The following is a 115,343-nucleotide window of genomic DNA, read 5'->3' on the forward strand; positions in this document are numbered from 1 at the left end:
TCGAACTCGATCAGGCGTAACGCTGTTTCGTGACGCGCGCGGGTGCGCGGCGTCCGGTTGACGGAAGCGGTGCGGTGCGCGTTGCAGGCAACATCCCGGTGTAAAAAATGCTTCCCGAAAATTGACCGGAACGCGCGAACCCGCTATTATCTTGGCTTCGTCGCGCTGCCTCCCTGGCGCGAGCGAAGTTTTCGGGAGACGTGGCCGAGAGGTCGAAGGCACTCCCCTGCTAAGGGAGCATCTGGGCCAAAACCTGGATCGAGGGTTCGAATCCCTCCGTCTCCGCCAGTACTTCGGTATGTGGCGGTCAAGCCTCGTAGAACTGCGGTTCTACGAGGCTTTGTTTTTTTGTGGCGCCGGTTTCGGTTCGCGAATGAGCGAACGGGTGACGGGTGGTTCGCATTGCAGTGCATCTTGTTGACGCACGAGCGTAAGCGCGACGATGAACGCAGGTCGAATGCGTTGTTGTGCCGATGCCGATGGACGCACGACACACCGCGCGCGATGCAACGTATTCGCCGCGCGCGTGTCGGACTCACTGCAATGCGTGCCTGTCTGCATTCACAGGGCGATACGGTATTTCAGCCCGACAGCGCCGCTGCCGTAAACGCTTCCGATGCCGGGGCGCATGCCCCGTGGCCACGATACGCCGATGCGGTGTAACGAGACGTTACGGTAGTCCCGATCACGCGATGTTGTGCATCAGTTATTACAAACTTGAAATACGCGGTACGCGGGGCTTGCGCTATATTCGCCTCAACACACATTCAGGAAGGTGAGTTCATGAAGTTCGCACGTGTTCTTGCAGTAATGCTCGGGGGCCTGGCTATCGGTGCGTCGAGCGCCGCGATGGCGGGGTTGAACGTCGGCGTCAACATCGGCGTCCCGGCGCCGGTCTACGTCGCGCCGCAGCCGGTTTATGCGCCGCCTCCGCCCGTCGTCTATCAGCCGGCGCCGGTGTATGCCGCGCCCGCGATCGTGATCGGCTGGCATGGCGACCGCTACTGGGACGGCCGTCGCTACTGGAATCGCGCGGACTGGAATCGCCACAACGGCGGCGGTCACTGGGATCATCGCGATCGCGGCCACGGCCACTGGCGTTAAGCGTCGAACGCTGCGCTGCGCGCGCCAACGAAAAAGCCGCCCAACAGGCGGCTTTTTTCATGCGTCAGCCGCAACGACTGCGGCATGTACACCCATCATTCGCCGATGCCGGCCATCCCGCCGACGACCGCGTTGAAGCCGCTGTCGACGTGAACGATCTCGGCGGTCACGCCGCCCGCGAGATCGGACAGCAGGAACGCGGCGGTGTTGCCGACCTGCTCGATCGTCACGTTACGATGCAGCGGCGCGTTGTGCTCGACGAAGTCGAGGATCTTGCCGAAGCTCTTGATGCCGCTCGCCGCGAGCGTCTTGATCGGGCCGGCCGAGATGCCGTTCACGCGCACGCCCTTCGCGCCGAGCGACACCGCCAGATAACGCACGCTCGCTTCGAGCGACGCCTTCGCGAGACCCATCGTGTTGTAGTTCGGAATCGCGCGCTCCGCGCCGAGGTACGACAGCGTCAGCAGCGCGGCGTCGCTCGACAGCATCGGCAGCGCGGCCTTCGCGAGCGCGGGGAAGCTGTACGCGGAGATGTCGTGCGCGATGCGGAAGTTCTCGCGCGTCATCCCGTCGAGGAAGTCGCCGGCGATCGCTTCGCGCGGCGCAAAGCCGATCGAATGCACGAGGCCGTCGAGCGAGTCCCAGTGCTGCTTCAGGTCGGCGAACAGCGCGTCGATCTGCGCGTCGTCCGCGACGTCGCACGGGAATACGAGCTTGCTGCCGAACTCGTCGGCGAACTCGGTGATGCGATCCTTGAAGCGGTCGCCGACGTAAGTGAATGCCAGTTCCGCGCCTTCGCGCCTGCAGGCCTGCGCGATGCCGTATGCAATCGAGCGGTTCGACAGCAGGCCGGTCAGCAGGATACGTTTACCAGCGAGGAAGCCCATGAATTCTCCTAATCAGGTCAGTGCGCATGGCGCCCCGGAATGCGGCGCCTTGTGGGTTTTGGGTAGAATTCTCTCACAATTGCCAACGCAAACCGGATAAACCCAACGCCATGACGACAGGCTCGCGAAGCAGCAGGGCGCCGCGCACGACGCGCGGAACGATCATTCCTGCATTGCTTCGCGTGCGATGGACGAGGGCCTTCGCCGCAACGGCGGGGATGCTGTTCGCGCTGCTGCTGCCGGTCGCGTTCGCGCCGTCCGCGTATGCCGCGCATGCGATCGCGCAGTACGGCGAGCCGAAATATCCGCCGGGCTTCAGCCACTTCGACTATGTGAATCCGGACGCGCCGAAGGGCGGCACGCTGGTGCTTGCGAACCCCGACCGGCTCACGAGCTTCGACAAGTTCAATCCGTTCACGATGCGCGGCAACGCGGCTCCCGGCCTCGGGATGCTGTTCGAGAGCCTGACGACCGGCAGCCTCGACGAAGTCGCGTCCGCGTACGGGCTGCTCGCGGACGACATTCGCGTCGCGCCGGACGGGATGTCGGTCACGTTCCATCTGAATCCGCGCGCGCGGTTCTCGAACGGCGACCCCGTGACCGCCGACGACGTGAAGTTCTCGCTCGACACGCTGAAGAGCCCGCAGGCCGCGCCGTCGATGTCCGCGTACTTCAGCGACGTCGCGCGCGCGGTGGTCGTCGATCCGGCGACCGTGCGCTTCGAGTTCCGCAACCACAATCGCGAACTGCCTTTCATCGCGGGCGGGATGCCGGTGTTCTCGCACAAGTGGGGATTGCGCGCGGACGGTACGCGCATTGCGTTCGACCAGTTGGCGTTCGAGCAGCCGATCGGCAGCGGCCCGTACGTGATCGGGCAGTATTCGAACGGCCGCACGATCACGTACCGGAAGGACCCGCGCTACTGGGGCGCGGACCTGCCGGTGCGGGTCGGTACGAACAATTTCGAGCGCATCATGTACAAGCTGTACTCGGACGACGTGGCGCGGCTCGAAGCGTTCAAGGCCGGCGAATACGACGTGCACGTCGAATACGTCGCGCGCAACTGGGTGCGGCGCGTGGTCGGCAAGAAGTTCGACAGCGGCGAGTTGATCAAGCGCGAGTTCCCGCATCACAACGGCACGGGGATGCAGGGTTTCATCATGAACCTGCGCAAGCCGGTCTTTCAGGACGTGCGGGTGCGGCAGGCGCTCGGCCTCGCGCTCGACTTCCAGTGGCTGAACCGGCAACTGTTCTACAGCCAGTATCGCCGGCTGGACAGCTTCTTCGCGAACACCGACCTGCAGGCGAGGGGGCTGCCGTCGCCGGGCGAACTCGCGCTGCTGAATCCGTGGCGCGGCCAGCTGGACCCGGCCGTATTCGGCCCGCCGCCGCTGCAGCCGGACACCGATCCGCCGGGTTCGTTGCGCGCGAATCTGCTGAAGGCGCGCGCGCTGCTCGCCGCAGCCGGCTGGACCTATCGCGACGGCGCGCTGCGCAACGCGCAGGGCGAGCCGTTCGTGTTCGAGGTGCTCGACGACACGAGCGCCGCCGCGCAGTGGGCGCCGATCATGGCGCAGTATCTGCACGCGCTGGAACGGCTCGGCATCCAGGCAAACTACCGGTCCGTCGATTTCGCGCTGTACCAGAAGCGGCTCGACGCATTCGACTTCGACATGACGACGATCCGCTTTCCCGACGTGCAGGTGCCGGGCGCGGAACAGCTCGACCGCTTCGGCAGCCAGGCCGCCGGCACGCCGGGCTCGGGCAACCTGGTCGGCCTGAAGTCGCCGGCCGTCGATGCGGTGCTGAAGGCGCTGGTCGGCGCGCAGACGCGCGAGCAACTGCTCGATGCGACGCACGCGCTCGACCGGCTGCTGATGCACGGCTACTATGTCGTACCGCAGTGGTACAGCGCGACGCACCGGATCGCCTTCAGGAATACGCTCGCGTGGCCCGCGCAGCTGCCGCGCTACTATTCGGCGAACGACTGGGTGATTTCGACCTGGTGGTTCAAGCCGCAGCATTGACACAGCCGATACCGCATGCGGCGGATCGCGCACCGACGATAGACGACAGACGGACCTTCCGACCATGTGGAGCTACATCGCGAAACGCGTGCTGCTGATGATTCCGACGCTGCTCGGCGTATTGACGCTGACGTTCGCGGTGATCCAGTTCGTGCCCGGCGGCCCGGTCGAGCAGGCGGTGCGCGAACTGCGGCGCGGCGCGGAGCAGGGGATGCCGTTCGGCATGCGCGCGCATTCGGGCGTGGATGCGCAGCAGGTCGCGCAACTGAAGGCGCTCTATGGCTTCGACAAACCGCCGCTGCAACGCTATGTCCTGATGCTCGGCCGTTTCGCGCGCTTCGATCTCGGGCAGAGTTATTTCCATCACCAGAGCGTGTGGTCGCTGATCGTGTCGAAGCTGCCGGTGTCGATCAGCATCGGCCTGTGGACGTTCTTCCTCACGTATCTGATATCGGTGCCGCTCGGCATCGCGAAGGCGGTGCGCAACGGCTCGCGCTTCGATCTCGTGACGAGCCTCGTCGTGCTGATCGGTTACGCGATACCGGGCTTCGTGCTCGGCGTGCTGCTGCTCGTGCTGTTCGGCGGCGGCACCTTCCTGCAACTCTTCCCGCTGCGCAACCTGACGTCCGACGACTGGGACACGCTGTCGTGGGGCGGCAAGATCCTCGACTACCTGTGGCACATCACGCTGCCGGTCGTCGCGTCGGTGGTCGGCAGCTTCGCGGTGACGACGATGCTGACGAAAAACGCGTTCCTCGAAGAGATCCGCCGCCAGTACGTGCTGACGGCGCGCGCGAAAGGGCTGTCCGAGCGCGCGGTGCTGTGGAAACACGTGTTCCGCAACGCGCTGCTGCCCCTCGTCGTCGGTTTTCCGGCCGCGTTCATCGGCGCGTTCTTCACCGGCAGCCTGCTGATCGAAACGCTGTTCTCGCTCGACGGCCTCGGGCTGCTGTCGTACGAGTCGGTCGTGCGGCGCGACTATCCGGTCGTGCTCGGCACGCTGTATCTGTTCACGCTGATCGGCCTCGTGACGAACCTGATCTCCGACCTCTGTTACGTGTGGGTCGATCCCCGCATTCAATTCGAACAACTGGAGCGCTGAGTTGAACCGAGCCCGCGCCGGCGTCGATGCCGAACTGCGCACGCAGACCGTGCGCGCCTTCCAGTCGCCTTCGCCCGCGCGGCGCGTGTGGCTGCGATTCCGGCAGCAGCGGCTCGGCTACTGGAGCCTCATCGTGTTCGTCGTCGCGTTCGCGGCGAGCCTCGCGGCGCCGCTGTGGTCGAACGACAAGCCGCTCGTCGTGCGCTACGACGGCCACACGTATTTCCCGCTGTTGAAGGCGTACCCGGAGACGACGTTCGGCGGCGACTTCCCGACGCCGGCCGATTATCTCGACCCGTATATCCGCCATCGCTTCGACACGCCGGGCAACTTCGCGATCTATCCGCCGAATCCGTACTACTACGACACGCTGAACTACTTCTCGAAAGCGCCGAACCCCGCGCCGCCGTCGCGGCAGAACTGGCTCGGCACCGACGCGAGCGGCCGCGACCTGTTCGCGCGGCTCGTGTACGGCTTTCGCGTGTCGGTCGAGTTCGCGCTGGTGCTGACGCTGATCGGCACGGTGCTCGGCGTGCTCGCGGGCGCGGTGCAGGGGTTCTTCGGCGGCAAGATCGACATCGTCGGCCAGCGGCTGATCGAGATCTGGGGGGCGATGCCGGAGCTGTATCTGCTCATCATCTTCGCGTCGATCTTCGAGCCGGGTTTCATCCTGCTGATCGTGCTGCTGTCGCTGTTCGGCTGGATGGGGCTGACCGCGTACGTGCGCGCCGAATTCCTGCGCAACCGCAACCAGGACTACGTGCTCGCCGCGCGCGCGATGGGGCTGTCGAACTGGCAGATCATCTGGCGGCACGTGCTGCCGAACAGCCTGACGCCGGTCATTACGTTCCTGCCGTTCCGGATGAGCGGCGCGATTCTCGCGCTGACGAGCCTCGACTTCCTCGGCCTCGGCGTGCCGCCGCCGACGCCGAGCCTCGGCGAACTGCTCGCGCAGGGCAAGGCGAATCTGGACGCATGGTGGATTTCGATGTCGACGTTCGGTGTGCTGGTCGTCACGCTGCTGCTGCTGACGTTCATGGGCGACGCGCTGCGCAACGCGCTCGACACGCGGATTGCCGATGCGATGCGCGCCGGAGGCAACCAGTGAGCGCATTGCCGCAGGACACGCCGTCGACGCTGCTGTCGATCGAGCATCTGAGCGTGCGGTTCGGCGACACGCTCGCGGTCGACGACGTCACGCTCGCGATCGCGCGCGGCGAGCGCGTCGCGCTGGTCGGCGAATCGGGCTCCGGCAAGACGGTGACCGCGCTCGCGGTGCTGCGCCTGTTGAGCGACGCGGCGGTGACCGGCTCGATCCGCTTCGACGGCGACGAACTGGCGACGAAGAGCGAACGCGCGATGCGCGGGCTGCGCGGCAGCGACATCGCGATGATCTTCCAGGAGCCGATGAGCGCGCTGAATCCGCTATACACGGTCGGCGAGCAGATCGCGGAGACGATCGTGCTGCACGACGGCGTGACGAAGGCGCAGGCGTACGAGCGCGCGGTCGAACTGCTCGACCGCACCGGCATCGCGGAGCCGCGCCGGCGCATCGGCAGTTATCCGCATCAGCTGTCGGGCGGGCAGCGGCAGCGCGTGATGATCGCGATGGCGCTCGCGTGCCGGCCGCGCCTGCTGCTCGCCGACGAGCCGACGACGGCGCTCGATGTGACGATCCGCGCGCAGATCGTCGATCTGCTGCTCGAACTGCAACGCGAGGAGGCGGCGCGGCGCGGGATGTCGGTGCTGCTGATCACGCACGACCTGAACCTCGTGCGGCGCTTCGCGCAGCGCGTCGCGGTGATGGAGCGGGGCCGGCTCGTCGAAACCGGCGCCATCGAGCAGATTTTCAATGCGCCCCAGCATCCGTACACGCAGCGGCTGATCGCGAGCCGTCCGGAGCGCCACGTGGTGCCGGTGCTGCCGATCGCGCCGGTGCTGCTCGAAGCGAAGAACGTGTCGGTCGATTTCCGCACGCGGCTGCCGGGTTTCGCGGGCTGGTGGAAGAGCGGCCGGTTCCGCGCGGTCAGTGACGCGAATCTGTCGGTGCGGCAGGGCGAGACGCTCGGGATCGTCGGCGAGTCCGGGTCGGGCAAATCGACGCTCGCGCTCGCGATGCTCGGGCTGCAACGGACCGCGCACGGCGACGTGCAGTTCCAGGGGCGCTCGCTCGGCACCTATCTCGGACACGAAAAGCTGTCGTTGCGCTCGCATCTGCAGGTGGTGTTCCAGGACCCGTTCGGTTCGCTGTCGCCGCGGCAGACGGTCGAGCGGATCGTCGGGGAGGGGCTCGCGCTGCACCGTCCCGAACTCGACGCGGACGAGCGCCGCAAGCGGATCGTCGCGGTGCTGCGCGAGGTCGGCCTCGACCGGACCGTGCTGCAACGTTACCCGCACGAGTTCTCCGGCGGCCAGCGGCAGCGGATCGCGATCGCGCGCACGCTGGTGGTCGAGCCGCGCGTGATCGTGCTCGACGAGCCGACGAGCGCGCTCGACGTGTCGATCCAGCAGCAGGTGCTGCGCCTGTTGACCGACCTGCAGCGCAAATACAACCTCGGTTACGTGTTCATCAGCCACGACCTGGAGGTGATCGGCGCGATGGCGCATCGGGTCGCGGTGATGCAAAACGGTGCAATCGTCGAGACGGGCGACGTCGAAACGATCTTTTCGACGCCGACTCACGCGTATACGCGAAAGCTGCTCCAGGCGGCCCTCGACGGCCGGATTCACCAATGAGGTGCGTGGGGCGATTGTTTTTTTCTATTTGTTTTGACAGGCAAATACTTACTGGCTAGTATCGTCCAGACTTTTCCACTAACCCGCTGATTTGCGGGCAATTTCTACCGACCAATGCAGCACCGATATCTAACCCAGGCTTGCACGCGCGTCGTCGCCGGGATGTTCATCGGCGTCCTGATGGCCGCAGCTCCCGGCGCGTTCGCCGATGAAGTAAGCAGCTTGACCCAGAATGTCTCCTTTTCGCCGAACAACGCGGCGAATTCGCAAACCACCCCCGCCTCGCAAACCTCGCAGACGTCTTCGCAAAGCGAAGGCGGCGCGCGCTCGTTCCTGTCCGGCATGGCCGGCAAGGCCGGCGACGTCGTCGTCGGCGCGCTGAACATGATCGGCGTCCGCTACCGCTGGGGCGGCAATTCGCCGGACTCGGGCCTCGATTGCAGCGGCTTCGTCCGCTACGTGTTCCAGGACACGCTCGGCCTCGCGCTGCCGCGCCGCGCCGAGGAAATGAGCCGCGTCGGCGAGAAGGTGCGGATGAGCGAACTGAAACCGGGCGACCTCGTGTTCTTCAACACGATGCGTCGCACGTTCTCGCACGTCGGCATCTACATCGGCGACAACAAGTTCGTGCACTCGCCGTCCACCGGCAGCACGATCCGCGTCGACGATCTGGACGACGGCTACTGGGAAAAGCGTTTCACCGGCGCACGCCGCGTCGAGGCGTCGTTCCAGCAGCAAGAGGAACTGAAGCAGCGCGTCAGCGTGACGCTCGACGGCAAGAACTGATCCCCGTTCGGATTTTTCCTTCCACGGATTCGGTCGTGTAAAAAAGCCTGCCCGGCAACGGGCAGGCTTTTCGTGCTTCCGGGCAGCGGCGTTTCGCCTACGCAGTCGCGACCCGGCTCGCGGCGAGCTTGCGCTCCAGTTCCGGCATGATCCGCGCGACCGCTTCCTCGCCGGCGAGGATCGCCGCGTTGCGCTGGCCGAAGTCGCTGCCGCTCATCGCGCTCAGGTTCGGGCGGATCACGACGTCCGCGTATTTGTCCAGTTCGTACGTCTTGATCGTCTGGCCCATGATCGTGAAGGTCTGCATCAGCACGTCGAACGAGCTTTGCGTCGCCGCGGTCTCGGGGCGCGTCGAGATGTCCACCGCGATCACGAAGTCCGCGCCCATCTTGCGCGCGAACGACGCGGCACCGGGCTCACGAGGCCGCCGTCCACGTATTCGTGACCGCCGATTTTCACCGGCTCGAAAATCGACGGCACGCTGCACGACGCGCGCACCGCGATGCCGGTGTTGCCGCGCTGGAACAGGATCGGCTGGCCGGTGCGAAGATCGGTCGCGACGATGCCGAGCGGCTTGTTCATCTTCTCGATCGGCCGGTCGCGCAGCGTCGTGTTCAGATAGTTTTGCAGCGCGACGCCTTGCAGCAGGCCGCGCGTGCGGAACGGCATCGCCCAGTCGCTGATCGACGCTTCGTCCATCGTCAGCGCGAGTTTGTTGATCGCGATGCCGGTCATGCCGGCCGCGTACAGCGCGGCGACCACCGACCCCGCGCTGGTGCCGGACACGAGGTCGATCTGCACGTTGCGCGCTTCGAGCGCCTTGATCACGCCGATGTGCGCGAAACCGCGCGCGGCGCCGCCGCCCAGTGCGAGGCCCACGCGGATCGGGCGGGGCGGCTTCGCGACCGGCGGAGCCGGGTTCGTCGCGATGGGCGGTGCCACGTTCGCGGTTTTCGTGCCGGCGGTCGTGCACGCGGCGAGGGCGGTGGACGCCGCGGCCAGCGAAAAGCTGCGGCGGCTCAAGGACGGCGATGACGGCTTCAACTGAGATTCTCCAGCGACGGCGCGTCGGACCTTGCTGCGAACGGCCGCGCGCCGCGAACCCTGCCTGCGTGCGCGGAAGGCCGGACGCGAGGCGCCGCGCGAGGAGCGCGGCGCGCACATCATAAAGCAAAGCGATGCGCGCACACGCGATGCGGTTGTAACGCGATGTGTCGCGATGCGAGCGGTGTCAAAGGCGGCGTTCTGCGCGAGGTCGCGTGTATCGCGAGGGAGATTCGCGGCGATGCGTCGGGCGCGCGGCCGCGAGCAGCGCCGTGCGCCACGTCCCGCCCGCAGCCGGCCGAAGCCGCGCCCGGCGGGTATAATCCGGTCTCGATTTTCCCGTATGTCCGCTTGCGCCCGCGCGCGGCGACCGGCCGCGCAAAGCATGCACGAGCGTGTGTGCGTGCGCGTCGCGCGCAACGCGGGTCGCCGTCCGTTGCCGTCAGCCGTCAGCCCTTCGACGGCGCGGCATTGTCTTCGAGTAACCGTCCATGACCACCTCCGTCCGTACCCGCTTCGCGCCGAGTCCCACCGGCTTCATCCACCTCGGCAACATCCGCTCCGCGCTGTATCCGTGGGCGTTCGCGCGCCACAATCACGGCGCGTTGGTGCTGCGGATCGAGGACACCGACGTCGAGCGTTCGACGTCCGAGGCGGTCGACGCGATCCTCGAAGGGATGGCGTGGCTCGAACTCGATTACGACGAAGGCCCGTTCTACCAGATGCAGCGGATGGACCGCTATCGCGAAGTGCTGACGCAGATGGCGGAGCAGGGGCTCGTGTACCCGTGCTACATGTCGACGGAAGAACTCGATGCGTTGCGCGAACGTCAGCGCGAGGCGGGCGAGAAGCCGCGCTACGACGGCACGTGGCGTCCGGAGCCGGGCAAGGTGCTGCCGACGCCGCCGGCCGGCGTGCAGCCGGTGTTGCGCTTTCGCAATCCGCTGACCGGCGTTGTCGCGTGGGACGACGCGGTGAAGGGGCGCGTCGAGATCGCGAACGACGAACTCGACGACCTCGTGATCGCGCGTCCGGACGGCACGCCGACGTACAACTTCTGCGTGGTCGTCGATGACCTCGACATGAAGATCACACACGTGATCCGCGGCGACGACCACGTGAACAACACGCCGCGCCAGATCAACATCTTCCGCGCGCTCGGCGCGGAGCCGCCCGTTTATGCGCATCTGCCGACCGTGCTGAACGAGCAGGGAGAGAAGATGAGCAAGCGCCACGGCGCGATGAGCGTGATGGGTTATCGCGATGCCGGTTATCTGCCGGAGGCGGTGCTGAACTATCTCGCGCGGCTTGGCTGGTCGCATGGCGATGCGGAGATTTTCACGCGCGAGCAGTTCGTCGAATGGTTCGACCTCGACCATCTCGGCAAGTCGCCCGCGCAATACGATCACAGCAAGCTGAACTGGCTGAACAACCATTACCTGAAGCAGGCGGACAACGCGCGTCTCGCCGAACTGTCGAAGCCGTTCTTCGCGGCGCTCGACATCGACGAGGCCGCGCTCGCGAACGGGCCGTCGCTGGAAGGCGTGATCGCGTTGCTGAAGGATCGTGCGAACACGCTGAAGGAGATCGCGGAAAGCGCGGTGCTGTTCTATCGCGAGCCGGCGCCGGAAGCCGATGCGCTCGCACAGCATGTGACGGAGGCGGTGCGTCCCGCGCTCGCGGAACTGGCGACCGCGCTGAAGTCGGCCGAGTGGACGAAGGAGGGCATCTCGGCCGCGCTGAAGACGACGCTCGCCGCGCACAAGCTGAAGATGCCTCAGCTCGCGATGCCGGTGCGCCTGTTCGTGGCGGGCACCACGCATACGCCGTCGATCGATGCGGTGCTCGCGCTGTTCGGCCGTGAGGTCGTTGTGAGCCGCATCGAACGAGGTCTTGCCAACGCGGGTAACTAACGCGTTCGCTGTCCTTCGCAACACGCGTCGCGTGCATACGCATAATCGGGTTTCAAAAAAATGTGCGCGACGCTTCAAAGGGTATTTACAAACCCGGATTCGCTCTCTACAATCTCGCTTCTGTTCTGCAAGGGGGTATAGCTCAGCTGGGAGAGCGCTTGCATGGCATGCAAGAGGTCAGCGGTTCGATCCCGCTTACCTCCACCATCAGAGCAGTTGAAGTTTTCCGCGAAAGCGGATGTGAAGAAAAAAGCTTCACAAAGCAGTGTAAAGAAGTTAGAATATCGTTCTTCGCTGTTGACGGAAGTTAGCGGCAAGATGCGGTAGAAGCGAAGCAAGAGCAGCATCGGCGGTAAAAGGCATTATCTGAAAAGATTATGTCCCCTTCGTCTAGAGGCCTAGGACATCACCCTTTCACGGTGAGTACAGGGGTTCGAATCCCCTAGGGGACGCCAGACATTGGCAGCGCCAGGCAGTAGCGGCGATGCGGCAGGTGGAAGTGACCGACGCCATCTGCAATGTGTCGAAACTGGAGCGGTAGTTCAGTCGGTTAGAATACCGGCCTGTCACGCCGGGGGTCGCGGGTTCGAGTCCCGTCCGCTCCGCCAGACAAAGCCCGTTCAGGCTAAACTTGAGCGGGCTTTTTAATTAAAGGTGTAAGCCTGTTGTCCCCTTCGTCTAGAGGCCTAGGACATCACCCTTTCACGGTGAGTACAGGGGTTCGAATCCCCTAGGGGACGCCAAGACAACAGCAGCGCCGGCTATGCCGGGCGCGCCGCCAGCGGGAATCGACCGACGCCCGCCGGTGTATCAGCAGGACTGGAGCGGTAGTTCAGTCGGTTAGAATACCGGCCTGTCACGCCGGGGGTCGCGGGTTCGAGTCCCGTCCGCTCCGCCAGTAAAATCAAAGGGTTACGTCGAATGCGACGTAACCCTTTTGTTTTTTCCGCGCACCGTGTCCTGGACTTGTCCTAAAAATCTTGGCTTCGCGCCTGTTGTGCGTGGGCGACGCGAGGTGGCCGCAGCTATCGTGTCCGTGACGGCGAAGTTCGATCTGATGAAGAGCATGCGCCGAGGCCGATTATTAAAAGAACTGTGTAACCAGGTTGAAGCGACGCAAACTCGCCGCTGCGGCGCTCCAGGCCCAGCGTGCACCCATCCCCGCGCCAATCCGTCCCTGCACTGACCGCGTCATGCCCGCGTTGGCCTGCTGCAAACCCTCGTCGCCTGGAGCGGTGGACGGGCCTGGATCGCAGCTTGCGGCGTGAGGTCGGCAACGATGGCATGGTGCGTACCGGACCCTTCGCCGAACCCTGGCGGCAACGCCAGCGGCAAGTGCTGATCGGCCGCCTGCAACACTTGCGGCGCCTCGGACCGGCGACCGGGCAGCCACTGGCGAGTGGACTGCCCATGCCGAGGCCGAGCCGGGCATGCGAGCAATGGGCGAGCGCGGCGACATCATCCGCACGATGCAGCGCGCCATGAGCGGCCAACAGCGCGAGCTGGCCGTGTTCGTGCCGGGCAGCGACGGTCACATCCTCATCGGTCGCGTGGTCAGCAAGGGGCTGGCCGACGAGCTGTACGACAAGGGCTACCTTATCGTCGATGGTACGGACGGCAAGGCGCGCTACGTCGCGCTGCCGCCGCGGTCGGAGCTGAAGCGGTATTCAACCGGCGCGGTGATTGAAGTGAAAGGTGCGGGCCGACGTGCGCGTCGCCGACCGCAACATCGCCGCGCTGGCCGTCGATGGCATCTACCGCACCGGTCATCATCTGGCCGTCGCCCAAGGTAAGGCCACGCCCGACCGCGACCCCCGTAAGGTGGTGGCCGCCCATGTGCGTCGGCTCGAAGCCCTACGTCGGGCCGGCATCATGGAGCGCGAGGCCGAAGGTGTTTGGCATATCCCTGGCGATCTGGCCGAGCGGAGTCGCCAGTACGACGCGCCGCCTCTTGGCGGTGGCGTCGCGGGGGAGCTGAAATCGTATCTGCCGATCGAGCGGCAGGCCCGCGTGATCGGTGCCGCCCGGCTCGACCCGCAGTTGATCGGCGACGGCAAGGGGCTGGGCGACCTGGGCTTTGGGGCCGAGGTCAAGGACGCGCTACGCCAGCGCACCGACTTCCTGGCCGAACAGGGATTGGCCGAGCAGCGGGGACAACGCGTCGTTCTCGCGCGCCAGCGGACGCTACGCGATGCTCGACGACCGTGTGGGCTTCTCGCTGGTGCCGTGGAAGCCGGCAATCGAACAACGGTTGGGGAGGCAGATTGCCGCGATGGTGCGAGTTGGCGGCGTGTCCTCGGAGGTTGGACGACAACACGGCATGTCGATACGAAGCTCAGACCGTACTGAGTTCACTGGGGCTGATTCCCATCACACGCTTGAACATCCGGCTGAAAGACCCCGTATTTTCGTAACCTAACGAGAGCGCAATGGTGGTGACGGGCTCGCCTGCGACCAACCCGACGACCGCCTCGGTCAGCCGGATCTGTTGGCGCCAGTCGGTGAAAGACAAGGTGGTTTCGTCCTTGATTCGGCGCGTGAACGTGCGCACGGACATGTTTGCGAGCGAAGCCCAGTGCTCGATGCTTTCACGACTCCCCGGCTCGTGGCGCAATGCCTCCTCGACCCGGATCAGCCGAGGATCGGAAACGCGCGGCATGTAGAACTCCGTCGGGAGCACGAACCGCATCTCGCTGAAAATCAGCGAAAGAACCTGAGCGGCCGCGCCCGAGGCCCCTTCTTCGATAGGTAGATCAACCGCTCGCAGGATCAGTTCACGCAACAGCGGCGTGACATAAACGAGTGCCGGGGCCTCGGGCAATGGCCGATCGACGTCCGATATCCGGACGAACAAAGTCCGCAGTTCAACGTCCGTGCGCGCACGCATTTCGTGGCCGACTTGGGCAGGCATCCACAGCGCTCTCTGCGGTGGAAGCAGCCAGTGGTGATCGCTCGTGCTGACTTCCATGACGCCCGAAATCGCATAGATCAACTGCGCACGCTTGTGCGCGTGCAGCGGATTGACATACCCGCGCGGGAAATGCTTCGCCATCGCACCGACATAACCCGGTACGTCCTGGAAATCATCTCGGTTACGGCTCTTGTGCATGCTATTCGTGGATTGGCAGATTCTGCACATCACTTGACCGCCAGTGCAGCGTCGCCGATGGGCAGGGTCTCTAAAGTACGCATCAATGAATCGGACTTGCCGATTTTAAACATTCCCAGCCGTCGTCCGGAGTCAGCCAGTGTCCCGTATATCGCTAGTCCATCCCGAATCCATGACCGAGGCTCAACAGGCGCAGTACCGCCGTTTCCCGGCCAATCTGACTCGCGCGTTGCTGCGCACGCGCGCCTCTACCGCAGCCTACCTCTCGCTTGGCGCCTCCTTCGCGCACGGCGCGCTTTCCGCCAGAAATCGGGAGCTTGTCATCCTGCGCGTTGGCGCGTTGAGCCAGAGTGCCTACGAGCGGATGCAGCATCTGCCCATCGCCCGCCGCGCCGGCTGGACCGATGCAGACATCGCGGCCATCGAGGCGGGCAGGCAGCAAGCGTTCGATGCACGCACGGCCACACTACTGCGCTTCGTAGACGAATGCGTGTACCGGGTCCGCGTAAGCGATGCCACGCTCGCCGACCTGAAGGACTTCCTCACAGAAGAGGAAATCGCCGAAGTCACGTTGCTGGTCGGGCATTACATGATGACCGCACGCTTTCTGGAAACCCTCGGTGTCGAACTGGATGACGAACCCACCTCCTGGTCCGGGCTCGTGTCCTGATTCGGCCTTATCCACCAACAGTTATCAAAGGAGAATCAACATGAACACCACCAGCAATATCGCGACTTTCGAAACGCTGAACCCGGCAACGGGCGAGCAGGTAAAGACGTTTCCCGGCATGACGGACACGGAGGTGCTTGCCGCGCTGGATACCGCGGATCGGCGCTACCAGAACGACTGGAAGACTCGTCCGGTCCCGGAGCGCGCGAAGATCATGGCGCGCGCAGCGGCCATCCTGCGTGAAAAGGCCGAGGAATATGCCGGCTATATCACGCTGGAAATGGGCAAGCTCATCGCACAGAGCCGCTACGAAGTGGAACTCTCCGCTTCCATCCTCGAATACTATGCCACGCACGCTGAAACGTTCCTCAAGGACCAGGCGTTGCCCGAGGCTCCCGGTTCGGTGGTGGTGACGGAGCCGGTCGGCGTGATTCTTGCCGTCGAGCCGTGGAATTTTCCGTACTATCAGTTGGCACGCGTTGCCGGTCCGCAGATCGTTGCAGGGAACGTGGTGATGATGAAGCACGCACCCAACTGCCCGCAATGCGCGCTGGCCTTCGCGCGCCTGTTCGAGGAGGCCGGTGCGCCGGAGGGCGTGTACACCAATCTGCTGTGCAGCGTCGAGCAGATCGCGACGTTGATCGACGACTTCCGTGTGCGCGGCGTCACGCTGACCGGCAGCGAACGTGCCGGTGCAGCGGTCGCCGAGCGCGCCGGCCGTAACCTCAAGAAAGTCGTGCTGGAACTGGGCGGCAGCGATCCGGCCATCGTGCTGGAAGACGCATCGCTCGAAGACGCGCTCAACCAGTCCGCCTTCGGTCGGATGATCTGCATGGGCCAGGCCTGTGTCGCCACCAAGCGTTTCATCGTCGTCGGCAAGGAGCGCGGCAAGCAGTTCCTCGATGGCCTGATTGCACGGATGAGCGATCTGGTCGTCGGCAATCCGGCCGACGGCGAGACGGAAGTCGGGCCGCTGGTTTCCGGGCGCGCCCTGGAAGGCTTGCTGCAGCAGATCGAGGACGCCAGGGCGCATGGCGCGAGCGTGGTGCTGGGCGGCAAGCGCATCGACCGTCCGGGCTTTTACCTGGAACCGACGATCATCACCGATATCGCCGTGGACAACCCTCTGTATCAGCAGGAAACCTTCGGTCCGATCGCGTCTTTCTACGTGGTCGAGAACGAGGAGGAGGCCATCGGGCTGGCCAATGCCACGAAGTTCGGCCTGGGCGCTTCGGTCTACAGCGCCGATCTGGAACGTGCGAAGCGGGTGGCGCGCCGCATCGAAAGCGGCATGGTGTTCATTAACTCCTGCGCCTATACCGGCCCGGAAGTCCCGTTCGGTGGCGTGAAGAATTCCGGCTTCGGCCGCGAATTGAGCGAGTACGGTTTCGGCGAGTTCGTGAACCGCAAACTGGTGCGCATCGGTTGACCCGGCAGCGTACCTGGTCGATAACCAGCCGCAGGATCTAGCCTCGTCAGGGCTGAGTTGTGTATTCACAGGACCCAGCCCTGTTACCTGGAGGCTTATCCGCAGGTTTCGCGAGAATATCACTTCGGCCTTGTCTACCCGCATCAGGCCAGCAAGGCATCAGCGGCTTCCAGTCAATCGAGAAAGCGCACGCCGGTTAGCGGCTCGCTAATTTCCCCCAGGCGCGCGGCCGATTTGCGATCGACGGCATAGGGCGACCATTATTGAAAGCGGATGTTGGGCATGGGTATGGCACGCCCGGCGCAATCACGGCGATGTTCGCCGGTTGTTCGCCCGTAGTTCGCCCGTAGTTCGCCCGTAGTTCGCCCGTAGTTCGCCGGTAGTTCGCCCGTAGTTCGGCACGCCGTCGGTCGCCCTTATAATCGGGCATGACTTCATTCCTCTCCCGCGCATCAGGCTTACGGTCGGCGGCCGTATGAAAATACCCAAACGACTTGCACCGCTTCTCGACGAAGGGCTCATTGACGAGGTCATCGGCCAGTTGATGAGCGGCAAGGAGGCAACCGTCTACGTCGTGCGTAGCGGCGAGTCGACGCGTTGCGCGAAGGTCTACAAGGACGCGAAGCAGCGCAGTTTCCGGCAAGCCGCGTCGTATCGGGACGGCCGGAAAATCAAGAACAGCCGGCAGGCCCGTGCGATGGAAAAAGGTACGCGCTACGGCCGGCAGATGCAGGAAGCGTCATGGCAAAACGCCGAGGTCGATGCGCTGTTCCGGCTCGCTGCCGCAGGCGTGCGCGTGCCGCAACCCTATATCTGCACCGATGGCGTGTTGCTGATGGAACTGGTGGTCGACGGGAACGGCGACGTCGCACCGCGGCTCAACGACGTCGATATGACCGAAGCCCATGCGCTCGAACTGCACGCGCTGCTGCTCAAGCAGGTGATCCGCATGCTCTGCGCGGGCGTGGTTCACGGCGACCTGTCGGAATACAACATCCTGCTGGCGGCGGACGGACCGGTGATCATCGATCTGCCTCAGGCCGTCGACGCGGCCGGCAACAACGAAGCCGCGTCGATGCTCAAGCGCGACGTTGAGAACCTGGCCGCGTATTTCGGACGGTTTGCGCCGCAACTACTTGCCACGAGTTATGGCGCGGAGATCTGGGCGCTCTTCGAAGCAGGCCGGCTGCATGTCGATGCCGAATTGACCGGCCGGATCGAAGTCGATACGCGTCCCGTGGATCTCGACGGCGTACTGCAGGAACTGGAAGATACGCGTTTTGACGAAGACGCGCGAGTGCGGCGGCAGCGGGAACTGGGCGCAGGCCTGTAGCGGTGTTCGATTTGCCGCGTATTCTGCGAGCCGATGTGGATCGGCATCCCCTGTCCAGCCAACGTGAGGTGTGAAATGAAAGCATGGCTTCTTAAGGATTTCGGTCTGCACAATCTGCAGCCAGGCGACGTGACGACGCCCGCTCCGCAGCCGGGTGAATTGCTGGTGAAGGTGGGCGCGGTGTCGTTGAATTTCCGCGACAAGGCGATCGTTGACGGCATCTATGAGCCGCATCTTGTGCCCAAGCCGCTGATTCCCGTGTCGGACGCGGCCGGCACCGTGGTGGCCGTCGGCGCAGGCGTCACGCGTTTTCAGGTCGGCGACCGCGTGAATTCGACGCTCTACTCACGATGGATCGACGGCGCGCCCGGTCCCGACGAGCCCGCGTATTGCATCGGCATGCCGCTTCCGGGCGGCCTCGCCGAATACATGATCCTGCATGAGGACAGCGCGGTGCCGGCACCGGCGTCGATGAGCGACGAGGAAGCCTCGACCCTGCCGATTGCCGCGTTGACCGCGTGGTATTCGCTGATGGACGTCGGCCATCTCGAACCGGGACAGACGGTGCTCGTGCAGGGAACCGGCGGCGTGTCGGTTTTTGCGGCGCAGATCGCTGCCGCCCATGGCGCACGCGTGATCGTCACGTCGAGCAAGGACGAAAACCTTGCGAAAATAAAAACGCTGGTCGGAAACGCCAAGGTCGAAGGCGTCAACTACCGCACGCATCCGGACTGGGAGCGCAACGTGCTCGAACTGACGAACGGCCTGGGCGCGGACGTCACGATCGACGTCGCGGGCGGCGACGGTATCAACCGGTCCGTTGCGGCGACGAAGGTGCAGGGCGTGGTCGCGCAGGTTGGCTTTCTCTCGGGGCAGACGACCGCGCTCAACCTCATGCCTGTGATTTTCCGGCAGACGACGATCCGCGGCATCGCGGTGGCGCCTCGCAGTTCGTTCGAGCGGCTCAACGTGTTCCTCGATACGCACCGGATCAAGCCCGTCATCGAGCGCGTTTATCGCTTCGACGACGCAGTGCAGGCGTTCGAACATCTGGCGCGCGGTCCCTTCGGCAAAGTCGTGATCAAGATCGCCGACGCATAGGTGTACCGCGGAACTATACTGGGGCATCTGGAGGTTTCGATGGCCGATCAAGACAGACTGCATCCGTTACGTCCGTTTCTGAAAAACTGGATTTGGGAGCATGGCCGGATCGGAACCCGCTACCTGGACTGCGTAGACGGCGAAATCAAATTCGACGAAGGCAAGAAATCGCGGTTCGCAGCGGAGAAATACATCTACGTGCCGCTCGATAAGGACGGTAAAGCCGACGATGCCTCTGTCGAGAGTCCGGCGATTCAGGAGGCGGGGCTTGCCCGGTTCCTGCGCGCGGCCCAGTTGGGCACGCCGGACGAGGCGGGTTCTGTAGCGGAGGTTCAGCGCGCCGTGCAGGACTGCGTGGAACTCGGCCTGCTCAGCGCATACCAACTGGACGCACAAAACGCATTGGCCCGTTATGCGCAGGAGCCCATGTTCGAGGACGAAATTCGGGCGGCGGTTGTGGACGACATCCGGCGTAGTTATGCCGGCACGCGAGAGCAACTGGCGCTATACGATTTCAGCGTGCTTTACGGCCTGCCGGTAGCGCTGCTTATCAACGAGACGCCGTTCATCGATTGGCGCACGCATACCAGTCCGGCGCTTCCGTTTGTATCGCTTCCGCTCGGACCTTATTGCCTGCTGGTAGGCGCGCCTTCGGGCAGAAAAAGCCGGATCGGCCCCGTGGTCTGGAAGGCCGCCAGCACGATGGGCCCATTAAAAGACCACAACCGCTGGATCGCGGAGCACGCACGTCTGTGGCTGGTGGCGACGACGGACGACCCGCTCGTCGCGGCACAAAGCCGTCTTGCTGCAGCAAGGGGCTCGACAGGACAAGAGAACGCCAAGTCGTAGCCGAAGTGATCGGAAAGACAAAGACGTCACGCCTGTCAGAGGTGATGACCGTATTTACCTTTGCGTCGTCCGCAATTCGTTGCACGCGAAATACGAAAGAATCTCCCGCTTTCTTTGCCGGATTGAATTCAACGTTGAGAGGATTCCTCGGGTTCGCGTGCATGATGGTCAGACGCAAATCGCCGCGGTACTGAAGTACCTGCGTTTCGAGCGAGAGAAAGATTGATGAAGAAAGGAAAGACAAAACTTACCCGCGAGGATGCCGAGCGTCTTTTCGCTGGGCTGTCCGGTGGGAGCGCGAGAGTATCGAGCCGGCCCGAAAACCCGTTCGAAGCGGGTGCGTTCGAGGCGGTCAAACGCGTCGACGACGAAGCCGGACTCTGGAAAGACAACCTGATTACGCTTCCCGCGGCGATCGAGTTGCCCGCCGGCTATGAGTCGGTGTCCCGCATGCGCGACGCGATGGTGCGGGCTTGGCGCGTGAGGTGGGTGAGGGAAGGTAAAAACGAGGTCGTCACCGAGTTCCCCGAAGGATGGACTGCTGTTCGCCCGGAAAACGGCCCGATAGCGCTGCGGGATCCGTCGGGCGTGGTCCGCGCGTTATACGGATGGGCCGCGGATGCCGAGCTTAAAATCCTGCCGCGGTATCTGGTCGAGTCGCAGGCGAACAGTTCAAGCGGATTAGGTAGTCTGCTGGTCCGCGATCGCGGGAACGGTCAGATTCTTGAGCGGTCGTCGACCTGGTCTGCACAGACTGGCACGCATCATCCGGACTGGATCAGGCTGTCGGCGTGGCTCGATTCGCGCTATCCGGCGCATCGCGACCCGTTGCGGTACTGGGACGATTGCGAGGAAAACCTCCGGAATTGAGCTATTTGGTAGGTCGGGCAATTACCCGCTCCGATTGTCGACGACGTAGCGGACGAGCCATGTTTGGGTTCCATCCGTCGAGGCGCGAAGGTACAGGTCGCGATCGACTGTTATCTTGTAGCCCTTTTTTCAGGCCTTCAGGGCTTCGATGCCACGGACTGTGAGGTACGGCACGGCGTGTCCTGGATTTGCCCTGGAAATCGAAGGATTTCCACGATCCTCGTGGAATCACATCGGTGAGAATAATCAATAAGCCATTGTTTTATAAATGAATTTTTAGTCAGGCGAGTTCCGGTGACATCCGGGTCTAACGGCCTGTCACGCCGGGGCCGGGCGCGGGTTCGAGTCCCCGTCCGCTTCGCCAGATCGAAGCCCGCTGGGTCATTCCAGCGGGCTTTTTCTTTTTCTCCGTCTGCCTCGATCGGACGCGCCGGGACCGTCGCTTGCGCCAGCGGACAAAACGCGTGCTTGCCAGCCGGCGCGCGCTGTCTTACCGTTGTGCGACATTCTCCGAGTCCGGTCCGCCATGTTCGCCCCCAACGACGTTCCGTCCCGCTTCCAGTTGCGTTGTGCCACGATGCACGACTTCGAGTTCGCGGAGTCGCTCACGCGCGCGAACATGGGCGGCTACTACCGGCGTCATCACCTGATCTGGCGCGGCGACCTGTTTCTTGCGAGCTATCGCGAATCGGAGAACTTCATCCTCGAACTCGACGGCCATGCCATCGGCGTGCTGCGCGTGACCGAAGAGGGCGACTCGCTGCATATCCGCGACGTGCAGATCGTCGAGGGTTATCGCGGCCAGGGCGCGGGTACGTTCCTGCTCGACATCTCGCATCGCTGGGCGCGCGAGCGCGGGTTGCGCGAACTGCAGTTGCGCGTGTTCGTCGATAATCCGGCCGCGCGGCTCTATCACCGGATGGGGTATCGGCTTGCGGGGTCGCGGCTCGCGCGGCTCGGTTCGATCCGGCACATGACGCGGCCGGTCTGAGCGCTCGGCCGGCGCGTTCGGCCGGTGCGTTACCGGCCGTCTCGCGGAGTGGCGGCTTCGTCAGCGGACACGAGGCTCCGCGCGAAGCCATCATCGGAATCGTCCTGTGCGGACGGATCGTCGATATCGCCGGCGCCGCGCGCGATGAACGCACGCGGACTCTGCCCGAACGCGCGCCGGAACATCGCGGAGAACGCGCTCTGGCTCTGGTAGCCGAGTTCCTGCGCGACGATCGCCATCGGCCGTCCCTGGTTCAGCAGCGGAATCGCGCGCGCGAGGATCGCCTGCTGACGCCACTGCGAAAAACTCACGCCCAGTTCCTGCCGGAACAGCCGCGCGATCGTGCGCGTGCTCGCGCCGACATGCGCGGCCCAGTATTCGAGCGATCCATGATTGCCCGGATCGGCGATCAGCGCCTCGCACAACGCGCGCAGGCGCTTCTCTTCGGGCATCGGCACCGCGAGCGGCAGCGGCGCGGAGCGCGTCATCTCGTCGAGCGCGAGCACACAGAGCAACCGCTCGCGCGTCGCCGGCAGCGCTGGTTCGTCGAGCGACGCGATCACTTCGCGCAGCAGTCCCGACACCTCGACGACCCGGCATTCGCCGAGCCCCGGCGGCACGACCGACTCGTCCACGTACAGCGTGCGCAGGAACGCGTCCTCGACGATCGACACTTCGTGCGTGACGCGCGGCGGCACCCAGATCGCGCGCGACGGCGGCACCATCCACGTGGTGCCGGGCGTCGTCATCCGCAGCACGCCGCGCGACGCATACGCGAGCTGCGCCCAGCCGTGCGTATGCTGCGCGATCCGCACGCCGGCCGGCATCGGCCGCGAACGCACGCGGATCGGGTGCGCGGGCGTCGGCTCGAACTCCGGCGGGATGTCCGTGAAGAAATCCAGATCGGTCGGCTGGGACGGCGGCGGGCTCGACGGCATGACGAAAGGCGCGAGGCGGTGAGAGAGTCGGTGGGCGGCGTGCAGGCGACACATTGTAGGCGATTCGCACGCGCGCTTCCGTTGCGGCCGACCCCGCGATGCGACGACCTCCACGAACACGCGCCGCATCGGTCTATGCTCGCTTCCGGCGGGGCATAATGCTCCCGGTTCGTCACATCGACACGGAGGAACTCATGACATTCGCAACCGCCGACCTGTGCGACGCGCACGAGGACCGGCTCGCGGACGGCACGCTGCGCGTGCTCGATCCGGTATTCCGCCTGTTCGGCCGCGCGCAGTGCTTCAGCGGCCCGGCGTTCACGCTGAAGGTATTCGAGGACAACACGCTGGTGCGCGCGACGCTCGAACAGCCGGGCGCAGGGCGCGTGCTGGTCGTCGATGGCGGCGGCAGCCGGCGTTGCGCGCTGGTCGGCGGCAAGCTCGGTGAACTCGCGCAGGACAACGGCTGGGCCGGCGTGGTGGTCAACGGCAGCGTGCGCGATACGCTCGAACTGAACGCCTGCAACGTCGGCATCGCGGCGCTCGCGACGCATCCGCAGCGCAGCCAGAAGCGCGGCGGCGGCGAGCGCGACGTGCCGGTGCAGATGCCGGGCACGACGGTGCGCCCCGGCGAGTGGATCTACGCGGACGTCGATGGCGTGCTGGTATCGGCAACGCCGCTCTGACGGGGTTTTCGGGAACAAGAGGTAAGCGGTAATGCAGCATGTGTTCGTCTATGGGACGTTGCGCGCCGGCGAGATCAACGACATCAGCGTCGCGGCCGCGCGCTACGGCATCGCGCCGCCGACGCTGATCGGCAGGACTTCGGTGCGCGGCCGCCTGTTCGACTTCGGCGACTATCCGGGGATGGTCGTCGATGCGTCGGCCGCGCCGGTCGTCGGCGACGTGTACGAGATCGACGATGCGCTGGTCGCGGTGCTCGACGAGATCGAGGAGGTGTATCCGGGCGTCGACGGGCTTTTTCTCGTGCGCGAAACGCGCGTGGAGGTCGACGGCGCGCCGATGCAGTGCCGGTTTTATCCGGTCGCGCGCGAGTCGGTGAAGGGGCTGCCGGAGATACGGGGCGGCGACTGGATCGCGCATCGGCAGTGCCGCTGAACGCGCGCGTCGCGACGACGAATGAACGAAGGCCCGGCGGATGGACATCCGCCGGGCCTTCGTGTTTGGGCCGCCGAGGCGGCCACGTATGCCGCCGCTCACGCGGCGGCGCATGGCGATCAGATTTCTTCGTACAGCGGCAGCGTCAGGAATTCGACGAAATTGCCGGACGTGGACATCTGCTCGAAGATCTGCGCGGCGCGCTCGTACGGCTTCGTGTCGCCGCCGACCACCGCCTTCACCTTGTCGAGTTCCTGCGGGATCAGTTCGCGCACCAGTTCGGCCGTGACCTTGCGGCCGTCTTCGAGCTTGCCCTTCGGCGAGCGGATCCATTGCCACACCTGCGAGCGCGAGATTTCGGCGGTCGCCGCGTCTTCCATCAGGTTGTGGATCGGCACGCAGCCGTTGCCCGCGAGCCACGAGCCGAGGTAGTGAATCCCGACGTTGATGTTGTTGCGCAGCCCGTTTTCGGTGATCGGCGCTTCCGGACGGAAGTCGAGCAGATCCTTTGCGGTGACGTTCACGTCGTCGCGCTGCTTGCCGATCTGGTTCGGCTTGTCGCCGAGCACCTTCACGAACTCTTCCATCGCGATCGGCACGAGGCCCGGGTGCGCGACCCAGCCGCCGTCGTAACCGTCGGTGGCGTCGCGCGCCTTGTCCGAGCGGACGCCGCCCATCGCCTTGTCGTTCGCGGCCGCGTCGTTCTTGATCGGGATCAGCGCGCTCATCCCGCCGATCGCCGGCGCATTGCGGCGATGGCAGGTCTTCAGCAGTTCGAGTGCGTACGCGCGCATGAACGGCACGGTCATCGTGATCTGCGCACGGTCCGCGAGGCAGAAGTCCTTGTCGTTCTTGAACTTCTTGATCGCCGAGAAGATGTAATCCCAGCGGCCCGCATTGAGGCCCGAGCTATGCTCGCGCAGTTCGTACAGGATCTCGTCCATCTCGAACGCCGCGAGGATCGTCTCGACCAGCACCGTCGCGCGGATCGTGCCGCGCGGCACGCCGACCGCTTCCTGCGCGGCGATGAAGACGTCGTTCCACAGGCGCGCTTCGAGATGGCTTTCCATCTTCGGCAGATAGAAGTACGGGCCGCTGCCGCGCGCGATCAGTTCCTGCGCGTTGTGAACGAGGTACAGCGCGAAGTCGAAAATGCCGCCGGACACGCGCTGGCCGTCGACCGTCACGTGCTTCTCGTCGAGGTGCCAGCCGCGCGGACGCACGATCAGCGTCGCGGTCTTGTCGTTCAGCTGATAGCGCTTGCCGTTCTGTTCGAGCGAGATCGTGCGGCGGATCGCGTCCTTCAGGTTGATCTGGCCGGTGATCTGGTTGTCCCAGTTCGGCGCGTTCGAATCCTCGAAGTCGGTCATGTACGAGTCCGCGCCCGAGTTCAGCGCGTTGATGATCATCTTGCGCTCGACCGGCCCGGTGATCTCGACGCGGCGGCATTCGAGATCCTTCGGCAGCGGCGCGATCGTCCAGTCGGCTTCGCGCACGCTCTTCGTTTCCGCGAGGAAGTCGGGACGCTCGCCGGCGTCGAGGCGTTTCGTGCGTTCGACGCGCGCGTTCAGCAGTTCCTGCCGGCGCGGCTGGAATGCGCGGTGCAGTTTCGCGACGAGCGCGAGGGCGTCGGGCGTGAGGATCGTGTCGAAGCCCGGCTGGATTGCGCCGGTGATCTGCATGCCTTGCGGCAACTGCAACGTGCTGGTCATGATGAATAACTCCTTGGTCGGTCAGTTTGATGCTAAGGGTGAATGTGTCGCCGCTCGTCGCACGTTCGTTAGGCCGCCGTCATGCGCCCGGGGCGGGGCGCGGGCGGCCGGACGCCCGGTCGGGCGGCGCAGCGGTGTCGAGAAAGGCGGCCAGGTCCGCCATGCCGCCGCCGGTGCCGTGCGGCGCGATGTCGAGCTGTTCGGCGGGCAGGCGCTGGCGGTTGATCCAGAACGTCGTGTAGCCGAACCAGCCGGCGCCTGCGGCGTCCCAGCCGTTCGACGACACGAACACGAGGTCGCGCGCGGCCGCGTCGAACGCGGTCGTGCCGAGCGCATACGCGGCGGCGGCCGGCTTGTACGCGCGCACCGCATCGACGGACAGCACGTGATCGAACAGGCCGGTCATGCCGGCGCTCTTCACCGCGATGTCGAGCATCTGCGGATTGCCGTTCGACAGGATCGCGAGGCCGAGGTCCGCGCGCTGGCGCAGTGCGCGCAGCACCGGCAGCACGTCCGCGAAAGCGGACAGGCACGCGTATTCGTCCATCAGACGCTTTTCGCCGCTCGCGGTCAGCGCGAGGTTCAGGCGGCGCGCCGCATAACGCAGCGCGTCGACGGTGACGTCCCAGAACGGGCGATAACGGCCGCCGGACGGATCGGACAGCGTGCGCAACTGCGTGTATTCGATCTGCTTGAGCCGCCACAACTGCGACAGCGCATCGCCGTGGCCGGGGAACATCTGTTCCGCCGCCGCGACGACCGAATGCACGTCGAACAACGTGCCGTATGCGTCGAATATCACAGCCTTCGGAAAGCGTGTCGTGGTGGCCGGCATAACCGTGCACTCCGTCTTCACAGGTCGGGATCCATTCTATTCATGATTAATATCACTGAAAAAGGACCGATTGATCACTTGATCTTTTACTTTTACAAACCTAATCTGTCGAACTCAGTTATTTTTCGTCACCGATTTCGCGCTCCGTGGACCGTTTCAAGCAGATCGAGACCTTCGTCGCCGTCGCCGCGAAGGGCAGCCTGTCCGCCGCCGCGCAGGCGGAAGGCGTCGCGCCCGCGGTGATCGGCCGGCGCATCGACGCGCTCGAAGAGCGCCTCGGCGTGAAGCTGCTGGTGCGCACCACGCGCCGCATCACGCTGACTTTCGAGGGTTCCGCGTTCCTCGAAGACTGCCAGCGGATCATCCACGACATGCAGAACGCGGAGGCGAGCGTGTCCGCGGGCGGCGTGAAGGCGAGCGGGCATCTGCGCGTGTCCGCGCCGGCCGGCTTCGGCCGCCGCCACGTCGCGCCGCTCGTGGCGCGTTTCACGATCGCGCATCCGGACGTGTCGGTCACGCTCGACCTGTCGGACCGGCTCGTCGATCTCGTGAACGAGGGGTTCGACTGCGCGGTGCGGCTCGGCGAGTTGCCGGATTCGTCGCTGGTGTCGCTGCGGCTCGGCGACAACCGCCGCGTCTGCGTCGCGTCGCCCGCGTACCTGGAGCGCCGCGGCGCGCCGCAGACGCTCGGCGATCTCGCGCAGCACAACTGCCTTGCGCTCGGCGCGAGCGCGAACCAGCAGCGCGGCTGGACGTTCCAGCAGGGCGACAAGATCGTGTCGATCCGCGTGTCCGGCACGATGGAGTGCTCGGACGGGGCGGTGCTGCACGACTGGTGTCTCGACGGACATGGGCTTGCATGGCGTTCGTGGTGGGAGGTCGGCGACGACATCGCGGCCGGCCGCCTCGTCAGCGTGCTCGACGGGTTCGCCGCGCCGCCGATCGGCATCAACGCGGTGTTTCCGCAGCGCCGCCATCTGCCGCTGCGCGTGCGGCTCTTTCTCGACTTCCTGAAACATACGTACGGCCTTCCCGGTTACTGGGGACACGACTGACGGCAGTGGCGCAGGCCGCCGGAAACACCTGAAACGCGCTTGCGTTGCGCGCCGGTTTCGCGCACTGGAATCGATGAACCCGGGCAGCCGGCCCGCGTTGCCGCACGGTTGCCGCCGATCACGGAGGGCGCGATGTTCACGCACATTCTGGTTCCGACCGATGGCTCGGACCTGTCGAAGAAGGCGATTTCGCGCGAGCGGTCGGCGCGCGCGTGACCGCCTATGCATGCGTGTCGCCGTCTCCGTATTCGCCGTACTCCGACGCCGCGATCGAACCGCCCGGCGATTTCGACGCGCGCAGCGAACGCGACGCGCGTGCGCATCTGCGGCGGATCGAGGACGCCGCGCGCGACGCGGGTGTCGTGTGCAGCAGCCGCACCAGCGTGCATCCGTCGCCGTATCTCGGCGTTGTCGAGGCGGCCGAGGACGGTGGCTGCGACGTGATCTTCATGGCGTCGCGCGGCCCGCGCCGGCCCGGCAGCCTGTTGATCGGCAGCGAGACGCAGCGCGTGCTCACGCATACGAAGCTTCCGGTGATCGTCTATCGCCAGGAAAGGCCGCGGCCGACGCGCGGACGATCCTGCTGTCGTTGCGCCGGCCGCGGCGGGTCTCCCCGGTTGGGTCTTGTCGGTGTTGCATGTGCCGGTCTGTTGCCGGTGCGGGGTCTCGCTCCCTGATTGCCTGCCGTGTTGCTTCGTTGTTCCGTCGGTTCGTACGTCCGGATCGTACGTCCGATCGGGCGCGGCGACCGGCCCAAACCGGCCGCCGCCCCGGACCGCGTTACGCGACCTTCTTGTCGAAGAACTGTTCGTCTTCAGTCGAGCCGTGCAGCGCGGTCGTCGACGCGTCGCGCTCGACCGTTTGCGTGACCGCGTCGAAGTAGCCGGTGCCGACTTCGCGCTGGTGCTTGACCGCGGTGAAGCCGCGGTCCGCGGCCTCGAACTCGGCCTGCTGCAGTTCGACGAACGCGCTCATCTGCTGGCGCGCGTAGCCGTGCGCGAGGTTGAACATCGAGTAGTTCAGCGCGTGGAAGCCCGCGAGCGTGATGAACTGGAACTTGTAGCCCATCGCGCCGAGTTCCTTCTGGAACTTCGCGATCGTCGCGTCGTCGAGGTTCTTCTTCCAGTTGAACGACGGCGAGCAGTTGTACGACAGCAGCTTGCCCGGGAACTGCTTGTGGATCGCTTCCGCGAACTTCTTCGCGTATTCCAGATCCGGCTTGCCGGTCTCGCACCAGATCAGGTCCGCGTACGGCGCGTACGCGAGGCCGCGCGACACCGCCTGTTCGAGGCCCGGCTTCGTGCGGAAGAAACCTTCGACGGTCCGCTCGCCGGTCAGGAACGGCTTGTCGTTGTCGTCCACGTCGGACGTGACCAGGTCGGCGGCTTCCGCGTCGGTGCGCGCGATCAGCACGGTCGGCGTGCCGCTGACGTCGGCCGCGAGACGCGCGGCGACCAGCTTGCCGATGTTCTCGCGGGTCGGCACGAGCACCTTGCCGCCCATGTGGCCGCACTTCTTCACGGAGGCCAACTGGTCCTCGAAGTGGACGCCGGCCGCGCCGGCCTCGATCATCGCCTTCATCAGCTCGAACGCGTTCAGCACGCCGCCGAAGCCGGCTTCGGCGTCCGCGACGATCGGCTGGAAGAAGTCCACGTAGCCTTCATCGCCCGGATTCTTGCCTTCGGACCACTGGATCTGGTCCGCGCGCGCGAGCGTGTTGTTGATGCGCTTCACGACGAGCGGCACCGAGTTCGCCGGATACAGCGACTGGTCCGGATACATTTCGCCGGCCACGTTCGCGTCGCCCGCCACCTGCCAGCCGGACAGATAGATCGCCTTCAGGCCGGCCTTCACCTGCTGCATCGCCTGGTTGCCGGTCAGCGCGCCGAGCGCGTTCACGAACGGCTCGCTGTTCACCGACGCCCACAGCTTTTCGGCGCCGCGCTTCGCGAGCGTGTGTTCGATCTGCACCGAGCCGCGCAGACGCACGACGTCGTCGGCGGTATAGCCGCGCTTGATGTCTTTCCAGCGCGGATCGGTTTCCCATTGCTGTTGAAGTTGCTGGGCCTGCTGTTGACGCGTCGTCATGGTGGACTCCTTGAAGTGCCTGATAGATGAACGGTAAGACGGTGACTTTCGCGGGCGGCGCGTTTCGGTGGGGCCGAAGGGCGTCTGGAGCGTGAAGTCTTATATAAGAGTCTAGGCAAACCGGTCGGGCGGGAACAGGCGTGAAAGAGTCTTTTCCATGGATTTTTATTCTTTTATTTTCATGGAGTTATATCGCTCGTTCCGCATTGGGAAACGGGATTTTCCATCGTGCGACGCGCGTCGTTGTGCCACGCAGCACGCGTTTTTACGACGCAAAAAAATTTGCCGCATTGTGAAATGCGGGCGGGGATAAAAAAAGACCGGTGCGTGAGCACCGGTCCCGGTCGTTTCGTATGCGCGGCGGCAGCCGGCTGGCCGCTGCCGCGCAGGTCAACGGAGCTTAGCTGTCGCGGCGGGCGCCACGCGGCGCGTCGCTGCGGCGCGCGCCGAAGCCGCCGTCGCGCGAGCGGCCGTAGCCTTCGCGTTGCTGCTGGCCGTAGCCGCCGCGCGAGTTGCCCCCTTCACGCGCGCCGTAGCCGCCGTTGTTGTCGCGAGCGCCATAGCTGCTGCCTTCGCGCGGTGCGCCGTAGCCATTGCTGTTGCCGCCGCTGCGCGCGCCGTCGCCGGCCGGCTTGCCGCTAAAGCCGTTGCTGCTGCGGCCGTTGCCGTAGCCACCCGGCTTGCTGTTGCCGTTGCCGAAGCGACGGCCGCTGTTGCCGCCACCCGGACGGCCGCCGCGGCCGAAGCCGCCGCGGCTGTTCGCCGGCGGCGCCTTGCGCGGCTCGAAGCCTGCGACGACGTTGACCGGCAGCGTCGTGTGCACGAAGCGCTCGATGCGCTTGAGCGCGCCCTGTTCGGCGTGATGCACGAGGCTCACCGCGATGCCCGAGCGGCCCGCGCGGCCGGTGCGGCCGATCCGGTGCACGTAGTCTTCCGCGAACTTCGGCAGGTCGTAGTTGAACACGTGCGTGATGCCCGGGATGTCGATCCCGCGCGCGGCGACGTCGGTCGCGACCAGCACGCGCACACGGCGCTCGCGCAGCGCGCGGATCGTGCGGTTGCGCGCGCCTTGCGGCAGGTCGCCGTGCAGCGCGGCGGTTTCGAAGCCCGCGTCCGCGAGGCGGCCGGCGAGGTTGTCCGCGTCCATCTTCGTCGCGGTGAACACGATCGCCTGGTCGAGGCCTTCGGCACGCAGCAGATGGTCGAGCAGACGGTCCTTGTGGTCGCGGTCGTCGACGTAATGCACGGTCTGCGCGATGTTCGAGCTCGACTCGATCTTGCGGGTGATCTCGATGCGCTCCGGATCCTTCAGCAGACGGCCGGTCAGCGAGCCGATCTTGCCGTCGAGCGTCGCCGAGAACAGCATCGTCTGACGCGTTGCCGGCGTCGCTGCGACGATCGTTTCGATGTCGTCGATGAAGCCCATGTCGAGCATGCGGTCGGCTTCGTCGAGCACGAGCATCTGCAGTTCCGACAGGTCGATGCGGCCGCGCTCCAGATGGTCGAGCAGACGGCCCGGCGTCGCGACGAGGATTTCCGGGTTCTTCGCGAGCAGCATCAGTTGCTGGCCGTATGCGACGCCGCCGAGGATGCTGACCGTGCGCAGACGGCGCAGGTGCTTGCCGTACGTCGACGCGGCCGTGGTCACCTGCATCGCGAGTTCGCGGGTCGGCGTCAGCACGAGGAGGCCCGGACGCGCGACCGGCTGCGGCCGGCGCTGGCGGCGGTCGGCCGGCGCGGCGCCTTGCGGACGCGGCTCGCGCGGCTGCGCGGCGAGGGTCTTCTGAAGCTGCGCGAAACGCTCGATTGCCGGCAGCATGAACGCGGCGGTCTTGCCCGAGCCGGTCGGGCTCGACACCAGCAGGTCGCGGCCGGCGATGCCCGCCGGGATCGCGCGTTCCTGAACCGGCGTCGGCGCCTTGTAGCCGGCGGCGACCAGCGCGGAGACGATCTCCGGCGACAGGCCGAGCGAGGCGAACGTCGGACCCTCGGGCACGTCGGCTTGCGGCGCGACGGCGACGTCAACGGCGACGGCGACGGTCTCGTCGAGACCGAGTGCCTGGTTGGCGATTGCGTCGAGGGGGCTTTGGGTATTGCTCGAAGTCATGAATATCCTTGGTGCACAGGAAACAACAATACGTCGGCGCCAATCGCGCATACCCTGGTCGTTGGATTCAGCGAGCAATACTTCAGCGAGCAAATCGAAAAACGGGGGCAACTCGCACTCAGGAGGCGAGTTTCAAGTTAGAAGCTGTATCGGATGCGGTTTGCCGGGATTGGCTTGCCGCCAGCCTGGTACGCTTGGTACAGACGGCCCGGTGGGCCAAGGCAGGAGGGGACAGGTTCTAAACAGGATTGGAGCTAAACGCTACGGGGCGCTGCGAAAGGATTCCAGTCGCGCTGGCGGGGCCGTTCGAAGCACAGCCAACGATTATATCCAGTTTTGTTGCGTTGCGCCAGAACAATGTGCGGTTCGAATGGGTGTCGGTCACACACGTTGCGTAAATGCGCGGGCGGGCGCGGCGGCGGTACGGCCGCCGCGCATGCCCGCGGGGAGTCAGGCGGCGGTGCCGTTTTTCAGCGATTCGACCAGCTCGACGTACTGCTCGCGCGCGGTTTGCTGCGCCGTGCCTTGCAGTGCCGCCCATGCGTCGTATTTGTACTTGCCGACGATGTCGGTCATGCCGGGGCGGTCGCCGTGCGCGTCGCCTTCGGTCGCCTGCTTGAACAGCGCGTACAGGCGCAGCAGCGTCAGGTTGCCGGGACGCTCCGGCAACTGCTTCACGTCTTCCTGGGCTTGCGCGAAACGCGCATCGACATCGCTCATCGTTTTCTCCATGCAGGGATCGGGTCGGGCCGACGATGGTAGCAGCGCATGCGCACCGGCGGCTGGAGCGATTCTTCCAGAACGGCTTGCGAAGGGCGGCGACGTGCGTTCGCGAGGGCGAGGCCGGCAACGGCGGGCATAGGTATACCGTTGCTGCCTGTACCCGAACCACGCGCGACCCAGGCGCGCGGCTTGCAGGGGCGCCGCATTACAATAGCGGCCATGACCGAAACCGTGCTGCTCGCCCTCGATACCTCGACCGAATTCTGTTCGGTCGCGCTGCTCTGCGCCGCCGGCCCCGACGCCGGCGCTGCCGTTCCCGAACCCCGCGCATGGACGCGCCACGAAGCGACCGGCGCGGTGTCGAGCACGCGCCTGCTGCCGGCGATCGGCGAGCTGTTCGACGAAGCGGGCCTCGCGCTCGCCGACTGCGACGCGATCGCGTTCGGCTCCGGCCCTGGGTCGTTCACCGGCCTGCGCACGGCGACGGGCGTCGCGCAGGGCCTCGCGTTCGGCCTCGACATTCCGGTGGTGCCGGTCGGCACGCTGCTCGTCTGCGCGGAGAACGCGCGGCGGCGCGATCCGGCGGCGACCCGCGTGCTCGCCACGCTCGACGCGCGGATGGACGAGGTCTACTGGGCCGACTACGCGTGGGACGCGGCCGCCGGCGACTGGCGCGTCGTGCGCGCCGCGTCGCTCGACGCGCCGGCCGCCGTCGTCGCGCCGGACGAGCCGTTCACGCTCGCCGGCAACGCGGCGGACGTGTTCGGTGAGCGGCTCGCCGTCGCGTCGCAGGCGCGCGTGATCGACCGCGAGGCGCTGCCGCATGCGCTGCCGCTCGCGTTCGCGGCGCTGCGCGCGTTCCGCGCGGGCCGCGTCGTGCCGGCCGACCAGGCCGCGCCCGAATACGTGCGCAACAAGGTCGCGCAGACGACGGCCGAGCGGCTCGCCGCGAAAGCCGCGCAGACCGCAGCACCGGCGGCGGCGGGCGCGGTGGGTTCGACGACCGGCGAGGGCCGGCGATGAGTGGCGTGCTGATGACGGATCGCTATCTGTCGCAGATGACCGAGAGCGATCTCGACGAAGTCGTAATCATCGAGCGGTCCGCTTACGAGTTTCCGTGGTCGCGCGGCAATTTCGAGGATTCGCTGCGCAATGGGTATTTCGGCATCTGTCTGCGGCACGTGACCGGCACGTTGATCGGCTATTGCGTGCTGATGCCGGTCGTCGACGAGATGCATCTGCTGAACCTGTGCGTCGCGCCGCAGGCGCAGGGCGCGGGCGCCGGCCTCTCGCTGCTGCGCGAGGCGGTGCGGATCGCGCGCGCGGAGCGGCTCGACGGGATGCTGCTCGAAGTGCGGCCGTCCAATCATCGCGCGATCCGTCTGTACGAGCAGTTCGGCTTTGCGTCGATCGGACGGCGCAGAAATTATTATCCGGCCCGCCATCACACCCGCGAGGACGCGATCGTGATGCGCTTTTCGTTTGCAGGGGAGGGCATGGATGCCGCTCAATGAGATCGCTCTGGAAGAACTGGGACTCGCGCCGCGCTGGGTGCGCAGGGGCGTTCGTGCGGACGACGCACAGCCGGTAGCCGCTGAAAGCGCCGTCGATATCGGCAATGAGCGGACGGCGTCCGTTGCGGCGGCGAGCGGCGATGCGTCCACGCCGGCCGCAGGCGCCGACGCGCGCGCTACGACGCCGCGCCGCGTGCAGCAAGACGCCGACCGCCGCGATGCGGATATTGCTGCGTCGGAGCGGGCAGCCGAGGCGGCGAACCGCGAGCCGGTCGCAGCCGAAGGCGTTATCCCGACGCCGCCGCGCGCGCGGCCTGCTGCGCCAACGGCGCCGTCCCGCCCGCCCGCCGCCGACGAACCGCCGCCCGACGACGACTTCGCATGGTTCGATTCCGCGCCCGCAGCCGACGTCCCGCCTTTTCCCGACGACGTTCCCGCGTCGGCTCCCACGATCGCGCGCAACGGCATCGCGACGCTCGACTGGGACGCGCTCGCCGAACGCGTCGCGTCGTGCACCGCCTGCCGGCTGTGCGAGCGCCGCACGAACACCGTGTTCGGCGTCGGCGACCGCGAGGCCGAATGGATGCTGATCGGCGAAGCGCCGGGCGAGAACGAGGACCGCCAGGGCGAGCCGTTCGTCGGCCAGGCGGGCAAGCTGCTCGACAACATGCTGCGCGCACTGTCGCTCGCGCGCGGCGACAACGTGTATATCGCGAACGTGATCAAGTGCCGTCCGCCTGGCAACCGCAATCCGGAGCCGGACGAGGTCGCGCGCTGCGAGCCGTATCTGCAACGCCAGGTCGCGCTCGTGAAGCCGAAGATCATCGTCGCGCTCGGCCGCTTCGCCGCGCAGAGCCTGCTGAAGACCGACGGCAGCATCGCGTCGCTGCGCGGGCGCGTGCATCAGTACGAAGGCGTGCCGGTCATCGTCACCTACCATCCGGCGTATCTGCTGCGCAGCCTGCACGACAAGTCGAAGGCGTGGACCGACCTGTGCCTCGCGCGCGATACGTGGCGCGCGGCGGCATCGGGCCACGGCGGATGACGGCCGCGCCGGCGCGGGATGCCGCGACGCGGCTCGCCGCGCTGCGCGATCCGGCCGTGCGCGATCTCGCCTGGCTGCTGTTCAGCCCGGATCTGCTGAAGCCTCGACATCCGGGCGCGCCGCTCGCCGACCCCTGGGAGTCGCGTGACGAAGCCGATGCGGCCGCCCGATGGCTGCTCGAACTCGATCGCGACCCGCACGCGCTGCATCGCAAGCTTGCCGCGGCGCGGCTCACGCGTCTCGGGTTCTATGCGGAAGCACTGCTCGGCTGGTTTCTCGCGCATGGGCCGTTTGTGCGGCTCGTCGCCGCGAACGTCGTGTTGCGGCGCGCGGGCCGCACGCTCGGCGAATGCGACTTCCTCGTCGAAACGAGCCGTGGCCGGCGGCTGCACTGGGAACTGGCGGTCAAGTGTTATCTGCACGCGGGCGATGGCTGCGGGCTGCTGTCGGACTTCGTCGGCCCGAATCTGCGCGACCGGTTCGACCGGAAACTCGCGCATCTGATCGATCATCAACTGCGCCTCAGCGCGCGCGACGAATTTGCGATGCTCGGTTATACCGGGCCGTGGCTCGCGCAGATGTTCGTCAAAGGATGGCTGTTTTATCGGGCCGGGCAACAGGGGGCCTCGACCGCGCATGAACCGGATGAGCTTGCGCCCGATCATCCACGCGGCTGGTGGGTCACGCATGCGGACTGGCCGGCGTTCGCGGAGGCGCAGGCCGTTGACGGCTGGAGCGTGCTGCCGAGACTCGACTGGCTTGCGCCGCGATGGCTGGACGGCGCGATAGCAGCAGGGGATTCGAGTCGCGTTCCGGCGGCGACCGTCGAAACGTCATGGCGTTCGTCGGGTGTCGCCGCGCCAACCGACCCGCGCGCGTTATTCGAAACGCTTGCGGGCGCTACCGAGCCTGTGATGGTCGCAGCATTCTCGGCCGATGGTAGCGGCGGCTGCACGGAGATTTCGCGCGGCTTCATCGTGCCGGACGACTGGCCGGCACGTGCACAGGCATTCGCGCGCGAATGATGCCGTGAACCCATAACGGCCCGCTTCAATGCCGTTGCGCGGACTGCCCGACAGGAGAAACCGCCGGGCGGCGAACACCACCGCCCGCGCTCACCACCACCGATGAAAATGATGCACCGGCCCGACGCCATGGCCGACGTCGAGCCGACCGCTCGCTTCTAGCGCGGCGGTCAGATACTGCTTCGCGTCCGCGACCGCGCTGCCGAGATCGCCGCGTTGCGGCCACAGCGCCGCGATCGCCGACGACAGCGTGCATCCCGTGCCATGCGTGTTGCCGACCGGCACGCGCGTGCCGCCGAGCCGCAGCGAGCCGCCCGCGTCTATCAGCCAGTCGGGGCTGTCCGCTGCGTTCAGGTGGCCGCCCTTCACCAGCACCGCTTGCGCGCCGAGCGCGCGCAGCGCGTCGCCTTGTTCGACCATCTGCGCTTCGTCCGCCGCCGGCGCGACGCCGAGCAGCGCGGCCGCTTCGGGCAGGTTCGGCGTGACGATGTCCGCGAGCGGCAGCAGTTCGTCGCGCAAGGCGGCGACCGCATCCGGCGCGAGCAGCGCGTGATTGCTCTTCGAGATCATCACGGTGTCGAGCACGACGCGCGGCGGGCGGTGACGCCGCAGCGCATCCACGACCGCGCGCACGATCGGCGCGTTCGCGAGCATCCCGATCTTCACCGCGTCGATGCGGATGTCGTCGAACACCGCGTCGAGCTGCGCGCTGACGAACGCCGCGTCCGGCGCATGGATCGCGGTGACGCCGCGCGTGTTCTGCGCGGTGAGCGCGGTGATCACGCTCGCGCCGTACGCGCCGAGCGCGGAGAAGGCCTTGAGGTCGGCCTGGATGCCGGCGCCGCCGCCCGAATCGGAGCCGGCGACGGTCAGCACGTTGAAAATCGATGAACTCATGACTGCGCGAATGACGGAAGGGGTTGCGCGGCGACGCGCATCAATGCTGGTGATTCTCGCCGATCAGCGCGACCGAGTCGAACGTGCGCTGGTTCGCCTGGTGGCGGCGCATCACGAGCCACATCATCAGGCAGACGAACGTGCCGAACAGCACGATCACGATCGTCACCGGCACGTCGAGCCACACGAGCACCGCATACAGGCACAGCATCACGAGCACCGACAGGTTCTCGTTGAAATTCTGCACCGCGATCGAATGGCCGGCCGACAGCAGCACGTGGCCGCGATGCTGGAGCAGCGCGTTCATCGGCACGACAAAAAAGCCGGACAGGCCGCCGACGATCATCAGAAACAGATACGCGAATAGCAGGTAACCCGGCATGTGCATGCGGCCGAGCTGCAGGCCCCAATGCGCGGGGAACAGGTCGCGCGTGTAGAACGCCATCAGCATCACCGCGATGCCCATCACGATGCCGACCGGCAGCACCGACAGCGACTTCTTCAGCGGCACGCGCGCGGCCGCGATGATCGCGCCCGCCGCGACGCCCGCCGCGACCACCGCCTGCAGGATCGCGCCTTCGGACAGCGACATGCCGAGCGACACTTCCGCCCACTTCAGCACGATAAATTGCAGCGTCGCGCCCGCGCCCCAGAACAGCGTCGTGACCGCGAGCGAGATCTGGCCGAGCTTGTCGTGCCACAGCGTGACGAAGCAGTCCGCGAAGTCGGTGATGAGGCGGATCGGGCCGTGCTCCTGTCGCGGATAACGGGCGCCGGTGTCCGGGATGCGCAGGTTGAAGAGGGCGGCGATCACGTAGATCGCCATGATGACGAGCATCGCCGCTTCGGCGGGCGTGTTGATCGACGGCGGCGTATGCGCCATCACGTGAGCGGCGAGATGCGGGCTGATGAGCGCACCGCCGAGCACGGTGCCGAGGATGATCGAGCCGACCGTCGTGCCTTCGATCCAGCCGTTGGCGGCAACGAGGCGGTCAGGCGGCAGAAGTTCTGTCAGAATGCCGTACTTCGCCGGCGAGTACGCCGCCGCGCCGAAGCCGACGACGCCGTATGCAAGAAGGGGATGGGTGCCTGCGAGCATCATCGCGCAGCCGACCACCTTGATCGTGTTCGTGATGAACATCACGCGGCCCTTCGGCCTCGAATCGGCGAATGCGCCGACGAAAGCGGCAAGCACGACGTACGACAGCACAAAAAACAGCTTGAGCAGCGGCGTCATCCAGTTCGGGGCGTGAAGGTCTTTCAGCAGTGCAATAGCGGCGATCAGCAGCGCATTGTCGGCCAGCGACGAAAAAAACTGCGCGGCCATGATGGTGTAAAAGCCTTTTTTCATCTGATGCGATGCTGTCCTCGCTGCAGTCCGTCCGCCCCGGACGGGTGGGGTGCATCCGGGCTTATTACGATCGAAATGGGTTGTGCGCACGGCTTTATATCATGAAAATAGCTGCATTCGGACTAGCAGATTCCTTGAGCGCCCGTCCCGTCGGCCTCGCGGGCGCAGACCGCGCCCTGTAAGATCCTGATTCGACAGCGTCTTTACGAAAAATTCCCATGCCTCGCCCCCTTTCCGCCACGATTCACACCGCCGCTCTCGCCAATAACCTCGCCGTCGCCCGCCGCCGCGCGCCGAACTCGAAAATCTGGGCTGTCGTGAAAGCCAATGCGTATGGCCACGGACTCGCGCGAGCGTTCCCCGGCCTGCGTGCGACAGACGGCTTTGGATTGCTCGACCTCGAAGAAGCCGCGAAGTTGCGGGAACTCGGCTGGGCCGGGCCGATCCTGCTGCTGGAAGGCTTCTTCCGGCCGACCGACATCGACGTGATCGACCGCTACAGCCTGACGACGGTCGTCCATTCGGACGAGCAGATGCGGATGCTCGAAATGGCGCGTCTGTCGAAGCCGGTCAATATTCAGTTGAAAATGAACAGCGGAATGAACCGGCTCGGCTACACGCCGGAGAAGTTCCGGCCCGCGTGGGAGCGCGCGCGCGCGTGCGCCGGCATCGGTCAGATCACGCTGATGACGCACTTCTCGGACGCCGACAGCGAACGCGGCGTCGCGGAGCAGGTGGCGACGTTCGAGCGCGGCGCGCAAGGGATCGCCGGCGCGCGCAGCCTCGCGAACTCGGCCGCGACGCTGTGGCATCCGTCCACGCACTTCGACTGGGTGCGGCCCGGGATCATCCTGTACGGCGCGTCGCCGTCCGGCCTCACCGCGGCGATCGAGGGCACCGGCCTGCAGCCGGCGATGACGCTCGCGTCCGAACTGATCGCGGTGCAGACGCTTGCCGAGGGCCAGACCATCGGCTACGGCTCGACGTTCGTCGCGCGCAAAACGACGCGGATCGGCGTCGTCGCGTGCGGCTACGCGGACGGTTATCCGCGCGTCGCGCCGGAAGGCACGCCGGTGATGGTCGACGGCGTGCTGACGCGGATCGTCGGCCGCGTGTCGATGGACATGCTGACCGTCGATCTGACGCCTTGTCAGAATGCGGGTGTCGGCAGCCGCGTCGAGCTGTGGGGCGCGAACGTGCCGATCGACGACGTCGCGCGCGCGTGCGGCACGATCGGCTACGAGCTGATGTGCGCGGTCGCGCAGCGCGTGCCGGTGCGGGCGGAATAAGCGGTGGCGAAAAGCGCGGCGAAGGTCCGCACGCTGTACACCTGCACCGAATGCGGCGGGCAGACACCGAAGTGGCTGGGCCAATGCCCGGCCTGCAACGCATGGAACACGCTGATCGAGAGCGTCCCGGAGTCGCCGTCCGCGCACCGCTTCCAGGCGCTCGCGAAAAGCGCGCCGGTGCGCCGTCTCGCCGACATCGAGGCGGCCGACGTGCCGCGCTTCACGACCGGCGTCGGGGAGTTCGACCGCGTGCTGGGCGGCGGTCTCGTGCCGGGCGGCGTCGTGCTGATCGGCGGCGATCCGGGCATCGGCAAATCGACGCTGCTGTTGCAGTCGCTCGCGCAGATCGCGGCCGAGCGTCGCGCGCTTTATGTGAGCGGCGAGGAGTCGGCCGCGCAGATCGCGTTGCGCGCGCAGCGTCTCGCGCTGCTCGATCCCGGCTCGAAGGCGAGCGAGCTGCAACTGCTCGCAGAAATCCAGCTCGAAAGGATTCAGGCGACGATCGACGCGGAGCGCCCCGACGTGGCCGTGATCGACTCGATCCAGACCGTCTATTCGGAAGCGTTGACGTCCGCGCCCGGCTCGGTCGCGCAGGTGCGCGAATGCGCGGCGCAGCTCACACGGATCGCGAAGCAGTCCGGCACCGCGATCATCATGGTCGGCCACGTGACGAAGGAGGGCAACCTCGCGGGGCCGCGCGTGCTCGAACACATCGTCGACACGGTGCTGTATTTCGAAGGCGACACGCATTCGTCGTTCCGGCTCGTGCGCGCATTCAAGAACCGCTTCGGCGCGGTGAACGAACTCGGCGTGTTCGCGATGACCGAGCGCGGGCTGCGCGGCGTCGCGAATCCATCGGCGCTGTTTCTTTCGCAGCACGAACAGAGCGTGCCGGGTTCGTGCGTGCTCGTCACGCAGGAAGGCTCGCGGCCGCTGCTCGTCGAAGTGCAGGCGCTCGTCGATACCGCGCACGTGCCGAATCCGCGCCGCCTCGCGGTCGGGCTAGAACAGAACCGGCTCGCGCTGCTGCTGGCGGTGCTGCACCGCCACGCGGGCATCGCGTGCTTCGATCAGGACGTATTCCTGAACGCGGTCGGCGGCGTGAAGATCACCGAACCGGCCGCCGACCTCGCGGTGCTGCTTGCAATACATTCGTCGATGCGTAACAAGGCGTTGCCGAAGGGACTGATCGTATTCGGCGAAGTCGGGCTCGCCGGCGAGATCCGGCCGTCGCCGCGCGGGCAGGAGCGCCTGAAGGAAGCCGCGAAGCTCGGTTTCTCGTGCGCGCTGATTCCGCGCGCGAATGCGCCGAAACAGCCGATCGACGGGCTGGAGGTGATCGCGGTCGAGCGCATCGAAGAGGCTATCGACCGCGTGCGCACGCTCGATTAAAACCGCCGGCGGGACGTCAACTGTCCCGTAATGATTAGTAACAACCCTGGTACCGACTGTAACCTGGCTCGCCGCCGTTTTCCCCTATGCTCTGACGCACTATGCAATCCGCGTCGAGCGGGAAGGATGGCGTCTTGAAACAGACTGATATGTCCGCCGGCGATCGCCCGATCGTCGTGCGCGGCTGCCGGGTCTCCGAGCCGATCCGTCAGCCTTGGGGCGGCGCATGCCGCATCGTCGAATGGATCGACAGCGATGGCCGGATCTCGCGTCGCGTGGTCGCGGAGAACGTGACCCCCGCACAGGTGCGCAACACGATCGCGCATCACGTCGAAGGCCGCAAACACGTGCTGCACGACGACGAACGCGGACCGCGTCAAACCCTGCCGCGCCGGTAGGAGACGCGTTTCAGCGAGCGCGCCCGCACCGGCTGCGGTTCCGTTGCCCGGTCAACCGACTACCCCCACGGACCATAACTGAACGGCTTGCCCGGCTTCTGCGCGGGCGCGTTCGCGGTATTCGCGTGGCGGTTGGCGTCGTTGTCCGGTCTTTCCTCGTTCGCGACCGACATCCCGGCGCCGCCATAACCGTACTGCTGCGGCTCTTCTGCCGGTCCGCTCTCCTGGCGTTCCGCTTCGAGCAGCGCCTGCGGATTGAACATCGGATGACGCGCCGCCTCGGCCGGCGTCAACACCGGCGATACGCAGCAGTCGAGCAGTTCGAGCCGGTCGATCCACGTCTGTAGCGGCTCTTTCCCGATCAGGTTCGCGAGTTCGTTCGTCAGCGCGACCGCGTCCGCGCCGCCGATCGCCTGGCCGAGACTCCAGTGCCGGTCGGCCCAGTCATTGCGGCCGATCGCCATGCACAGCGCCTGCCAGAACTTCAATTCGAGCGCCGCGACCGCGAGCCAGCGGTTGTCCTGCGTGCGATACAGGTTGTAGCACGGCACGCCGCCGTTCAGCAGCCCGTGGCCGGGACGCGTCGCAGCCACGTCGTCGTTCGCGAGCGCGACCTGCGCGACGACGTTGTTCACGTAGGTCGAATGCGCCATCGACACGTCGACGAACCGTCCTTCGCCGCCGCGCGCGACCTGCCACAACGCGGCGAGAATCTGCGTGACCGCGGTCAGCGCGCCGCCGAGCAGGTCGGCGATCTGGAAGTTCGGCAGCACCGGCGCGCCGTCGCGCGCGGACAGTTGATCGAGCACCCCCGTGTACGCGACGTAGTTCAGGTCGTGACCCGGCCGGCTCGAAAACGGGCCGGTCGCGCCGTAGCCGCTGATCGAGCAGTACACGAGTTTCGGATTGATCTCGCGCAGCGTGTCGTAGCTCGCGCCGAGGCGCTCCATCACGCCGGGACGGAAGCTCTCGACCAGCACGTCCGCGTCGCGCGCGAGCGCAAGCAGCACCGTGCGGCCGGTGTCGGATTTCAGGTCGAGCCGGGTTTCGCGCTTGCCGCGATTCACGATCCGGTAGAACGCGCCGGGCCGCCCGGCGACTTCGTCGGCGGCGCTTTGCATCATCACGCGGGTCGCGTCGCCGTCGCCCGGCGGCTCGATTTTCAGCACGTCGGCGCCCAGTTCGGCGAGCCGCAGCGTCGCGACCGGTCCCGGCAGCAGCCCGGTCAGGTCGAGCACGCGAAGGCCATGCAATGGAGCGGGAGACGACACGGTTGACTCCTTGACCGGCGGCACGCACGCGGCGCGCCGCTAGCCGATCTGTTCAAGCTCCTCGTGCGCTTCGAGCCACTGGGCTTCCAGCTCATCGAGACGTGACTGCACCTGCGCCTGCCTGCGAATTGCGTCGGTCAGCTTCGCCTTCTGCGCGGGCTCGTAGCTGGCCGGGTCGGCGATGAACGCGTCGAGCGTGCCTTTCTCGGCATTCAGCGCGTCCATTTCCTTTTCGATCTTGCCGATGCGATTTTGCAGCGGCTTCTTCAATTGCGACAGCTTTTGCCGCGTTTCCGCTTCCTGGCGGCGCAGCTCCTTGCGGTTCGCGCCGCCGTCGCCGTTCGCGCCCGACTCCGCGTCCTGCTTCGACGCCGCCCGCTGTTCGGCCGCATGTTGCAGCAGCCAGTCGCGATAGTCGTCGAGATCGCCGTCGAACGGTTGCAGCCGGTGCTTCGCGACCAGCATGAACTGATCGGTCGTCGCGCGCAGCAGATGCCGGTCGTGCGACACGAGGATCAGCGTGCCGTCGAACTGCGCGAGCGCCATTGTCAGCGCGTGGCGCGTTTCGAGGTCGAGGTGGTTCGTCGGCTCGTCGAGCAGCAGCAGGTTCGGCTTCTGCCAGATGATCAGCGCGAGCGCGAGGCGCGCCTTCTCGCCGCCGGAAAACGGCGCGATCGGCGCGGTCGCCATCTCGCCCGCGAAGTTGAAGCCGCCGAGGAAGTCGCGCAGTTCCTGTTCGCGCGTGTCCGGCGCGAGCCGCGCGAGGTGTTGCAGCGGCGAGTCGTCGGGGCGCAGCGTTTCCAGCTGATGCTGCGCGAAGTAGCCGATCTGCAACCCCTTGCCGGTGCGCAGGTCGCCCGCGAGCGGCGCGAGCGTGCCGGCGAGCGTCTTGATCAGCGTGGACTTGCCCTGGCCGTTTGCGCCGAGCAGGCCGATCCGCTGGCCGTTCTGGATCGACAGCGCGACGTGCTCGACGATCGGAATCTCATGGCCATCGTCGTTGCGATAACCGCAGCGCACGTCGTCCATCACGAGCATCGGGTTCGGCGCGGAGTCCGGCGTGCGGAACTCGAACGTGAACGGCGACGCCGCGTGCGCGGGCGCGATCAGCTCCATCTTTTCGAGCGCCTTCACGCGGCTCTGCGCCTGGCGCGCCTTCGTCGCCTTGGCCTTGAAGCGGTCGATGAAGCTTTGCAGATGCGCGACGGTCCGCTGCTGCTTTTCATATGCGCTCTGCTGGAGCGCGAGCTGCTGCGCGCGCAGGATCTCGAACTGCGAGTAGTTGCCGCCATAGCGTTTGATCTGCTGCTGTTCGAGATGCAGCGTCACGTTGCAGATCGCGTCGAGGAACTCGCGGTCGTGCGAGATCACGACCAGCGTGCCGGGGTAGCGGTGCAGCCAGTCTTCGAGCCACACGATCGCGTCGAGGTCGAGGTGGTTCGTCGGTTCGTCGAGCAGCAGCAGGTCCGAGCGGCACATCAGCGCCTGCGCGAGATTCAGGCGCATCCGCCAGCCGCCGGAGAAGCTGCCGACCGGCTGGCGCGTCTGTTCGAGCGTGAAGCCGAGGCCGAGCAGCAGCGCCTCGGCGCGCGCGGGGGCGGTGTAGCCGTCAGCGTCCGCGAACGCCGCGTGCGCTTCGGCTTCGGCCGCGCCGTCGTGCGCGGCGGACGCGGCCGCGATGCGGGCTTCGATGTCGCGCAGCGCGGCGTCGCCGTCGAGCGTGTAGTCGAGCGCGCTGCGCTCGACCGCCGGTGTTTCCTGCGCGACGTGCGCGATCTGCCACGACGGCGGCAGCGAGAAGTCGCCGCCGTCCGCGTGCAGTTCGCCGCGCAGCACGGCGAACAACGTCGATTTGCCCGCGCCGTTCGCGCCGACGAGCCCGGCCTTCTCGCCGGGGTTCAGCGTGAACGACGTCTGGTCGAAGAGCGGCTTGGTACCGCGGGCAAGACTGAATTGGTTGAAGCGGATCACAGCAGGGCCAGCGTCGAGAAAACGCTATTCTAGACCGTGCCGCGCCGGCATCGGCATCGTCCGTTCGGCCAGGCAGCGCAGCGACACGTTTCTCGCTTAGACTGGCGCTTTCGATGGAGGGCGCAGATGGCTTCGATCTATTCGTTTTCGGCTCGTTCGCTGGCCGGCGAGCCGGTGTCGCTGGACCGGTACCAGGGCAAGGTGCTGCTGGTCGTGAACACGGCGAGCGAGTGCGGGTTCACGCCGCAATACGCGGGCCTGCAGAAACTGTACGAGGACTACGAGGGGCGCGGCCTCGTCGTGCTCGGCTTTCCGTGCAACCAGTTCGGCAAGCAGGAGCCGGGCGACGCGGAGCAGATCGGCAGCTTCTGCGAGAAGAACTACGGCGTCACGTTCCCGATGTTCGAGAAGATCGACGTGAACGGCGCGAACGCGCATCCGCTGTACCGCTGGCTGACCGAAGAGGCGCCGGGGGTGCTCGGGCTGGAGGCGATCAAGTGGAACTTCACGAAGTTTCTCGTCGATCGCGAAGGCAACGTCGTCAAGCGGTATGCGCCGGTCACGAAGCCGGACGCGATCGCGGGCGACATCGAAAAGCTGCTGTAGCCGCCGCGCGGGCCGTGGCGGCCGGCTAAAGGATCGGCGAGAAGAGCCGCGCGAGGTGCATCGTGATCTTGCGCAGCGCGGGCGCGCGGCGGTATTCGCCACGGTCGATCTCGACGGTGTCGTCGAAGTCGCGCAGCAGCATCGCCTCGACCTCGGCCGCGAAACCGCGATGCACGGTCAGCACCATGATCTCGAAGTTCAGCCGGAACGAGCGGTTGTCGAGATTCGCGCTGCCGATCGCGGCGGCCACGTCGTCGATCAGCACGACCTTCTGGTGCAGGAAACCCGGCTTGTAGCGGAAGATGCGGATGCCCGCGCGGATCGCGTCGAACGCATAGAGCGTCGACGCCTCGAACACCACGTAGTGGTCGCGCCGCGCGGGAATCATGATCCGCACGTCGACGCCGCGCAGCACCGCGAGCCGCAGCGCGGCGAACACCGCTTCGTCCGGCACGAGGTACGGCGTCGTGATCCACAGCCGCTTGCGCGCCGCGTTGATCGCCTCGACGAAAAACAGCGAGCAGGTTTCCTGGCGGTCGGCCGGGCCGGTCGGCATCACGAGGCAGAACATCCCGTCGTCGTGCGGCTTCTGCGGCGGCGGCTCGCAGTCGGGCAGCCGCTGCGTCGCCCAGTACCAGTCCTCGGTGAACACGAACTGGATGTTCGCGACCGCCGGCCCGCGCACCTCGATATGCGTGTCGCGCCACGGCGACAGCGGCGGTTTCGCGCCGAGATATTCGACGCCGACGTTGTGGCCGCCGACGAACGCGCGCTCGCCGTCCACGACGACGATCTTCCGGTGATTGCGGAAGTTCAACTGGAACCGGTTGACGAAGAGCCGCCGCGTCGCGAACGGATGCACGGTCACGCCGCCGGCGGACAGCGCGGCCGTGTAGCTCGACGGCAGGTCGAAGCAGCCGATGCTGTCGTACAGGAAGAATGCGCGCACGCCGCGCGCCGCGCAGGCGACGAGCGCGTCTTTCAGCAGGTTGCCGAGCGCGTCCGCGCGCACGATGAAGAACTGCACGATCACGTAGCTGCGCGCGTGTTCGATCGCGTCGAGGATCGCCGCGAACGTCGCTTCGCCGTTCACCAGCGTGCGCACCGAGTTGCCGGGCACGAGCGGCATCGCGCCCAGTTGCACGAACGTGCGGATCGCGCGCGGATCGAATTCGTACGCGGGCCACGAACTGGACGGCGGCGGCGCGGCCCGCTCCGGCGCATGCGCGCGTTCGCGCAGTGTTTCGTTGCGCAGCCGGCGCGCATCGACGTAGCCGGCGAACTTGCTGCGGCCGAGGAACAGATACGGGACCAGCGTCAGGTACGGCATCGTCGCGAGCGATACCGCCCAGGCAATCGCGCCTTGCGACGTGCGGGTGTTGAGAATCGCGTGGCACGCGGCGATAAGGCCCAGCACGTGGATGAGCGCGAGCAGCGGCGCGAGGTCTGACCAGTCGAAATGCTGCATGGATGCGAAGGACGCTCCTGGGGCGCGGCCCTTAACGGGGCCGTTGCGGAACGGCCATCTTACCCGGACCGCCCGCCGCGCGGCGATCGGTCCCGCCGGCAGCCTGCCGCGCGTCAGCGCCGCCGCGCGCGGCGCGGGTCGTGAACGGCGCCGAAACCCGGTCCGGCATCGGCCCGGCCACGGCCCCGCATCACACCGGCAGGTCGGCCGCCTGGATCAGGAACACGTTGTCGTCGCCGGCGCTGGTCGACAGCCACACGAGGTCGAGGCCGCCGAACGCCGCCTCGACGTTCGCGCGTTCGTTGCCGATCTCGACCACCAGCACGCCGTCGTCGGTCAGCCACTGGCGCGCGTCGGCGATGATCCGGCGCACGATGTCCATGCCGTCCGCGCCGCCCGCGAGCGCGATCTCGGGCTCGTGCCGGTACTCGGCCGGCAGCGTCTGCATCGACGTTGCGTTCACGTACGGCGGGTTCGTCAGGATCACGTCGTAACGGCGCTCGGGCAGCGGCGAGAACAGGTCGCCTTCGAACAGCGCGATGCGGTCGTCGAGTTCATGCTCGTGCACGTTGCGCGTCGCGACTTCGAGCGCGGGCGCGGAGAGGTCGACCGCATCGATGTCCGCGTTCGGGAACGCGTGCGCGGCGAGGATCGCGAGGCTCGCGGAGCCGGTGCACAGTTCGAGCACCGCGCTCACCTGCTCGGGGTCCTCGACATACGGTTGCAGACCGTCCTGCAACAGTTCGCCGATGAACGAGCGCGGCACGATCACGCGTTCGTCCACATAAAAGCGCAGCCCGTGCATCCACGCTTCGCGCGTGATGTACGCGGCCGGCACGCGGCCCGTCGCGCGCCGCTCGATCACGTCGAGCACGCCGTCGATTTCGTCGGGCGCGAGGCGCGCGTCGAGGAACGGGTCGAGCAGGTCGAGCGGCAGATGCAGCGTGTGCAGGATCAGATACGCGGCCTCGTCGTACGCGTTGGTCGAGCCGTGACCGAACGCGAGTTCCGCGCCGTTGAAGCGCGACACCGCATAACGCAGCAGGTCGCGCACGGTGGAGAAGGTCGTCGAAAGCGGATGGGTCATAAGGGGGCTCCGGTTCGCGCTTACGCGATCAGTTGTTCGAGCACGCGACGATACACGTTCTTCAGCGGCTCGACGAACGCGACTTCGACGTGCTCGTCGATCTTGTGGATGCTGCCGTTCGGCGGCCCGAACTCGACCACCTGCGGGCAGATCCGCGCGATGAAGCGGCCGTCCGACGTGCCGCCGGTCGTCGAAAGCTCGGTGGCGACGCCGGTCTCGTCGCGGATCGCGCGTTCGAGCGCGGACGAAAGGTCGCCGCGCGGCGTCAGGAACGGCAGGCCGCTGATCGTCCAGTGCAGTTCGTAGTCGAGCCCGTGGCGGTCGAGGATCGCGTGCACGCGCTGCTGCAATCCTTCGACGGTGCTCGCGGTCGAGAAGCGGAAGTTGAACAGCACTTCCGCGTGGCCCGGAATCACGTTGCTCGCGCCGGTGCCGCTGTGCAGGTTCGATACCTGCCAGGTGGTCGGCGGGAAGTATTCGTTGCCGTCGTCCCAGCGTTCGGCGACCAGTTCCGCGAGCGCGGGCGCGAACAGATGCACCGGATTCTTCGCGAGATGCGGATACGCGATGTGGCCTTGCACGCCCTTGACCACCAGCTTGCCCGACATCGAGCCGCGCCGGCCGTTCTTCACGCAGTCGCCGAGCGTGTGCGTGGACGTCGGCTCGCCGACGATGCAGTAGTCGAGCTTCTCGCCGCGCTGCTCCAGCAGATCGACGACCTTCACGGTGCCGTCGGTCGCCGGGCCTTCCTCGTCGCTCGTGATCAGAAAGCCGATCGAGCCGCGATGCTGCGGATGCGCGGCGGCGAACTCCTCGCTCGCGACGACGAATGCGGCGAGCGACGTTTTCATGTCGGCCGCGCCGCGCCCGTAGAGCTTGCCGTCGCGATGCGTCGGCTCGAACGGCGGCGAACTCCATTGTTCGAGCGGGCCGGTCGGCACGACGTCGGTGTGGCCCGCGAACACGAGCAGCGGACCTTGCGGGCCGGCGCTGCCGCGCTTCACCGCCCACAGGTTCGTCACGCCGTGCGACTCGATCGTCTCGCACGCGAAACCGAGCGCCGCGAGGCGTTCGGTCATGAGGCGCTGGCAGTGCTGGTCGTCGGGCGTCACGGACGCGCGCGCGATCAGCTGTTCGGTAAGGGCGAGGGTGGCGGACATGGGCTAACCACTTTCAATAAAAATGCCGGCGCCGTGGTTCACACGCGCCGGCTACGGGATGCGAAGCGCGGGACGCGTCCCGCGCGGATGCTGCGTTCAGGCGAACAGCGTCGCGTACTGGTCGGCCGAGAAGCCGAGCATCTTCACGCGGCCGTTCACGACGACGACCGGCCGCTTGATGACCGACGGCTTGTCGATCATCAGCGCGATCGCGCCGGCCGGCGTGTCGGCGGCCGCCTTCACGTCGTCCGCGAGGCCGCGCCAGGTGGTGCCGCGCCGGTTCACCAGCGCGTCGAGCGGCACGTCCTTCAGCCAGCCTTCGATCAGCGGAGCGTCCACGCCGGCTTTCTTGAAGTCGTGGAACTCGAACGCGACGCCGTGCTCTTCGAGCCACGTGCGCGCCTTCTTCACGGTGTCGCAGTTCGGGATGCCGTAGACGACCGTTTTCTTCGCCATCAGTCGCCCCGCAGCAGCTCGTTCAGGCCGACCTTCGCGCGCGTCTTCGCATCGACCTTCTTCACGATCACCGCGCAATAGAGGCTGTGCGTGCCGTCCTTCGACGGCAGGTTGCCCGCGACCACGACCGAGCCGGCCGGAATGCGGCCGTACGACACTTCGCCAGTTTCGCGGTCGTAGATCTTCGTGCTCTGGCCGAGGTAGACGCCCATCGAGATCACCGAGTTCTCCTCGACGATCACGCCTTCGACCACTTCCGAGCGCGCGCCGATGAAGCAGTTGTCCTCGATGATGACCGGGTTCGCCTGCAGCGGCTCCAGCACGCCGCCGATGCCGACGCCGCCCGACAGGTGCACGTTCTTGCCGATCTGCGCGCACGAGCCGACGGTCGCCCACGTGTCGACCATCGTGCCTTCGTCGACGTAGGCGCCGATGTTCGTGTACGACGGCATCAGCACGACGTTCTTCGCGATGAACGAGCCGCGGCGCGCGATTGCCGGCGGCACCACGCGGAAGCCGCCCGCGGCGAAGTCTTCCGCCGTGTAGCTGGCGAACTTCGACGGCACCTTGTCGTAGAACTGGGTGTAACCGCCGGCCGGCATCGGCGCGTTGTCCTCAAGGCGGAACGACAGCAGCACGGCCTTCTTCAGCCACTGGTTGACGACCCAGTCGCCGTCCTTCTTCCCGGCGACGCGGAGCAGGCCGCGGTCGAGCTGCTCGATCGCGTGCGCGACGGCTTCGCGTACTTCGGTGGGGGCGGCCTTCGGCGACAGCTCGGCGCGGTTTTCCCAGGCGTTGTCGATGATCTGCTGAAGTTGTTGCGACATGACGATGAATCCGGTGTTGAGCGATAGGGGGAATTCGGTTGGTGCAGCCGGCGCGATGCACGCGCCGCATCCGGTGCGCGGCCTGGCGGCTACGCGAGCGAGCGGCAGAAGTCCACGATGCGCTGCGCGCCTTCGATGCATTCGCCGACGTCGGCGACGAGCGCCATGCGGACGAAATCGCGGCCGGGGTTCGCGCCGTGCGCTTCGCGCGCGAGGTACGAGCCGGGCAGAACCGTCACATTATAGTCGGCGTACAGGCGCTGGGCGAACGCGGTATCGGTGAGGCCGGTGCGGGCGACGTTCGCCCACAGATAGAACGCGGCGTCCGGCAGCTTTACGTCGAGCACGTCCGCGAGCATCGGCGTGACGGTCGAGAATTTCTGCGCGTATTTCGCGCGGTTCTCGCGCACGTGGGTCTCGTCGCCCCACGCGGCGATGCTCGCGGCCTGCCAGACCGGCGACATCGCGGAGCCGTGATACGTGCGGTACAGCGTGAATTTCTTCAGGATCGCCGCGTCGCCGGCGACGAACCCCGAGCGCATGCCCGGCGCGTTCGAACGCTTCGACAGGCTCGACAGCATCACGAGCCGTTCGAAGCCGCGGCCGAGCCTGTGCGCGGCTTCGAGGCCGCCGAGCGGCGGTTTCGTTTCGTCGAAGTAGATTTCCGAATAACACTCGTCGGATGCGATCACGAAGCCGTAGCGGTCGGACAGCGCGAACAGTTCGCGCCAGTCGTCGAGCGTCAGCACCGCGCCGGTCGGGTTGCCCGGCGAGCACACGTACAGCAGCTGGGTGCGTGCCCACACCGCGTCCGGCACCGACGAGTAGTCGCACGCGAAGTTGCGCGCGGCGTCGCTGTTCACGAAGTACGGCTCGCCGCCGCCGAGCAGCGCCGCGCCTTCATAGATCTGGTAGAACGGGTTCGGGCAGAGTACGATCGCGCGCTGCGCCGGGTCCGCCGGGTTCTTCCAGCCGGCGGTCGGGTCCAGCACCGTCTGGGCGAGCGCGAACAGCGCCTCGCGCGAGCCGGACACCGGCAGTACCTCGGTGTTCGCGTCGATCTGCGGCAGCCCGTAGCGTTGCTTGACCCACGCGGCGATCGCCTCGCGCAGCGCCGGCGACCCGGCGGTCGCCGGATAGACCGACAGTCCGTCGAGCGACGCGACGACCGCGTCGCGGACCAGCGCCGGCGTCGGGTGTTTCGGCTCGCCGATCCCGAAGCTGATGTGGCGCAGCGCGGCGTTCGGCGCGACATCCTTGAACAGTGCGCGCAGCTTTTCGAACGGATAGGACTGAAGGGTATCGAGGAGCGGATTCACTTGGGCGTTGGACGGGCTGAACGGGACGGCGACGGATGCGGAGCGCGGCAAGGCGCGCTCCGAAGCGAGGCTGCCGCGTGGCGCGACGGACGGCGGGCCGGCGTGCCGCGGCGGCTTGCAAGGGTCCGATTATAGCTTGGCGGCGCAGGGTTGCGCCGGGTGGCCGGGGTGACTGGCGCGTCGGGTGCGGCGGCGCGGGCTGCGGCTGGCGGCGTAGGCGCGTCGTGGGATGCAGCCCGTTGCGCGTGGACGCGGCGCATGCGACTGGCAGCGTGCCGTGACCCTCGACCATGCCGGGCAGATCCGGGCGGAAGAAGCGGCGTATGGGCAATCGGCCGCTCGTCCGCCATGAATGAGCATCGGCAACGCAACGGGCAACGGAACAGAAGAGCAAGGGTTTAACCAATGCATTTGAAGAAGCAGGCAACGCGCGCGAACAGCGCGTCGCGGGCAACAGGAAATCCCCACCGATGACCGCAGTCACCCGCACCGGCTGGCCGGCGCTCGCGATTCTCGTCGGCGCGTCGGTCTGGGGGATCGTCTGGTATCCGCTGCGGATCGTGGCGGCGCTCGGCGTGTCCGGCACCGCCGCGAGCGCGCTGACCAGCGCGGCCGGCTGCCTGTTCGTGCTCGCGCTGCGCTGGCGCTCGATCCGCACGATGCGCTGGCACCGCGTGCTGCCGCTGCTCGGCCTCGCGGCCGGCGTGAACAACCTCGGTTTCGTGTGGGGCTCGATCCATGGCGAGGTGATGCGCGTGCTGCTGCTGTTCTACCTCGCGCCCGCATGGACCGCGCTGTTCGCGCATTTCATCCTGCGCGAGCGGCTCACGTGGTCCGGCGCGGCGCTCGCCGCGCTGTCGCTCGCGGGCGCGGTGCTGATGCTGTGGTCGCCGCACGCGGGTCTGCCGTTGCCCGCCGACGCGGCCGAATGGGCCGGCCTCGCCGGCGGCATGGGTTTCGCGATGAGCAACGTGCTCGTGCTGAAGACGGCCCGCGTGCTGCCGGACATGAAACCCGAGATGCGCACCGCGATCGTGTTCGGCGGCGCGGCGTTGTCCGGCGCATTCGCCGCGTGTTTCGAGCCGATGCCCGCGCCGCCCGTCGGTCCGGCGCTCGTGCATGTCGTCTGGCTCGTCGTCGTGCTCGGCATCGCGCTCGGCGCGAACAACATGCTCGTGCAGTTCGGCCTCGCCCGGGTGCCGGCGAACCGCGCGTCGATCATCATGCTGTTCGAACTCGTCGTCACCGCGCTGACCGCGTGGCTGTTCGCGGGTGAGGTGCCCGGCCTGCACGAGTGGGCGGGCGGCGGCTGCATCGTGCTCGCGTCGCTGCTGTCGAACTGGGTCCATCGGGTCCGGCCGCCGCGCGGCGGGGACGGCGGCGACTGTGGCGGTCCAGCGTCGCGCGGGACCGCCGATGCGCGGGACGGCGCACGCGCGATGGTATGATTGCCGCTGTCTGCGCCGCGCCGCACGCCCTTCGCGTACGTCGCGGCGCGTGCGTATTCGTGGCGTCCGCCCGGAACGCGTGGCGCCGTCGCACGGTCGCGGCGGCGCGGCGCGCGGCGGTCCCGTTCACCTTCCCATTCCAACAGCGATATCGCCGTGCGTCTGACCTCGATTAAACTCGCTGGCTTCAAGTCATTCGTCGATCCCACGCATTTCCAGGTTCCGGGCCAGCTCGTCGGCGTGGTCGGGCCGAACGGGTGCGGCAAGTCCAACATCATCGATGCGGTGCGCTGGGTGCTCGGCGAATCGCGCGCGTCCGAGTTGCGCGGCGAGTCGATGCAGGACGTGATCTTCAACGGCTCGACCGCGCGCAAGCCGGGCAGCCGCGCGAGCGTCGAACTCGTGTTCGACAACGCGGACGGCCGCGCGGCCGGCCAGTGGGGGCAATACGCGGAAATCGCGGTGAAGCGCGTGCTCACGCGCGACGGCACGTCGAGCTACTACATCAACAACCTGCCGGCGCGCCGGCGCGACATCCAGGACATCTTCCTCGGCACCGGCCTCGGCCCGCGCGCGTACGCGATCATCGGGCAGGGCATGATCGCGCGGATCATCGAGGCGAAGCCCGAGGAACTGCGCGTGTTCCTCGAAGAAGCGGCCGGCGTGTCGAAGTACAAGGAACGCCGTCGCGAGACCGAGAACCGTCTGCACGACACGCGCGAGAACCTGACTCGCGTGGAGGACATCGTCCGCGAACTGGCGACGAACCTCGAAAAGCTCGAAGGCCAGGCGATCGTCGCGACGAAGTTCCGCGAGTTGCAGGCCGACGGCGAGGAGAAGCAGCGCCTGCTGTGGCTGCTGCGCAAGAACGAGGCCGCGAACGAGCAGCAGCGCCAGCAGCGCGCGATCGAGCAGGCGCAGATCGACCTCGAAGCGCAGACCGCACGGCTGCGCGAAGTGGAGGCGGAACTGGAAACGCTGCGGGTCGCGAACTATTCGGCGAGCGACGCGATGCAGGCCGCGCAGGGCGGGCTGTACGAAGCGAACGCCGAGGTGAGCCGGCTCGAAGCGGAGATCCGCTTCATCGTCGAATCGCGCAACCGCGTGCAGGCGCAGATCGCCGCGTTGAACGCGCAGCGCGAGCAGTGGCAGTCGCAGGCGCAGAAGGCGCAGGACGACCTCGCGGACGCGGAAGAACAACTCGCGATCGCGGAAGAGAAGGCCGCGCTCGCGGAAGACGACGCGGTCGCGAAGCAGGAAGCGTTGCCCGCGCTCGAAGCGCGCTGGCGCGATGCGCAGACGCAATTGAACGACGAGCGCGGCGGCATCGCGCGCACCGAGCAGGCGCTGAAGCTCGAAGCCGCGCAGCAGCGCAACGCGGACCAGATGCTGCAACAGCTTCAGCAGCGGCACGAGCGGCTGAAGGCCGAGGAAGGCGGGCTCGACGCGCCGGATGAAACGCAGCTCGAAGAACTGCGGATGCAGCTGGCCGAGCAGGAAGAGATCCTCAACGACGCGCAGCAGCGTCTTGCCGATGCGCAGGAGGCGTTGCCGCGTCTCGACGCCGAGCGCCGCGCCGCGCACGAACGCGTGCAGTCCGAAAGCGCGCAGATCCATCAGCTCGAAGCGCGCCTTGCCGCATTGAAGCAGTTGCAGGAGAACGTGCAGACCGAAGGCAAGATCCAGCCTTGGCTCGAACGCCACGAACTGGGTTCGCTGCCGCGTCTGTGGAAGAAGCTGCACGTCGAGGCCGGCTGGGAAACCGCGCTCGAAGCGGTGCTGCGCGAACGGCTCGCGGCGCTCGAAGTGTCGAACCTCGACTGGGTGAAGGCGTTCGCGAACGACGCGCCGCCCGCGAAACTCGCGTTCTACGCGCCGCCGTCGGCCGCGCAGCCGCCTGTCGCGCCGGCCGGCATGACGCCGCTGCTGTCGCTCGTGCGGATCGACGATGCCGGGATGCGCGCGGTGCTGACCGAATGGCTCGGCTCGACGTTCGTCGCGGACGATCTCGCCCAGGCTTTGGCGCAGCGCGCGCAACTGCCGGCGGGCGCCGCGTTCGTCGTGAAGGCCGGGCACATGGTCACGCGCGTCGGCGTGCAACTGTATGCAGCCGATTCCGAGCAGGCCGGGATGCTCGCGCGTCAGCAGGAAATCGAGAACCTCGCGCGCCAGGTGCGCGCGCAGGCGCTGCTGGCCGACGAGGCGCGGGCCGCGTCGGTGCGCGCGGAAGCCGCGCATTCGCAGGCCGCGCAGGCGCTGACCGAACTGCGTCAGCAGGCCGAGCGCGCGACGCAGCGCGTGCATGCGTTGCAGATGGACGTGCTGAAGCTCACGCAGGCGCACGAGCGCTACACCGCGCGCAGCACGCAGATCCGCGAGGAACTCGAAGAGATCGCCGCGCAGATCGACGAGCAGCGCGCGTTGCGTGCGGAGTCCGAAGCGAACTTCGAGCGCCACGACGGTGAACTGGCCGAGTTGCAGGCGCGTTTCGAGGACAACCAGCTTGCGTTCGAGGCGCTCGACGAGGAACTGGCGAGCGCGCGCACGAACGCGCGCGACCTCGAACGCGCGGCGGCGGATGCGCGCTTCGCGGCGCGCAACATGGCGAACCGGATCGACGAGTTGCGCCGGAACATCCAGGTCGCGCACGACCAGAGCGAGCGCGTCGCCGCGTCGCTGGAGGACGCACGCGCGGAACTGGAGACGATCAACGAGCAGACCGCGCACACCGGCCTCCAGGAGGCGCTCGAAGTGCGCGCGGAGAAGGAAGAGGTGCTGCGCGCGGCGCGCGCCGAACTCGACGACCTGAGCGCGAAGCTGCGCCAGTCGGACGAGGCGCGCCTCACCGCGGAGCGCGCGTTGCAGCCGCTGCGCGACCGCATCACCGAGTTGCAGTTGAAGGAGCAGGCCGCGCGGATGACCGGCGAGCAGTTCGTCGAGCAACTGGAGGCGGCCGGCGTCGACGAGGCGGCGTTGCAGCAGAAGCTGACGCCGGACCTGAAGCCGTCGTACCTGCAAGGCGAGGTCACGCGGATCAACAACGCGATCGCCGCGCTCGGGCCGGTCAACATGGCCGCGCTCGACGAACTCGCGGCGGCGACCGAGCGCAAGACCTTCCTCGACGCGCAGTCGGCCGACCTGACGAGCGCGATCGACACGCTCGAAGACGCGATCCGCAAGATCGACCAGGAAACGCGCACGCTGCTGCAAGGCACGTTCGACGAGGTGAACCGCCATTTCGGCGAACTGTTCCCGCGCCTGTTCGGCGGCGGCCAGGCGAAACTCATCATGACCGGCGACGAGATCCTCGACGCCGGCGTGCAGGTGATGGCGCAGCCGCCCGGCAAGAAGAACTCGACGATCCACCTGCTGTCCGGCGGCGAGAAGGCGCTGACCGCGACCGCGCTCGTGTTCGCGATGTTCCAGTTGAACCCCGCGCCGTTCTGTCTGCTCGACGAGGTCGACGCGCCGCTCGACGATGCGAACACCGAACGCTTTGCGAACCTCGTGCGCGCGATGTCGGACAAAACCCAGTTCCTGTTCATCTCGCACAACAAGATCGCGATGGAGATGGCGCAGCAACTGATCGGCGTGACGATGCAGGAGCAGGGCGTCTCACGGATCGTCGCGGTCGACATGGAAACCGCAGCGGGTTTCGCCCAGAATACGGCTTGATGACGGCCTGAAAGAATGAATGGCCGGTACGCGGCCGGGACGGCGACCCGTTTGCGCGCCGCGGTTGCGGTGCGCGCGTGTCCGCCGGCTGCGCGCCGCCGGAAGAAGAATTGCTGATGGAGCATGCATGGACGAGTTGACACTCGGATTGATCGGCGCGGGCGCCGTGGTGGTGGGTGGCGTGGTCGTGTACAACGCGTGGCAGGGCGCGAAGGTGCGTCGCCGGATGCCGAGACCCATGCCCGACGACGCGGCGGAAACGCTCGCCCGCGAGGAACACGAGGAGCAGAGCCCGTTCATCGAGCCGGCGCGCGCGCCGTCGCGCCGCGAGCCGACGCTCGCGGGCGCGGCCGCGACCGGCGAAGAGCGGGTCGAGCCGGGTTTTGGCGCGGCCGCGCCGCCGGATACGCCGGTGGATATCCAGGCGGAGAACACGTCGCCGAACGGCTTCGCGGATGAAGCGGCCGCCGAAGGCGCGCCGGCCGGCACCGATGCGGGACCGGCCCATGCGGCCAACGCGGCCAACGCAACCCATGCGACCGAGCCTGGCGACGCGGAGCCGATCGAACCGGTGTTGCCGGCCGCGACGACGATCTCCGCCGCGCCGCCCGCGGTCGTCGATCGCCGGATCGACTGCATCGTGCCGGTGCGGCTCGCCGCGCCGGTCGCCGGCGAGCGCGTGATTCCGCTCGCGCAGCGGCTGCGCCGCGCGGGCAGCAAGCCGGTCCATATCGAAGGCAAACCCGACGGCGGCAACTGGGAGTTGCTGCAAAACGGCGTGCGTTACGAGGAACTGCGCGCGGCCGCGCAGCTCGCGAACCGCAGCGGCCCGCTGAACGAACTGGAGTTTTCCGAGTTCGTGACCGGCGTGCAGCAGTTCGCGGATGCGCTCGACGCGTCGCCGGAATTTCCGGACATGATGGAGACCGTGTCGATGGCGCGCGAACTCGACGGCTTCGCCGCGCAGTGCGACGCGCAACTGTCGATCAACGTGATGTCGGACGGCGCGCCGTGGTCTGCGAACTACGTGCAGGCGGTCGCGTCGCAGGACGGGCTGCTGCTGTCGCGCGACGGCACGCGGTTCGTGAAGCTCGACGCGAAGCAGAGCCCGGTGTTCATGCTGCAGTTCGGCGACACGAATTTCCTGCGCGACGACCTCACGTACAAGGGCGGCCAGATGATCACGCTGGTGCTCGACGTGCCGGTCGCGGACGAGGACATCCTGCCGTTCCGGCTGATGTGCGACTACGCGAAGTCGCTGGCCGAGCGGATCGGCGGACGCGTCGTGGACGACCAGCGCCGGCCGCTGCCGGAAACGGTGCTCCAGTCGATCGACAAGCAGCTGATGACGCTTTACGCAAAACTCGAACAGGCCGGCATTCCGGCGGGTTCGCCGGCGACCCGGCGGTTGTTCAGCCAGTAAGCGAGCCGGCACGGATCGCGCGGGTTGCGTTGCAGGCCCGCGCATCCGGCGCTTGCTTCGCGCTTTGACAGGCGTTGCCGGAAGCGTCCGTGCGGCCCGCTGTGCAGGATGGCCCGCTCTTCCGGGCCGCTGCCCGGCGTCCGGGTAACGCGCGTGCGATGCCGCACGCGTGCTGCGGTTGAACCCCATCCGGCCGATGCGACGCGGTACGCTTCCTGCGATAATCTGACGTCCGGAATCCCACTCGCAAACCACTCCCCAACGCCGCCTCAGCATGGCCCGAACGTCCGCAAAACATCCCGATGAAACGTCTGCGTCGCAACGCGCAGCGTGGCTGCGCGCCGAACTCGAACGCGCGAACCATGCGTACTACGTGCTCGACCAGCCGGATCTGCCCGATGCGGAATACGACCGGCTGTTCCAGGAGCTTCAGCATCTCGAAACGGAGCATCCGGAACTGCTGACGCCGGACTCGCCGACGCAGCGCGTCGGCGGCGAGGCCGCGGCCGGCTTCGAGCAGGTCGTGCACGACGTGCCGATGCTGTCGCTGAACAACGGTTTCGCGGACGAGGACATTGTCGCGTTCGACAAGCGCGTCGCGGACGCGCTCGGCAAGGTCGAGGCCGACGTCGAATACGCGTGCGAACTGAAGTTCGACGGCCTCGCGATCTCGCTGCGCTATGTCGACGGCGCGTTCGTGCAGGCGTCGACGCGCGGCGACGGCACGACCGGCGAGGACGTCACCGCGAACGTGCGGACCATCCGCTCGCTGCCGCTGCGGCTGAAGGGCACGCGGATTCCGAAGGTGCTCGACGTACGCGGCGAGGTGCTGATGTTCCGCCGCGACTTCGAGCGCATGAACCAGCGGCAGCGCGACGCCGGGCAGAAGGAGTTCGCGAATCCGCGCAACGCGGCGGCGGGCAGCCTGCGTCAGCTCGACCCGAAGATCACCGCGCAGCGTCCGCTGTCGTTTTTCGCGTACGGGATCGGCGTGCTCGAAGGCGCGCCGATGCCGGACACGCATAGCGGGCTGCTCGACTGGTACGTCGAACTCGGCCTGCCGGTGAACGGCGAGCGCGCGGTCGTCCACGGCGCGCAGGGTCTGCTGGATTTTTTCCGCGGCGTCGGCGCGAAGCGCGACAGCCTGCCGTACGACATCGACGGCGTCGTGTACAAGGTGAACCGCCGCGACGAACAGGACGCGCTCGGCTTCGTGTCGCGTGCGCCGCGCTTCGCGCTCGCGCACAAGTTCCCCGCGCAGGAGGCGCTGACCACGCTGCTCGCGATCGACGTGCAGGTCGGCCGCACCGGCGCGATCACGCCGGTCGCGCGGCTCACGCCGGTGTTCGTCGGCGGCGCCACCGTCACGAACGCGACGCTGCACAACGAGGACGAGGTGCGGCGCAAGGACATCCGGATCGGCGACACGGTGATCGTGCGGCGCGCGGGCGACGTGATTCCGGAAATCGTCGGCGCGATACTCGAACGCCGGCCGCCGGATGCGAGCGAGTTCGTGATGCCGACGCATTGCCCGGTCTGCGGCTCGCGGATCGAGCGGCTGCCGGACGAGGCGATCGCGCGCTGCACCGGCGGACTGTTTTGCCCCGCGCAGCGCAAGCAGGCGCTGTGGCATTTCGCGCAACGCCGCGCGCTCGACATCGACGGCCTCGGCGAAAAGATCATCGATCAACTGGTCGAGCAGAACCTCGTGCGCACGCCGGCCGACCTGTTCAACCTCGGCTTTTCGACGCTCGCGGCGCTCGACCGTTTCGCGGACAAGTCCGCGCAGAACCTGCTCGACTCGCTCGAACACGCGAAGTCGACGACGCTCGCGCGTTTCATCTACGCGCTCGGCATCCGCCACGTCGGCGAATCGACCGCGAAGGATCTCGCGAAGCATTTCGGCTCGCTCGATCCGATCATGGACGCGCCCGTCGAGGAATTGCTGGAAGTGAACGACGTCGGGCCGGTGGTCGCGGAGTCGATTCGCCAGTTCTTCGCGGAAGAGCACAATCGGACCGTGATCGAGCAGTTGCGCGCGCCGGGCCGCGTCACGTGGCCCGAGGGGCCGCCCGCGCCGAAGGCGCCGGTGGGCGTGCTGGCCGGCAAGACGGTCGTGCTGACCGGCACGCTGCCGACGCTCGCGCGCGACGACGCGAAGGCGATGCTGGAGGCGGCCGGCGCGAAAGTGGCCGGCTCGGTGTCGAAGAAGACCGATTACGTGGTGGCGGGCGCCGACGCGGGCAGCAAGCTTGCGAAAGCCGAGGAACTCGGCGTGCCCGTGCTCGACGAAGAAGGCATGCGCAAGCTCATTGAAGAGGGGCCCACGACATGATCCGTGAAATTCTGAAGATGGGCGATCCGCGGTTGCTCCGGATCGCAAAGCCGGTCGATCACTTCGACACGCCCGAACTGCACGCGCTCGTGACCGACATGTTCGACACGATGCATGCGGCGAACGGCGCGGGCCTCGCCGCGCCGCAGATCGGCGTCGATCTGCAGGTGGTGATCTTCGGTTTCGAGCAGAACGAGCGTTATCCGGACGCGCCGGCGGTGCCGCAGACGGTGCTGCTGAACCCGACGATCCATCCGGTTTCGCAGGACATGGAGGAGGGTTGGGAGGGCTGCCTGTCGGTGCCGGGGATGCGCGGCGTCGTGAGCCGCTTCTCGATGATCCGCTACGAGGGTTTCGACCAGTACGGCAATCCGATCCAGCGCGTCGCGGAGGGTTTCCACGCGCGGGTGGTCCAGCACGAGTGCGACCATCTGATCGGCAAGCTGTATCCGATGCGGATCACCGACTTCTCGAAGTTCGGTTTCACCGAAGTGCTGTTTCCGGACCTCGATCCGAATAGCGACGATTGAACGGCGGTCGCCCCGCTGCGGGCGCTGCCGCCGGGCCGCCGCCGGTGTATTCCCGGCGGCGGCCCGCGTGGTTTCGACTCAGAACGCTTCGTCGGCGCCCAGATAACGCCACTGGCCCTGCGGCAGTGCGCCGAGCAGCACGCGGCCCATCCGGACGCGCTTCAGGCCGACCACCTTCAGCCCGACCAGCTCGCACATCCGGCGGATCTGCCGTTTCTTCCCTTCGCGCAGCACGAAACGCAACTGCTCGCCGTTCTGCCAGCTGACCATCGCGGGCTTCAGCGGCACGTCGTCGAGCGACAGGCCGTGACGCAGTTTCGCGAGGCTTTCGGGCGGGAAATGCTGGTCGATTTCGGTCTCGATGTCGCCGTACGCGACCCGCACGAGGTATTCCTTGTCGATGTCCGACTGCTCGCCGATCAACTGTTTCGCGACGCGTCCGTCCTGCGTGAGCACGAGGAGGCCGGTGGAGTCGATGTCGAGGCGGCCCGCCGGCGCGAGCGTGCGCAGGTGCTGCGCGGAGAAGCGCAGGCCCGAGCGGTCGCCGTCCCAGTGGTTGTCGCCGGTGACGAGCGTCACGGCGGGCGGATAACCGTCCTCGGCCTGGCCCGACACATAACCGACCGGCTTGTGCAGCAGGATCGTCACCTGACGCGCCTGCGCGGCGAGCGCGGCCGGATCGATCTCGATCTTCTGGTCCGGCGTGACCTTCGCGCCGAGCGTGTCGATGCACTCGCCGTCCACATAGACCCAGCCCTTTTCGATCCATTCGTCCGCCTCGCGGCGCGAGCACAGGCCGAGTTCGGACATCCGCTTCGACAGGCGCAGCGAGCCGCTTTCGTCGGAGTGGACGGCGCGGACGGCGTGGTCCGCGGCCGGCGACGGGCTGTCTGCGCGCGGCGGCTTGCGGTCGGTCCGGCCTTGCGGCTCGCGATCGGCCGGCGTGCGGCGCGGGCGCTGCGCGGGCGCTGCGTTGTCGTCGCGGGGCGCGTGGCCGCGCGGCGCGGCGTCGGCGCGGTCGCCGGCCTTCACCGGGCGTGCCACGCGGCGTTCGCCGCGATCCGCGAACGGGCGGCGCTCCGCGTCGCCGCGCGGGCTGCGGCTTTCCGGTGCGCCGTCGCGTTCACGGCGCGGCGCGGGACGGCCGCCGTCTTCCGCGCGCGCCGGCCGGCGATCGCCGTAGCCGCGCTTCTCGGGGGGCGCGTCGCCGTCACGGCGCGGGCGGGTTGGGCGCTCGCCGTCGCGCAACGACGCGCGCATCGGCCGGTCGCCGCCATCACGGGCCGGGCCGCGCGCGGGCCGTTCTCCGTCACGGAAAGCGCCGCGAGCCGGCCGGTCGTCGTCGCGGCGCGGGCCGCGTGCCGGCGGTTCGCCGTCGCGGAACGAGCGGCGTGCGGGCGGCCGTTCACCGTCGCTGCGGCGCGCGGGTCGTTCGTCGCGGTCGCGCGATCCGCTAAAACGCGGCGCGCGTTCGTCGCCGCGCGCCGGCCGGTCGCCCGTGAACGGACGGCTACGCTCGCCTTCGCTGCGGCGCGCCGGCCGTTCGTCGCGGTCACGCGGCCCGCCAAAACGTGGTGCGCGTTCGTCGCCGCGCGCCGGCCGGTCGCCCGTGAACGGGCGGCTACGCTCGCCTTCGCTGCGTCGCGCCGGCCGTTCGTCGCGGTCGCGTGATCCGCCGAAACGCGGTGCGCGTTCGTCGCCGCGCGCCGGCCGGTCGCCCGTGAACGGACGGCTACGCTCGCCTTCGCTGCGTCGCGCCGGCCGTTCGTCGCGGTCACGCGGCCCGCCAAAACGTGGTGCGCGTTCGTCGCCGCGCGCCGGCCGGTCGCCCGTGAACGGGCGGCTACGCTCGCCTTCGCTGCGTCGCGCTGGCCGCTCGTCGCGGTCGCGTGATCCGCCGAAACGTGGCGCGCGTTCATCGCGCGCTCCCGGGCCGGCGCGTCGGCGGTCGCCCGCGTCGGCGTCGCGGCGGGGCGGCCGGCCGGTGCCGGCAAACCCGCCCGGTTTCCGGTCGCCGCCTGCGGCTCCACGGCCGAATGCCGGCTTGCCGCCTTCGCGGCGCGGGCCGGATTCGGCATCGCCGGCGCGGCGCGGCCGGGCGGCCCCGGCTTCACCGGCGAGCTTCGGCCGTTTCGGGCCGGCGGCCGGCTGGGCGGCCGCGGCCGGACGCGCGGGTTTGCGCGCGTTCGTGCTGCCGCGGCGGACGGGCGCGCGCTCCGGCGTGGCCGGGCGCGGATGTTTGGCTGTGAGTTTGGCTCGCATGGATGATTCAGACGGCGATCGCGCGCAGCAGCTCGGTTTCGAGCTGGATTTGCAGCCGGTTGTCGGACAGGCCCGAACCGTCGAGCAGGAACACGTCCTCGACGCGTTCGCCGAGCGTGTTGATCCGCGCCGCGTGGACGCCGATCCGATGTTCGGCCAGCACGCGCGCGATCGAATAAAGAAGGCCCGGCCGGTCGTTCGCGGACACGGACAGGATGTAGTATTGGCCGCGCTCGTCGGCCCGCAGATCGACGCGCGGCGTCACCGGGAAGGTGCGCGACAGCCGCGACAGGCGGCCCTTCGCGGGCTCCGGCAGCGGCGCGCCGGTCGCGTCGAGGCGCTCCGCGAGTTCCTGCTCGACGAGGTTCGCGATGTCGCGGTATTGCACGTCGCCCTCGGTCTGCGCGACGAGGAAGTTGTCGAGCGCGTAGCCGTGGCGCGTCGTGCTCACGCGCGCGTCGAGCACCGACAGCGCGTTGCGGTCGAAATAACCGCACATCGTCGCGAACAGGTCGGGGCGGTCCTTTGCGTACACGAGCACCTGCAATGCTTCGCCGATCGGCGACGGCCGCGCGCGCACGACCGGCTTGTCCGCGTGCACGTGCCGGTACAGCACGCGCGTCTGCCACGCGATGTCGGCGGCGTCGTGGCGCAGGAAGTAGCCGACGTCCAGCTGATCCCACAGCGCGCGGTGCGCGTCGTCCGGAACCGTTTCGAGCCGCAGCAGCGCGAGCGCCTCTTCCTGGCGGGATTTCAGTTCCGAGTGCGTGTCCGGCTGTGCGCCGCCGAGCACCGCGAGCGTCGAGCGGTACAGGTCCTCCAGCAGCTTGCCCTTCCAGTTGTTCCACACCTTCGGGCTCGTGCCGCGGATGTCGGCGACGGTCAGCAGATACAGCGCGGTCAGCCAGCGTTCGGAGCCGACCAGTTCCGCGAAGCGCTTGATCACCTCGGGGTCGCTCGTGTCCTGCTTCTGCGCGACCTGGCTCATCGTCAGGTGATGCTGGACGAGCCACACGATCAGTTCGGCGTCGTCGCCGGTGATGTCGTGCTGGCGGCAGAACTGCCGTGCGTCGGCCATGCCGAGCGTCGAATGGTCGCCGCCGCGGCCCTTCGCGATGTCGTGGAACAGCGCGGCGACGTACAGCACCCACGGCCGCTCGAAGTTCGCGAGCAACTGGCTGCAGAACGGATATTCGTGCGCGTGCTCCGCGACCGCGAAGCGGCGGATGTTGCGCAGCACCATCAGGATGTGCTGGTCGACCGTGTAGACGTGATACAGGTCGTGCTGCATCTGCCCGACGATGCGCCGGAAGTTCAGCAGGTAGCGGCCGAGCACGCTGGTCTGGTTCATCAGCCGCATCACGTGCGTGATGCCGGCCGGCTGCTTCAGGATCTCCATGAAGAGCCGGCGGTTTTCCGGGTCGCGCCGCCAGTGCTGGTCCATCGTGTCGCGCGCGTTGTAGAGCGCGCGCATCGTCCGCGCGGACAGGCCCTTCACGCCGGGCACCTTCTCGTACAGCAGGAATGCTTCGAGGATCGCGTGCGGCTCCCGCTCGAACACGTCGTCGCGCGTGATTTCGATCATCCCCTGTTTTTCGACGAAGCGGTCCGACAGCACGCGGGTGATGCCGCTCGTGCTCGGGAACAACTGCGCCTCGATGTTCTGGATCAGGATCGTCGCGAGCTGCGTGACCGCCTTCGCGGCCCAGTAGTAGCGGCGCATCAGTTGCTCGCTCGCGCGCCGCGCGGCGCTCGCCTTGTAGCCGAAGCTCTCGGCGACCGCCGTTTGCAGGTCGAACACGAGGATGTCCTGGCGGCGGCCGGCGATCACATGCAGCCGCGCGCGCAGCGTCTTCAGGAACGCTTCGTTGCGGCGCAGTTCGCGCGCCTCGCGGCCGGTGATCAGCCCGCGCTGGTCCAGCTCGCGCCAGCTGCTGCCGAGCAGGGCGGCTTCGGTGATCCACAGGATCAGTTGCAGGTCGCGCAGGCCGCCGGGGCTTTCCTTCACGTTCGGTTCGAGCGCGTACGGCGTGTCCTGGAAGCGCGCGTGGCGCTGGCGCATTTCGAGCACCTTCGCCTGGAAGAACGCGCGCGGGTCCATCGCGTCGCGGTAACGCTGCGCGAAGTCGTCGAACAGGGCCGCGCTGCCGGTGATCCGGCGCGCTTCGAGCAGCGACGTGCGCACGGTCACGTCGTTCGCCGCCTCTTCGAGACACTGCGACACGCTGCGCACGCTGCTGCCGATTTCGAGCCCGAGGTCCCACGCGAGGCCGATGAAACGCTCGATCCGCGATTCGAGCGGCGCGAGCGGCTCGTCGTCGGGCAGCAGCACGAGGATGTCGACGTCCGAGTACGGCGCCAGCTCGCCGCGCCCGAACCCGCCGACCGCCGCGAGCGTAAGCGACGCGGGCAGGTCGCAGGTGTCCCACGCGCGGCGCAGCGTGTCGTCGGTGACCTGCGCGAGCGCGTGCATCAGCGTGTCGACGTTCGGGGCCGTCTTGAACCGCTCGATCAGCCGGGCCTTCGCGGCCTTGTAATCGGACTTCAGCGACGACGTATCGGAGAGGGCGACTGCGGGGACGCTCATGGGTTCGGCTCGCGCGGGGCGCGGGGGTTAGGGGTTGGCCGGCCGGGCAGGCCCGGCTGGGTGGATCGTTCGTCGTCGCGGGGCGGGCGGGTTGCGCCCAGGTTCTTTTGCGAAGCGTCGGGTGGCCGGCGGAAAGGGGCGCCGCCCGTCGTGTCAGTCAGATTGTTGCTGGCGACAACCGGCGGGGCGCTGCAAGTTCACTGCCGGCGTGGCCGTTTTCCTGCATGGAGGCCGCCGGCTCCCTTGTCCAGACCACGTTTTGCGCTGGTTTTCCCCGCTTGGCTCGCGCAACGACTCTCGCGGCCGACGGGGCGAAACCGCGCCCGCTGACGCTTTCGCGGTCGATTCCGCGTTCAGACAGCCGCGCCCGCGGCCTGCGTGACGATCGCCGGTTTCGCCGGCGTGCCGGCCGACACCGTCAGCACGTCGTAGCCGGTTTCCGTGACGAGCACCGTATGCTCCCACTGCGCGGACAGGCTGCGGTCGCGGGTCTTCACGGTCCACTGGTCCGGCATCGTGCGGATGTCGCGGCGGCCCGCGTTGATCATCGGCTCGACGGTGAAGATCATGCCCGGCTGCAGCTCGATGCCGGTGCCGGGGCGCCCGTAGTGCAGCACCTGGGGATCCTCGTGGAATACCGTGCCGATCCCGTGGCCGCAGTATTCGCGCACGACGCTGTAGCCCTGCGATTCCGCGTAACGCTGGATCGCGTGGCCGATGTCGCCGAGGTGCGCGCCCGGCCGCACCTGGTCGATGCCGAGCCACATGCATTCGTAGGTGGTCTGCACGAGCCGCTTCGCGAGGATCGAGCCTTCGCCGACGATGAACATCCGGCTCGTGTCGCCGAAGTAGCCTTCCTTGATCACCGTGATGTCGATGTTCAGCGCGTCGCCGTTCTTCAGCGCCTTCGGGCCGGGGATGCCGTGGCAGATCACGTCGTTGACGGAAATGCAGGTCGCCTTCGGGTACGGCGGATAACCGGGCGGCTGATAGTTCAGCGGCGCGGGCACCGTGCCCTGCACGTTCAGCATGTATTCATGGCACAGGCGGTCGAGTTCGCCCGTCGTGACGCCGGCGACGACGAACGGCGTGATGTAGTCGAGCACCTCGCTCGCGAGGCGGCAGGCGACGCGCATCTGCGCGATGTCGTGGTCGTTCTTGATGGTGATGGCCATGATGTAAACCCGGAAATGCAGTTCAATGGCGGATTATCGCACCGAATCCAGGCCGTCGCTGATGTTTGATCGGGTGGTCGCTTCGGCGACAGGTCCGGGGCGTCGCCATTTACGAGGGTAACGCCCGGCTTGAGGGGCGTCAGGCTCGCGTGCTATAATCGTCGGCTAAGTCGCTCCTCGATTTCCCTGAATATCTTCCGGATTCTGGCTTCTCGCGCGGTCATCCGCGGTGGATTCCGGCCGAAGAGGTCGGGAAAAGGCCGAAAAAGGAAGGTTATCGGATCGGAGGGCGGCGAGCCCATAGCTGTCGCGGGCGTAGCCGGAAAGCATCGGCGGACTTCGAGCAAGTCCCGGTCCGATCCGGCAGCGACAGTTCACTCGCGAGCCGGCGCACCCAGGGTGTCGGTCGCGCCAGCATCACCGGAGGCGGTGGCGGCGCGGTCGATACAGCAGCCGGCTTAAGACTCAACCCTAGCGGAGATTTACATGGCAGTCACCATGCGTCAAATGCTGGAAGCCGGCGTCCACTTCGGACACCAGACGCGCTTCTGGAACCCGAAGATGGCCCCGTTCATTTTCGGTCATCGCAACAAGATTCACATCATCAACCTCGAAAAGACGCTGCCGATGTACAACGACGCACTGAAGTACGTGCGTCAACTGGCGGCGAATCGCGGCACGATCCTGTTCGTCGGCACGAAGCGTCAATCGCGCGACACGATCGAGGCGGAAGCGCAGCGCGCGGGCATGCCGTTCGTCAACGCACGCTGGCTCGGCGGCATGCTGACCAACTTCAAGACGCTGAAGGTGTCGATCAAGCGCCTGAAGGACATGGAGACGGCGGTCGAGGCGGGCGAGCTCGAAAAGATGAGCAAGAAGGAAGCGCTGCTGTTCGAACGCGAGATCGCGAAGCTGCAGAAGTCGATCGGCGGCGTGAAGGACATGGGCGGCATTCCGGACGCGATCTTCGTCGTCGACGTCGGCTATCACAAGATCGCCGTTACCGAAGCGAACAAGCTGGGCATTCCGGTCATCGCGGTGGTCGACACGAACCACTCGCCGGAAGGCATCGACTACGTGATCCCGGGTAACGACGACGCGAGCAAGGCCGTCGCGCTGTACGCGCAAGGCGTTGCCGACGCGATCCTCGAAGGCCGTGCGAACGCGGTCAACGACGTCGTTCAGGCGGTTCGCCAGAACGAAGGCGACGACGAGTTCGTCGAGGTCAACCCGGAGGCGTAAGCTGCCCCGTGTCCGGCAAGAAAAGGGGGCTTTCCATAGGCCCCTTTTTTTTAAGCCGTGGTCATGGAAGCGTCACACGCGTGGCACCGGCGACACTGTAAAAAAGCGTGTCGTGCGGAAACGAATTCCTGCCGGCCGCATCGAAGAGCGGTCGGCGTACCAGACAGACTCAAGGAGCGAATGATGGCGGCAATTACCGCAAGCATGGTGGCAGAACTGCGCGCGAAGACCGACGCGCCGATGATGGAATGCAAGAAGGCCCTGACGGAAGCCGACGGCGACATGGCGCGCGCGGAAGAGCTGCTGCGCGTGAAGCTCGGCAACAAGGCGAGCAAGGCGGCGTCGCGCGTGACGGCTGAAGGCGTGATCGCGTCGTACATCGGCGGCAACACCGGCGCGGTGGTCGAGCTGAACTGCGAAACCGACTTCGTCGCGAAGAACGACGACTTCCTCGCGTTCGCGAAGACGGTTGCCGAACTGGTCGCGACGCAGAACCCGGCCGACGTCGCCGCGCTGTCCGCGTTGCCGCTCGACGGCTCGACGGTCGACGCCGTGCGCCTCGCGCTCGTCGGCAAGATCGGCGAGAACCTGTCGATCCGCCGCTTCGCGCGCTTCGAGACGTCGAACAAGCTGGCCGCGTACCTGCACGGCACCCGCATCGGCGTGCTGGTCGAGTATGCCGGCGCGGACGAGCAGGTCGGCAAGGACGTCGCGATGCACATCGCGGCGATGAAGCCGGTCTCGCTGTCGGCGGACGACGTGCCGGCCGAACTGATCGCGAAGGAACGCAGCATCGCCGAGCAGAAGGCGGCCGAGTCGGGCAAGCCGGCGGAGATCGTCGCGAAGATGGTCGACGGCTCGGTGCAGAAGTTCCTGAAGGAAGTGTCGCTGCTGAACCAGCCGTTCGTGAAGAACGACAAGCAGACGATCGAGCAGATGCTGAAGGCGGCCGGCACGTCCGTGCAGCAGTTCACGCTGTTCGTGGTCGGCGAAGGCATCGAGAAGCGTCAGGACGACTTCGCAGCCGAAGTGGCGGCGCAGGTCGCTGCTGCGAAGCAGCAATAACGCAGTACGCATCAGGCAGCATCGCAGTTCCTGCAGTACCCGCGGCGCAGCAATGCGCCGCGGTGGGCAGCGTTGCAGCACCGGCCGCGGCAAGCCCCCGCCGCGGTCGATGCCGCAGGTCACCGCGATTTCTGGCGGCGCTTGCCCGAAGCCGTATTTCACCCCTACAGTTTCAAGTTATTGTCCTTTCCCGCGCGATCTGGATATCCCATGCCCACACCCGCCTACAAACGCGTTCTGCTCAAACTCTCCGGCGAAGCCCTGATGGGCGATGATGCGTTCGGCATCAACCGCGCCACGATCGAAAGGATGGTGGCGGACGTGGCCGAGGTGGTGCAGCTCGGCACGCAGCTCGCGGTCGTGATCGGCGGCGGCAACATCTTCCGCGGCGTCGCGGGCGGCGCGGCCGGCATGGACCGCGCGACCGCCGACTACATGGGCATGCTCGCGACGATGATGAACGCGCTCGCGCTGCAGGACGCGATGCGCCACGCGGGCATCGAGGCGCGCGTCCAGTCGGCGCTGCGGATGGATCAGGTCGTCGAGCCGTACATCCGGCCGCGCGCGATCCGTCAACTGGAAGAAGGCCGGGTCGTGATCTTCGCGGCCGGCACCGGCAACCCGTTCTTCACGACCGACACCGCGGCCGCGCTGCGCGGCTCGGAGATCGGCGCGGAAGTCGTGCTGAAGGCGACCAAGGTCGACGGCGTGTATTCGGCGGACCCGAAGAAAGACCCGAGCGCGACGCGCTATACGACGATCAGCTTCGACGAGGCGATCAGCCGCAACCTGCAGGTGATGGACGCGACCGCGTTCGCGCTGTGCCGCGACCAGAAGCTGCCGATCCGGGTGTTTTCGATCGTCAAGCCGGGCGCGCTGAAGCGCATCATCCTCGGCGAAGACGAAGGCACGCTCGTCCACGTGTAAACTCTCGGTCACGCGAGAGAGTCGAACGCTGGCCGGCGCCGCCGTCGGGCGCACCGGTCGGCTCGTACCGTTATGAAGGTTCGGAGGTTTGAAAATGGCTTTGGCTGACATCAAGAAGGGCGCGGAGCAGAAAATGCAGCGCTCGATCGAGGCATTCAAGAACGACCTGTCGAAGATCCGCACGGGCCGTGCGCATACCGGCCTGCTCGATCACATCCAGGTCGACTATTACGGCTCGCCGGTGCCGATTTCGCAGGTCGCGAACCTGACGCTCGTGGACGCGCGCACGATCGGCGTGCAGCCGTGGGAAAAGAAGATGGTCGGGGTTGTCGAGAAGGCGATCCGCGAATCGGATCTCGGCCTGAACCCGGCGTCGCACGGCGACGTGATCCGCGTGCCGATGCCCGCGCTGACCGAAGAGCGCCGCCGCGAGCTGACCAAGGTGGTCCGCGGCGAAGGCGAGACCGCGAAGGTCGCGGTGCGCAACCTGCGCCGCGACGCGAACGAGCAACTGAAGAAGCTCGTGAAGGACAAGGAAATTTCCGAGGACGACGAGCGCCGCGCGAACGACGAAGTGCAGAAGCTGACGGACCGCTTCGTCGCGGAGATCGACAAGCTCGTGCAGACGAAGGAAGCCGAGATCATGACGGTTTGAGGCGGCGACGCCTTCTGTACCGTCACGCACAGTCTCCTTTCTTTATCGCAGCTATAGTCCGACGGCCATGACCTATACCAGCTCAACCGTTCGAGTGCCCGACGTGGCGGCCGTGCCGCGCCACATCGCGATCATCATGGACGGCAATGGCCGTTGGGCGACGCAACGCCGCCTGCCGCGCGTCGCCGGTCACACGCGCGGCGTCGACGCCGTGCGCGCGGCCGTCGAGGCATGCGCGAAGCGCGGCGTCGAATATCTGACGCTGTTCGCATTCAGTTCGGAGAACTGGCGGCGTCCGACCGACGAGGTGTCGTTCCTGATGCGCCTCTTCGTGACCGCGCTGGAGCGCGAGGTCGGCAAGCTGCACGCGAACGGCATCCGGCTGCGCGTGGTCGGCGACCTGTCGATGTTCGACTCGCGCATCCAGGACCTGATCCGCCGCGCGGAAACGCGGACCGCGCGCAACACGCGACTCACGCTGACGATCGCGGCGAATTACGGCGGCCGCTGGGACATCATGCAGGCGACCCGCAAGCTGGTCGAGGAAGCCGCGCGCACCGGCGAGCCGGCGCCGATTACCGAGGACTCGTTCGCGCAGCATCTCGCGATGGCGTATGCGCCGGAGCCGGACCTGTTCATCCGCACCGGCGGCGAGCAGCGCATCAGCAACTTCCTGCTGTGGCAGCTCGCGTACACCGAGTTCTATTTCACCGACACCTACTGGCCGGACTTCGACGCGGACGCGCTGGCGCACGCGATCTCCTCGTATGCCGAACGCGAGCGCCGCTTCGGACGCACGAGCGCGCAGCTCGAACCGCAATCCCAGGACGCCGACTCCCTTTCATGCTAAAGACCCGTGTCATCACGGCGATCGTACTGCTCGCGGTATTCGTGCCGGTCACCGTGTTCGCGCCGGTCGCCGCGTTCGGCGCGCTGATCGGCGTCGTCGTCGTGTTCGCCGCGTGGGAATGGGCGCGGCTTCTGAAGGCCGGCGCGGCCGGCTCGATCGTCTATGCGGTGATCGCGGGCCTCGCGGTCGCGGCGAGCACGCGGCTCGACGCGCCGCGGCCGCTGTTCCAGGCGGCCGGCGTGTTCTGGGTGGTCGCCGGCCCTTACGTGCTCGCGCGCAAGCCGGTGCTTGCCGCCGGCGCGTGGCGCGCGTTCCTGCTCGTCGCGGGCCTCGTGATCTTCGCGGCGTGCTGGCATGCGCTCGTCGTCGCGCGCGGCGTCGGCATCGCGTTCGTGCTGTCGCTGCTGCTTGTCGTCTGGCTCGCCGATATCGGCGCATACTTCGCCGGTAAGGCGTTCGGCCGCCACAAGCTCGCGCCCGCGATCAGCCCCGGCAAGACCTGGGAGGGGGCCGTCGGCGGCTGGGTCGCGGTGATGGTCGTCGCGCTCGCCGCGGCGCTCACGCAGGCGTTCGCGCCGACGCTCTTTTCCGCGCTGTTCGCCGGCCTCGGCGCGCCGCGCGCGTTGTTCATGCTTACTGTGCTGGTCGCGTTCAGCGTGATCGGCGACCTGTTCGAGTCGATGCTGAAACGCCAGGCCGGCGTGAAGGATTCGAGCGGCCTGCTGCCGGGTCACGGCGGCGTCCTCGACCGCATCGACGCGCTGCTGCCGACGCTGCCGCTCGCGCTGCTGCTCGTCAGCTAGAGAAAGAGATATGCAAAAACGACTTACCTTGCTCGGTTCCACGGGCTCGATCGGAGACAGCACGCTCGACGTCGTCGCGCGCCATCCGGACCGTTTCTCCGTCTATGCGCTGAGCGCGCACCGCAATGGCGACAAGCTCGTCGAGCAATGCCTGCGCTTCAAGCCGGAAGTCGCCGTGGTCGGCGACGCGGATACCGCCGCGCGCGTCGCGCAGAAGCTGCGCGACGCCGGCTGCCGCACCGAGGTCACGTACGGCAAGGACGCGCTCGTCGAGGTATCGGCGAGCGACGGCTGCGACACGGTCGTCGCGGCGATCGTCGGCGCGGCGGGCCTTGCGCCGTCGCTCGCGGCGGCGCGCGCCGGCAAGCGGATCCTGCTCGCGAACAAGGAGGCGCTGGTGATGTCCGGCGCGATCTTCATGGACGCGGTGCGCGACCACGGCGCGGTGCTGCTGCCGGTGGACAGCGAGCACAACGCGATCTTCCAGTGCCTGCCGCGCGAGGCGGCGCTGCACGGCGGCGTGTCGAAGATCATCCTGACCGCGTCGGGCGGCCCGTTCCGCACGCGCGAGCCGGCGACGCTCGTCGACGTGACGCCGGACGAAGCGTGCAAGCACCCGAACTGGGTGATGGGCCGCAAGATCTCGGTCGATTCCGCGACGATGATGAACAAGGGCCTCGAAGTGATCGAGGCGCACTGGCTGTTCGGCCTCGCGGGCGACCGGATCGACGTGCTGATCCATCCGCAGAGCGTGATCCATTCGCTCGTGTCGTATGCGGACGGCTCGGTGCTCGCGCAGCTCGGCAACCCGGACATGCGCACGCCGATCGCGCATGCGCTCGCGTTCCCGGATCGCGTCGATTCGGGCGTCGCGCAGCTCGATCTCGCGCAGATCGCGACGCTGTCGTTCGAGAAGCCGGATTACCAGCGTTTCCCGTGCCTTGCGCTCGCGATGAAGGCGCTTGCGGCCGGCGGGATCGCCAGCGCGTCGCTGAACGCGGCGAACGAGGTGGCGGTGGACGCGTTCCTGAACCGCCGGATCGGTTTCATGGCGATCGCGCAGACGGTCGAGACGGTGCTCGACCGGCTCGCGAACCGCAGCGCCGCGAGCCTCGACGACGTGCTCGACGCGGACGCGTTGGCGCGCCGCGCGGCGCAGACCATCATCGACAGCCTGCCTGTGCCGGCTTGACGCCGAACAACGCCGGGCGCGCTGCCCAAGCAGTGAGGCGCATATGAACCTGCTCATCGAACTGGTTGCCTTCGCGGTGGCGATCGGCGTGCTCGTCGTCGTCCACGAATACGGGCACTACAGCGTCGCGCGGCTGTGCGGCGTGAAGGTTCTGCGCTTCTCGATCGGCTTCGGCAAGCCGCTCGCGCAGTGGGTCAGCAAAAAGACCGGCACCGAATGGACGGTTTCCGCGCTGCCGCTCGGCGGCTACGTGAAGATGCTCGACGAGCGCGAGACCGGCGAGCCGATCGATGAGGCGGACCTGCCGCACGCGTTCAACCGCCAGCCGGTCGGCAAGCGGATTGCGATCGTCGCGGCGGGGCCGCTCGCGAACTTCCTGCTCGCGATCGTGCTGTTCGCCGTTGTGTATGCAACGGGCGTCAGCGAGCCTGCGCCGATCGTCGCCGCGCCGCCGTCGCACTCGGCGGCCGCGCAGGCCGGTTTCCAGGGCGGCGAGACGATCGTCGCGGTCGGCAGTGCGACCGGCAGCGACACCGAGCAGGTGCGCTCGTGGTCGGACCTGCGCTGGAAGCTGCTCGCGGCCGCATTCGACGACGACAGCCGGGTCGTGCTGTCCGCGCGCGACGGCGATGGCACCTATGACTTCCCGCTTGATCTGTCGCAACTGTCCAGCAAGGATCTCGACGACGACTTCATGTCGCGCCTCGGCCTCGAAGCGGGCGGCGGCACGCTGCGCGTCGCGGGCGTCGAGCCGGGCAGCGCCGCGCAGCAGGCGGGTCTCGCCGCGGGCGACCGGCTGCGCTCGATCGACGGCCGGCCGGTCGACAGCGCGAGCGCGTTCATCGCGTACGTGAAGGGCCATGCGGGCAAGCCGGTACGGATCGAGGTGGAGCGCGGCAGCAACGGCGACGTCGTGCCGCTGACGATCGTGCCGGCCGCGCAGCGCGACCCGGACACCGGCGAGCAGGTCGGCCGCATCGGCGCGGCGCTCGCGACCCAGGTGCCGTCGGTGGACGTGCGCTACGGGCCGCTGGAGAGCGTGCGGCTCGGCGCGCAGCGCTCGTGGGACATCGCGGCGTACTCGGTGCGGATGTTCGGGAGGATGCTCACCGGCGACGCGTCGCTGCGCAATCTGTCAGGCCCGGTAACGATTGCGGACTACGCGGGCAAGAGCGCGCGCCTTGGGCCGTCTGCATTCCTGTCGTTCCTCGCCCTTGTCAGCATTAGCCTCGGCGTGCTGAACCTGCTCCCAATTCCGGTATTGGACGGGGGGCATCTGTTATATTATCTGGTTGAAGCCGTTACGGGCAAAGCCGTATCGGATCGCTGGCAGCTGATTCTCCAGCGAGCCGGGCTGGCCTGCATCGTCGCGCTGTCGGCGATCGCACTGTTCAACGATCTGGCTCGGTTAATCCATTTTTAAAGTATCCGGCGGCGTCCTTCCATCAGGCGCCCGCCTGGTCTGATGCAGCTATACACACTGGGGAAGCACGTTGTTTAGACCTCATCGTTTGGTTCCAAAGACGGTTGCGGCCGCGGCGTTCGCCGCGCATGGACTGGTCGCCCACGCAGCGACGACTCCTTTCGTGGTGCAGGACATCCGGATCGAAGGGCTGCAACGCGTCGAGCCCGGCACCGTGTTCGCCTACCTGCCGATCAAGCAGGGCGACACGTTCTCCGACGACAAGGCATCCGAAGCTATCCGCGCGCTCTATGCGACGGGCTTCTTCAACGACGTGAAGATCGCCACCGAAGGCAGCGTGGTGATCGTCCAGGTGCAGGAGCGCCCGGCGATCGGCACGATCGACTTCGCCGGCGTGCATGAATTCGACAAGGACAATCTGACGAAGGCGCTGCGCGCGGTCGGGCTGTCGCAGGGCCGCTACTACGACCGCGCGCTCGTGGAAAAGTCCGAGCAGGAACTGAAGCGCCAGTACCTGACGCGCGGCTTCTACGCGGCCGAGGTGACGACGACGATCACGCCGATCGACCGCAACCGCGTCGGCATCCTGTTCACGGTCGTCGAAGGGCCGAGCGCGAAGATCCGCCAGATCAACTTCATCGGCAACCACACGTACAGCACCGGCACGCTGCTCGGCGAAATGCAGCTGTCCACGCCGAACTGGTTCTCGTGGTACACGAAGAACGACCTGTACGCGAAGGAAAAGCTGACCGGCGACCTGGAGAACGTGCGCTCGTTCTACCTGAATCGCGGCTTCCTCGAATTCAGCATCGAATCGACGCAGGTGTCGATCTCGCCGGACAAGAAGGAGATGTACCTGACGATCACGGTGCACGAAGGCCAGCCGTACACCGTGTCGAGCGTCCATCTCGCAGGCAACCTGCTCGATCGCGAAGCCGAACTGAGCAAGCTCGTCAAGATCCGCGCGGGCGACCGCTTCTCGGCCGAGAAGCTGACCGCGACGACGAAGGCGATCGTCGACAAGCTGGGCGAATACGGCTACGCGTTCGCGACCGTGAACGCGGTGCCGCAGATCGACCAGGTCAACCACAAGGTCGACCTGACGCTGCAGGTCGATCCGGGCCGCCGCGTGTACGTGCGCCGCATCAACGTGATCGGCAACACGCGCACGCGCGACGAGGTCGTGCGCCGCGAAATGCGCCAGCTCGAAAGCTCATGGTTCGACTCGAACCGCCTCGCGTTGTCGAAAGACCGGATCAACCGCCTCGGCTACTTCACCGACGTCGACGTGACGACCGTGCCAGTCGAAGGCACCGCGGACCAGGTGGACATCAACGTGAAGGTCGCGGAAAAGCCGACCGGCGCGATCACGCTGGGCGCGGGCTTCTCGTCGACGGACAAGGTCGTGCTGTCGGCCGGCATTTCGCAGGACAACGTGTTCGGTTCCGGCACGAGCCTGTCGGTGAACGTGAACACCGCAAGAACGTACCGCACGCTGACCGTCACGCAGGTCGACCCGTATTTCACGGTCGACGGCATCAAGCGGATCACCGACCTCTATTACCGCACGTACCAGCCGCTGTATTACTCGACCGATTCGAGCTTCCGCATCATCACCGCGGGCGGCGACCTGAAGTTCGGCATCCCGTTCTCGGAAGTCGATACGGTGTACTTCGGCGCGGGCGTCGAGCAGGACCGCATCGACACCGATGCCGCGACGCCGCAGAGCTACAAGGACTACGTGACCGATTTCGGCCGGATCTCGACCAACGTGCCGCTGACGGTCGGCTGGTCGCGCGATTCGCGTGACAGCGCACTGGTGCCGAGCAAGGGCTACTTCACGCAGGCGAACGCCGAATACGGCACGCCGATCGGCGGGGCGGAGTACTACAAGGCCGATCTCCAGGCCCAGTACTATTACTCGTTCGCACGCGGCTTCGTGCTCGGCCTGAACTTCCAGGGCGGCTACGGCAACGGCATCGGCAGCAAGCCGTTCCCGATCTTCAAGAACTACTACGCGGGCGGTATCGGTTCGGTCCGCGGTTACGAGCCGAGTTCGCTGGGTCCGCGCGACAAGACGACGAACGATCCGATCGGCGGCTCGAAGATGATCGTCGGCAACATCGAGCTGACGTTCCCGCTGCCGGGCACCGGTTACGACCGTACGCTGCGCGTCTTCACGTTCCTCGATGGTGGTAACGTCTGGGGCACGGAAGGCAGCAGCATCGGCGCGAACGGCCTGCGTTACGGCTACGGTCTGGGTCTCGCGTGGATTTCGCCGATCGGTCCGCTCAAGCTGAGCCTTGGCTTCCCGCTGCAGAAACACGAAGGCGACCAGTACCAGAAGTTCCAGTTCCAGATCGGGACGGCATTCTGACCGGGCGGGCAGGCGGGTTTGCCAGTACCAACAGAAACGAGAGGGTGACTTTGCTAACGGGTATGTTTTCCAGACGTTTGATCGGGGCAGTGGCGCTGTCGCTCGCGACGTTCGTGTTTGCCGGAACGGGCGTCGCGCATGCGCAGGAAGCGAAGATCGCGGCGGTGAACTCCGACCGCATCCTGCGCGAGTCGGCGCCCGCGAAGGCCGCGCAGACCAAGCTCGAAGCCGAGTTCGCGAAGCGCGACAAGGATCTGCAGGACATGGCGCAGCGCCTGAAGTCGATGTCCGATGCGCTGGACAAGAGCGGCCCGTCGCTGTCCGCGATCGACCGCGCGGCGAAGCAGCGCGACCTGTCGCAGCTCGACAGCGACTTTCAGCGCAAGCAGCGCGAGTTCCGCGAGGACCTGAACCAGCGCCGCAACGAGGAGCTGGCCGCGGTGCTGGACAAGGCGAACAAGGTGATCAAGCAGATTGCCGAGCAGCAGCATTACGACCTGATCGTGCAGGAGGCGGTGTACGTGAGCCCGCGCATCGACATCACCGACCAGGTGCTGAAGGCGCTCGCGGCGCCGGCCGGCAACTGATAGCAGGAGCAAGAGAGGCGCATGGCATTCACGCTTGAGGAAATCGTCCGGCGGTTCGGCGGCGAGGTGGTCGGCAACGCGGCGCAGCGCGTCGTGTCGCTCGCGCCGCTCGACCAGGCCGGTCCCCAGCAACTCGCGTTCCTGGCCAACCCGAAATATCTGTCGCAGGTGGAGACGACCGCCGCCGGCGCGGTGCTGATCGGCGCGGACGATCTCGCAAAACTCGCGTCGCGCGACGCCCGCAACTTCATCGTCACGCCGAACCCGTATGCTTATTTCGCCCGCGTCGCGCAGGCGTTCATCGACCTCGCGGCGCCGAAGGCCGAACCGGGCGTGCATGCGAGCGCGCACGTCGATCCGTCCGCGCAGGTCGCCGCCACTGCGGTGATCGGCCCGAACGTGACCGTCGAGGCGGGGGCGGTGATCGGGGAGCACGTGCGGCTCGACGCGAACGTGTTCGTCGGCCGCGGCACGAAGATCGCGGCGGGCTCGCATCTGTATCCGGGCGTCACCGTGTATCACGGCTGCCGGATCGGCGAGCGCGCGATCGTCCATTCGGGCGCGGTGATCGGTTCGGACGGCTTCGGCTTCGCGCCGGACTTCGTGGGCGAAGGCGATGCGCGCACCGGTAGCTGGGTGAAGATTCCGCAGGTCGGCGGCGTGTCGATCGGGCCGGACGTCGAGATCGGCGCGAACACGACGATCGACCGCGGCGCGATGGCCGACACGGTGATCGACGAGTGCGTGAAGATCGACAACCTCGTGCAGATCGGCCACAACTGCCGGATCGGCGCGTACACGGTGATCGCCGGGTGCGCGGGCATCGCGGGCAGCACGACGATCGGCCGCCACTGCATGATCGGCGGCGCGGTCGGCATCGCGGGCCACGTGACGCTTGCGGACTACGTGATCGTCACCGCGCAGTCGGGCGTGTCGAAGTCGCTGCGCAAGCCGGGCATGTACACGAGCGCGTTCCCGGCGATCGAGCATCGCGACTGGAACCGCAGCGCCGCGCTGATGCGCAATCTCGACAAGCTGCGCGACCGCATCAAGGCGCTCGAAGCGGCGGTCGCCGCTCAGCCGTCGCCAGGCGACGACTGAGCGGTACCCCTGACGCCGCAGCGCCACGGCGCGGGCGTCGCGCCGCGGCGGTCGGCATGCGAAAGCCGGCGTTCGGCAATACGACGCCGGCTTTCGCGTGCCGCACCGTGCGCGGGCAGATCCGAATGCACGTCGCCCGGCGCGTGGCGCATACTTCGCGTCAGCGCGGGCCTCACCATCCGCAGTCATCTTCGCGCAATTCGTGCGTGAGCAGAAACACCATGAACATCGAGAAAATCAACTTCGACATCCACAAGATCCTCACGTTGCTGCCGCACCGCTATCCGTTCCTGATGGTGGACCGCGTGATCGACCTCGTGCCGCACAAGAGCATCAAGGCGCTGAAGAACGTGACCGTCAACGAGCCGTTCTTCACCGGTCACTTCCCGACGCGCCCCGTGATGCCGGGCGTGATGATCCTGGAGGCGCTCGCGCAGACCGCCGCGCTGCTGACGTTCGCGGAAGAGCCGCACGATCCGGAAACGACGCTGTACTACTTCGTCGGCATCGACGGCGCGCGTTTCAAGCGCGTGGTGGAGCCGGGCGACCAGCTGATCCTGAACGTGACGTTCGAGCGCTACATGCGCGGCATCTGGAAGTTCAAGGCGCATGCGGAAGTGGACGGCGCGGTCGCCTGCGAGGCGGAGCTGATGTGCACCGTCAAGAACGTGGACCCGGCGGCGTAAGCACGCGCCGTCCTGTGCCGGGTGGCGCGCGACGCGCCGCGGCACGCAACAGACTCGGAAGCGAGGGCGAATGACCAGGATTCATCCCACTGCGATCGTCGAGCCGGGCGCGCAGCTCGACGAGACCGTCGAGATCGGACCGTATGCGGTCGTCGGCGCGCACGTGCGCATCGGCGCGCGCACGACGATCGGCTCGCACAGCGTGATCGAGGGCCATACGACGGTCGGCGAGGACAACCGCATCGGCCACTTCGCGTCGATCGGCGGCCGTCCGCAGGACATGAAGTACAAGGACGAGCCGACCCGGCTCGAAATCGGCAACCGCAACACGATCCGCGAGTTCACGACGCTGCACACCGGCACGATGCAGGACACCGGCGTCACGATCATCGGCGACGACAACTGGATCATGGCGTACGTGCACGTCGGCCACGACTGCCGGCTCGGCAACAACGTAATCATGTCGAGCAACGCGCAGCTCGCGGGCCACGTGATCGTCGAGGACTACGCGATCGTCGGCGGCATGTCGGGCGTGCACCAGTTCGTGCGGATCGGCGCGCACTCGATGCTCGGCGGCGCGTCGGCGCTCGTGCAGGACGTGCCGCCGTTCGTGATCGCGGCTGGCAACAAGGCGGAGCCGCACGGGATCAACGTCGAGGGGCTGCGTCGCCGCGGTTTCTCGCCGGATGCGATCTCGGCGCTGCGCTCCGCGTATCGGCTGCTGTACAAGAACGGCCTGTCGCTCGAAGAAGCGAAGGTCCAACTGGCCGAACTCGCGTCGGCCGGCGGCGACGGCGACGCGCCGGTGCAGGCGCTGATCGCGTTCGTCGAGCAGTCGCAACGCGGCATCATCCGCTAGGCGATGGCGGCGCTGCAAACCCGTCCCCTGCGCATCGCGATGGTCGCCGGCGAGCCGTCCGGCGATCTGCTCGCCGCGTCGCTGCTCACCGGCCTCGCGGGCCGTCTGCCGGACACCACGCAGTACTACGGGATCGGCGGTCCGCGCATGGCGGCCGTCGGCTTCGACGCGCACTGGCCGATGGAGAAGCTGACGGTGCGCGGCTACGTCGAGGCGCTGCGGCACATCCCGGAGATCCTCGGCATCCGCAACGAACTGAAGCGGCAGCTGCTCGCGGACCCGCCCGATGCGTTCGTCGGCGTCGATGCGCCGGACTTCAACTTCGGCCTCGAACATCCGCTGCGCGACTCCGGCATCCCGACGATCCACTTCGTGTGCCCGTCGATCTGGGCGTGGCGCGGCGGCCGCATCAAGAAGATCGCGAAGGCGGTCGATCACATGCTGTGCGTGTTCCCGTTCGAGACCGCGATTCTCGAAAAGGCGGGCGTCGCGGCGTCGTACGTCGGCCATCCGCTCGCGGACGAGATTCCGCTCGTGCCGGACATGCCCGGCGCGCGCCGCGCGCTCGGGCTGCCGGACAGCGGCCCGGTGATCGCGGTGCTGCCGGGCAGCCGCCGCTCGGAGATCGAACTGATCGGCCCGACGTTCTTCGACGCGATGCAGGTGATGCAGCAGCGCGAGCCGGGGCTGCGTTTCGTGATGCCGGCCGCGACGCCGGCGTTGCGCGCGCAGTTGCAGACGCTCGTGGACCGGCATCCGGGCCTCGCGCTGACGATTACCGACGGCGGCGCGCAGCTCGCGATGACGGCCGCCGACGCGATCCTCGTGAAGAGCGGCACCGTCACGCTCGAAGCGGCGCTGCTGAAGAAGCCGATGGTGATCTCGTACAAGGTGCCGTGGCTGACCGGGCAGATCATGCGGCGGCAGGGGTATCTGCCGTACGTTGGGCTGCCGAACATTCTTGCGGGCCGTTTCGTCGTGCCGGAGATCCTGCAGCACTTCGCGACGCCGGAGGCGCTCGCGGACGCCACGCTCACGCAGTTGCACGACGAAGCGAACCGACGCACGCTGACCGAAATCTTCACGGACATGCACCACGCGCTGCGGCAGAACACGTCGCAGCGGTCGGCGGAAGTGGTCGCGGAGGTCGTCGAACGCCGCAGGAGGCGGACATGACCGACAGCGCGCCGAAGCGCGAGCGGGCGGCAAAGCAACCCGCGAAGCAACGCGTAAAGCGGCCGAGCGCTCCGCAGCCGGGCCTCGCGTTCGATGCGCCGGACGAGATCGTCTGCGGCGTCGACGAGGCCGGGCGCGGGCCGCTTGCGGGGCCGGTCGTCGCGGCGGCGGTGATCCTCGATCCGGCGCGGCCGATCGTCGGTCTCGACGACTCGAAGGCGTTGAGCGCGAAGAAGCGCGACGCGCTGTACGAACTGATCGTCGAGCGTTCGATCGCGTACTGCGTCGCGTCCGCGTCGGTCGACGAGATCGACACGCTGAACATCCTGCACGCGACGATGCTCGCGATGCGCCGCGCGGTCGAAGGGCTGCGCGTGACGCCGACGCTCGCGAAGATCGACGGCAACCGCTGCCCGGTGCTCGCGGTGCGCAGCGAGGCGGTGATCGGCGGCGACGCGCTGGTGCCGTGCATCTCGGCCGCGTCGATTCTCGCGAAGGTCACGCGCGACCGGATGCTGCTCGAACTGCATCAGACGTTCCCCGCGTACGGTTTCGACGCGCACGCGGGTTACGGCACGCCGCAGCACCTGGCCGCGCTGCGCGCGCATGGGCCTTGCGAGCATCATCGGCGCTCGTTCGCGCCGGTGCGCGACGCCTATGCGCTGCACGGGCTGACGTTGCCGGGTCGCGTGCTGGCGTCCGGTGTTACGTCACACGACGGCGCCGGCGACGACGCGTTCGCGCCGGCCTGATACGTCGTTTTCGTTTCATCCGGCGCTCGCGCGATGCGGCGCCGATTCCCGTTTCCCCGATCCAGGTTCAGCCGCCCGTGAAAGCCATTACCTCGCGCGACAATCCGCTGTACAAGCGCCTGAAGGCGCTGGCCGGCTCGACGCATCAGCAGCGCAGGAGCGGTCAGGCGCTGCTCGAAGGGTTCCATCTCGCGAGCGCGTGGCTCGACGGCGGCGCGCAGCCCGAACTGTGCGTCGTCACCGACGGCGCGCTCGCGCACGACGAGGCGCAGACGATCGTCGCGCGGATCGACGGCCAGCGCGTGGTCATGCTGCCGGATGCGCTGTTCGGCCAGCTTTCGAACGTCGTGCACGGCGTCGGGCTGCTGCTGCTGGTCGATACGCCGGAACCCGCGTTGCCGCCGCGCGTCGCGGACACCTGCGTGGTGCTCGACGGCGTGCAGGACGCGGGCAACGTCGGTTCGATCCTGCGCAGCGCGGCGGCGGCCGGCATCGACAAGGTGTTCTGCACGCCCGGCACCGCGCACGCGTGGTCGTCGAAGGTGCTGCGCTCCGCGATGGGCGCACATTTTCTGCTGAACGTGTTCGAGAACGTCGAGCCGGCGGCGCTGCTCGACAGCCTCGCGGCGCCGGTCGTGATCACCGATTCGCACGGCGCGCAGCCGGTCGACGACTGCGACCTGACCGGCGCGGTCGCGTGGGTGTTCGGCAACGAAGGGGCGGGCGTGTCGCAGGTATGGCGCGACGCGGCCGCGCATCGGGTGACGATTCCGCAGCCGGGCGGGATGGAGTCGCTGAACGTCGCCGCGGCCGCCGCGGTGTGTCTGTTCGAGCAGGTCCGGCAGCAGCGCCGCGCGCGCTGACCGGCCGCAGCCGCTTTGCGCTCACGGCGCGATGGGCGGGGAAGCCGCGTCAGTACGGCGGCTTGTCCATGCGGATTTCCTGCAGGATCGTCGTCGCGATCTCCTCGATCGACTTGTGTGTCGACGACAGCCACTTGATCCCTTCGCGCCGCATCATCGTTTCCGCTTCGTTGATCTCGTAGCGGCAGTTCTCGATTGCCGCGTATTTGCTGCCGGGCCGCCGCTCGTTGCGGATCTCGGAGAGCCGTTGCGCGTCGATCGACAGGCCGAACAGCTTCGACCGATGCTCGATCAGCGGCGTCGGCAGCTTGCCGCGCTCGAAGTCGTCCGGAATCAGCGGGTAGTTCGCGGCCTTCACGCCGTACTGCATCGCGAGGTACAGGCTCGTCGGCGTCTTGCCGCTGCGCGACACGCCGACGAGGATCACGTCCGCGTCCACGAGATTGCGGTTCGATTGACCGTCGTCGTGCGCGAGCGAGAAGTTGATCGCCTCGATCCGGTTCTTGTACTCCTCGGTGTCCGCGTTCTGGTGCACGCGGCCCATCGCATGGCTCGACTTGACGTCCAGCTCCTGTTCGAGCGGCTCGACGAAGGTCTGGAACATGTCGAGCACGAGCGCGTTCGAGCGCTTCACGACTTCGTTCGACTGGCTGTCGACGAGCGTCGTGAACACGATCGGGCGGCGTCCTTCCTGCACGGCCGCGTCGTTGATCTTGTCGACGGTCACATAGGCCTTGTCCATCGAATCGACGAACGGCACGCGCACGAGGCGGAATTTCTGGTCGAACTGCGACAGGATCGAATGCGCGAACGTTTCGGCAGTGATCCCGGTACCGTCGGAGACGATGAATACGGTGGGCGGCATCGGTGGCAGGCTGGAAAGGGCGCGCGTCGGCGCACAAAAGGGGCGCGAAGGGCCGGGATGCGCCGCTTTGGGGCGCGATTCGGGCCGGCTGCGACATTTTCTGGAGTCGGCACGGTAGAATAGCGGCAACCTGTTCGATAAGCAATTGCAGTGAAACCTCGCCGAACCGGCGTCGATTGTGGCGCGTTCGGGCGAATTCCGCGGCGATTTCGTTCAACATCGTGCAAACGCGCGCTTCTTCGGGCTTTTGTCCTGCGTGTGCGGCCGGTCTTTCCGGTCTCGCGATTGCTTCTCAAACAGGTTGCGCAAGACGCGGATTCGCTCCCCATGGGCGGCCCGCGTCCGAGCCCACTTGCGCAATCGTGGATTTTTTTCACACTTAGGGGCTTGTATGACTAACACCATTCCGAAGGATCAGGCTTATGTAGTGCCGTTCGAGCAGTTGCGGATGACCGACGTCGAGATCGTGGGCGGCAAGAACGCGTCGCTCGGCGAAATGATCAGCCAGCTGGCCGAGGCCGGCGTGCGCGTACCCACGGGTTTCGCGACGACCGCGCTCGCGTTCCGCGACTTCCTGAAACATAACAACCTGACCGAGCGGATCGCCGCGCGCCTCGAAAAGCTGGACGTCGACGACGTGAAGGCGCTCGCGGAGGCGGGCAAGGAAATCCGTCAATGGATCGCCGAAGCGCCGCTGCAGCCGCGCCTCGAACAGGATATCCGCGCGGGTTTCGAGACGCTGCAGAACGGCTCGCCGGCCGAGCTGTCGTTCGCGGTGCGTTCGTCGGCGACCGCCGAGGATCTGCCCGACGCATCGTTTGCGGGCCAGCAGGAAAGCTACCTGAACGTCGTCGGCATCGACGACGTGCTCGATCGCCTGAAGCACGTGTTCGCGTCGCTGTACAACGACCGCGCAATCTCGTATCGCGTCCACAAGGGCTTCACGCACGCGGAAGTCGCGCTGTCGGCCGGCGTGCAGCGGATGGTGCGCTCCGACGTCGGCGCGGCCGGCGTGATGTTCACGCTCGACACCGAGTCGGGCTTCAAGGACGCGGTGTTCATCACGTCGAGCTACGGCCTTGGCGAGACGGTCGTGCAGGGCGCGGTGAACCCGGACGAGTTCTACGTGTTCAAGACCACGCTCGCGCAGGGCAAGGCGCCGATCATCCGGCGCTCGATCGGCTCGAAGCTCATCAAGATGGAATTCACGCAGCCGGGCGAGCCGGGCCGCGTGAAGACGGTCGACGTGTCGCACGAGCAGCGCAACCGCTTCTCGATCACCGACGAGGACGTGATCGAACTCGCGAAATACGCGGTGATCATCGAGAAGCACTACCAGCGCCCGATGGACATCGAGTGGGGCAAGGACGGCCGCGACGGCAAGATCTTCATCCTGCAGGCGCGTCCTGAAACGGTGAAGAGCCAGGCGCACGGCAAGATCGAGCAGCGCTTCAAGCTGAAGGGCCAGTCGCAGGTGCTCGCGACCGGCCGTGCGATCGGCCAGAAGATCGGCGCGGGCCGCGTGAAGGTGATTCACGATCCGTCCGAGATGGAGCGCGTGCAGCCGGGCGACGTGCTGGTCGCCGACATGACCGACCCGAACTGGGAGCCGGTGATGAAGCGCGCATCGGCGATCGTCACGAACCGCGGCGGCCGCACCTGCCACGCGGCGATCATCGCGCGTGAACTGGGCGTGCCGGCGGTGGTCGGCTGCGGCGACGCGACCGACGTGCTGAAGGACGGCGCGCTCGTCACCGTGTCGTGCGCGGAAGGCGACGAAGGCCGGATCTACGACGGTCTGCTCGAAACCGAAGTCAGCGAAGTGCAGCGCGGCGCGCTGCCGCCGATTCCGGTCAAGATCATGATGAACGTCGGCAATCCGCAGCTCGCGTTCGACTTCTCGCAGCTGCCGAACGCGGGCGTCGGCCTTGCGCGTCTCGAATTCATCATCAACAACAACATCGGCGTCCACCCGAAGGCGATTCTCGAATACCCGAATGTCGACGCCGATCTGAAGAAGGCGGTCGAGAGCGTCGCGCGCGGTCATGCGTCGCCGCGTGCGTTCTACGTCGACAAGCTGACCGAAGGGATCGCGACCATCGCCGCGGCGTTCTATCCGAAGCCCGTGATTGTGCGTCTGTCCGACTTCAAGTCGAACGAGTACAAGAAGCTGATCGGCGGTTCGCGTTACGAGCCGGACGAGGAAAACCCGATGCTCGGCTTCCGCGGCGCGTCGCGTTATATCTCGGAAGACTTCGCGCAGGCGTTCGAGATGGAGTGCGTCGCGCTCAAGCGCGTGCGCGAGGAAATGGGCCTGACGAACGTCGAGATCATGGTGCCGTTCGTGCGCACGCTGAAGCAGGCGGAGCGCGTGGTCGGCCTGCTCGACAAGTTCGGCCTGAAGCGCGGCGTGAACGACCTGAAGCTGATCATGATGTGCGAGGTGCCGTCGAACGCGATTCTCGCCGAAGAGTTCCTGCAGTTCTTCGACGGTTTCTCGATCGGCTCGAACGACCTCACGCAGCTGACGCTCGGCCTCGATCGCGACTCCGGCATGGAACTGCTCGCGGTCGACTTCGACGAGCGCGACGAAGCGGTGAAGTTCATGCTCAAGCGCGCGATCGAAACCTGCCTGCGGCTGAACAAGTACGTCGGCATCTGCGGGCAGGGGCCGTCCGATCATCCGGACTTCGCGCAGTGGCTTGCGGAGCAGGGCATCGCGTCGATGTCGCTGAACCCGGACACGATCATCGACACGTGGCAGGCGCTCGCGAAGTTGCAGGCGAAATAAGCCACGACGAACCGCGCGCTGGGCAACCGGCGCGCGGTTCGTGAGGCGCTTGGCCGCATGATGGCGTTGCGGCACGCCGGTCGCGAAAAAAGTGTCAGCTTCGTGCTATAACACCCCGGTCAAGCCGGGGTGTTTTGCTTTGGGAGAGCGACGTGGGACCACACGGGTTGTTCTGGTGGGTCGGCGCGGGCGTGCTGGTGATCGCCGAACTGATGACGGGCACGTTCTATCTGCTGATGATCGCGCTCGGTTTCGTCGCGGGGCTGATCGCGTATGCGTTCGACGCACCGCTCGATCTGCAACTGGCGATCGCCGCGGCGGTCGCGTTCGTCGCGCTGCTGGTGTTGCGGCGCGTGCGGTTCAGCCGGCGGCGTCGCGGGCTCGACGTGTCGCGCGACCCCGACGTGAATCTCGACATCGGCTCGACGCTGACCGTTTCCGGCTGGCATGACGGCCGTTCGCGCGCGATGTATCGCGGCGCCGAATGGGACGTCGAACTGGCGCCCGGCGAGCCCGACGACGCGCCGCTCTATGAAATCACCGCATTGCGCGGCAACAGCCTGATCGTCGCGGCGAAAAAGCCGCCGCGCACGGCCGGCGCGCGCGACGCGTGACACCCGGCGCGCATGCCGTGCGCGCCGAACGACTCGAAGGAGGCCTCGTCATGCAAGTTCCCATCGTCGGCGCGATTCTGCTCGTGATCGTGATCGTGCTGGTCGCGCAGACCGTGAAGATCGTGCCGCAGCAGCACGCGTGGGTCGTCGAGCGGCTCGGCCGCTATCATGCGACGCTCACGCCCGGTCTGACGATCGTGCTGCCGTTCGTCGATCGCGTCGCGTACAAGCACGTGCTGAAGGAGATTCCGCTCGACGTGCCGAGTCAGATCTGCATCACGCGCGACAACACGCAGTTGCAGGTGGACGGCGTGCTGTACTTTCAGGTCACCGATCCGATGAAGGCATCGTATGGATCGAGCAACTTCGTGTTCGCGATCACGCAGTTGTCGCAGACGACGCTGCGCTCGGTGATCGGCCGGCTCGAACTCGACAAGACGTTCGAGGAGCGCGACTTCATCAATCACAGCATCGTGTCGTCGCTCGACCAGGCCGCGTCGAACTGGGGCGTGAAGGTGCTGCGCTACGAGATCAAGGACCTGACGCCGCCGAAGGAGATCCTGCACGCGATGCAGGCGCAGATCACCGCGGAGCGCGAGAAGCGCGCACTGATCGCCGCGTCCGAAGGGCGCAAGCAGGAGCAGATCAATCTGGCGGCCGGCGCGCGCGAGGCCGCGATCCAGAAGTCCGAAGGCGAGCGGCAGGCGGCGATCAACCAGGCGCAGGGGCAGGCGTCCGCGATTCTGACGGTGGCCGACGCGAATGCGGAGGCGATTCGCAAGATCGCGGCGTCGATCCAGTCGCAGGGCGGCATGGACGCGGTGAACCTGAAGGTCGCCGAACAGTATGTGAATGCGTTCGGCAATCTCGCGAAGCAGGGGAATACGCTGATCGTGCCCGGCGACATGGCCGACCTGAGCACGATGATCGCGTCTGCGTTGACGATCGTGAATCGCACGGGTGCGCGCGAAGCGATCGTGCGGCCCGCGCCGGGCGCGGAGACGAGGGGCGGGTGACGAACGGTCGTGCGGCAAGTCCGGCTTGCGCCGGACTGTCGCGGACGTCAGGGGGCAGGACGCGTCAGGTCGGCGAGCGCATCAGGCGCGCTTTTTCGCGCTCCCAGTCGCGTTTCTTCTCGGTTTCGCGCTTGTCGTGCTGCTTCTTGCCCTTCGCGAGCCCGACTTCGCACTTCACGCGCCCGCCCTTGTAGTGGAAGTTCAGCGGCACGAGTGTGTAACCGCGCTGCTCGACCTTGCCGATCAGCTTGTGGATTTCGGTCTTGTGCAGCAGCAGCTTGCGCGTGCGCACCGGGTCCGGCTTCACGTGCGTCGACGCTTCCGGCAGCGGGCTGATGTGCGCGCCGATCAGGAACAGCTCGCCGTCGCGGATCACGACGTAACCTTCCTTGATCTGCCCGCGGCCCGCGCGCAACGCCTTGACCTCCCACCCTTCGAGCACGAGCCCCGCTTCATGGCGTTCTTCGATGAAGTAATCGAAGAATGCTTTTCTGTTGTCGATGATGCTCATAGGAAATGGAAAAGGTCCAACTCGTTTAAAATCACGATTTTAGCAAAGCGGGCGTCCAAAAGCCCGCTGTGCTTCCACTCCTGCAACGCGTTGCGCAGCTTATGGCGGATGTCCAGAAAACCGTGTTGATTCGCCATTCGGCGGAACAGATGTTCGACCTCGTCACCGACGTTGCCGACTACCCCAACTTCCTGCCGTGGTGCGGCGGCGTCGAGATTCGCCGCCAGGACGAAAACGGGATGGAGGCGAGGATCGACATCAATTTCAAGGGGATCAAGCAGCACTTCGCGACCCGCAACTCGCAGCAGCGGCCGACCCGCATCGACATGGAGTTCGCGGACGGCCCGTTCCGCAAGTTCACCGGCTACTGGCGCTTCACGCCGCTGCGCGCGGACGCGTGCAAGATCGAGTTCGCATTGCACTACGAATTCACGAACGTGATCCTCGAAAAGATCATCGGGCCGGTGTTCAGCCACATCGCGAACACGTTCGTCGAATCGTTCGTGAAGCGCGCGGACCAGCGCTACGGAAAATGACGACGATGGACGCGAAACTTTCCATCGACGTGTGTTACGCGCTGCCGGACGCGCAGACGCTGATCGCGGTCGAATTGCCGGCCGGCGCGACGGTGCAGCAGGCGATCGACGCGAGCGGCATGCTGGCCCGGCATCCGGAGATCGACCTCGCGAAGCAGAAGGTCGGCGTGTTCGGGAAGATTCGGCCGCTCGATGCGACGCTCGCGGACCACGACCGCGTCGAGATCTACCGTCCGTTGATCGTCGATCCGAAGGCCGCGCGGCAGCGGCGCGTCGACAAGACCCGGCGCGAAGGGTCGATCGAAGGGCGGAAGTGGCTGCCGAAGGATTCGCGGTAGGCGGGACGGACGTCGTTGGCCGGCCGGCGGCATCTTCGGCGCCGGACGCACCGCCGCATGCGATGCCGGGGGGTCCGGTGGTCGCGCTGTGTCGCGCGATGCTCCGTTCGGCCCCGCTGCCTAAACCGCCGTGCGCCGCCGTTCGGTCGGCGCGTTGCCGTTGCCCGTCCCGGTTCCGGCCGGATCGGCCGACGGCACGATGCCGTCCCCGTGCGCGGTGCGTTGCGGTTCGCCCGCGTGACGGCGCACCGACCAGCTGACGCCCGCGACCAGCAGCACGATCGCCGCGATTTCCAGCGGACGCGGCAACCGGTGGTCGTACACGAACCCGTACAGCAACGCAAACAGCGTCTCGAACACGATCATCTGGCCGGACAGCGTCAGCGGCAGCCGTTTCGCGGCCGCGTTCCACAGCCCGTTGCCGAGCCATGACGCGCCGATCGCGAGGATCAGGTTCAGTTGCCAGAACGTCGTCCAGCGCGACGCGGCGACGTCGGCCTGCACCGAGCCGGCCGGCAGCAGCGTGATCGCGAGCCACAGCGCGCCGCCGAGCGCGCCGGTCACGACGCCCCACAGCACTGACCACTCGTTGCCGCTGAAATGCGTGATGCGCTGCAGATAACGCGCGTTCTCGACCGCGAACCACGACCAGCACACCAGCGCGCCGACCGCGCAGCCGATGCCGGTCAGCTTCGTCAGCACGTCGCCGCCGCCATTACCCGCCGCGGTGAACACGTCGACGTTGATGCACGCGATGCCGGCCGCGATCATCGCGAGCGGCAGCGCGAGCCGGCGAAGCGGCACCGCGCCGTGGTCGCGGCGGCCGAGCAGCGTGACCGTGACCGGCAGCACGCCGACGATCAGCGACGCGGGCGCGATGCCGACCAGATGGATTGCGGTCGCGAGAAACAGGTAATAGAGCAGGTTGCCGGCGAGCGCGAGCTTCACGAGCGCGACGACGTCCGCGCGCGTGAGGCGCGGCCACACGCGGCGCGCCATCGGCAGCAGCGCCGCGAGCGACACGAGGCCGTACATCACGTAGCGGCCCGCGCTCAGCAGCAGCGGCGAGAAGTCCGGCAACTGGCGGGGCACGACGAAAACCGTTCCCCATAACGCTCCGGCGAGAATGCCGTACAACACCCCGCGCTGCATGTGTTTCGTGCCTCTGGATCGCGATGAATGGCGCACAGCTTAAGCGGTGACGGGGCGGTGCGTCTTGTTTAATCCTGCAGCGGCGGCGGACTGCCCGAAAATCGGGCCGGACAGCCTGCCGAAAGCGCCTGGGAATTTTTCACGAATCGCCGCTAAGCCGCTGTTCGGACACGTGAAATCCAGGGAGGTATCGCGTATAATCTGCTTTTGCGCCCATAGGATTTGCCATGCGTCTGATCCAGAAAGCACTCACGTTCGATGACGTGCTCCTCGTCCCGGCCTTCTCCGACGTTCTGCCGCGCGACACCAGCCTGAAGACCCGGCTGACCCGCAATATCTCCCTGAACATTCCGCTCGTGTCCGCCGCGATGGATACGGTCACCGAAGGCCGTCTCGCGATCGCGATGGCGCAGCAGGGCGGTGTCGGCATCGTCCACAAGAACCTCACGCCGGCCGAGCAGGCGCGCGAGGTCGCGAAGGTCAAGCGCTTCGAATCCGGCGTCGTGCGCGACCCGATCACCGTGCCGCCGCAGATGAAGGTGCGCGACGTGATGGCGCTGTCGCAGCAGCATGGCATTTCCGGCTTTCCGGTCGTCGAGGGCGCGCAACTGATCGGCATCGTCACGAACCGCGACCTGCGTTTCGAAACGCGTCTCGACGAGCCGGTCCGCTCGATCATGACGCCGCGCGAGCGGCTCGTCACCGTGAAGGAAGGCACGCCGCTCACCGAGGCGAAGGCGCTGATGCACAGCCACCGCCTGGAGCGCGTGCTGGTCGTCAACGACGCGTTCGAACTGCGCGGCCTGATGACGGTGAAGGACATCACGAAGCAGACCGAACACCCGGCCGCGTGCAAGGACGAGCACGGCAAGCTGCGCGCGGGCGCGGCGGTCGGCGTCGGTCCCGACAACGAGGAGCGCGTCGAACTGCTGGTGCAGGCGGGCGTCGACGTGATCGTCGTCGATACCGCGCACGGCCACAGCAAGGGCGTGCTCGAACGCGTGCAGTGGGTGAAGCGCAACTTCCCGCACGTCGAGGTGATCGGCGGCAATATCGCGACCGCCGACGCCGCGAAGGCGCTCGTCGAATACGGCGCGGACGGCGTGAAGGTCGGCATCGGCCCGGGTTCGATCTGCACGACGCGGATCGTCGCCGGCGTCGGCGTCCCGCAGATCAGCGCGATCGCTAACGTGTCCGACGCGCTGCGCGGCACCGGCGTGCCGGTGATCGCGGACGGCGGCATCCGCTATTCGGGCGACGTCAGCAAGGCGCTCGCAGCCGGCGCGAACGCGGTGATGATGGGCAGCATGCTCGCGGGCACCGAAGAGTCGCCGGGCGACGTGTTCCTGTATCAAGGCCGCCAGTACAAGGCGTATCGCGGCATGGGTTCGGTCGGCGCGATGAAGGACGGCGCCGCGGACCGCTACTTCCAGGACAACTCCGCGAACATCGACAAGCTCGTGCCGGAAGGCATCGAAGGGCGCGTCGCGTACAAGGGCTCGGTCAACGCGATCCTGTTCCAGTTGATCGGCGGCGTGCGCGCGAGCATGGGTTACTGCGGCTGCGGCACGATCGACGAAATGCACGAGAAGGCCTCGTTCGTTGAAATCACGTCGGCGGGGATGCGCGAATCGCACGTCCACGACGTGCAGATCACGAAGGAAGCGCCGAACTATCACGTGGACTGAGGTCTGATGAAGCCGCTGCTGCGCGTTGTACTGATTGTCGATGCGTTGTTCCTGCTGGTTTTCGGGGTGCTGTTCCTGCTGACCCCGTGGGCTTCGCTGTACGACGCGCTGCAACTGGTGCGGCCGCAGCCAACGCTCATCGGCCAGGCGTTCGGCTTCGTGCTGATCGGCCTCGGTTGGCTCGCCGCGCATGCGGCGTTCGACGGCGCGCTCACGTCGCCGATCGGCAAGGTCGTCGGCCACGTCAACTGGATCGCCGGCGTGCTGATCCTCGTGTGGCTGATCGGCCTGCATACGCCGCCGATGACCGGCTTCGGCGAACTCGTCGCCGGCGCGCTCGGCGCGTGGCTGATCGTGCTGGGACTCGGCGGCGTGCGCCTCGCGCGCGCGGTGCGCCGGCGCGACAAGGTGGCTGCGATGGAAACCGCGGCGGCGCAACGCGACGCGCGGAGCGCAACCGTGGTGACGCCGGACCGGCGCGAACCGGTCAATTACGCGACGCCGGGTTACGCAGCCGGACCGTGTGTCGAAGCCGGGGCGCCGGCGAAACCGGTCGCGGAAGCGGCAACACGTCCGGCTGTGGTCGCGGCGCCGCCGTCCGCCGGCACGACCGCGGCGACTTCGGCCGACACGATCGAAGCGCGCAATGCGGCTCGCGACGAAGCGGCCGGATCGACGAAGCCGCCGTTTCATGGCTGAGCGCCGCAACGTCCGCCCGCGCCGACCGGCACCCCAGGACCGCGCACGCAACATACGCTGGACTCCGAATTCACGCCGCGCACGATGCGCGGCTTTCTGTATCCATTCCTTTAATTAGATTCCGCCCGCTGCCATGCACGACAAGATCCTCATCCTCGATTTCGGCTCGCAAGTCACCCAGTTGATCGCGCGCCGCGTGCGCGAGGCGCACGTGTACTCGGAAATCCATCCGTACGACGTCGACGACGCGTTCGTCCGCGACTTCGCGCCGAAGGGCATCATCCTGTCTGGCGGCCCGAGTTCCGTCACCGAGACCGATACGCCGCGCGCGCCGCAGGCCGTGTTCGAACTCGGCGTGCCGGTGCTCGGCATTTGCTACGGGATGCAGACGATGGCCGAGCAGCTCGGCGGCAAGGTCGACGGCGGTCATCTGCGCGAGTTCGGTTACGCGGAAGTGCGCGCGCGCAACCATACGAGTTTCCTCGAAGGCATCGAGGACTTCCGCACGCCGGAAGGCCACGGGATGCTGAAGGTGTGGATGAGCCACGGCGACAAGGTCATTGAGATGCCGGAAGGCTTCAAGCTGATGGCGTCGACCGAGTCGTGCCCGATCGCCGCGATGGCGGACGACGCGCGTCATTTCTACGGCCTGCAATGGCACCCGGAAGTCACGCATACCGTGCAGGGCCGCGCGATGCTCGAACGCTTCGTGCTCGGCATCTGCGGCGCGAAGGCCGACTGGGAGATGGGCCACTACATCGACGAGGCCGTCGAGAACATCCGTCGCCAGGTCGGCAGCGAGCACGTGATTCTCGGACTGTCAGGCGGCGTCGATTCGTCGGTCGCGGCCGCGCTGCTGCATCGCGCGATCGGCGATCAACTGACCTGCGTATTCGTCGATCACGGGCTGCTGCGCCTGAACGAAGCCGAGCAGGTGATGGCGACGTTCGCCGACCATCTCGGCGTGAAAGTGATTCACGTCGACGCGAGCGAGGCGTTCCTGTCGAAGCTCGCGGGCGTCACCGATCCGGAGGCGAAGCGCAAGATCATCGGCGCGGAATTCGTCGAGGTGTTCCAGGCCGAGGCCGCGAAGCTGACCGATGCGAAGTGGCTTGCGCAGGGGACGATCTATCCGGACGTGATCGAATCGGCGGGCAAGGGCAAGAAGGCCGCGCAGACGATCAAGAGCCATCACAACGTCGGCGGTTTGCCGGAGACGCTGAACCTGAAGCTGCTGGAGCCGCTGCGCGAGCTGTTCAAGGACGAGGTGCGCGAACTGGGCGTGAAACTCGGGCTGCCGCACGAGATGGTGTATCGCCATCCGTTCCCGGGGCCGGGCCTCGGCGTGCGGATTCTCGGCGAGGTGAAGCGCGAGTTCGCGGACCTGCTGCGTCGCGCGGATGCGATTTTCATCGAGACGCTGCGCAACACGATCGACAAGGAGACCGGCAAGTCGTGGTACGACCTGACGAGCCAGGCGTTCGCGGTGTTCCTGCCGGTAAAGAGCGTGGGGGTGATGGGGGATGGGCGGACTTATGAATATGTGGTTGCGCTGCGCGCGGTGCAGACGCTCGATTTCATGACCGCGCATTGGGCGCATCTGCCGCATGAACTGCTTGGGCAAGTGTCGAACCGGATTATTAACGAAGTGCGTGGGATTAATCGCGTCGTTTATGACATCTCGGGGAAGCCGCCGGCGACGATTGAGTGGGAGTGAGGGGTGAAAAATATCCTTATAAATCAACAACTTACTGCGTGTTTTGCACGTGCAAGTTGATGAAATATAGCCCGGTGATCCACCTCTAAACTATTGATTAAAAAGGGTAATCGTCTTTTTGATCCTCTCGAAGTCGATGGTTGCGAAGCACTGAACTCGACGGTATTGGCGACGGTAGAAATAGCGCGCTCAGCCTAGGCCCAATCTAGGCTAACCGCCATACCGTCTGCCGATACCGTGCGACACGGTATGCTGCGGTCAAAAAAGTCAGGTTTCATGCGGGTCTGCGGGCAGGTGTACGTCTTGTGGTTGTGACGGCATTTGTCTCTTGCCGGTCGTCGTGGTTTCCTTGGTTTTGGATAGATTAGGGTGCCATGTCGCTGCGTACAAGCTGGCAAGAGGCGTTGCGCAGTTTTTCGGCCGGTTTACCGGCCGTTTTCATGTGGCACATGTAGGCGGCCGGGGCCTGGGACCGCATGAGACAGAATGCGACCATGGGCCAAGCGGCCTGGTGCTCAGGGTGAAGCGGAAATCTGTAGGTTTCGCGATTGATGACGGCAACCGGCCGTCTCGATTCAGGAAATCAATATGCTTACAGACTTCACCCTGCGGAACCTCAAGCCTCGCGCGACCCTTTACAAAGTCGCTGACCGAGATGGGATGTACGTGGCCATCTCCCCGACAGGGTCCATCTCCTTCCGCTACGACTACAGCATCAACGGCCGGCGTGAAACGCTGACCCTCGGCCGCTATGGCTTCGGCGGCATTTCGCTTGCCGCTGCACGGGATAAGCTGTCAGCCGCCAAGCGGCTGGTGCGCGATGGCATCTCCCCAGCCATCCAGAAACAGCGCGAGAAAGCCCGTGGGCCGGAGATCAAGACCTTCGGTGATCACGCTGCTAATTGGCTCTACGGAGCGACTATGGCCCCTACGACTCGGGCAATGCGCAAGAGCGTGCTGGATCGCGACATCCTACCGATTTTCAAGAAACGCCTTTTGAGCGAAGTTCAAACGGAAGATTTGCGTGCGCTATGCCTGCGCGTGAAGGGGCGAGGAGCTCCCACGGTGGCGCTCAACATCCGCGAAATCATCAAGCTGATCTACGGCTACGCGAACCTTCATGGAGAGAAGGTGAGCAATCCTGACCTGCGGCGGGATTTTGTAGCCAGTCAGGCAGTGAGTCGCATGTCGATATTATCGGACTCCAGCCAGGCTCGACGGACCGTGGCCGGAGGTTGGTAACGATGGGCACTATGCGGCCGCCTCTCGTTGTAGAACTGGCGCCATTGCTCGATGAGCATTTTGGCCTCGGCGCGGCTGCGGAACCATTCGCGATTCAGCAGTTCGTCACGCAGTTTGCCGTTGAAGCTTTCGACGAAGCCATTCTGCCAGGGGCTGCCCGGCGTGATGAAGGCCGGGCCAATCGAGGCGTCACGCAGCCAGCGCATGACCCGCGCGGCGGTAAATTCCGCGCCGTTGTCCGACCGGATGAATGCCGGCTTGCCATACAGCCGCATCAGCCTCGACAGCACCAGAATCACGTCCTGCGAACGCAGGCTGGCACCGACCTCGATTGCCAGGCATTCCCGGGTGTACTCGTCGATCACGCACAGCATTTTCAAGACACGGCCGTCGACCAGTTGATCGTGGACGAAGTCGTAACTCCAGACCGAATTGGGCTTTGTCGCGCCAGGCAGGCGGATATCGCTGCCGCAGCGCCGCCGGCGCGGCCGCCGCTTCGGGATGTTCAGCTTCAGCGCACGCCACATCCGGCGCACGCGCGATTCGCCCAGCGACAGCCACGCCGAGATACGGCGATACCCAAAGCGCGGCACTTCCTGGGACGCCGCGATCAACTGCTCCTCCAGAAGCCGGTCCTTCTCCGGCTGTCTGGGCGTATAGGCCGGCACCCGGCGACTCAGCCCCAGGTAACGACATGCCTTGCGTTGTGACAGCCCCCGGCGGGTCAGGACTTCCAGCGCTTCGCGCCGGCCCGTCGGGGTGCTCATTTTTTTCGGCTGAACTCCTTCAGCCCGTCGATCACCAGCAGTTGCTCGGCAATCAGGCGCTTGAGCCGATCGTTTTCCGATTCAAGCTCTTTGAGACGCCGGGCTTCAGCGACATCCATGCCGCCGAACCTGTTTCGCCAGCGGTAGAACGTCTGTTCCGTGATGTTGTGCCGTTTGCACAGATCCTTCACCGCCTCCTCGCGGCTCTCGGCTTCCCGCAGGATGCGGATGATCTGTTCGTCGGTGTGGCGCTTCTTCATCGAGTTCTCCTTGCCTACAGGATAAGAGAACTCACTTGCCGTTTGGCTACATGATCCGTCTCAGGTCATGTTGTCATCGTTTTTCGGAATTCCTCACTAAAAATAATAATCTTTAGTTGTCCGTAATAGATTTTCATAGCATGCAGGTTAGCTTGAAAGCTCTGGAAACCAGATTGGCTCACGCTGGTGCAGCCGCTATTAAGGCGTTGGCTCGCCGTCTAAATCGCCAGTGGATCCAGCCTTGATGTTTATGGCACCAGCATGGAGTTGTTCAGTGCCTAATGCCTCCTGAGGCAGCCACGTGCCAGCAGACCAAATTGCTTCTAGTTTTGTGGCCAGCTCTGCGCCGAGCCAAGCAGCTGCCAGTCCGGCTGCATAGGTTGCACACTCTGGCTTTTCACGCCGCACGCCGTTCGCAAGCAACCAGCGGTACAACGGGAGTGCCGCAGAAACGGTCGGATAGCCTGGCTCGACGGAGCGGTTGAAGTCCACGGGAATCGATAAGCCCTTCGGGTCCAGGTCGCCGAAGTATTCCGCTGAAGAAGCTCCTGTTTCCTGCATCGCTTGGTGCAACGCTCGCCCAGTGAGCCTGAAGTTTTCACCTCCGCCATAGATGACCGCCGTGTATCGTCGCGCGGTCTCGTTCCATTCGGCGAAGCTCCAGTACGTGTTGTGGTTTTCGACAACGAGCACGGATTTTCCAGGCGCATCAACCTTGCGATAGGGCAGCGGCTGGGGTACCCGGAAGCAACCGATGACGGAGAGTGGAAGCCGACCGCCAAAGAGAAAGTCCTCGGCAGACATGCTGTCGAGCCGCTTCTCGTCGCCGAAGATTTCCAAGGAACGTTCCTTGATCGGAACCGAGGAGAAAGCCCCTCGGCGTCGGAGCAGGAAGTCATTGATGGGCCGTAGCGCTGACAACTGCGATGGCCTCAACTCCGGCCAGAACCCTAGCTCCGGGGCCCAGGTCACGTCGGCATGGTTTACAGAAACCTTGGGGCGAGGCGAGCTCTTCAATGTGATCCAAAGTGGAAGAGCGGGCGAGCCGGTCTGTTCCCAACTTCTGGCAGCAGGTAGTGAGATGGCGCCGTCAGCTTCCAGCTCTTTCAGCGCCCTCAGTAGCATCACACCGCGGTCTGGGCTGTTCTGGACATCTGGGTACAGCGAGAAGTAGTGTCGACGCAGTTCGTCGAGCGGCACACGCTTGCGCGGCGACGACAGCAGCGCTTCAAGAAACTCGCTCAAGCCGTGAACTCCTCGGGTACGTCGTTGAGCTTCAGGTTCGCGAACTCGAGGTGCCAGCGTCTCGTCTTGCTGTTCTGTCCTGCACGGCGCAGGCGGATGAATCGCTGAAACTCGCCGAGAGCGTTGAAGTCCTGGAGTGCCGTGGCGAATATCAACTGGACGTCCATGGCCTCGGCCAGCAGCCGTTGGGCGCGCCACATGGCGGGGCTGGTGGCCTTCGCGAACGGGTTGTCGAGGATAAGGGGGCCGCCGGCGATGCGATGTACCTGCGCGTGGTTCTCAGCCCGCAACTGGTTGATGACCAGGTACAGGAACATCGCCATGACAACGCCTTCGCCACCAGAGTTCGAAACCCGCTCAACCGGTACGTACTGCTCTGTCTCCTCGATGGACATCTTCAGGACTTGCAGTCCCAGTGGACGCCCATAAACGCGCGCCACGGCGTCGGCGATGAGGTCTGTACCGCGCGGGGGGAACACGTTCGTATCAACCAACGTGTCGAGGTAGGCGCTGAGGGTTTGGCGTCGCGTCTCGACTGGGACCGTGCCGAAGTTTGCCCGCATCTTTAGGACTTGCTTGCCACCGACGTAGGGGGCACCCACTGGCACTGACTTGTCCTTGCTCGTCGCGCGATTGAGCGTCGTGATGGCTGAGCGGACGACGGCAAGTACCTCCTCGACACAGGCATCGAAGTCAGCTTGCATCGACTGTAGCGTTGCCTCGGTTGTCGCGATGCGATCGTCCAGATGCTCCAGGAGCCGTTTCGCGTCCGTACACGCGGCACCGAACTCGTTGGCGACCATCTGCTGCGCGACATCGGGGTCGACCTCGCGGAACGATTGCTCCGATGCAGCCGCTTTGACGAGGTCGAAGGTAGCGCGGGCCTTCGTCTGCAGATTGCTGACGCCTTGGTTTTTCCCCGTGTAGTCCTTCAGCAGCGCGTTGACTTGGTTGCTGGCGTCGGCTTCGAGAACAAGGCTGTCGGGGTCCGGCACATCCAAGGTCATTCCCACTTGGGCACCGATTTCCGCTGCGATGAGCATAGGATCGGGCCTGTCTTCAAATCCCATGCTGCTGCGCAGCAGCGCCTCAATCTTTCCGTCGGCCTCCGCGGCCGCGCGTTTCCGATTGGCTCGGTCCACGGCCTGGTTCGCGGCGTCGTTGGCCACACGCATCCGTTCCAACGCTGCGTTCACGCGGTTCTCGGCCTCTGCCATGAGCGCGGACAGGGCATCTAGGTTCAAAGCCTCGTGAGCGGGTACTGCGGGGCCGAGGTCCGTTTTATTCGAGTCAAACCACTTCTTTGACTCGCCGTTTACGACCTGCAGATTCGAGGCGGAGTTTACCTGCGCTGGCTTGGCCTCTTCCAGCGCAGTCTCAACGTTGGCCAACGCCTCTTCATGGTTCATGTTCAGGAAGGGAACAAGGTCCGCCATCTGGACCCCCTTGAATTCACGGGTGAACTCCTTGGCCTTGTTCTCGCGCCGTTTTCGAGCATCTTCCAGTTTGTGCGCTAATACCCCCAGTCGATCCCTTTCTTCGGCCAGATAGGCCGCTTCTGCATCGCTGTAGATGCGGCGCAACGTCTCTACAGGCCGCGGGTTCTGCAACAGTTGTTCGTGAGCCGGGTAGTCCTTGTCATAGTGAGCAACGCCCGCACGCTCTTCGCCCGCGACCTTGAGTTCATGGTCAGTGCTCACGCGCAACCCATGATCGCGGTCGTGCTCACCCTGCAGTCGCTCAAGGCCCTCATCGGCTGCGGATTTGCTTTCCTGTGCTGCGATGATGCCTTGCGCTATCTCTTCTAGTCGATGGACGCGCTCCGCATGGCCGACTTCGTGTTCGTTCTGGAACGTGAGAACTGCTGCGGAAGACAGAAGTGCAGCTTGTCGTCTCGCATCGGCGGTCTGGGCTTGCAGCTCCAGCTCTTGTGCCTTCTCATCTAGCCCAAGCGCGAGCGATTCGAGGGACTCCGCGCGTGCTGTCGCTGCTGCTGCGTCTTCTTCGAGGGTTACCTTTTCGGCTCGTGCCTGTCCAAGTTTTCCGTCGCCGAATTCTTTCGCATACGTATCAAGCTCGTGAATGGCCTTCAGCGTTTGGTCGTGGCGCTGCCGATATGCGGCCCGGCGCTCGTTTTCATCGGCGACGCGGAGTTCGAGGTTCGAGCCCAGCTTGGCAGCAGCTTCGACGTTGAAGGCCGAATCGTCCTCGGCAGGAACGACCAGACGCTCCGACGGTTGCGCTGCGGGCTCAAGGGTTGCCACTGACACCACCACGGGACGCGCAGGCCGCCGTGCCTCCCAGGCGACGGCCCTGGCCTTGTCAAGTTCCGTGGATGCCACGGAGACGCCGAGGAAGCGGGCGGGGTCACTGACGACGAGCGCCCGGGCCTTGGCGGTATCCGGCAGGGCTCGTGAGATGTATTCGTTATAGGCTTTGGCCGAGCGCACTCCTGCCTGTAGAAGCGTCTCGACGACGAATGCAACGTCGATGCTGTAGCCAGCAACCCCAGTTTCATCAATAGCCTGCTTAGTGGCGCGCAGTTCCGCCAAGCGAACGTCTCCCAGAGACATTTGTCTTGCCGACTCAGCGACGATCTCGCGTAGGCGGGTAGGCAAGGCCGCGGACAATGGGTCGACGCGGTCGGATTCGGCAGCGTTCAGAAGGGCAGGTAGTTGTGCCAGGCGCTCGAGCTCGGCTTCCCCTCGTGCGATGAACTCGCCGAGTGTCCGTGCCTCGCCGACCAATTTGGCTGCGCGGATGTTCTCCGCTGCAGTGATCTGTCGATGCTCGCGTGCCTCTTTGGCGCAGCGTTGCTGCGATGCACGATGCAGGTCACGCTCGGAAGCCGCGGTTGCAGCTTCAGAATTCAGTCGTTCAAGCGCCTCTGCAGTTGTCTCGTCGGGTCCGAGAAAGGTCCCATCGACTTCAAGAGCTTGCCTACGACGCGCGTAGGAGTCCTCGGCCGCTTGAAGTTTCGAGCGTTCTCCTACCTGACGGAGTTCGTCAGATTCGGCTTGCATTCGTTGCTTGCGAAGGGTTGTGCGTGCCTCCTCCCGCGCGGTAGCTCGCTCATCGAGCATTTGGAGCACTGCCTTCAGTCGCTGTTCTTCGTTGAACAGTGCTCGGCGCAACAGCGCCCCTTGAATCTCGACGTGGTCCTTCGTCGGTTTGAGATTCGCGCGCTCGGCTTCGGCCAGTGCGTCGAGCTCCTTGAGCTCTTCGTCGATGCCGACAATTTCCTTCTGGAGCCGGGCGGCCCGGATGAGCCGTTCGTCTCGCTCCAGGTCTCTTACCCGGCCATCGGCAGCCTCCTTGCGCGCCTTTGCCTGCGCGCTCCGCTTCTGATGCCAAGCCCAGGTGACCGTCGCCTGCTCCTTCGTATGGAACGCCGAGTCCGCAAGCGCAGCCGAAGCCAGTTGTCGCTGGGTCTGCTCGAATTCCGCCTCTCGGTCATGGTCGAGGTGCAAGGAGACGGCGCGGGCCTGCAGTGCCTGGACCATCTGAGCGCCCCGAATCAACATTGAGCGCTGTGCAGCCAGCGTCTCGAGGTACAGCTGGGCCGCTTCGGCGAAAGCGTTCAGCGACGCCCGGAACTGGGTCAGCTCATCACGACGCCTCTGGAACTGAGGCTTGCGGCGATGCTTTTCGCACACCGCGACTACCAGCTTGCGTGCTTCGTCGGCTTTCGTCGTGTCGCTGGTCAGGTACAGAAACTTGCGCAGGAATTCGCCTTCCGTCTTGAAGTCGAGGAAACCCGTGTCGAAACCGCCTTCCTGGGCCGAGAAGTTGACCTGCATGCGCAGCATATCCAGGTCAATGAGGCGCTCGTCTCTCAGATGCCGCTGCCACTCCGCTTGGCGATTATGGCTGATGAAAACGTCACCAGGGTAGTTCTTCTGCTGGGTATGTAACCAGCGAGAGAACTCCTGCATGGAGGACGGCGTGGGCTGTGCCAGACCTGGGGCGGGGATGTCGATCAGGCCAAGGTCGGCGTGCTCCTCGAATGAAAAGAACATGCGGTCGACTTCTGGTGGCTCGGTGTGTGACCTTACCGCGACTGCCTGACCGGTCACCAGGCGGTAGGGGTTGCCTCCCGCCGTTCTGGACGGCATGAGCCATTCAACGATGATGAAACCGGGTGTGCCATCGTGAGTGAAGTACTGAGAGAACGTGTTGTGCTTGCTCTGGATGTGCTTGAGAAACCTCTCTTGAGCGGTCTCGAAGCACGAGAACACAAGCCCAATGAGCGTGGTCTTGCCTCCGCCATTCTCCAAGTTGATGAGCGTGTCGGTGGGTTGGCCGCTGTCTGGGTCGGTCAGCTCGAAGGTCGTCCCTTCGTACCATGCGGTGCGATAGCCACAGTTACCCAGGTGTATGCGGGAAATTTTCTGCATGGTCATACCGCCTTGCGCTCGGTCGTAGCCAGTTGCGCCATCTCGTAGAGTCGCCGCAACGCCAGCTCTCGCAACTGCACACGTAACCGGAAGGTGGGCGTGTAGGTCGCAGCCGCCTCGTCTTCCGCGTCGCGGTCAAGCCGAACTAGGCCGTTCTGCGCCATCTGGTTCAGCGCAATCTTGACGACGCCGACGACCGAGGCGTGCGACGCTCGCTGACCGGACGGAATTGCTACTGGCAGTGCTGAAATCGTCTCCCAACCAGGAGCGAGCTCAGGTGGCACGTCCGGCGGAAGGTCGGATGTCTCCTTCAGGCGTCGCGCCAGTGCATAGAGCGTGTCGCGGCAGGTGGCCACAGACGCCGGGGGCGGGGAGTAGTTGTCGTCGTCCAGTCCATCAGTCGTTGGGAAGAAGACCGCGGCGATGGCGATGTGAGCAAGCGCGAGTGCGGCCTTCTGGTCTGGAGTCATGCCGCTGCGGATATCCGTGAGACGCACTGCGAAGCGGCTGTCCTTGGAGGCCGGAACTACAATGAGCCCACGCTGCTCGCTCAAGTCGAGAATCTGCAGTTCCATGCCGGCCGCAATATCCTCGACGTGCCGTCTGAACGTCGGGTCCGCCCTGCATAGGGCAAGTAGTTCGCGGTACTCCGAGTCGTTTATAGGCGACAATGTCGTGTGCAGCGCCTTGTAGGTCAGGCGCGCAGCGTTGCGCACGGTAGGTTCTGCGGTCATTCGGACTCTCCCTGGGGAACGAACTCGAGCGCACTGCCCTGAGCGATGTCGAGATGGAAGGTGTCTCCCGTGAGTTCGACGTTCACGTTCTTGAACTCGTTCTCGGACCGCGCGAACGAGCGGAACAGGATGAGAACGAGGCACCGCCGCGTCGTCCGGTCCAGGCCTTCGTCTTCGGCAGCATCCAGCAGTTGGTCGATACGCAGCCGTTGGCCGGTGGAGAACTTGCCTGCCAGCCAGTCGTTGGCACGCTGCACGAGTTCCTTTGAAAATTGGTCTGGCAGGGGGGCGAGCTTTTCAATCGAACCTGGGTCAGTCTCGACCTCTGGGTCTTCCCCTCGCTGCTCCAGTAGCAGGGCGAACGCCGAGTTCAAGTCATACACCCTCGGCCACACCGGTGGGTACAGCGCACTGATGAAGGCATCCGCCTCTGCCGAGAGTACTCGGGTCGGAAGGTTGACGAGTTGCGGAAGGAGTTGCGGCTCAAGGTCCGGGAGACCGGTGGGCCTGCGTGCGCGGAAGACCGCGCGCTGCGCCTCGATGAAACGCTCGGGCGCTACGTTGATGTCAGTGACAAGCTGCAGTCGAATGAGGCTGGCGCTACGGATGGTTTCCTTCAACTCTACGAGACTCTCGCGCGTCTTCGGCTCATCGGCGCCAAGCAGGGCTTCGCCAACGGCTTCCTCCATGCGGGCGTCTTCGGCTTGGCGCTGACGAACGTGCGTCCGTGCCTCGTCAAGCCGCCCGGCCATGTCGCGGCTCCAGTTGACGCTGCCTGGCGCTCGATAAGCTTGATAGAGCCGGTCACGAATCAGCTGGCGGTACTCGATGGAGTACTTCCGTGCTCGTCGGGCAATCTCGACAGCTGCTTCGAATCGGCCGCGGTGCACGAGCAGGTCGAGCATCTTCTCCATCAGCTCCTGTGAGTCCTCCGGAGCGAGATCGAGCATTCCCAGGTATACGAGGTAGCCTTCGGCGGTGGGACGGTAACGGTAAACGTCATCAGCGTCTGGTTCGAAGCGGACCAGTCGGTATCGGAACGACTTGATCGTGCCTGTAGACGCGTCGAAGAACTCCGCTGTGAACTCCCTGTGGTTGTTAGCCTTGTTGTCGAGCGCGTCGAGGACAACTTCCGCGATGCGGCGCGCTTGAGAAGACGTGAGGCCAGGCTTCATGCGGCTGGCGATGTACCCCAGGTGAACCACAACCTCGACCGAGGTACTGCCGCTGGAGACCGTCGTCGCCTCCATCATCAGGTCAAGGGCAGACAACGCGAGATAGTGGGTGTCGATGCCATGGAACAGCGTCCTATCCGCGCTGCCTTCATCGCCAAGCATCGTCTTGTAGCGCTCGAGCTGGAAGATGGGCCGCAGGAGCAACAGGTTGCGCTGCTGACGCGATAGGTCAAGCAGGTCTGTGGAACCGCCATCCAATTCCACGCTGCCTTCGGAGGATGCCAGCGGCTCAGGATCCGCCGGCACTATCTTGTGCGACGCAAGGTCCTGTTCTGAGTCCAACGATGGCGTCTCCTGGTGCGGCACAGCTCCCTCCTGAGAAAAGGTGTACGAACAAAAAGAAGACACGCTTACTTTCGATGCTCATGGACGGTGCGCGGAGTGCTTTCGTATCAGGCTTGGTAAAGAGAGGGGATACCCGGAAGTTCGGTGCGCTACCCTCGATCACTGTGCCAGAGCGGTTTCTGGGGCATTCATGCGCAGCCCATGAAGTGCGGAAGCAAATCTAGAATGTATTCCCATCGTTTAAGTTTGGAATGTTGAAACCGTTTTTAAGTCACATCAGAAAGGGTTTAGTCTTTATTTCTTGACTTGGGTTCATTGAAAAAGCATACTGAAGCCGTTTCTATGAGAATTTTAGATGGTTTCGGTATGCCTCGTCCACTTCAGTTGAATCAGACTGCTCCGTTCGCTGTGAAGAACGGGGCTCAGCGCATCGGCGAGCGGCTGACAATGGCCCGCAAGCGTCGTCGGTTGACCCTGCGCGAGCTGGCGTCCAAAGCAGGCATCAGCTACGACACCGCACGCGCCGTGGAGGCGGGTAACCTGCAAACCGGCTTGGGGGCCTACTTGGCTATGCTGTGGGCGATGGGTCTGGAATCCGAGATTCAGATGTTTGCCGATCCTGAACGCGATGAGGAAGGCAAGCAACTGGAGCTTACACGTCTGCCGCAACGGGTTCGCCATTCCAAGGAGCGGTTCGATGGCGAGTTCTGATCAACGTGCCTACGTCTACCTGCAATTGCCGCAGTCATTGGAGGTCGTGACAGCGGGGTTCTATGAGTTGGACCTCCCGCAGGGAGTACCCACAGGCTCGTTCGTCTACAACCCGGCTTACCTGCAGCGTGCCGATGCCGTCCCGCTGGATCCGTATGAGCTGCCCTTGGCGCCGCGCCGTGTGCAGACGGTGAAACTCAAGGGGATCTTCGGTCCTTTGCGTGACGCGTCGCCTGATGCCTGGGGCCGTCGCATCATCGAAAAGCACACCGGGCGCACCGACCTCACCGAGATCGACTACTTGCTGCATTCGCCGGAGGATCGCGCAGGTGCCTTGTCTTTCGGACGTGACAAGGTTCCGCCCGCACCCATTCGCAAGTTCAATCAGGTCATTCAACTGGAGGCGCTGCTCGAGGTAGCCGAGCAGTTCATGGATGACGAGGCCGCGGGCAAGCCTGGCGTTCCGGAGCAGATGTTCGAGCTCTTGCAGCCAGGCACTTCAATGGGCGGTGCCCGACCGAAGAACGTGGTCGAAGATGGCGAGGGACTATGGCTCGCCAAGTTCCCAGATAAAGGTGACAAGTGGAACAACGCGCGTGTTGAAGGCGCAATGCTCGTGTTGGCACGGGAGTGCGGTCTGCACGTTGCTAGGCATCGTATCGAAACCGTCGCCGGCAAGGACGTGCTGCTCGTGCAGCGTTTCGACCGCACGCTGACCGCTGACGGGTACTTGCGCCATCGCATGGTGAGCGGCTTGACTGCGCTGGGCGCCGAGGACTCGCATGGAGACCGGGCTAAGTGGTCGTACCTGTTGCTGGCCGATGAGCTGCGGCGACGAAGCGCACGCTCCGCTCAGGACCTTGAAGAGTTGTTTCGGCGGATGGTGTTCAACGCGCTCATTTCGAATACGGATGACCATCCCCGCAATCATGCGTTGATTGCGCCGACGGCCAAGTGGGAGTTGTCACCGGCTTACGACCTGACGCCCAACCCGCTGACCAGCGTCGAGAAGCGCGATCTGGCGATGACCTGCGGAGCCTACAACCGCTATGCAAACCGTACCAATCTGCTCTCGCAACATGGGCAATTCAGGCTCTCGCTTGAACGCGCGAGAGCCATCGTCGATCAGATTCAACAAGTCGTGACCGCACGATGGCATGCAACTCTGCGTCAGCAGGGGGCGACTCTCGTGGATTGTGACAAGCTGGAGGGCGCATTTAACTACCCAGGGTTTGAGTTGGACCCTACTGTGGTGCTCGCGGGTCAGTAGACGTGTCGATGGGCTCTGGTGGCCCGTTACGGGACGGCTTGGTACTGACTTGACGGTATCGGGTGAGGATGCTTTGGCTGATTAGATGCTGATGCCGTTAAAGCAGGGCGTCTCTTCTGTTCCGATACCGTAAGTTCCTCTGAAGAAGCCATTTCTGATACCGTCAGAGCAGAAGTGAAAGTCGTCGCTGATACCGTTGGAGTCTGGCTTTCGGGGTGGATTTTCCTGTTGGAAGACCCCTGCCACGTTCTCAGCGGGACGGTTAAGGTGCAGCCGGGGGACTCTATTATGGGCCTGCATGAAACCGCTCCGGCAGCCTCACCCCAGCAAGACCAATCCGTCGGTATCCCTGACGGTATCAAGCCTCCCACTCCAACCCGAAACCCTTGCCCCACAACGCTCTCCCCAGCCCCATTGACAATCGAGTGGGTGACACGTACCCCTTTTTTCCTTTAGGCCATCCCGGGTAGCAACATTCCCCTGATGGCCGAAAGACCGCTTCCTGGCTGTCTGCAATGTCACTCGCCCATATCGAATACAGACGACCATCTATGCGGCCACGGTGTCCTCTTGACGCCGTGACTGCATGAATCCCACGCTCGATACGCATGAATTCAAGTACAAACGCTGCAAAGTCGATAATACGATCGACCCGAATCCTGCCTGGTCTGGAAGGGTAATCAATGGCCGACATCAAGCTTTACAAACTGGCAGACGGAGCAGCAGAGGAACTGGACGGGGAGGCCTCCGATCTGGAGAAGCCGTTGCAGACGCTGTTCGAGAATAATCTGGAGCCGATGCTAGGCATTCGCTTTCTGGCAAGCGAATATCAGACCGGCAAGACCCATGGCGGTCGAATAGATTCATTGGGACTGGATGAAAACAACGGTCCGGTCATCCTCGAATACAAGCGATCCGTTGGCGAAAACGTCATCAATCAGGGCTTGTTTTATCTGGACTGGCTGATGGATCATCAGGCCGAGTTCAAGCTTCTTGTCATGGAAAAACTGGGTCACGCCGCCGCCGCCCAGATCGACTGGAGCGTTCCGCGCCTGCTTTGCATCGCCGCCGATTTCACGAAATACGACGCTCACGCGGTACAGCAGATCAATCGCAACGTCGAATTGATTCGTTATCGCCGTTTTGGCGTCGACCTGCTGCTGCTCGAACTGGTCAATGCGATCAGCGTAAGCAAGCCAAAAAGCAGTCCAAAGCCGAATAAAACGGAGCCGGGGCCAACACTGGCGACGGCGGTCAAGACGTCGGCGTCTAACGGCGACAAGAGTTATGCTGAATGGCTCGAACAGCTTTCAGCCCCGATGCTCGAACTGCTGACTTCCTTGGAGGACTTCATCGCATCTCTCGGCGATGACGTCCAGCGCAAGGAACTCAAGCTGTACGTTGCATTCAGGCGGCTGAAGAACTTTGCGTCGATCGTGCCGCAGAAGAACCGGCTGCTGCTGTTCCTGCATCTCAACCCGGACACCTTGAATCCGTTGCCCGCCAACGCCCGCGACGCGCGCAAGTTCGGCCATTGGGGCACCGGGGATCTCGAACTCTCGGTGGCCAGCTTTTCCGACCTGGAACAGGTGAAGGCGTTGATCCTCAGCGCCTACGAAGGGCGCGCGCACGGCAAGTTATAGCCCGCCCCTGGCGCAGCGCGATGGCAATCCCATCGCCGGTTCGCACTCCGCACGTCATCGCGGTCTGCTTCCACCACCACTCATCTGCACTGCCAGCCTTCCCGAGGCAGGCCGGTTATTTTCCGGCATGCATCCGACACGTTCCCCGTTTAATATCCCCCCGTCAAAACCGACCCGGCTGCTCCGGGGGCGCCGGTCCCGGCCGGCGCAACGCAGCCGCGTCGCATAAGCACGAAAGCCCGAAAGCAACGAACAACGACGACTCGACGGAGAACAACAGGATGGTAAGCGTTCGACAGGGTGCGCGGCCGCGTCTGCGCAATGGGGCGGCCGCGCTTGCCGCGGTGTCGATGCTGTCCGCCGCCGCGCTGCTCGCGGCCTGCGGCGGTGGCGGCGGCGACAGCGGCACGCCGGCCGCATCATCGGGCAACAGCGCGGGCAACGGCAATCCCCCCGGCGGCGCGCCTGGCGCGCCCAACGCACCGCCCGCATCCGGCCTCGCGACGACGCCCGGCGGCCCGGCCATCTCGATCGAGCCCGCGCCGCAGACCGTGTCGGCCGGCCAGCAGGCGTTCTTCATGGTGAAGGCCGACGGCGCGACGTCCTATCAGTGGTATCGCAACGGCCACGCGATCTCCGGCGCGACATCGTCGAACTACTTCGCGCCCGCCGCGCAGAGCGGCGACGACGGCGCGGTGTTCGCGGTCGCGGTGTCGAACGGGATCGGCACGACGGCGTCCACCAATGCGACGCTGAACTTCAACACCGCGGCCGACGCGTCGCCGCCCGCGAGCTTCTGGGGCAGCACGGCGAGCCTGCCGCCCGCGACCCAGGTGATGACCTTCGCATTTCTGAACCGCACGAACGGCAAGGTGCCGGACAGCCAGATCTTCTGGCAGATCCAGGGGCGCTCGGCATCGGGTCAGCAGATCAACGAGTTCCATTCGATCGCGGACGCGCCGACGTTCGATTCGCCCGGCATCAACTCGGCGCGGATGTACTTCTACATCGCGCCGACGATCGCGGGCGCGACGCAGACGCCGACCAGCTATTACGACTTCATCGAGTTCAATCTCGGCCGCGGCGACGCGACCCAGCCGTGGAATTTCAACGGCGACACGACGCGGGTGGACGCGTTCGGACTGAAGCTCGCGATCCGCCTGCAATGCACGGGCGGCACCGACGTCGTGCGCGGCGAGGACTACGGCACGTTCCTCGAAGACCGCTCGGTGACGTTCGCGAAATATCTCGCGACGGTGCCGGCGGAGTTCCTGACGACCGGCACGCAGAACGCGCCGTACCGGATCGTCGAGCCGGGCGGGGCCGCGAACTTCCAGCCGGGCGGCGCGAACGCGGCGTATTACGACAGCTACGTCGATACGGTGTGGGCGGCGAACGGCATCGACCCGGCGATCGTGCCGAAGCCGATGGCGTTCCTGCGCTTCGCGGACGGCTCGCGTCCGGACCTGATCGCGGCGATCGAGCGGCACGTCGCCGACCAGCCGGGAACGTTCAAGGCCGACGGCACGCTGGTGAACCCGAACTTCTGGAGCACGCTGCCGCAGAGCGCGTTTTATCCGGCGGGACCGGCGAACTACTATGCGAAGTTCTGGCACACGCACGGCATCGACGCGCTCGCTTATGGCTTCTCGTACGACGACGTCGGCGCGCATTCGTCCGATATCGGCTGCAACTCGCCGCAGCGGCTGGTCGTGGCGGTGGGCTGGTAGGCTCGACGTCCGTCGTCGAACGCGCCGGCCGGCGTTCGAGGCGTCGTCAGCGCGTTTGCCGCGACTTTGCTAATCTCGCACGGACGCGCATTCGACCTGAACACAAGGAGCTATCAGCATGAGCGATTCAACCGGATACGTGCCGCCGAAGGTATGGACCTGGAACAAGGACAACGGCGGGCGTTTCGCGAACATCAACCGGCCGGTGTCGGGGCCGACGCATGAAAAGGAACTGCCGGTCGGCCGCCATCCGCTGCAGCTTTATTCGCTGGCGACGCCGAACGGCGTGAAGGTCACGGTGCTGCTGGAGGAACTGCTGGCGCTCGGCCACAGCGGCGCGGAGTACGACGCGTGGCTGATCCGCATCGGCGAAGGCGAGCAGTTCGGCAGCGGCTTTGTCGGCGTGAATCCGAACTCGAAGATCCCGGCGTTGATGGACCGCAGCGGGCCGACGCCGGTTCGCGTGTTCGAATCGGGCGCGATCCTGCTGTATCTCGCGGAGAAGTTCGGCGCGTTCGTGCCGACCGAGCCGGCGGCGCGCGCGGAGTGCCTGTCGTGGCTGTTCTGGCAGATGGGCAGCGCGCCGTATCTCGGCGGCGGCTTCGGCCACTTCTATGCGTATGCGCCGACGAAGATCGAATACGCGATCGACCGTTTCGCGATGGAAGCGAAACGTCAGCTCGACGTGCTCGACAAGCGGCTCGCGCAAAGCGAATACATCGCGGGCAGCGACTACACGATCGCGGACATCGCGATCTGGCCGTGGTACGGCGGTCTCGTGAAGGGCTGGCTGTATGACGCAGCCGAATTCCTCGCGGTGCAGGACTATAAACACGTGCAGCGCTGGGCCGATGCGATCGGCGCGCGTCCGGCGGTGCAGCGCGGGCGGATGGTCAATCGCGCGTTCGGCGAGCCGTCGAGCCAGTTGCACGAACGTCACGACGCGTCGGACTTCGACACCCGCACGCAGGACAAGCTGGCTCCGCAAGGCTGACGGCTTTAGCCGACGCCCCGGCCTCGATGCGCGAAACATGGGGGCCGGCGTCGATCCGCACGCGCCCCAACATCACGTGTTTCGCGCCGGCCGTTCAGCCGGCCTTCCACGCGTTTCGATAATGCGCGGGCGACATCCCGATCACGCGCTTGAACGCGCTGCTGAACGCGCTTTCGGACCCGTAGCCGAGTTTGCCCGCGAGCATCGACAGCGTGTCGTCGGTGGTGCGCAGCGCGCGCTGCGCGAGCAGCATCCGCCACTGCGTCAGATACGTGAGCACCGGCACGCCGGACACCGCCTTGAAGTGCACGGCGAAGCTGGTCCGCGACATGCCGGCTGCTTTCGCGAGTTCGTGCAGTTGCCATTGCCGGCCGGGGTCGTCGTGCATCAATCCGAGCGCGGCGCCGAGCCGCCGGTCGGTCGCCGCGCGCAGCCAGCCGCACGGCAGCGCATCGGTCGTGTCGAGCCAGGCGCGCAGCGTCTGCACGAACAGCAACTGCGCAAGCTGGTTCGATACGAGCGTCGCGCCGGGCTGCCAGTCCGCGCGTTCCTGCACGATCTGTTCGAGCAGCCATTCGAGCCGCGCGGCCTGCTTCGTGCCGGCCCGCACGTGGATCAGCGGCGGCAGCAGTTGCGTGACGAGTTCGCCGCTCGTCGGATCGAGCCGCACGTGGCCGCCCAGTTGTGCGAAGTCGCCGCCGTCGTTCAGCGTCGCGGTCCGGTTGTGCGCGTCGCCGCTGAACAGCGCCTTCGCGTCCAGCGCGGGCGCGGCCAGGTCGCTCGCCATCGTGAACGGCTGCGGCGCGGACAGCAGCACCACGTCGCCTTCGTTCATCCGCACGGGCTCTTCGTCCCCTTCGACGTGTAGCCAGCAACGGCCTTTCACCACCGCGAAGAACTTCAGGTATTCGGGTTTCGGGAACCGCACGGCCCATGTGCTGCCGGCGGTGAAGCCGCCGGACACGGTCAGTTGCGCGTCGGCGAGCTTGAGGAAGTCGGACAGCGGGTCGGTTTCCATGTTCGAACGATCGATGATGAAACTTGAATCTTTCAGTATTCCGGGTTCGTCACTGTCGCTCTAAAGTGCCTGTCGGTCAATTTTTTTCCCCAGCGCGGCGGCGGTCCACGGCGGCCGCGCGATCACAGGAGTCTTTCGAACATGCGTTACGTGAAACTCGGCCATACCGGCCTCGATGTCTCTGCGGTCGCGATCGGCGCGATGACCTACGGCGAACCGGGGCGCGGCCATCCGGTGTGGTCGCTCGGCGAGGACGAGAGCCGGCCGCTGATCCGGCATGCGCTCGAAGCCGGCATCAACTTTTTCGACACCGCGAACATGTACTCGCAGGGTTCCAGCGAGGAGATTCTCGGCCGCGCGCTGAAGGACTTCGCGGACCGCGACGACGTCGTGATCGCGACGAAGGTTCGTCATCCGATGCGTCCGGGGCCGAATGGCAAGGGGCTTTCGCGCAAGGCGATCCTGACCGAGATCGACCACAGCCTGCGGCGTCTCGGCACCGATTACGTGGACCTGTACCAGATCCACCGGCTCGACCAGACGACGCCGCTCGAAGAAACGCTGGAGGCGCTGCACGACGTCGTGAAGGCGGGCAAGGCGCGCTATATCGGCGCGTCGTCGATGCACGCGTGGGAGTTCGGCAAGGCGCTGCACATGCAGAAGGCAAACGGCTGGGCGCGCTTCGTGTCGATGCAGGATCACTACAACCTGCTCGCGCGCGAAGAGGAGCGCGAGATGCTGCCGCTGTGCGCGGACGAGGGCGTCGGCACGATCGTCTGGAGTCCGCTCGCGCGCGGGCGTCTCGCGCGGCCGTGGCAGGCCGCGAAGGCGACCGCGCGCGCCGGCGCCGACGGCTTCGCGGACATGCTGTACACGGGCCTCACCGCCGACAGCGACCGCGCGATCGTCGATGCGGTCGGCGAGGTCGCGGCCGCGCGCGGCGTATCGCGGGCGCAGGTCGCGCTTGCGTGGCTGCGGCGCAATCCGGTGGTCGTCGCGCCGCTGGTCGGCGCGAGCACGATTGCGCAGATCGACGACGCGGTGGCCGCGCTCGACCTCGTGCTGACCGACGACGAAGCGCGGCTGCTCGAAGCGCCTTATACGCCGCGTTACGATTTCCAGGGTGTTTCCGACGACGCGGAGCTGAATCGCATCATGGCGAAGCTGCCGGGGTTCGGGGTGCCGCGCGTGTAGTCGCGGGAAACCGAGGCGGCTCGACTCGGGCCGCTTCGCCTGCGGTCAAGCTAACCATCGCGCATCGACACCACCTCGCCATTGCCTCGACCGATCCGCTTTCGCTATCGCCCTATACGTCATCCGGATTGTTTCGCTATCGCCACGACCGTATATTGGCCGGGTAGTCGCCGGTTTCGGTCGGCGGCCTTGCCGGAGTAGGCGCTAAAGCGCCAACTCCGGATCGACAGCTTTGCATGGGACCGGAGTAGGCGCTAAAGCGCCAACTCCGATCGACAGCTTTGCATGGGATCGGAGTAAGCGCTAAAGCGCCAACTCCGATTGACAGCTCTGCATGGGACCGGAGTAGGCGCTGAAGCGCTAACTCCGATCGACAGCTTTGCATGGGATCGGAGTAAGCGCTAAAGCGCTAACTCCGATCGACAGGAGACACCGCATGAAACGCGTGCATTGGCATCGCACCGGAGCAGGTGCGCGATGAACCAGCTCGACCTGAAGAATCGCACCATGATCGTCACCGGCGGCGCGCGCGGGATCGGCTATGCGGTCGCCCAGCGCGCACTGCAATCGGGCGCCGCAGTCGCATTATGGGACGTCGATGCGGAACGCGTCGAACGCTCGCGCGGCGAGTTGGCCGCGCTAGGCCAGGTATCGGCGGTAACCGTCGAACTGACCGACGAAACCTCCGTCGCGGCCGCGGCCGCCGAGACGTTGAAGCGCCACGGCGCGATCCACGCGCTCGTGAACAGCGCGGGCATCACCGGCGGCAACGGCCTCACGTGGGAACTGCCGGTCGACGTATGGCGCCGCGTGATCGACGTGAACCTGATCGGCTGCTACCTGACGTGCCGCGCCGTGATCCCGCACATGCTCGAAGCCGGCTACGGCCGGATCGTCAACATCGCGTCGGTCGCGGGCAAGGACGGCAATCCGAACGCGTCGCACTACAGCGCGTCGAAGGCCGGGCTGATCGGCCTCACGAAATCGCTCGGCAAGGAACTCGCGACGAAAAACGTCCTCGTGAACGCGGTCACGCCCGCGGCCGCGAAAACGGAAATCTTCGATTCGATGTCGCAGCAGCACATCGACTACAT

Annotated in this window: 93 protein-coding genes, 6 tRNA genes and 4 pseudogenes (2 of these 103 cut by a window edge); 72 read left to right on the forward strand and 31 right to left on the reverse strand. The window is 66.0% G+C overall.

Going from position 1 to position 115,343, the window contains the following annotated elements; translation table 11 throughout:
* From BLV92_RS07870 to BLV92_RS07880, 3 genes are all read left to right on the forward strand, one after another.
* Positions 1-20: the 3' portion of an aspartate kinase gene (locus tag BLV92_RS07870; protein WP_090543799.1), read on the forward strand. 1,231 nt of this gene lie to the left of the window's left edge; only the last 20 of its 1,251 coding nucleotides appear in the window; its start codon lies beyond the left edge, outside the window; it ends in the stop codon at positions 18-20.
* A 174-nt stretch (positions 21-194) separates the two neighbouring features.
* Positions 195-288, forward strand: a tRNA-Ser gene (locus BLV92_RS07875).
* A 495-nt stretch (positions 289-783) separates the two neighbouring features.
* Complete coding sequence (locus BLV92_RS07880; protein ID WP_090543801.1) at positions 784-1,104, forward strand: PXPV repeat protein; 321 nt, start codon at positions 784-786, stop codon at positions 1,102-1,104.
* A gap of 95 nt (positions 1,105-1,199) precedes the next feature.
* On the opposite strand, the gene fabI is transcribed toward BLV92_RS07880, so the two are convergent.
* Positions 1,200-1,991 (reverse strand): enoyl-ACP reductase FabI, encoded by a 792-nt coding sequence (gene fabI, locus BLV92_RS07885; protein WP_090543803.1) that lies wholly within the window; start codon positions 1,989-1,991, stop codon positions 1,200-1,202.
* Between the two features lie 110 nt (positions 1,992-2,101).
* Here fabI and BLV92_RS07890 point away from each other — a divergent pair, with 110 nt between their 5' ends.
* From BLV92_RS07890 to BLV92_RS07910, 5 genes are all read left to right on the forward strand, one after another.
* Positions 2,102-4,018 (forward strand): extracellular solute-binding protein, encoded by a 1,917-nt coding sequence (locus tag BLV92_RS07890; RefSeq protein WP_090543805.1) that lies wholly within the window; start codon positions 2,102-2,104, stop codon positions 4,016-4,018.
* Between the two features lie 64 nt (positions 4,019-4,082).
* Positions 4,083-5,120 (forward strand): microcin C ABC transporter permease YejB, encoded by a 1,038-nt coding sequence (locus tag BLV92_RS07895; RefSeq protein ID WP_090543807.1) that lies wholly within the window; start codon positions 4,083-4,085, stop codon positions 5,118-5,120.
* Between the two features lies 1 nt (position 5,121).
* Positions 5,122-6,228, forward strand: a complete 1,107-nt coding sequence (locus BLV92_RS07900; protein WP_373681828.1) for an ABC transporter permease — start codon at positions 5,122-5,124, stop codon at positions 6,226-6,228.
* On the forward strand, positions 6,225-7,856 hold the full coding sequence (locus BLV92_RS07905; protein ID WP_244283760.1) for an ABC transporter ATP-binding protein: 1,632 nt from the start codon (positions 6,225-6,227) through the stop codon (positions 7,854-7,856). The genes BLV92_RS07900 and BLV92_RS07905 overlap by 4 nt, the downstream gene beginning before the upstream one ends.
* A gap of 114 nt (positions 7,857-7,970) precedes the next feature.
* Positions 7,971-8,642, forward strand: coding sequence for a C40 family peptidase (locus tag BLV92_RS07910; protein WP_090543811.1), 672 nt, complete (start codon positions 7,971-7,973; stop codon positions 8,640-8,642).
* A 97-nt stretch (positions 8,643-8,739) separates the two neighbouring features.
* Here the strand turns inward: BLV92_RS07910 and BLV92_RS07915 are convergent.
* Positions 8,740-9,686, reverse strand: a pseudogene (locus BLV92_RS07915) (patatin-like phospholipase family protein).
* A 491-nt stretch (positions 9,687-10,177) separates the two neighbouring features.
* Here BLV92_RS07915 and gltX point away from each other — a divergent pair.
* The 7 genes and pseudogenes from gltX to BLV92_RS07950 all read left to right on the forward strand — a co-directional run.
* The gene (gltX, locus tag BLV92_RS07920; RefSeq protein ID WP_090543812.1) at positions 10,178-11,599 is read left to right on the forward strand and encodes a glutamate--tRNA ligase; all 1,422 of its coding nucleotides are present in this window, start codon (positions 10,178-10,180) and stop codon (positions 11,597-11,599) included.
* Positions 11,600-11,730: 131 nt separating this feature from the next.
* A tRNA-Ala gene (locus BLV92_RS07925) sits at positions 11,731-11,806 on the forward strand.
* 172 nt (positions 11,807-11,978) lie between these two features.
* Positions 11,979-12,054 (forward strand) — tRNA-Glu (locus BLV92_RS07930).
* A gap of 76 nt (positions 12,055-12,130) precedes the next feature.
* A tRNA-Asp gene (locus tag BLV92_RS07935) sits at positions 12,131-12,207 on the forward strand.
* 59 nt (positions 12,208-12,266) lie between these two features.
* Positions 12,267-12,342, forward strand: a tRNA-Glu gene (locus BLV92_RS07940).
* Positions 12,343-12,420: 78 nt separating this feature from the next.
* A tRNA-Asp gene (locus BLV92_RS07945) sits at positions 12,421-12,497 on the forward strand.
* A 332-nt stretch (positions 12,498-12,829) separates the two neighbouring features.
* A pseudogene (locus BLV92_RS07950) lies at positions 12,830-13,928 on the forward strand (DUF3363 domain-containing protein); the annotation flags it as partial.
* 6 nt (positions 13,929-13,934) lie between these two features.
* Here BLV92_RS07950 and BLV92_RS07955 read toward each other — a convergent pair.
* Positions 13,935-14,708 carry an AraC family transcriptional regulator gene (locus BLV92_RS07955; RefSeq protein ID WP_167627004.1) on the reverse strand — a complete coding sequence of 258 codons (774 nt, stop codon included), beginning with the start codon at positions 14,706-14,708 and terminating at the stop codon, positions 13,935-13,937.
* A gap of 172 nt (positions 14,709-14,880) precedes the next feature.
* Between BLV92_RS07955 and BLV92_RS07960 the strand changes: the two genes are divergently transcribed.
* The 7 genes from BLV92_RS07960 (at position 14,881) to BLV92_RS07990 (ending at position 21,951) form a co-directional block, all read left to right on the forward strand.
* A complete protein-coding gene (locus BLV92_RS07960) occupies positions 14,881-15,378 on the forward strand; it encodes a carboxymuconolactone decarboxylase family protein (RefSeq protein WP_090543816.1) in 498 nt (165 codons plus the stop codon).
* A 40-nt stretch (positions 15,379-15,418) separates the two neighbouring features.
* Complete coding sequence (locus tag BLV92_RS07965) at positions 15,419-16,807, forward strand: NAD-dependent succinate-semialdehyde dehydrogenase (RefSeq protein WP_090543818.1); 1,389 nt, start codon at positions 15,419-15,421, stop codon at positions 16,805-16,807.
* Positions 16,808-17,282: 475 nt separating this feature from the next.
* Positions 17,283-18,140, forward strand: coding sequence for a PA4780 family RIO1-like protein kinase (locus tag BLV92_RS07970; protein ID WP_090543820.1), 858 nt, complete (start codon positions 17,283-17,285; stop codon positions 18,138-18,140).
* 75 nt (positions 18,141-18,215) lie between these two features.
* Entirely contained in the window at positions 18,216-19,241 is a 1,026-nt protein-coding gene (locus BLV92_RS07975; RefSeq protein WP_090543822.1) for a zinc-dependent alcohol dehydrogenase family protein, read from the forward strand.
* 39 nt (positions 19,242-19,280) lie between these two features.
* Entirely contained in the window at positions 19,281-20,090 is an 810-nt protein-coding gene (locus BLV92_RS07980; RefSeq protein ID WP_090543824.1) for a hypothetical protein, read from the forward strand.
* 225 nt (positions 20,091-20,315) lie between these two features.
* Positions 20,316-20,960 (forward strand): hypothetical protein, encoded by a 645-nt coding sequence (locus BLV92_RS07985; protein ID WP_090543826.1) that lies wholly within the window; start codon positions 20,316-20,318, stop codon positions 20,958-20,960.
* 526 nt (positions 20,961-21,486) lie between these two features.
* Positions 21,487-21,951 carry a GNAT family N-acetyltransferase gene (locus tag BLV92_RS07990; RefSeq protein ID WP_090543828.1) on the forward strand — a complete coding sequence of 155 codons (465 nt, stop codon included), beginning with the start codon at positions 21,487-21,489 and terminating at the stop codon, positions 21,949-21,951.
* Between the two features lie 29 nt (positions 21,952-21,980).
* On the opposite strand, the gene BLV92_RS07995 is transcribed toward BLV92_RS07990, so the two are convergent.
* Positions 21,981-22,889 (reverse strand): AraC family transcriptional regulator, encoded by a 909-nt coding sequence (locus tag BLV92_RS07995; RefSeq protein WP_090543830.1) that lies wholly within the window; start codon positions 22,887-22,889, stop codon positions 21,981-21,983.
* 194 nt (positions 22,890-23,083) lie between these two features.
* On the opposite strand from BLV92_RS07995, the gene rraA reads away from it, so the two are divergent.
* Positions 23,084-23,575 carry a ribonuclease E activity regulator RraA gene (gene rraA / locus BLV92_RS08000; protein WP_090543832.1) on the forward strand — a complete coding sequence of 164 codons (492 nt, stop codon included), beginning with the start codon at positions 23,084-23,086 and terminating at the stop codon, positions 23,573-23,575.
* Between the two features lie 31 nt (positions 23,576-23,606).
* Positions 23,607-24,008, forward strand: coding sequence for a gamma-glutamylcyclotransferase family protein (locus BLV92_RS08005; protein WP_090543834.1), 402 nt, complete (start codon positions 23,607-23,609; stop codon positions 24,006-24,008).
* Positions 24,009-24,127: 119 nt separating this feature from the next.
* Here the strand turns inward: BLV92_RS08005 and aceB are convergent, their stop codons facing one another.
* Positions 24,128-25,720, reverse strand: coding sequence for a malate synthase A (gene aceB, locus BLV92_RS08010; RefSeq protein ID WP_090543836.1), 1,593 nt, complete (start codon positions 25,718-25,720; stop codon positions 24,128-24,130).
* Positions 25,721-25,799: 79 nt separating this feature from the next.
* The gene (locus BLV92_RS08015; RefSeq protein ID WP_090543838.1) at positions 25,800-26,555 is read right to left on the reverse strand and encodes a haloacid dehalogenase type II; all 756 of its coding nucleotides are present in this window, start codon (positions 26,553-26,555) and stop codon (positions 25,800-25,802) included.
* A 146-nt stretch (positions 26,556-26,701) separates the two neighbouring features.
* Here BLV92_RS08015 and BLV92_RS08020 point away from each other — a divergent pair, with 146 nt between their 5' ends.
* Together BLV92_RS08020 and BLV92_RS08025 are read left to right on the forward strand one after the other, a co-directional pair.
* A complete protein-coding gene (locus tag BLV92_RS08020) occupies positions 26,702-27,610 on the forward strand; it encodes a LysR family transcriptional regulator (protein ID WP_090543840.1) in 909 nt (302 codons plus the stop codon).
* 132 nt (positions 27,611-27,742) lie between these two features.
* Positions 27,743-28,158: pseudogene (locus BLV92_RS08025) on the forward strand (universal stress protein); the annotation flags it as partial.
* A gap of 232 nt (positions 28,159-28,390) precedes the next feature.
* Here the strand turns inward: BLV92_RS08025 and aceA are convergent.
* The 3 genes from aceA to BLV92_RS08040 all read right to left on the reverse strand — a co-directional run bounded on the left by aceA (position 28,391) and on the right by BLV92_RS08040 (position 32,525).
* Positions 28,391-29,698: an isocitrate lyase gene (aceA, locus tag BLV92_RS08030; RefSeq protein ID WP_090543841.1), complete on the reverse strand. Its 1,308-nt coding sequence runs from the start codon at positions 29,696-29,698 to the stop codon at positions 28,391-28,393.
* Between the two features lie 400 nt (positions 29,699-30,098).
* Positions 30,099-31,805 (reverse strand): DEAD/DEAH box helicase, encoded by a 1,707-nt coding sequence (locus BLV92_RS08035; RefSeq protein WP_090543843.1) that lies wholly within the window; start codon positions 31,803-31,805, stop codon positions 30,099-30,101.
* 450 nt (positions 31,806-32,255) lie between these two features.
* A complete protein-coding gene (locus BLV92_RS08040) occupies positions 32,256-32,525 on the reverse strand; it encodes an acyl-CoA-binding protein (RefSeq protein ID WP_090546917.1) in 270 nt (89 codons plus the stop codon).
* Positions 32,526-32,747: 222 nt separating this feature from the next.
* Between BLV92_RS08040 and tsaB the strand changes: the two genes are divergently transcribed.
* Genes tsaB through BLV92_RS08060 form a run of 4 tightly spaced genes read left to right on the forward strand, consistent with a single transcriptional unit; the run spans position 32,748 to position 36,112 of the window.
* Complete coding sequence (gene tsaB / locus BLV92_RS08045) at positions 32,748-33,551, forward strand: tRNA (adenosine(37)-N6)-threonylcarbamoyltransferase complex dimerization subunit type 1 TsaB (protein ID WP_090543845.1); 804 nt, start codon at positions 32,748-32,750, stop codon at positions 33,549-33,551.
* Entirely contained in the window at positions 33,548-34,042 is a 495-nt protein-coding gene (rimI, locus tag BLV92_RS08050; protein WP_090543847.1) for a ribosomal protein S18-alanine N-acetyltransferase, read from the forward strand. Before tsaB ends, rimI begins: the two co-directional genes overlap by 4 nt.
* Positions 34,029-35,087 (forward strand): uracil-DNA glycosylase, encoded by a 1,059-nt coding sequence (locus BLV92_RS08055; protein WP_090543849.1) that lies wholly within the window; start codon positions 34,029-34,031, stop codon positions 35,085-35,087. Before rimI ends, BLV92_RS08055 begins: the two co-directional genes overlap by 14 nt.
* Entirely contained in the window at positions 35,084-36,112 is a 1,029-nt protein-coding gene (locus BLV92_RS08060) for a DUF1853 family protein (protein ID WP_090546919.1), read from the forward strand. Before BLV92_RS08055 ends, BLV92_RS08060 begins: the two co-directional genes overlap by 4 nt.
* Before the next feature lie 90 nt (positions 36,113-36,202).
* Here the strand turns inward: BLV92_RS08060 and thiD are convergent, their stop codons facing one another.
* A complete protein-coding gene (gene thiD, locus BLV92_RS08065) occupies positions 36,203-37,009 on the reverse strand; it encodes a bifunctional hydroxymethylpyrimidine kinase/phosphomethylpyrimidine kinase (protein ID WP_090543851.1) in 807 nt (268 codons plus the stop codon).
* Positions 37,010-37,049: 40 nt separating this feature from the next.
* Entirely contained in the window at positions 37,050-38,360 is a 1,311-nt protein-coding gene (lplT, locus tag BLV92_RS08070) for a lysophospholipid transporter LplT (protein ID WP_090543853.1), read from the reverse strand.
* Positions 38,361-38,578: 218 nt separating this feature from the next.
* Here lplT and alr point away from each other — a divergent pair, with 218 nt between their 5' ends.
* From alr to BLV92_RS08085, 3 genes are all read left to right on the forward strand, one after another.
* Positions 38,579-39,649 carry an alanine racemase gene (gene alr / locus BLV92_RS08075; RefSeq protein ID WP_090543854.1) on the forward strand — a complete coding sequence of 357 codons (1,071 nt, stop codon included), beginning with the start codon at positions 38,579-38,581 and terminating at the stop codon, positions 39,647-39,649.
* 3 nt (positions 39,650-39,652) lie between these two features.
* The gene (gene radA, locus BLV92_RS08080) at positions 39,653-41,041 is read left to right on the forward strand and encodes a DNA repair protein RadA (RefSeq protein WP_090543855.1); all 1,389 of its coding nucleotides are present in this window, start codon (positions 39,653-39,655) and stop codon (positions 41,039-41,041) included.
* 149 nt (positions 41,042-41,190) lie between these two features.
* Positions 41,191-41,439, forward strand: a complete 249-nt coding sequence (locus BLV92_RS08085) for a DUF2866 domain-containing protein (protein ID WP_373681836.1) — start codon at positions 41,191-41,193, stop codon at positions 41,437-41,439.
* A 59-nt stretch (positions 41,440-41,498) separates the two neighbouring features.
* Here the strand turns inward: BLV92_RS08085 and BLV92_RS08090 are convergent, their stop codons facing one another.
* Together BLV92_RS08090 and BLV92_RS08095 are read right to left on the reverse strand one after the other, a co-directional pair.
* The gene (locus BLV92_RS08090) at positions 41,499-42,710 is read right to left on the reverse strand and encodes a CaiB/BaiF CoA transferase family protein (RefSeq protein ID WP_244283761.1); all 1,212 of its coding nucleotides are present in this window, start codon (positions 42,708-42,710) and stop codon (positions 41,499-41,501) included.
* Positions 42,711-42,749: 39 nt separating this feature from the next.
* Entirely contained in the window at positions 42,750-44,681 is a 1,932-nt protein-coding gene (locus tag BLV92_RS08095) for an ATP-binding cassette domain-containing protein (RefSeq protein WP_090543860.1), read from the reverse strand.
* Between the two features lie 126 nt (positions 44,682-44,807).
* Between BLV92_RS08095 and BLV92_RS08100 the strand changes: the two genes are divergently transcribed.
* The gene (locus BLV92_RS08100; RefSeq protein ID WP_090543862.1) at positions 44,808-45,287 is read left to right on the forward strand and encodes a glutathione peroxidase; all 480 of its coding nucleotides are present in this window, start codon (positions 44,808-44,810) and stop codon (positions 45,285-45,287) included.
* 25 nt (positions 45,288-45,312) lie between these two features.
* Here BLV92_RS08100 and cls read toward each other — a convergent pair whose 3' ends face one another.
* The 6 genes from cls to dapC all read right to left on the reverse strand — a co-directional run bounded on the left by cls (position 45,313) and on the right by dapC (position 51,604).
* A complete protein-coding gene (gene cls / locus BLV92_RS08105; RefSeq protein ID WP_090543863.1) occupies positions 45,313-46,755 on the reverse strand; it encodes a cardiolipin synthase in 1,443 nt (480 codons plus the stop codon).
* A gap of 190 nt (positions 46,756-46,945) precedes the next feature.
* Positions 46,946-47,842 carry a 50S ribosomal protein L3 N(5)-glutamine methyltransferase gene (gene prmB / locus BLV92_RS08110; protein WP_090543865.1) on the reverse strand — a complete coding sequence of 299 codons (897 nt, stop codon included), beginning with the start codon at positions 47,840-47,842 and terminating at the stop codon, positions 46,946-46,948.
* 20 nt (positions 47,843-47,862) lie between these two features.
* Positions 47,863-49,002, reverse strand: coding sequence for a succinyl-diaminopimelate desuccinylase (gene dapE, locus BLV92_RS08115; protein WP_090543867.1), 1,140 nt, complete (start codon positions 49,000-49,002; stop codon positions 47,863-47,865).
* Between the two features lie 96 nt (positions 49,003-49,098).
* The gene (locus BLV92_RS08120; protein ID WP_090543869.1) at positions 49,099-49,458 is read right to left on the reverse strand and encodes an ArsC family reductase; all 360 of its coding nucleotides are present in this window, start codon (positions 49,456-49,458) and stop codon (positions 49,099-49,101) included.
* Positions 49,458-50,285 carry a 2,3,4,5-tetrahydropyridine-2,6-dicarboxylate N-succinyltransferase gene (dapD, locus tag BLV92_RS08125; protein ID WP_090543872.1) on the reverse strand — a complete coding sequence of 276 codons (828 nt, stop codon included), beginning with the start codon at positions 50,283-50,285 and terminating at the stop codon, positions 49,458-49,460. The genes BLV92_RS08120 and dapD overlap by 1 nt, the downstream gene beginning before the upstream one ends.
* Before the next feature lie 89 nt (positions 50,286-50,374).
* Positions 50,375-51,604: a succinyldiaminopimelate transaminase gene (gene dapC, locus BLV92_RS08130; RefSeq protein ID WP_090543874.1), complete on the reverse strand. Its 1,230-nt coding sequence runs from the start codon at positions 51,602-51,604 to the stop codon at positions 50,375-50,377.
* A 470-nt stretch (positions 51,605-52,074) separates the two neighbouring features.
* Here dapC and BLV92_RS08135 point away from each other — a divergent pair, with 470 nt between their 5' ends.
* The 5 genes from BLV92_RS08135 (at position 52,075) to def (ending at position 61,015) form a co-directional block, all read left to right on the forward strand.
* Positions 52,075-53,052, forward strand: a complete 978-nt coding sequence (locus BLV92_RS08135; protein ID WP_090543876.1) for a DMT family transporter — start codon at positions 52,075-52,077, stop codon at positions 53,050-53,052.
* A 156-nt stretch (positions 53,053-53,208) separates the two neighbouring features.
* Positions 53,209-56,727 carry a chromosome segregation protein SMC gene (gene smc, locus BLV92_RS08140; protein WP_090543878.1) on the forward strand — a complete coding sequence of 1,173 codons (3,519 nt, stop codon included), beginning with the start codon at positions 53,209-53,211 and terminating at the stop codon, positions 56,725-56,727.
* A gap of 127 nt (positions 56,728-56,854) precedes the next feature.
* Positions 56,855-58,150 (forward strand): cell division protein ZipA C-terminal FtsZ-binding domain-containing protein, encoded by a 1,296-nt coding sequence (locus tag BLV92_RS08145; RefSeq protein WP_090543881.1) that lies wholly within the window; start codon positions 56,855-56,857, stop codon positions 58,148-58,150.
* Positions 58,151-58,424: 274 nt separating this feature from the next.
* Entirely contained in the window at positions 58,425-60,485 is a 2,061-nt protein-coding gene (gene ligA / locus BLV92_RS08150) for an NAD-dependent DNA ligase LigA (RefSeq protein ID WP_090543882.1), read from the forward strand.
* Positions 60,482-61,015: a peptide deformylase gene (def, locus tag BLV92_RS08155; RefSeq protein ID WP_090543884.1), complete on the forward strand. Its 534-nt coding sequence runs from the start codon at positions 60,482-60,484 to the stop codon at positions 61,013-61,015. The genes ligA and def overlap by 4 nt, the downstream gene beginning before the upstream one ends.
* A gap of 78 nt (positions 61,016-61,093) precedes the next feature.
* Here def and BLV92_RS33020 read toward each other — a convergent pair whose 3' ends face one another.
* Positions 61,094-62,059 carry a pseudouridine synthase gene (locus tag BLV92_RS33020; protein WP_309251021.1) on the reverse strand — a complete coding sequence of 322 codons (966 nt, stop codon included), beginning with the start codon at positions 62,057-62,059 and terminating at the stop codon, positions 61,094-61,096.
* Here BLV92_RS33020 and BLV92_RS33025 point away from each other — a divergent pair.
* Positions 62,006-62,686 carry a hypothetical protein gene (locus BLV92_RS33025; protein WP_309147621.1) on the forward strand — a complete coding sequence of 227 codons (681 nt, stop codon included), beginning with the start codon at positions 62,006-62,008 and terminating at the stop codon, positions 62,684-62,686. The genes BLV92_RS33020 and BLV92_RS33025 overlap by 54 nt on opposite strands.
* A gap of 598 nt (positions 62,687-63,284) precedes the next feature.
* On the opposite strand, the gene BLV92_RS08165 is transcribed toward BLV92_RS33025, so the two are convergent.
* Together BLV92_RS08165 and map are read right to left on the reverse strand one after the other, a co-directional pair.
* A complete protein-coding gene (locus BLV92_RS08165; RefSeq protein ID WP_090543888.1) occupies positions 63,285-65,864 on the reverse strand; it encodes a [protein-PII] uridylyltransferase in 2,580 nt (859 codons plus the stop codon).
* Between the two features lie 353 nt (positions 65,865-66,217).
* Entirely contained in the window at positions 66,218-67,039 is an 822-nt protein-coding gene (gene map / locus BLV92_RS08170; RefSeq protein ID WP_090543890.1) for a type I methionyl aminopeptidase, read from the reverse strand.
* 486 nt (positions 67,040-67,525) lie between these two features.
* Here map and rpsB point away from each other — a divergent pair, with 486 nt between their 5' ends.
* The 16 genes from rpsB (at position 67,526) to BLV92_RS08250 (ending at position 83,597) form a co-directional block, all read left to right on the forward strand.
* Entirely contained in the window at positions 67,526-68,281 is a 756-nt protein-coding gene (gene rpsB / locus BLV92_RS08175; protein WP_090543892.1) for a 30S ribosomal protein S2, read from the forward strand.
* Between the two features lie 183 nt (positions 68,282-68,464).
* Positions 68,465-69,346, forward strand: coding sequence for a translation elongation factor Ts (gene tsf / locus BLV92_RS08180; RefSeq protein WP_090543894.1), 882 nt, complete (start codon positions 68,465-68,467; stop codon positions 69,344-69,346).
* A 210-nt stretch (positions 69,347-69,556) separates the two neighbouring features.
* Positions 69,557-70,273, forward strand: a complete 717-nt coding sequence (gene pyrH, locus BLV92_RS08185) for a UMP kinase (protein WP_090543896.1) — start codon at positions 69,557-69,559, stop codon at positions 70,271-70,273.
* A gap of 94 nt (positions 70,274-70,367) precedes the next feature.
* Complete coding sequence (gene frr / locus BLV92_RS08190) at positions 70,368-70,928, forward strand: ribosome recycling factor (protein WP_090543897.1); 561 nt, start codon at positions 70,368-70,370, stop codon at positions 70,926-70,928.
* A 67-nt stretch (positions 70,929-70,995) separates the two neighbouring features.
* Entirely contained in the window at positions 70,996-71,778 is a 783-nt protein-coding gene (uppS, locus tag BLV92_RS08195; RefSeq protein WP_090543899.1) for a polyprenyl diphosphate synthase, read from the forward strand.
* Positions 71,772-72,581: a phosphatidate cytidylyltransferase gene (locus BLV92_RS08200; protein WP_090543901.1), complete on the forward strand. Its 810-nt coding sequence runs from the start codon at positions 71,772-71,774 to the stop codon at positions 72,579-72,581. The genes uppS and BLV92_RS08200 overlap by 7 nt, the downstream gene beginning before the upstream one ends.
* Before the next feature lie 10 nt (positions 72,582-72,591).
* The gene (locus tag BLV92_RS08205; protein WP_090543902.1) at positions 72,592-73,773 is read left to right on the forward strand and encodes a 1-deoxy-D-xylulose-5-phosphate reductoisomerase; all 1,182 of its coding nucleotides are present in this window, start codon (positions 72,592-72,594) and stop codon (positions 73,771-73,773) included.
* 43 nt (positions 73,774-73,816) lie between these two features.
* Complete coding sequence (gene rseP, locus BLV92_RS08210) at positions 73,817-75,196, forward strand: RIP metalloprotease RseP (RefSeq protein ID WP_090543904.1); 1,380 nt, start codon at positions 73,817-73,819, stop codon at positions 75,194-75,196.
* A 70-nt stretch (positions 75,197-75,266) separates the two neighbouring features.
* A complete protein-coding gene (bamA, locus tag BLV92_RS08215) occupies positions 75,267-77,573 on the forward strand; it encodes an outer membrane protein assembly factor BamA (protein WP_090543906.1) in 2,307 nt (768 codons plus the stop codon).
* 50 nt (positions 77,574-77,623) lie between these two features.
* A complete protein-coding gene (locus BLV92_RS08220) occupies positions 77,624-78,160 on the forward strand; it encodes an OmpH/Skp family outer membrane protein (RefSeq protein WP_090543908.1) in 537 nt (178 codons plus the stop codon).
* A 21-nt stretch (positions 78,161-78,181) separates the two neighbouring features.
* A complete protein-coding gene (lpxD, locus tag BLV92_RS08225) occupies positions 78,182-79,261 on the forward strand; it encodes a UDP-3-O-(3-hydroxymyristoyl)glucosamine N-acyltransferase (protein WP_090543910.1) in 1,080 nt (359 codons plus the stop codon).
* A 221-nt stretch (positions 79,262-79,482) separates the two neighbouring features.
* Positions 79,483-79,947: a 3-hydroxyacyl-ACP dehydratase FabZ gene (gene fabZ / locus BLV92_RS08230; protein ID WP_090543914.1), complete on the forward strand. Its 465-nt coding sequence runs from the start codon at positions 79,483-79,485 to the stop codon at positions 79,945-79,947.
* A 70-nt stretch (positions 79,948-80,017) separates the two neighbouring features.
* Complete coding sequence (gene lpxA / locus BLV92_RS08235; protein WP_090543917.1) at positions 80,018-80,806, forward strand: acyl-ACP--UDP-N-acetylglucosamine O-acyltransferase; 789 nt, start codon at positions 80,018-80,020, stop codon at positions 80,804-80,806.
* Between the two features lie 3 nt (positions 80,807-80,809).
* Positions 80,810-81,982 carry a lipid-A-disaccharide synthase gene (gene lpxB / locus BLV92_RS08240; RefSeq protein WP_090543919.1) on the forward strand — a complete coding sequence of 391 codons (1,173 nt, stop codon included), beginning with the start codon at positions 80,810-80,812 and terminating at the stop codon, positions 81,980-81,982.
* The gene (rnhB, locus tag BLV92_RS08245) at positions 81,979-82,734 is read left to right on the forward strand and encodes a ribonuclease HII (protein WP_090543921.1); all 756 of its coding nucleotides are present in this window, start codon (positions 81,979-81,981) and stop codon (positions 82,732-82,734) included. Before lpxB ends, rnhB begins: the two co-directional genes overlap by 4 nt.
* A 77-nt stretch (positions 82,735-82,811) precedes the next feature.
* Positions 82,812-83,597 (forward strand): TrmH family RNA methyltransferase, encoded by a 786-nt coding sequence (locus BLV92_RS08250; RefSeq protein ID WP_090543923.1) that lies wholly within the window; start codon positions 82,812-82,814, stop codon positions 83,595-83,597.
* 49 nt (positions 83,598-83,646) lie between these two features.
* Here BLV92_RS08250 and ppsR read toward each other — a convergent pair whose 3' ends face one another.
* The gene (ppsR, locus tag BLV92_RS08255) at positions 83,647-84,462 is read right to left on the reverse strand and encodes a posphoenolpyruvate synthetase regulatory kinase/phosphorylase PpsR (RefSeq protein ID WP_090543925.1); all 816 of its coding nucleotides are present in this window, start codon (positions 84,460-84,462) and stop codon (positions 83,647-83,649) included.
* Positions 84,463-84,853: 391 nt separating this feature from the next.
* Here ppsR and ppsA point away from each other — a divergent pair, with 391 nt between their 5' ends.
* From ppsA to BLV92_RS08270, 3 genes are all read left to right on the forward strand, one after another.
* Entirely contained in the window at positions 84,854-87,253 is a 2,400-nt protein-coding gene (ppsA, locus tag BLV92_RS08260) for a phosphoenolpyruvate synthase (RefSeq protein WP_090543928.1), read from the forward strand.
* 152 nt (positions 87,254-87,405) lie between these two features.
* Positions 87,406-87,867: an NfeD family protein gene (locus BLV92_RS08265; protein ID WP_090543930.1), complete on the forward strand. Its 462-nt coding sequence runs from the start codon at positions 87,406-87,408 to the stop codon at positions 87,865-87,867.
* Positions 87,868-87,917: 50 nt separating this feature from the next.
* Complete coding sequence (locus BLV92_RS08270) at positions 87,918-88,883, forward strand: SPFH domain-containing protein (RefSeq protein WP_090543932.1); 966 nt, start codon at positions 87,918-87,920, stop codon at positions 88,881-88,883.
* A gap of 64 nt (positions 88,884-88,947) precedes the next feature.
* Here the strand turns inward: BLV92_RS08270 and smpB are convergent, their stop codons facing one another.
* Entirely contained in the window at positions 88,948-89,394 is a 447-nt protein-coding gene (gene smpB / locus BLV92_RS08275) for an SsrA-binding protein SmpB (RefSeq protein WP_090543935.1), read from the reverse strand.
* A gap of 101 nt (positions 89,395-89,495) precedes the next feature.
* Here smpB and BLV92_RS08280 point away from each other — a divergent pair, with 101 nt between their 5' ends.
* Both BLV92_RS08280 and BLV92_RS08285 read left to right on the forward strand, forming a co-directional pair.
* Positions 89,496-89,930, forward strand: coding sequence for a type II toxin-antitoxin system RatA family toxin (locus tag BLV92_RS08280; protein ID WP_090543937.1), 435 nt, complete (start codon positions 89,496-89,498; stop codon positions 89,928-89,930).
* A 5-nt stretch (positions 89,931-89,935) separates the two neighbouring features.
* Complete coding sequence (locus BLV92_RS08285) at positions 89,936-90,268, forward strand: RnfH family protein (protein ID WP_090546922.1); 333 nt, start codon at positions 89,936-89,938, stop codon at positions 90,266-90,268.
* A gap of 120 nt (positions 90,269-90,388) precedes the next feature.
* Here the strand turns inward: BLV92_RS08285 and BLV92_RS08290 are convergent, their stop codons facing one another.
* Positions 90,389-91,420, reverse strand: coding sequence for a DMT family transporter (locus BLV92_RS08290; RefSeq protein ID WP_090543939.1), 1,032 nt, complete (start codon positions 91,418-91,420; stop codon positions 90,389-90,391).
* Between the two features lie 227 nt (positions 91,421-91,647).
* Between BLV92_RS08290 and guaB the strand changes: the two genes are divergently transcribed.
* From guaB to BLV92_RS08310, 4 genes and pseudogenes are all read left to right on the forward strand, one after another.
* The gene (gene guaB / locus BLV92_RS08295) at positions 91,648-93,108 is read left to right on the forward strand and encodes an IMP dehydrogenase (RefSeq protein WP_090543941.1); all 1,461 of its coding nucleotides are present in this window, start codon (positions 91,648-91,650) and stop codon (positions 93,106-93,108) included.
* Between the two features lie 6 nt (positions 93,109-93,114).
* Complete coding sequence (locus BLV92_RS08300) at positions 93,115-93,807, forward strand: hypothetical protein (protein ID WP_090543943.1); 693 nt, start codon at positions 93,115-93,117, stop codon at positions 93,805-93,807.
* A 133-nt stretch (positions 93,808-93,940) separates the two neighbouring features.
* Positions 93,941-95,524 carry a glutamine-hydrolyzing GMP synthase gene (gene guaA, locus BLV92_RS08305; RefSeq protein ID WP_090543945.1) on the forward strand — a complete coding sequence of 528 codons (1,584 nt, stop codon included), beginning with the start codon at positions 93,941-93,943 and terminating at the stop codon, positions 95,522-95,524.
* A gap of 588 nt (positions 95,525-96,112) precedes the next feature.
* Positions 96,113-96,667: pseudogene (locus BLV92_RS08310) on the forward strand (tyrosine-type recombinase/integrase); the annotation flags it as partial.
* A gap of 26 nt (positions 96,668-96,693) precedes the next feature.
* Here BLV92_RS08310 and BLV92_RS08315 read toward each other — a convergent pair.
* From BLV92_RS08315 to BLV92_RS08335, 5 genes are all read right to left on the reverse strand, one after another.
* Positions 96,694-97,793, reverse strand: a protein-coding gene (locus tag BLV92_RS08315; protein WP_090543947.1) for an IS3 family transposase whose coding sequence is annotated in 2 segments (ribosomal slippage) — positions 96,694-97,541 and positions 97,541-97,793 — 1,101 coding nt in all. Because the reading frame shifts where the segments join, the coding sequence is not laid out codon by codon here.
* Between the two features lie 198 nt (positions 97,794-97,991).
* A complete protein-coding gene (locus BLV92_RS08320) occupies positions 97,992-99,038 on the reverse strand; it encodes a Wadjet anti-phage system protein JetD domain-containing protein (RefSeq protein WP_090543950.1) in 1,047 nt (348 codons plus the stop codon).
* Positions 99,035-103,435, reverse strand: coding sequence for a coiled-coil domain-containing protein (locus BLV92_RS08325; protein WP_143040661.1), 4,401 nt, complete (start codon positions 103,433-103,435; stop codon positions 99,035-99,037). The genes BLV92_RS08320 and BLV92_RS08325 overlap by 4 nt, the downstream gene beginning before the upstream one ends.
* Before the next feature lie 2 nt (positions 103,436-103,437).
* Positions 103,438-104,169 carry a hypothetical protein gene (locus tag BLV92_RS08330; RefSeq protein ID WP_090543954.1) on the reverse strand — a complete coding sequence of 244 codons (732 nt, stop codon included), beginning with the start codon at positions 104,167-104,169 and terminating at the stop codon, positions 103,438-103,440.
* A complete protein-coding gene (locus BLV92_RS08335) occupies positions 104,166-105,686 on the reverse strand; it encodes a hypothetical protein (protein ID WP_244283762.1) in 1,521 nt (506 codons plus the stop codon). The genes BLV92_RS08330 and BLV92_RS08335 overlap by 4 nt, the downstream gene beginning before the upstream one ends.
* A gap of 318 nt (positions 105,687-106,004) precedes the next feature.
* Here BLV92_RS08335 and BLV92_RS08340 point away from each other — a divergent pair, with 318 nt between their 5' ends.
* From BLV92_RS08340 to yghU, 5 genes are all read left to right on the forward strand, one after another.
* Positions 106,005-106,400, forward strand: a complete 396-nt coding sequence (locus BLV92_RS08340) for a helix-turn-helix domain-containing protein (protein WP_143040662.1) — start codon at positions 106,005-106,007, stop codon at positions 106,398-106,400.
* Positions 106,387-107,670: a type II toxin-antitoxin system HipA family toxin gene (locus tag BLV92_RS08345; protein WP_090543958.1), complete on the forward strand. Its 1,284-nt coding sequence runs from the start codon at positions 106,387-106,389 to the stop codon at positions 107,668-107,670. Before BLV92_RS08340 ends, BLV92_RS08345 begins: the two co-directional genes overlap by 14 nt.
* 683 nt (positions 107,671-108,353) lie before the next feature.
* The gene (locus BLV92_RS08350) at positions 108,354-109,313 is read left to right on the forward strand and encodes a DUF5655 domain-containing protein (RefSeq protein WP_090543960.1); all 960 of its coding nucleotides are present in this window, start codon (positions 108,354-108,356) and stop codon (positions 109,311-109,313) included.
* 281 nt (positions 109,314-109,594) lie between these two features.
* The gene (locus BLV92_RS08355; RefSeq protein ID WP_167627005.1) at positions 109,595-111,043 is read left to right on the forward strand and encodes a beta-1,3-glucanase family protein; all 1,449 of its coding nucleotides are present in this window, start codon (positions 109,595-109,597) and stop codon (positions 111,041-111,043) included.
* A gap of 118 nt (positions 111,044-111,161) precedes the next feature.
* Positions 111,162-112,037 (forward strand): glutathione-dependent disulfide-bond oxidoreductase, encoded by an 876-nt coding sequence (gene yghU, locus BLV92_RS08360; protein ID WP_090543963.1) that lies wholly within the window; start codon positions 111,162-111,164, stop codon positions 112,035-112,037.
* Between the two features lie 94 nt (positions 112,038-112,131).
* Here yghU and BLV92_RS08365 read toward each other — a convergent pair whose 3' ends face one another.
* Positions 112,132-113,055 carry an AraC family transcriptional regulator gene (locus BLV92_RS08365; RefSeq protein ID WP_090543965.1) on the reverse strand — a complete coding sequence of 308 codons (924 nt, stop codon included), beginning with the start codon at positions 113,053-113,055 and terminating at the stop codon, positions 112,132-112,134.
* A gap of 141 nt (positions 113,056-113,196) precedes the next feature.
* Between BLV92_RS08365 and BLV92_RS08370 the strand changes: the two genes are divergently transcribed.
* Positions 113,197-114,249 (forward strand): aldo/keto reductase, encoded by a 1,053-nt coding sequence (locus tag BLV92_RS08370; RefSeq protein WP_090543967.1) that lies wholly within the window; start codon positions 113,197-113,199, stop codon positions 114,247-114,249.
* 477 nt (positions 114,250-114,726) lie between these two features.
* On the forward strand, positions 114,727-115,343 hold the 5' portion of the coding sequence (locus BLV92_RS08375) for an SDR family NAD(P)-dependent oxidoreductase (protein WP_090543969.1). The gene runs 136 nt beyond the window's last position; only the first 617 of its 753 coding nucleotides appear in the window; its start codon is at positions 114,727-114,729; the stop codon falls past the right edge of the window.

Source organism: Paraburkholderia caballeronis, from assembly GCF_900104845.1.
GTDB classification, from domain to species: Bacteria; Pseudomonadota; Gammaproteobacteria; order Burkholderiales; family Burkholderiaceae; genus Paraburkholderia; species Paraburkholderia caballeronis.

What these genes read in the sequence shown, in the direction of transcription:
- BLV92_RS07965 (WP_090543818.1), top strand. Translation starts at nt 15,419, where the DNA reads ATGAACACCACCAGCAATATCGCGACTTTCGAAACGCTGAACCCGGCA.
- BLV92_RS08165 (WP_090543888.1), bottom strand. Translation starts at nt 65,864, where the DNA reads ATGAGCGTCCCCGCAGTCGCCCTCTCCGATACGTCGTCGCTGAAGTCC.
- BLV92_RS08005 (WP_090543834.1), top strand. Translation starts at nt 23,607, where the DNA reads ATGCAGCATGTGTTCGTCTATGGGACGTTGCGCGCCGGCGAGATCAAC.
- BLV92_RS07990 (WP_090543828.1), top strand. Translation starts at nt 21,487, where the DNA reads ATGTTCGCCCCCAACGACGTTCCGTCCCGCTTCCAGTTGCGTTGTGCC.
- ppsA (WP_090543928.1), top strand. Translation starts at nt 84,854, where the DNA reads ATGACTAACACCATTCCGAAGGATCAGGCTTATGTAGTGCCGTTCGAG.
- lpxB (WP_090543919.1), top strand. Translation starts at nt 80,810, where the DNA reads ATGGCGGCGCTGCAAACCCGTCCCCTGCGCATCGCGATGGTCGCCGGC.
- BLV92_RS08145 (WP_090543881.1), top strand. Translation starts at nt 56,855, where the DNA reads ATGGACGAGTTGACACTCGGATTGATCGGCGCGGGCGCCGTGGTGGTG.
- BLV92_RS07960 (WP_090543816.1), top strand. Translation starts at nt 14,881, where the DNA reads ATGACCGAGGCTCAACAGGCGCAGTACCGCCGTTTCCCGGCCAATCTG.
- BLV92_RS08040 (WP_090546917.1), bottom strand. Translation starts at nt 32,525, where the DNA reads ATGAGCGATGTCGATGCGCGTTTCGCGCAAGCCCAGGAAGACGTGAAG.
- BLV92_RS08060 (WP_090546919.1), top strand. Translation starts at nt 35,084, where the DNA reads ATGACGGCCGCGCCGGCGCGGGATGCCGCGACGCGGCTCGCCGCGCTG.
- BLV92_RS08205 (WP_090543902.1), top strand. Translation starts at nt 72,592, where the DNA reads ATGCAAAAACGACTTACCTTGCTCGGTTCCACGGGCTCGATCGGAGAC.
- BLV92_RS07995 (WP_090543830.1), bottom strand. Translation starts at nt 22,889, where the DNA reads ATGCCGTCGAGCCCGCCGCCGTCCCAGCCGACCGATCTGGATTTCTTC.
- guaA (WP_090543945.1), top strand. Translation starts at nt 93,941, where the DNA reads ATGCACGACAAGATCCTCATCCTCGATTTCGGCTCGCAAGTCACCCAG.
- BLV92_RS07910 (WP_090543811.1), top strand. Translation starts at nt 7,971, where the DNA reads ATGCAGCACCGATATCTAACCCAGGCTTGCACGCGCGTCGTCGCCGGG.
- thiD (WP_090543851.1), bottom strand. Translation starts at nt 37,009, where the DNA reads ATGAGTTCATCGATTTTCAACGTGCTGACCGTCGCCGGCTCCGATTCG.
- guaB (WP_090543941.1), top strand. Translation starts at nt 91,648, where the DNA reads ATGCGTCTGATCCAGAAAGCACTCACGTTCGATGACGTGCTCCTCGTC.
- BLV92_RS07985 (WP_090543826.1), top strand. Translation starts at nt 20,316, where the DNA reads ATGAAGAAAGGAAAGACAAAACTTACCCGCGAGGATGCCGAGCGTCTT.
- tsaB (WP_090543845.1), top strand. Translation starts at nt 32,748, where the DNA reads ATGACCGAAACCGTGCTGCTCGCCCTCGATACCTCGACCGAATTCTGT.
- smpB (WP_090543935.1), bottom strand. Translation starts at nt 89,394, where the DNA reads ATGAGCATCATCGACAACAGAAAAGCATTCTTCGATTACTTCATCGAA.
- BLV92_RS07970 (WP_090543820.1), top strand. Translation starts at nt 17,283, where the DNA reads ATGAAAATACCCAAACGACTTGCACCGCTTCTCGACGAAGGGCTCATT.
- dapD (WP_090543872.1), bottom strand. Translation starts at nt 50,285, where the DNA reads ATGTCGCAACAACTTCAGCAGATCATCGACAACGCCTGGGAAAACCGC.
- BLV92_RS08285 (WP_090546922.1), top strand. Translation starts at nt 89,936, where the DNA reads ATGGACGCGAAACTTTCCATCGACGTGTGTTACGCGCTGCCGGACGCG.
- BLV92_RS08330 (WP_090543954.1), bottom strand. Translation starts at nt 104,169, where the DNA reads ATGACCGCAGAACCTACCGTGCGCAACGCTGCGCGCCTGACCTACAAG.
- BLV92_RS07880 (WP_090543801.1), top strand. Translation starts at nt 784, where the DNA reads ATGAAGTTCGCACGTGTTCTTGCAGTAATGCTCGGGGGCCTGGCTATC.
- BLV92_RS08290 (WP_090543939.1), bottom strand. Translation starts at nt 91,420, where the DNA reads ATGCAGCGCGGGGTGTTGTACGGCATTCTCGCCGGAGCGTTATGGGGA.
- BLV92_RS08135 (WP_090543876.1), top strand. Translation starts at nt 52,075, where the DNA reads ATGACCGCAGTCACCCGCACCGGCTGGCCGGCGCTCGCGATTCTCGTC.
- ppsR (WP_090543925.1), bottom strand. Translation starts at nt 84,462, where the DNA reads ATGCCGCCCACCGTATTCATCGTCTCCGACGGTACCGGGATCACTGCC.
- frr (WP_090543897.1), top strand. Translation starts at nt 70,368, where the DNA reads ATGGCTTTGGCTGACATCAAGAAGGGCGCGGAGCAGAAAATGCAGCGC.
- aceA (WP_090543841.1), bottom strand. Translation starts at nt 29,698, where the DNA reads ATGACGACGCGTCAACAGCAGGCCCAGCAACTTCAACAGCAATGGGAA.
- rraA (WP_090543832.1), top strand. Translation starts at nt 23,084, where the DNA reads ATGACATTCGCAACCGCCGACCTGTGCGACGCGCACGAGGACCGGCTC.
- BLV92_RS07980 (WP_090543824.1), top strand. Translation starts at nt 19,281, where the DNA reads ATGGCCGATCAAGACAGACTGCATCCGTTACGTCCGTTTCTGAAAAAC.
- cls (WP_090543863.1), bottom strand. Translation starts at nt 46,755, where the DNA reads ATGCAGCATTTCGACTGGTCAGACCTCGCGCCGCTGCTCGCGCTCATC.
- BLV92_RS08200 (WP_090543901.1), top strand. Translation starts at nt 71,772, where the DNA reads ATGCTAAAGACCCGTGTCATCACGGCGATCGTACTGCTCGCGGTATTC.
- BLV92_RS07890 (WP_090543805.1), top strand. Translation starts at nt 2,102, where the DNA reads ATGACGACAGGCTCGCGAAGCAGCAGGGCGCCGCGCACGACGCGCGGA.
- BLV92_RS07975 (WP_090543822.1), top strand. Translation starts at nt 18,216, where the DNA reads ATGAAAGCATGGCTTCTTAAGGATTTCGGTCTGCACAATCTGCAGCCA.
- BLV92_RS08365 (WP_090543965.1), bottom strand. Translation starts at nt 113,055, where the DNA reads ATGGAAACCGACCCGCTGTCCGACTTCCTCAAGCTCGCCGACGCGCAA.
- ligA (WP_090543882.1), top strand. Translation starts at nt 58,425, where the DNA reads ATGGCCCGAACGTCCGCAAAACATCCCGATGAAACGTCTGCGTCGCAA.
- uppS (WP_090543899.1), top strand. Translation starts at nt 70,996, where the DNA reads ATGACCTATACCAGCTCAACCGTTCGAGTGCCCGACGTGGCGGCCGTG.
- yghU (WP_090543963.1), top strand. Translation starts at nt 111,162, where the DNA reads ATGAGCGATTCAACCGGATACGTGCCGCCGAAGGTATGGACCTGGAAC.
- BLV92_RS08270 (WP_090543932.1), top strand. Translation starts at nt 87,918, where the DNA reads ATGCAAGTTCCCATCGTCGGCGCGATTCTGCTCGTGATCGTGATCGTG.
- BLV92_RS08120 (WP_090543869.1), bottom strand. Translation starts at nt 49,458, where the DNA reads ATGGCGAAGAAAACGGTCGTCTACGGCATCCCGAACTGCGACACCGTG.
- alr (WP_090543854.1), top strand. Translation starts at nt 38,579, where the DNA reads ATGCCTCGCCCCCTTTCCGCCACGATTCACACCGCCGCTCTCGCCAAT.
- BLV92_RS08325 (WP_143040661.1), bottom strand. Translation starts at nt 103,435, where the DNA reads ATGCAGAAAATTTCCCGCATACACCTGGGTAACTGTGGCTATCGCACC.
- rseP (WP_090543904.1), top strand. Translation starts at nt 73,817, where the DNA reads ATGAACCTGCTCATCGAACTGGTTGCCTTCGCGGTGGCGATCGGCGTG.
- BLV92_RS07895 (WP_090543807.1), top strand. Translation starts at nt 4,083, where the DNA reads ATGTGGAGCTACATCGCGAAACGCGTGCTGCTGATGATTCCGACGCTG.
- BLV92_RS08035 (WP_090543843.1), bottom strand. Translation starts at nt 31,805, where the DNA reads ATGACTTCGAGCAATACCCAAAGCCCCCTCGACGCAATCGCCAACCAG.
- tsf (WP_090543894.1), top strand. Translation starts at nt 68,465, where the DNA reads ATGGCGGCAATTACCGCAAGCATGGTGGCAGAACTGCGCGCGAAGACC.
- lpxD (WP_090543910.1), top strand. Translation starts at nt 78,182, where the DNA reads ATGGCATTCACGCTTGAGGAAATCGTCCGGCGGTTCGGCGGCGAGGTG.
- def (WP_090543884.1), top strand. Translation starts at nt 60,482, where the DNA reads ATGATCCGTGAAATTCTGAAGATGGGCGATCCGCGGTTGCTCCGGATC.
- rpsB (WP_090543892.1), top strand. Translation starts at nt 67,526, where the DNA reads ATGGCAGTCACCATGCGTCAAATGCTGGAAGCCGGCGTCCACTTCGGA.
- map (WP_090543890.1), bottom strand. Translation starts at nt 67,039, where the DNA reads ATGGCCATCACCATCAAGAACGACCACGACATCGCGCAGATGCGCGTC.
- prmB (WP_090543865.1), bottom strand. Translation starts at nt 47,842, where the DNA reads ATGACCCATCCGCTTTCGACGACCTTCTCCACCGTGCGCGACCTGCTG.
- rnhB (WP_090543921.1), top strand. Translation starts at nt 81,979, where the DNA reads ATGACCGACAGCGCGCCGAAGCGCGAGCGGGCGGCAAAGCAACCCGCG.
- BLV92_RS08370 (WP_090543967.1), top strand. Translation starts at nt 113,197, where the DNA reads ATGCGTTACGTGAAACTCGGCCATACCGGCCTCGATGTCTCTGCGGTC.
- BLV92_RS08100 (WP_090543862.1), top strand. Translation starts at nt 44,808, where the DNA reads ATGGCTTCGATCTATTCGTTTTCGGCTCGTTCGCTGGCCGGCGAGCCG.
- lplT (WP_090543853.1), bottom strand. Translation starts at nt 38,360, where the DNA reads ATGAAAAAAGGCTTTTACACCATCATGGCCGCGCAGTTTTTTTCGTCG.
- BLV92_RS07955 (WP_167627004.1), bottom strand. Translation starts at nt 14,708, where the DNA reads ATGCACAAGAGCCGTAACCGAGATGATTTCCAGGACGTACCGGGTTAT.
- fabZ (WP_090543914.1), top strand. Translation starts at nt 79,483, where the DNA reads ATGAACATCGAGAAAATCAACTTCGACATCCACAAGATCCTCACGTTG.
- gltX (WP_090543812.1), top strand. Translation starts at nt 10,178, where the DNA reads ATGACCACCTCCGTCCGTACCCGCTTCGCGCCGAGTCCCACCGGCTTC.
- BLV92_RS08015 (WP_090543838.1), bottom strand. Translation starts at nt 26,555, where the DNA reads ATGCCGGCCACCACGACACGCTTTCCGAAGGCTGTGATATTCGACGCA.
- BLV92_RS08300 (WP_090543943.1), top strand. Translation starts at nt 93,115, where the DNA reads ATGAAGCCGCTGCTGCGCGTTGTACTGATTGTCGATGCGTTGTTCCTG.
- lpxA (WP_090543917.1), top strand. Translation starts at nt 80,018, where the DNA reads ATGACCAGGATTCATCCCACTGCGATCGTCGAGCCGGGCGCGCAGCTC.
- pyrH (WP_090543896.1), top strand. Translation starts at nt 69,557, where the DNA reads ATGCCCACACCCGCCTACAAACGCGTTCTGCTCAAACTCTCCGGCGAA.
- dapE (WP_090543867.1), bottom strand. Translation starts at nt 49,002, where the DNA reads ATGTCCGCCACCCTCGCCCTTACCGAACAGCTGATCGCGCGCGCGTCC.
- BLV92_RS08085 (WP_373681836.1), top strand. Translation starts at nt 41,191, where the DNA reads ATGTCCGCCGGCGATCGCCCGATCGTCGTGCGCGGCTGCCGGGTCTCC.
- aceB (WP_090543836.1), bottom strand. Translation starts at nt 25,720, where the DNA reads ATGACCAGCACGTTGCAGTTGCCGCAAGGCATGCAGATCACCGGCGCA.
- BLV92_RS08345 (WP_090543958.1), top strand. Translation starts at nt 106,387, where the DNA reads ATGGCGAGTTCTGATCAACGTGCCTACGTCTACCTGCAATTGCCGCAG.
- rimI (WP_090543847.1), top strand. Translation starts at nt 33,548, where the DNA reads ATGAGTGGCGTGCTGATGACGGATCGCTATCTGTCGCAGATGACCGAG.
- BLV92_RS08055 (WP_090543849.1), top strand. Translation starts at nt 34,029, where the DNA reads ATGCCGCTCAATGAGATCGCTCTGGAAGAACTGGGACTCGCGCCGCGC.
- BLV92_RS08280 (WP_090543937.1), top strand. Translation starts at nt 89,496, where the DNA reads ATGGCGGATGTCCAGAAAACCGTGTTGATTCGCCATTCGGCGGAACAG.
- BLV92_RS08350 (WP_090543960.1), top strand. Translation starts at nt 108,354, where the DNA reads ATGGCCGACATCAAGCTTTACAAACTGGCAGACGGAGCAGCAGAGGAA.
- BLV92_RS08355 (WP_167627005.1), top strand. Translation starts at nt 109,595, where the DNA reads ATGGTAAGCGTTCGACAGGGTGCGCGGCCGCGTCTGCGCAATGGGGCG.
- fabI (WP_090543803.1), bottom strand. Translation starts at nt 1,991, where the DNA reads ATGGGCTTCCTCGCTGGTAAACGTATCCTGCTGACCGGCCTGCTGTCG.